We start from the raw sequence: 114,619 nt of genomic DNA, 5'->3' as shown, positions 1-114,619 counted from the left end.
GGAGGTCGTGCGACCCGTCTGCGAACGGCTCGGCATGACCCTCGTCCGGGCCGAATACGAGTCCGGCGCGGGCCCGTTGTCCGACCGCTCGATCCGCCACCTCATCGACGACGACCTCGTCGTCGCCGACCTCACCCGCGTCGGCCCGGAGGTCGTCTACGGGCTCGGTGTCCGGCACTCCACGGGACGGCGCACCGTGCACCTGCGCGAGGCCGGCGCCGCGCCGTTCGCGGCGGCCGTGCTCCCGGCCATCGAGTACCCGGCGCTGCCGCTCGGCTCGGCCGAGGCACGGCAGGCGCTGATGGCCACCCTCTCGGAGGGGCTTCCCGGGGACGGGTTCCCCGGGGGCGGGCCGCTGCTTCCGGCCGCGCGTGGGCCGCTGCCCGGCGCGCCCGGCGGCGAGGACCCGGCCCCGTCCCGCGCCCCGGCCCCGTCCTCGGTGGAGGAGGACGATCCCGGGCTCTGGGACCGGGTGGCCGCCGCCGAGACCGCGATGGAGGCGATCGTGGACGACATGGCCGAGGTGGACGCGGCGCTCCTGGACCTCGCCGCGATGGGCGAGTTGGTCAACGAGGACATGGTCAGGGCCGGTCTGCCGGGCACCCCGATGAGCGCCCGGCTGGCCGTGCTCAACCGCTTCGCCAAGGCCATCGAGGGCCCGGCCGACGACCTGGAGGGGGCCTCGGGGCGCTTCGTCGAACGGATGGGGATCACCGCGGACGCCCTGACCGCGTTCCTTCAGTGGGCGGGGGCCACCCCTCGCGACGAGTGGCCCGACGAGGTGGACGAACTGCTCGACCAGGTCATCGGGATGGCCCTGGACGTACGGAAGTCGGCGGCCGACGTGCAGGAGATCGAGCCCGTGATCGAGATGCTCGGCATGACCAGCCGTCGGCTGCGCAGGCCGAGCCGGAAGATCGGTGCCTCCCTCCGGGCCATGTTCACGAGCCTGGCCATGTTCGACGAGTGGGAGAACACGGCCCGTGAGCTGAAGCGGAGCTGAGCGGCGGGCACGCGCGAGGGGCCGGGGCCGCCCGTGGCCCCGGCCCCTCCCGCACGAGGTCTGGCGGCCGGGGGCGCGGGCGGGCGGCGGCCCCGCCCCCCCCTCTCACATCCCGGGAGGGGGCCCCAGGAGGACCGGCCACCCCTCCTCGGCGTCCGGCGCGCGGTCCGGGCCCCCGGTGAAGACGGCGGTCGCGGGCGCCGCCCGCGCGTACAGCTCCGGGTCCGCCTCCGTCTCCGCGCTCAGGACCAGCACCGCTGCCGGGTCGGCCGCCGAGCGGCCGGGGAACTCCCCGGGGTCCGCGCCGATCTGCCCCAGCGCGGTCGGGAACACGGCGACGCGGACCGTCAGCCGGGCGCCGTCGAAGGTGTGCTCTGCCCAGCCGTCGGTCTGCGACAGGAACAGGACGCCGTCGCCCTCGTAGCAGTAGTCACCGAGCCGGGCGAGGGCGCGCTCCCCCGGCGGGCCGTCCGGGTCGACGCGCAGGGTCACCACGGGTGCTTCGGGGTCGTCGGGGTTGACGCCGGAACGGATCTGGAGCCGGGCCACGGGGCCTCCGGTAGAAGCGGGTTGGACGGGGCGGGTGGGGAACCAGTACAGCACGGCGGTCCCGGCGCGCGGACCGGAGATCAATCGAGCCGATTCGCCACGAGGGCTAGGCCCGCACAGCACTCTTGCTATACGTTCCGTCTAACAGCTTGCTAGACGTGACGTCTAACAAGCGATGGAGGCGCTCGTCAGCCAGGGATCCCGCCGAGCGGGCAGCACGGGGATCGCGGCCGGCCGGCGCCGGGTCGATCTGTCGAATCGAGGAGCCGCACCATGGCAAGCAGCACCGTTCGGCCGCAGGACCGGGACCGGGGCGACGACCACGACGTCGCCCGGCGCCTGCTCGAATCGTCGGCGAAGCTGTCGTACGACCCGGTCACCGAGGTGGACTGGGACACCCCGCTGGACAAGGACTTCCACGGCGCGAGCCCGGAGTGGAGCACGCTCTACGGCACGGCGTACTGGAACGAGCTGACCGACGCACAGCGCAAGGAGCTGACACGTCAGGAGGCCGCCTCGGTGGCCAGCACCGGCATCTGGTTCGAGATGATCCTGCAGCAGATGGTGCTGCGCGACATCTACACGACGGACGCCACCGATCCGCGGTTCCAGTGGGCCCTCACGGAGATAGCCGACGAGTGCCGGCACTCCATCATGTTCGCCCGCGGGGCGGCGAAGCTGGGCGCCCCCGCCTACCGGCCGCGCCGCGCGGTGGTCGAGCTGGGCAGGGCGTTCAAGACCCTGGCCTTCGGCGAGGCGGCGTACGCGGCGATCCTGGTCGCCGAGGAGGTGCTCGACGTCATGCAGCGGGACTGGATGCGGGACGAGCGGGTCGCCCCCTTCGTACGCACCATCAACAACATTCATGTGGTCGAGGAATCGCGGCACATGAAGTTCGCCCGCGACGAGACCCGCAAGCGGCTCCGGGACGCGGGCCCGCTGCGCCGCCGGATCAATGCCTTCGTGATCGCCGTCGCGTCCTACTTCATCGTCACCAGCATGGTGAACCGGCAGGTCTACGCCAACGCGGGGCTCGACCCCCGGCGGGCGCTCGCCGAGGCCGCCGCGAACGAGCACCACAAGTCCCTGATGCGGTCCAGCTGTTCGGGCCTGATGGAGTTCCTGGCCTCGGCCCGCCTCCTCACCCGGCCCGCGCTGGCCCTCTACAAGCGCGCCCACCTGATCTGATCCGCGCCGAGCCGACCCGAGCTGACGAGATGACCTACGCCATCACCCAGACCTGCTGCAACGACGCCACCTGTGTCGCCGTCTGCCCCGTCAACTGCATCCATCCGACACCGCAGGAGCGGGCGTTCGGCAGCACGGAGATGCTGTACGTCGACCCGAGGTCCTGCATCGACTGCGGCGCCTGCGCCGATGCCTGCCCGGTCGACGCCGTCTTCCCGGTGGACGCTCTGCCGGCCGGTCAGCGGGAGTACGCCGCGATCAACGCCGCGTACTTCGCCGGCCAGGAGCCCGAACCGGTCGTCACGGGACCGAACTTCCACCGGTGGAGCGCCCCCTCCTTCGAGCGCGGCCTCCCCTCCGACTTCGCGCCGATCCGCGTCGCGGTGGTCGGTACGGGCCCGGCCGGGATGTACGCCGCCGAGGACCTGCTGCTGCACACCAACGCCGAGGTGACCCTGGTCGACCGGCTGCCGGTGGCGGGCGGCCTCGTCCGGTACGGCGTGGCGCCCGACCACCCGGCGACCAAGAAGGTGGGCGAGGCCTTCGCGCGCTTCCACACCCACCCCCGGGTACGGATGCACCTGGGAGTCGAGATCGGCAAGGACATCACCGCGGCGGAGCTCGCCGCCCACCACGACGCGGTGATCTACGCGGTGGGCGCCTCCACCGACCGCCGCGTCGGCATCCCCGGCGAGGACCTGCCGGGAAGCATCTCGGCGACCTCGTTCGTCGCCTGGTACAACGCCCATCCCGAGGTCGCAGCCGACGCCGTCGACCTGTCCGCGGAGCGGGTGGTGGTGGCCGGAAACGGCAATGTCGCGCTCGACGTCGCCCGCATCCTGGTCGCGGACCCGGCGGCCCTGGCCGGGACGGACATCGCGGATCACGCGCTCGCGGCCCTGCGCGCCTCGAAGGTGCGCGAGGTGGTCCTGCTCGGCCGGCGCGGCCCGGAGCACGCGGCGTACACCGGCTCCGAACTGCTCGCGCTCAAGCATCTGCCTGGCGTGGACCTGCTCGTCGACGACCACGACCCGCGCACCGGCGCGACGGTCGACGGCGCGGCGCCGGACGCGAAGGCCGCCCTGCTCCGGGGCCTGGCACGCGAGAGGGTGGACTGGTCGCGTCCACCGGCGGCGGGGCGGCGCATCGTCTTCCGGTTCCACTCGGCCCCCCTCCGGGTGCTCGGCGACGACGCCGTGCGGGCCGTGCGGGTGACCGGCGACGGCGGCGAGACGGAGATTCCGGCCGGCACACTGCTGCGGGCGGTCGGCTACCGCGGCCTTCCCGTCGCGGGGCTGCCCTTCGACGAGGCGACCGGCACCGTCCCGCACCGGGGCGGGCGGGTGACGGGACTGCCGGGGACGTATGTCGTCGGCTGGATCAAGCGCGGGCCCTCCGGCGGCATCGGGGCCAACCGCGCCTGCGCGGCCGAGACGGTCGGCACGCTCCTGGAGGACGCCGTCGCGGGCGCCCTGCCCACTCCGGAATCCGCGCCCAAGGCGTTCCAGCGCCTGGTCCGGAGCCGTGGCCGCCATGTCGTCGACGCCAGGGGGCTGGCCGCCATCGACCGGGCCGAGCTGGCGCGCGGCCGCGCCGGCGGACGCCCCCGGGTCAAGTTCGGCACGGTGCCGGAGCTGGTCGCGGCGGCGCGGCACGGCCGCTGGAGGCCGTCGGCCTGAGCCACCCGGACGGGGCCGCCCGGCCCCGTCCGGGAAGCGCCGCCCCGGCCTCCCCCGATACGTTCATGATCGATTCACCAGGAAGTCGACCGGGCCGCACCACGGCCTGGCACGCGCCCCCTAGCGTCTCTGGTTCAGACCGGTTATCCAGCCGTTACACAACCAGGGCCGGGAAGTCCGCAGGGACTTCCCGGCCGGAGAACAGGGACCCCCGTGAGACTCACCCCTCTCGTGATCGCCGCGACCTCCGTCGCGCTGGTCGCCCCGGCCGCCGCGCAGGCCGACTCCCCCACCTCCCGCACCCCGTCCGCCCCCGGCGTCAGCGTGCCGGGCGGCCGCTACGAGCACGCGGTCGAGCTGACGTTCCGGGCCGAACGCGGAACCACCGTCCGCTACACGCTGGACGGGACGACCCCGACCCGCGACAGCCGCGCCTACTCCCCCGGCCGTCCGCTGCGGATCAAGAAGGACACCAATGTCACCGCGGCGGCCTTCCGGGGCGACCGGAGCAGCGTCCCGGTCGCCCGCGGCTATCTGATCAGGACGCGGGAGAAGCCGCTCGCCCGGCTCGTCGTCATGTCCGATGTCCATGTCGGCAGCCACGCGACCGCCGACAAGAAGTACGAGAGCTTCTTCGACACCATCGGGTCGGTCTTCCCCCGCCCCGACGCGATCCTGTCCAACGGCGACATGATCAACGACAACGGCGACGGCAAGGGCCCGGACCACCGGATCGTCTCCGAGATCTTCCAGAAGGAACTGGCCCGCAAGGGCATGACCGGCACCCAGTTGCTGATCTCCAACGGCAACCACGACGCGAGCCTCGCGGCGATACGGGCCGGTTACCCCCGGGCCTGGTTCCCCGACTCGGGCGGCGGCTACTACGAGTCCGATGTGAAGGGCCTGCACGTCCTCACGGTCAACACCGAGACCTACGACGCCGACACCGCCCAGCGCACCTGGCTCAAGAAGCGGCTCGCCGCGATCACCTCCGACCGGGCCTACCGGGGCAAGCCGGTCCTGGTCCAGGGCCACCGGCCCACCACGGGCACGACGATGGACGGCCAGCAGGCCTCCAACCCCGGGCTCGCCCAGGACCTGAGCGCCTTCCCGCAGGCCATCCTCTTCTCCGGCCACTCGCACCTGAACATCAACGACGACCGCTCGATCCACCAGCGGGACTTCACCTCGGTCAACGACGGCTCGATGTCGTACGTCGAGGTCGACCACGGCTACCAGATGGTCACCGAGAAGGGCCTCGCCGACCGCTTCGAGACGCCCACCGCGCAGGCGCTCTTCGTCGAGGTCTACAAGGACCGCACGGAGATCGCACGGGTGAACATGGCCGCGGACCCACACGACATCTACACCGGGGGCCAGTGGTCGGCGAACTGGCAGCCGCCCTACGCCAGCGCGGGCACCCTCGCCGGGTCCACCTGGACCGTCCGCCTGAAGGGGTCCACGAGCCGTCGGATCAAGGAGAACTTCCGCTACACGGACACCGCGCGCAACACCGTGGCGCCGAGGTTCACCACCCGGAAGCCGCTGTCCCGGGTGCGTGACGCCGAGGGCGGCACGGCGCTGCGGATCGCGCAGGCCGAGGACGACCAGATGGTCCACCACTACGACGTGGCCATCACCGACGCCGCCACCGGTGCCCCGGTCGTCTCGTCCAGGGTCCTCTCGGACTTCACCTTCGTGCCCCGCCCGAACGTCCTGGACATCCCGGTGCCGGGCGCGGTCCGAGGCGGCCGGTACGTGGCGCGGGTGGTCGCCGTGGACGCGTACGGGAACGCCTCCCCGGCCGCGTCGCTGACCTTCCGGAAGTAACGTCGCCGAACCGGGCGGCGCCCTCCCGGGAGTGCCGCCCGGTCCGTGTCGCGCCGGGCGGTCAGGTCGCGTCGGGGTCGACCGCGACGCGCCCCCTGGCGCGCCTGCCGACCACCGCGGCCGCCGCGACGGCACTGCCCGCGAAGGCCAGGGCGACCGTCCACGGCTGGTCGAAGAGATGCCGGGTGGCATGGTCGACCGAGTAGCGGCCCGGCCCGGTCAGGCCGATCGCCGCGGCGGTGAAGCCGAGGAAGGCCGGGTACTCGTAGCCGCCGCCCTGCGCGAAGAATCCGGCGGGCGCGTGGACCGCCACGGCGCCCGCCATCGCCCCGGCCGCGGCCGCACCGGCCGCCGGGGTGGCGAGGCCGAGGGCCAGCAGCACTCCGCCGCCCGCCTCACCGAGCCCGGCGGCGACCGCGCTGTGCTTCGGGGGGTGGAAGCCCATCGCCTCCATCGCGGCGGTGGTTCCCTCGATTCCCCCGCCGCCGAACCACCCTGCCAGTTTCTGGGCGCCGTGCGCGGCCAGTACCGCGCCGGTGCCGACGCGCAGGACGAGCAGGCCGAGGTCACGCCGGTCGAGGCAGGCCATGGGTGTCTCCGCAGGGGTTCGGGGGCGGGCGGCACGAGCGGGCGGCACCTGTCCCGTGCCGGGCGGATGCCACCGGTTCCACTCTCCGTGGCCCGGGGCGCCGACGGGGCCCGGTGCTACGCCGTCCGGGGGACGGCGCCGTGTCCGGCACTGAGACCCACGCCATTATGCAACTTGTTGCACAAGGGTGTTCCGGTGGTCTACAACTGGCGCAACCGACACTGCGCGAGGAGCCGCCGCATGAGCCCGTACCCGCATCTGCTGAGCCCGCTCGACCTGGGCTTCACCACGCTTCCCAACCGTGTGCTGATGGGCTCGATGCACATCGGCCTCGAAGAGGTGGAGCGCGGCTTCGAGCGGATGGCCGCCTTCTACGCGGAGCGTGCCCGGGGCGGCGTCGGCCTGATGGTGACCGGCGGCATCGCGCCCAACGTCCGCGCCTGCTCCCTGCCCGGCGGCGCCAAGATGACCACCGAGGCGGAGGCCGGGCAGCACGCCCTGGTCACCGAGGCCGTCCACGCGGCGGGCGGCCGGATCGCCATGCAGATCCTGCATTTCGGCCGCTACGCGCACCACCCCGATCTGGTGGCACCGAGCGCGATCCAGGCGCCGATCAGCGCCTTCACCCCGCACGCCCTCACCGACGACGAGGTCGAGGAGACCATCGAGGACTTCGTCCGGGCGGCCGCGCTCGCGCGGCGCGCCGGGTACGACGGGGTCGAGATCATGGGCTCCGAGGGCTATCTGATCAATGAGTTCATCGCCGCCGCCACCAATCACCGCACCGACCGCTGGGGCGGCTCGTACGAGAACCGCATCCGGTTCCCGGTCGAGATCGTGCGCCGGGTCCGTGAGCGGGTCGGCCCGGACTTCATCCTGATCTACCGGCTGTCGATGCTGGACCTGGTGCCGGGCGGCTCCTCGCTGGAGGAGGTGGTGCGGCTCGCCCGCGCGGTCGAGGCGGCCGGCGCGACGATCATCAACACGGGGATCGGCTGGCACGAGGCCCGTATCCCCACCATCGCCACCTCGGTGCCGCGCGGCGCCTACACCTGGGTCACCGGGAAGCTGCGGGGAGCCGTCTCCGTGCCGCTGGTGACGAGCAACCGCATCAACACCCCCGAGGTCGCCGAGGAGATCCTCGCCTCGGGCCGGGCGGACATGGTGTCGATGGCCCGCCCGTTCCTCGCCGACCCCGACTTCGTCGCCAAGGCGGCCGGGGGCCGCGCCGACGCGATCAACACCTGCATCGGCTGCAACCAGGCCTGTCTGGACCACGTCTTCAGCGGCAAGGTCACCTCCTGCCTGGTCAATCCGCGCGCCTGCCACGAGACCGAACTCACCCTGTCGCCGACCCGCACCGTGAAGCGGGTGGCGGTCGTCGGCGCCGGGCCCGCCGGTCTCGCGTGCGCCGTCTCGGCGTCCGGGCGCGGGCACGAGGTGACCCTGTTCGACGCGGCCGAGGAGATAGGCGGCCAGCTGAACGTGGCGCGCAGGGTCCCCGGCAAGGAGGAGTTCGACGAGACGCTGCGCTACTTCCGCACCCGGCTCCGGGAGGAGAAGGTCGGACTGCGGCTCGGCACCCGGGTCACGGCCGGTGCGCTCGACGGTTTCGACGAGGTCGTCCTCGCCACCGGCGTCACCCCGCGCTCCCCCGGGATCCCGGGCCAGGACCACCCCAGCGTGGTCGGCTACCTCGACGTCCTGCGCGACGGGGCGCCGGTCGGCGAACGGGTCGCGATCATCGGCGCGGGCGGGATCGGCTTCGACGTCGCCGAGTTCCTCACCGACACGGGCGACGCGGCGAGCCGCGACCCCGAGGTGTTCTTCCGGCAGTGGGGCGTCGACACCGACTACCGCGACCGCGGCGGGCTCCGTGCCCCAAAGCGCCCGAAGGCCCCCCGGACCGTCCATCTGATCCAGCGCAGGAGCGGCAAGGTCGGCGCGGGCCTGGGGAGGACGACCGGCTGGATCCACCGCACCGAGCTGCGGCACCGGGGCGTCACGACGATCGCGGGCGCCGCGTACGACCGGATCGACGACGACGGCCTGCACCTCACCGTCGACGGCGAACAGCACCTGCTGCCCGTCGACACGATCGTGCTCTGCGCGGGCCAGGAGCCCCGCCGCGAGCTGTACGAGGAGCTGCTCGCCGCCGGGCGGACGGCCCATCTCGTCGGCGGCGCCGACGTGGCGGCCGAGCTGGACGCCAAGCGGGCGATCCGCCAGGGAACGGAGCTCGCGGTCTCGCTCTGACGTACGGGCCCGGCGGCGCGGGGCGGCCCCCTGCGCCACCGGGCCGTAGCCGACCGTCCCTAGGATGCACCCCATGTCACTGCCCCATGCGATTCTCACCGCCCTGCTGGAGAAACCGTCGTCGGGGCTGGAGCTGACCCGCAGGTTCGACCGCTCGATCGGCTACTTCTGGTCCGCCACGCACCAGCAGATCTACCGGGAGCTGGGGAAGCTGGAGCAGGCCGGGCAGATCCGCGCACTGCCGTCGGCGCAACCTGCCCGCGGGCAGAAGAAGGAGTACGAGGTGCTGCCGGCCGGACGCGAGGCGCTCGCCGCCTGGGTGGCCCGCCCGGAGGACCCCAAGCAGATCAGGGATCCGCTGCTGCTGCGGATGCGGGCGGCGGCGGTCGTCGGGGCGCCCGGTCTGGACGAGGAGCTCCGCCGTCATCTGGGGCTGCACCGCCGTCAGCTGGCCGAGTACCTGGAGATCGAGGAGCGGGACTTCCCACCCGGCCGGAACTCCGAGGAGGACCGGCTGCGCCATCTGGTCCTGCGGGGCGGCATCGATCTGGAGAACTTCTGGATCGGCTGGCTGACCCGGGCGCTGGACGGGGAGCGGGAGCCGGGCCCGGCCTCCGGCTGAGGCCCGGCCCGCCGTCCGCCCCCGGGCGCCCGGTGCTTCCCGTTACGGCCCGGCCACCGGCGCCCGGCCGGGTTCGGCCCGCAGCACCGGGCCGCTCCTCGGCCCCGGGCTCCCGGTCACCACCCGCGACGGCGCCGCGCCCGCCGGCTCCGGGACCGCCGCGGCCCCGTCACCGAGGGCCCCGGTCCGTGCCTGGGCGCGGCTGAGCAGAATCACCCCGCGCACCGCGGCCACCGTTCCGAGCAGGGCCAGGAGCAGACTGGCCGTCCCGCCCTGGAGGCGTTCACCGAGCAGCGCGAGGCCGATGGCCGCCGCCGCCACCGGGTTGGCGAGCGTGACGACCGCCAGCGGTGCGCCCAGGCCGCCCCGGTACGCGGTCTGGGAGAGCAGCAGCCCGCCCGTCGCGAACGCGGAGACCAGCAGCGCGACGACCACCAGACGCCAGCTGAGCAGCGGGCCCGTGTGGTCGGTGACCGACACGGTCAGGGTCTGGGTGAGTGCGGAGGCGACGCCGGACGTGATGCCGGACTCGGCGGCGTGCCGCAGTCCGGGGCGCGCTCCGGGCCTGCTCAGCCCGGCGACGACCGCCATGGTCCCGGCCCCGACGGCCAGGGCCTCGGGCAGGCTGAGCGTCTCGCGCGGGGCGCTGCCGCCCGCGGTCAGCAGCAGGGCGCCGAGGCCGAGCAGGGTGAGGATCGTGCCGCGCCATTCGGTCCGGGTGACCCGGCGCCCCGCGGCGCGGGCCCCCAGCGGGACGGCGGCGACCAGGGTGAGGGCGCCGAGCGGCTGGACGAGGGTGAGCGGGCCGTACTTGAGGGCCGCGACGTGGAGCAGCGCGCCTGCGGCGTTCAGCGCGACCGCCGACCACCAGGCGCCGCGGCCGAGCAGCCGCAGCACCCCGGTGCCCGGTTCGGTGCGCCCGGCGAGCCGGGCCTGTGCCACGGCGGCCGACGCGTAGGCGGCGGCGGAGACCAGGGACAGCGCGACGGCCATCGCGGTGGCGTTCATCGCCGCGCTCCGGTCGAGGCGTACGGGGGCGCGGGGCAGGCGGCCGCGACGGCGGGCTCGGGCACGGACGGTGTCGGCAGGGGTCCGCCCGAGGCGGACGGCCACGGGAGCGGGGGGCTCACCGGCTCGGTGCGCGGCAGTCGCAGGGCCGCGAAGGCCACCGCGAGCAGCGCGGAGACCACGATCGAGTCGAGCCAGTAGTGGTTGGCCGTGCCGACTATCACCAGCAGGGTGATGAGCGGATGCAGCAGCCAGAGCCAGCGCAGACGCGTCCGGGTCGCGACGATCAGCCCCACGGCGACCATCACCGACCAGCCGAAGTGCAGCGAGGGCATCGCGGCGAACTGGTTCGCCATCGAGTCGGTCGACGGCGTCGCCCCGTAGACGGTCGGCCCGTACACCTGGCCGGTGTCGACCAGTCCGGCGGCGGAGAGCAGCCGCGGCGGGGCGAGCGGGAAGAGCAGGTGGAGGGCGAGCGCGGCGCCGGTCAGTGCGGCGAGGACGCGGCGCGACCAGACGTAGTGGCGCGGGCGCCGCCAGTAGAGCCAGCCGAGGAACAGCAGCGTGGCCGGGAAGTGCACGGTCGCGTAGTAGGTGTTCGCGAGGTGGATCAGCGTCTCGTCGTGCAGCAGCAGGCTCTGCACCGCGCCCTCGCCGGGCAGGTGCGCGGAGCGCTCGAAGTCCCAGACGCGCCCGGCGTTGCGGTACGCCTCGTCGACATGACCGTTCGCGGCCTGCCGGCCGAGCTTGTAGATCACGAAGAGTCCCACGACCAGAAGCAGCTCGCGGACGAGGGGCGGCCGGGCGGAACCGTCCGGCGCCCGGTCCGACGGCTCGGTACCGGCGTACATCACCCGGTGCCCCTTTGCTGACGAAGCGGTGTTACGGCGGCATGGCCCGTCCATGCCGTATCGATACGCCAGTGTACCGATACGCGAACGTATCGGTACACGCGCGTATCGGTACACTGGCGTATCGAAGGACCTCGTCGCAGATTCGCCGAGAGGGAAGAGACATGCCGCCGCAGGACGTCGCACCGGAAACGGCACACACGCCACGCCGTTCGAAGATCACCCCGGAGCGGGCGCAGGAGTTCTACGAGGCCGTGCTCGACATGCTGAGGGAGTCCGGCTACGAGGCGCTGACCATGGAGGGGGTCGCCTCCCGGACCCGCTGCGGCAAGTCCACGCTCTACCGGCAGTGGGGCTCCAAGCCCGAACTGGTGGTGGCCGCGCTCCACGGCACCCGGCAGGCGCTGCTTCCCCACATCGACACCGGCACGCTCGCGGGGGACCTGCGCGAGGCGGCGCGGGCGATCGGCGAGGGCTCGGGGCGCGACACCCCGCTGATGCACGCGCTCAGCCATGCCGCGCTCCAGAGCCCCGAGCTGCTGTGCGCGCTGCGCGAGGCGCTGATCGTGCCCGGAGTGGCGGCGATCGACGCCATGGTGCGGCGCGGCGCGGAGCGCGGCGAGATCCCGGCGGACAACCCGGCGGCGGAGTTCGTCTCCGCCCAGCTCCTGGGCGTGGTGCGCGTCCGGCCGATGCTGGAGGGGACGTACGCGGACGAGTCGTATCTCACGCGCTTCGTGGAGAACGCGGTCCTTCCCGCACTCGGACTGGACGCGCCCGCGCCCTAGTCCCGACAGACGTGGGCCGCCGTCCGAGCGGATGGCGACGACCCACCGAGCGCCGCACCGTGGGGACGGGGGCGGCGCACCGATCCGGGCGGCCGGTGACTCCCCCGGGAGTCGCCGGCCGCCCGCGGTCGTATCCGGACCCGGCCGCGGGCGGCCACGCACATCCCCCCTTTCTCGTCCTCTTGACGATAAACAGTGTTTCCCTTTATCGTCTCAGCGACGAGAACAAGGGGGTCCGACATGGCCGACATCACGAGGCGCTTCGGCTGGCGCCATCTGCGCTCCGCGCCCACCGCGCACATCCGCCACCACAAGCGCGGCCGGCTCGCCCACGACGGACCGGGGCTGAGCTTCTGGTACCGCTCCCTGAGCGCCGCGCTCTCGGAGGTCCCGGTGAACGACCGGGAGCTGGCGATGGCCTTCCACGCCCGCACGTCCGACTTCCAGGACGTCACCGTGCAGGCGACCGTGACGTACCGGATCAGCGACCCGGCCGAGGCCGCCGCCCGGCTGGACTTCTCCATCGACCCGGACACCGGGGACTGGCGCGGCGCGCCGCTGGAGCAGATCGCCACCCTGCTGACCGAGACCGCCCAGCAGCACACCCTCGACGTACTGGCCAGGACGGCACTGGCCGAGGCGCTCGTCGACGGTGTCGCCTCGGTGCGCGAGCGGGTCGCCGCGGGGCTCGCCGCCGAACCCCGGCTGCCCGCCACCGGGATCGACGTGGTCGCGGTGCGGGTGGTCGCCATCCGCCCCGAGGCCGAGGTGGAACGGGCCCTGCGCACCCCCGCCCGTGAGCAGATCCAGCAGGAGGCCGACCGGGCCACCTACGAACGCCGTGCCGTGGCCGTGGAGCGGGAACGGGCCATCGCCGAGAACGAACTCGCCAGCCAGATCGAACTGGCCCGCAGGGAGGAGCAGTTGGTCGAGCAGCGCGGCACCAACACCCGCCGCGAGGCCGAGGAGCACGCGGCCGCCGACGGGGTGCGCGCCGAGGCCGAGGCGGCACGCACGGTGCGGCTGGCCCGTGCCGAGGCCGAGGCCGCCCGCGAGGTCGGGGCCGCGCGGGCCGAGTCCCAGGCGGCCTGGCTGCGGGTGCACGGCGAGGTGGACGCCTCGACCCTGCACGCGCTGGCGGCGACCCGGCTCGCGGAGAACCTGCCGCGCATCGACAGCCTCACCCTCTCCCCCGACGTGCTCACCGGCCTGCTCAGCAAGCTCGGCGCCCCCGGCCCGGAGCCCCGGGCATGAGCCTCGCCCCGCGCGCGGTACTGGTCCACCGCACCACCGAGTACGAGGAGTTGCTGGCCCGGCACGGCACACACGGGCAGGCCGCGTTCTTCCTGTCCAGCCGGGGCCGCTCCATCGACGAGGTGGCCCGGCGGCACGGGCGGACCCGGCAGGCGCTCGCCGACGTGGCGGCGGCCGTACCGCTCCAGTGGCGCCAGTCCCGGGTGGAGCGCGCGGACCTCGACCGTTTCCTGTTCGGCCCGGAGGACGTGGTGGTCGTCGTCGGGCAGGACGGTCTGGTCGCCAACACCGCCAAGTACCTCTCCGGCCAGCCCGTCGTGGGCATCGACACCGACCCCGGGCGCAATCCGGGCATCCTCGTCCGCCATCGCGCCCGGGACGCGGCCGCCCTGCTCCGGGCGGCCGCGTCCCCCGGCTGCGCGGCGGACGAGCTCACCATGGTCGAGGCGGTGGCCGACGACACCCAGCGCCTCCTCGCGCTCAACGAGATCTACCTCGGCCCGCCCGGCCACCAGACCGCCCGCTACCGGCTCGGTCCGGACGTTCCCGGGGCCGCCGCCGAAGCCCAGGCGTCCTCCGGCGTCCTGGTCGGCACCGGCACCGGCGCCACCGGCTGGATCCGCTCGCTGTGGCAGGAACGCCGCAGCGGGCTCCCGCTCCCGGCACCCACCGATCCCCGCCTCCTCTGGTTCGTCCGGGAGGCCTGGCCGTCCCCCGCGACCGGCACCTCGCTGGTCGCGGGCGAGCTGGCGAGCGGGCAGGGGCTGCGGCTCACCGCCGAATCCGACCGGCTGGTGGTCTTCGGCGACGGAATGGAGAGCGACGCGCTGGAACTGACCTGGGGCCAGACGGTGCGGCTCGCCGTCTCCGCGACCTCGCTGCGGCTGACCGTCTGACCTCCCGGACCGCGCGACCGGCGGGCGACCCGCGCGGAGCACGGCCGCACGGGCCTCTCGTAGGCTGCCGGGTACGACCGGAGTGCCGGGCCCGCGCCCTGGGTACTCCCCCGCCCGCGCACCCCCAGGGAGCACCATGCACACCCCGCCCCCGGACACCTCTTCCCGCAACACCCGTCCGCCACAGGCCCAGGCGGCGCTCGGCGTGGGCGTCGTCGTCCAGGACGCTCAGGGACGGATCCTCCTCGGCCGGCACCGCGGCGGGACGTGGGAACTGCCCGGAGGCAAGGTCGACCCCACCCATGAGTCCATCGCCGAGGCCGCCGTACGCGAGCTGCGCGAGGAGACCGGGCTGGAGGCCGACGCGGGAAGCGTACGGGTCTTCGCCATGGTCCACGACGTGGTCGGAGGCATCAACCGGGTCTCGATGGGCGCCGCGGTGACGGTCACCTCGGCGAGCCCGCGGGTGACCGAGCCCCATCTGATCAGCACCTGGCAGTGGACCGGCCTCGACGCCCTCCCGGGACCGTTGTTCGCGCCCTCCGCCCAGGTGCTGGCGGCCTGGCGGCCGGACCTCCCGATCGAGCACCCGCCCGCGCACCGGCTGATGATCGCCGACGGCGCATAACCTTGCCCCATTAACCATTTGCCTAGGCTTCGTAGGCAGGGTTAGCGTCCCCCGCATGAAGGCCGTGACTGAGCAGGACATCCGCACATCGTTCATCAACTGCTCCAAGGGGGAGGCCAAGCGGCTGCCGCTGCCCCGCGATCTCGACGAGCTGCCCTGGGACGATCTGGACTTCCTGGGGTGGCGGGATCTCTCCGCCCCTGGACGCAGCTACATCGTCACCGAACGCGCCGGTGAACTCGTCGGCGTGACCCTCCGCTTCCCCTCCCAGCAGCGTGGCTTCCTCCACCGGAGCATGTGCTCCCTGTGCCTCACCACGCACCCGGGGAACGGGGTCTCGCTGATGACCGCCCGCAAGACCGGCACGGCCGGGCGCGAGGGCAACTCGGTCGGCCTGTACATCTGCACCGACCTCGCCTGCTCGCTGTATGTCCGGGGCAAGAAGATCCCGGCATCCGGCGGCCGCTTCAAGGAGAGCCTGACGCTGGAGGAGCAGGTGGAACGGACCAGGACCAACCTCGACGCGTTCCTGGGCAAGCTGTTCGCCTGAGCCGGGCCTCCGCGCACCGCACCCACGAGCGGTGCGCCGGACCCCGACAACTCAGCGGACGGGAACAGGGCTTGTGCGCCGACGTCACGACGACGGCGCATTCTCCCCGCCCCCGGAAACGACCAAGAGGCCGTGTCGGAGAATTCCGATACGACCTCTTGCCTGCGACTCTCACGAGTCGGGACGACAGGATTTGAACCTGCGACCCCTTGACCCCCAGTCAAGTGCGCTACCAAGCTGCGCCACGTCCCGATGCGCTTCCCCCCGGTGTCACCGGGCGGCCTCGCAGGACAAACATTACCTCACTCCGAGGCCCGGATCGACGCCCGTGCCTGGTGGGCGTGGTTCGCCAGGGATTCCGCGCCGCAGGCGGTGGCCAGTTTGTGGGCTCGGGCGAGTTCGCGCGGTGAGCGGATCGCGATGCCGTAGTCGACGAGGGCCAGCGCGTGTTCGTACGCGGACGGGGACGCCTCCAGGTGACGGACCGACTCGGCCAGCAGGTGGGTGGCGTCCTCGGGAGCGGCGAAGAGGGAGACACAGCGCAGGGCCTCACCGATCGCGGTGTCCGTACCGAAGCGTTCGGCGTGCGTCCGGGCCGTGGCGGCGAGTTGGGCGGCGCGGGCCGGGTCCTCCTCGGCCAGGGCGCGGGCGAGGTCGCCCGCCCAGGGAGCCCAGACGCCGTTGAACCTGCCGCGCGGTTCGAGTGCCTGACCGGCCGCTTCGAGTTCGGCGATCGCCTCCTTCGTACGGCCTTCGGCCAGCAGCAGCCGGCCACGTACGCACGGGCCGTCGGGCAGCACCATCGCGCTGGGGTAGGGCGCGCCGAAGGCGTAGCGGTCGGCGATCTCGCGGGCCTCGGTGACCCGGCCTCGGGCGACCAGGGTGTCGATGAGCAGGCAGGCCGCGTCCCAGTGGACCGGGAGTCCGCTGCCGACGCGGTCGGCCAGGCGCAGTCCCTCGCGCAGGAAGCCCTCGGCCTCGGCCAGCCTGCCGCGACGGCGGTGCACCAGCCCCAGCAGGGTGTGCGCGAACGCGAGGTGCGCGCCGCTCCAGCCGGAGATCTCGAAGGCGCGGACGGCCTCGCCGAAGAGCTGCTCGGCCCGGTCGAGCTGGTCGGTGAAGGCGTAGGTGATGCCGACGAGGGTCGGCAGTTCGAAGCCCCACTCCGTGTCGGTCCAGCCGAGTCCGCGAGCGGGGTGGCCGTCGACCAGGGCGCGTTCGCAGAGGTCGACGACGAGCTGGGAGTTCTCGCCGCGCAGCATGGCGTCGAAGGCGCGGAGCGTGAGCAGGGCGCGTTCGGCGTTGTCGCGGCCGTGCAGATGGTCGGCGTTGCGGGCGAGCCGGCCCGAGCGGCCCGGACCGTCCTCCTCGCTGGCCTGCATGCCCTCCCAGAGGAAGTGGGCGGCCTGGAGGCGCATCAGGCCGGGGCCGGGTGCGGTGCGCGCCGCCTCCGCGGCGAGGGAGCCGGCCGCTTCCTTGAGCTGGTTGTTGTGCGAATGCGCGGCCGCGAGCCGGTAGGTGGCGTCGACCCGCTGGTCGTCGTCGAGTCCGGGCATGTCGAGGGCGGCACGCAGGTGCTGGACGGTGGTGGCCGGGGAGCTGAGCAGTGTGGCGCAGCCCAGTTCGTAGAGCAGGGTGGCTTTCACGCGCTGGCGCGGTGGTTCCTGGAGGGCGCGTTCGAGGCAGCGGCGGGCGGCTTCCGGGGCGCCGACGGCGAGGTGCTGCTTGGCCGCTTCGCGGAGTTGTTCGACGAGTTCCTGGTCGTCGTCCGGGTGGACTTCGAGCAGGTGCCGGGAGGCCGCGGCGGGGCCGAGCCCGGCCCGGGTGATCGCCCAGGCGGCCCGGCCGTGCATCGCGGTGCGGGTGGCCGGCGGGATGGACCGGTAGACCGCGCTCGCGATGAGCGGGTGGACGAACTCCAGCGGGTCGAAGCCGGTGACGATGCGGGCCTCGCGCAGCCGTGCGGTGCAGTCGGCGGCCTCGGCCGGGCTCATTCCGGCCAGGGTCGCGGCGAGGTCCTGGGAGATGTCCGTGCCTAGGACGGCGGCGGCCCAGGCGAACCGGTTGGCGTTGGTGCCGAGCCGTTCGAGCCGGGCGACGAGCCCGCTGCCGCGTGCCGATGCGCCGAGTTCGCGCAGCAGCCCGGCCGACTCCTCCAGCGGCACCAGTTCGCGGTCCTGGACCTTGGCGACGAGCTCGACAGCCTCGTAGGGGTTGCCACCGGTGACGGCCCACACCTCGCGGCAGAACGGGTCGTCGGCGTGCTCGCCGAGGGCCGCGCGGACCAGCTCCGCCGTGGCGTCCGGGGTGAGCGCGCGCAGGGCGACCCGCACCTGGGACGGGTGGGCGCTGCCCGGTCCGCTCTCCTTCTGGCGTGCGGCCAGTTCCTCCGGGCGGTGGGCCTGGACGACCAGGACGGGGAGTTCACCGAGGCGGGCGGTGAACGAGGCGAGCCAGGCGAGGGATTCGCCGTCCGCCCAGTGCGCGTCGTCGATGATGAGCAGCAGCGGGCGGTGGCTCAGCCGGGACGCCAGCCGGGCCACGACGAAGTCGAGGCCGTCGCGCACCCCTTGCGGGTCCGGCTGCGGTCCGGTCGGTTCGGCCAGTCCGAGGGCCGGCGCGGCGATCTCGTACCAGGATCCGAACAGGGCCCGCACCTCGTCGGGCGGGAACCGGTCGAGTGCCGGTTGCAGCAGTTGGCGTACGACGTGGAACGGCACGGACGTGACCGTTTCGCCGCCCCGTGCGGACCAGACCGTGCAGCGGTCGGCGGCGATCGTCCGGATCTCGCCGAGCAGTGCTGTCTTGCCGATGCCTGCCTCGCCGCTGAAGATCAGCAGCCCTCCGACGGCCTGGGCGCCGCAAAGGGCGTCCACGGCCTGTGCGGCGGTGGCGAGTTCCGGTTCGCGCTCGTACAGCGGCCGGGACGGCTTCATGCCTACCCTCCCCAGGGTGGTGCGGATGACTTTCGACACTAGTCGTGTTCAGTGCTCCACGGACAGTGGTTCGCACAGTTCGGCGCAGGTGCGGGGCACAATCGTGGAGTGGACGAGACGCGCAGGGACCGTGACACCGAGGGCAGGGCACGCAACGCGCGCCCGCGTGACGGGCTGGGGCGGCCCCTTCCGTACGGGGCCCCGGGCGTCGGGCGGCAGCCGGAGGGGGTGGTCCGTACCCCCGAGGAGACCGTGCGGGAGGCGCAGCGGCTGCTGGACGCGGGGATGCCGTTCCATGCGCACGAGGTGTTCGAGGACGCCTGGAAGTCGGGCCCGGCGGCGGAGCGGGAGCTGTGGCGGGGGCTCGCGCAGCTGGCGGTGGGGCTGACCCACGCGGCCCGGGGCAACGCGACGGGCGGTTCCCGGCTGTTGCGGCGCGGCACGGCGGCGCTCGCGGAGTTCGCCCCGGCCCGGCCGTACGGGATCGATGTCGACGGGCTGACCGGCTGGGCCGGGGAACTGGCGGACCGGGTGGCGGCCACGGGTGCCGGACCCGTCGACGCGGCGGCCGAGGCGCCGTGTCTGCGGCCCCCCGTCCGGTAGTCCGGACCGTGCCGCCGAGGCGGCGGCACGCGGCGGACCCGGGTCGTGTCCGCCGTTCGTCGCCCGGAGGGGCGAACGGGGCCGCCCGCAGCCATTACCATCGCGCCTCATGAGCACTTCTGACCAGGACCGGTCCGCCGACACCCCGATACCCGCCCCGGACGACGAACCCGAGGCCGTCGCGGAGACGGACCCCGGGACCACCGACGAGGCCGTCGCGGAGACGGACCTCGGGACCACCGACGAGGCCGGGGACCGGAAGCTGACACCACGCCAGGCGAGACGGCTGCGCATGGCCCTGTCGTCGGTCGGCATGGCCGCGATGGCCGTGGTCCTCGCACTGCGGATCGCCAGCCGGTCGTCGGTGCTGGTGGTCGGGGTGTACGGACTCGCGCTGATCCTCTGCGGGATCGTGATCGAGCTGAGCCGGAACGGACGGACCAGGCTGGGAAGTTGGCTGCTGGCCCTCGGACTGGTGGCGGCGATCGGATCGGACTGGCTGCTGATTCCCTGACCGGTGGTCAGCACACCGAGATCCGTACCGGCCCGCCGTGCGGATCGACCCGGTCGAGCCATCCCGCGCGCAGCGGGAACGGACGGTCCGGCACGGCCGGGCGCAGCAGCCGCTGCCGGTGGAGTTCCCGGCCGTCCTGGCGGGCGACGAGCAGCGGCGAGGAGAGCCCGCGGGTGGTGCGCAGGGTGAAGCGGCCGTCGAGCGGGGGGCCGCCCCCGGGGCCGACGAGGTTCGGTGCGATCCAGAGCAGCGGGGGGTCGACCACGACGGACGGCCGTCCGGTGGGCCAGTCGCCGGTGGCGAGATGACGCAGGACGGGGGCGGCGACGGACCGGCCCTCGGCCAGGGCGACGCCCGCGCTCTCCACCCCGTGCAGCAGATTGCCGACGGCGAAGATCCCGGTCGCGCTCGTGCGGTGGGCGGTGTCGTACGCGGGGCCGCGGGTGCCGGGGTCGAGGACGGCCCCGGCGCGCCGCGCCAGTTCGTGTTCGGGGATCCAGTCGCCGGTGAAGACGACGGTGTCGCAGCGCAGCGTCGCGGTCCGGCCGTCGTGGTGGCGCACCGAGACCCCGGTGAGCCGTTCCCGGCCGGTCAGCGCGGTCACGGTGGTGCGGGTGAGGACCGGGGCGCGGTCGCCGCCGCGGGTCAGGGCGGCGAGCCTGGCGGGTGGCTGGTCGGTGACCAGGGCGACGACCTCGGCGCCGGCGACGCGCAGGGTGTCGGCCGCTGCGTGGGCGACGGGTCCGTCGCCGATGACGACCGCGCGGCTGCCGATCCGCTGCCGGTGCAGATGGACGGCCTGCTGGAGTTCGCCGGTGGTGTAGACGCCGGGGGGCCTGCTGCCGGGGACGAGGCGGGCGCTGCGGGAGCGTTCGCGGGCGCCGGTGGCGAGGACGACCGCGCGGGCGGTGATCCGTTCGAGGCCGGTGGGTGCGGTGGTGTCCACGGTCAGCGGTCCGGCCCAGCCGGTGACGGTGACGCCGGTGCGCAGGGTGGCCCCGGCGCGTACGGCGGCGGCCACGCATCCGCGGGCGAACGCCGGTCCGGTCGCCCCTCCGCCGCCGAGGGTCCGGCCGCCGAATCCGCCGTGGTGGCAGTGGCGGGGAACGCCGCCCGCGGTCTGTTCGCGTTCCAGGATTTCGACCCGTCCGGCGCCGGAGGCGGCGAGTTCGGCCCCGGCGCCGAGGCCGGCCGGGCCGCCCCCGACGACCAGCACGTCGACGGTACGTTCGCGCCGGGTCATGACCGGCCCTCCTCGAACAGGGCGCGGACCGCGGCCCCGCAGTAGAACCCCTGGCACCGGCCGTTCCCGGCCCGCGTCCTGCGCCGCAGGCCGTCCGGGGAGTGCGGTGGCACCGGACCGGCCAGGGCGTCCCTGATCTCGCCCGCCGAGACGCGTTCGCAGTGGCAGACCAGGGTGCCGTACGCCGGGTCCGCGGCGATGAGCCCGGCGTCCTGGTACGGGCGCGGGAAGGCCTCGCCGAGGTTGGGCATGGTGACGGGCGGCAGTTCGGCGGGGGTGCCGAGCGCGAGTCCCGAGTCGCCGAGCAGGCCCACGACATGGGCGGCGATGGCCATGGAGGCGGTGAGTCCGGTGGAGCGGATGCCGCCGACGGTGATGGTGCGCCGGTCCGGCCGGGAGCTGATGCGGTAGTCCTCCTGGCCGGTCGCCGCGCGCAGTCCCGCGTAGACGGCGGTGACTTCCTCGTCGAGCAGTTCCGGCAGGATGCGGCGCCCCTTCTCCCGGAGCAGGGCGATGGCGTCGGCGGTCGATCCGGTGGCGGTCTTGTCGTCGAGGTCCTCGGCGGTGGGTCCGAGCAGTACGTTGCCGAAGACGGTGGGCGCGACCAGGACGCCCTTGCCCGCGGCGGTGGGGACCGGAAGCAGGATGTGGTTCACCAGGTCGCGGGCGAGCTTGTCGAAGACGATGAGCTGGCCCCTGCGCGGGGTGACGGTGAAGTCGTCGTATCCGAGCTGCCGGTCGAGTTCGTCGGCGTGCAGTCCCGCGGCGTTGATCAGATGGCGGGTGCGCAGTGTGCCCCGGGTGGTGGTGAGGGTGTGGAGCTCGTCGTCGCTGTCGATGTGCCGCACCCGGCAGCCGAGGTGCAGATGGACTCCGGCGCGCACGGCCTGGGTGGCGTGGGCGAGCGGGGTCGTCCAGGGACAGATGATGCTCTCGTCGGGGATTTCCAGGGCGCCGAGGGCGCCGGGGCCCAGACGCGGTTCGCGGGCGCGCAGCTGGTCGGCGTCCAGGAGACGGGCCGCGTGGTATTCGTTGCGTTCCGCCTTGGCCAGCAGGGCCGGGAGCGCGGCCAGTTGCTCCTCGTCCCAGGCGACGAGCAGGGCTCCGACGCGTTCGACGGGAATGCCGGTCTCGGCCGCGTAGGCGCGCAGGCGCTGCTGCCCCTCGCGGACGAGCCGGGCCTCCAGGGAGCCGGGCACGGCGTCGAAACCGGTGTGCAGGATGGCGGTGTTGGCCTTCGACGTTCCGTTGCCGATGTCGTCGGAGGCGTCCAGGAGCGCGGTGCGCAGCCGGTAGCGGGCCAGTTCCCGGGCGATGGCGGTGCCGACGACGCCCGCGCCGACGACGGTCACGTCATAGGCGGGGGTGCCGGGCTCTCCGTCCGCCGTCAGTTCTCCGGCGGTGGTGATCGTGGGGCTCATGGCGCGGCTCTCGTGCGTCTCAGGCATGGTCCAGCAGGGTCTGTACGGCGCCGCGGAACCGGGCGAGCCGTTCGGCCGCCTCGTCGGCGCCGATCCGCGGTTCGTACACGGCGGCGGGCTTCCAGTCGGGTACGGCCTGCCGGGCGGTGAGCCGGGGGTCGAGGCCGAGCCGGGCGACCGCTCCGACGCCCAGTGCGGTGACATCCGGCAGGGCGGACACCTCGACGGGCCGTTGCAGCAGGTCGGCCTGGGTCTGCATGAGGAGTGCGGAGCGGGTCAGGCCGCCGTCGACGCGGAGCGAGGTGAGCGGGGAGCCGAGGTCGGTCGCGGCCGCCTCGGTGAGTTCGACGACCTGGGCCGCGATGCCCTCGCACAGGGCGCGCACCAGATGGCCGGTGGTGGTGCCGAGGCCCAGGCCGGTCACGGATCCGCGCAGGTCGCCGCGCCACCAGGGGGCGGCGAGCCCGGCGAGCGCCGGTACGAAGGTGACGCCGCCGGAGTCGGGGACGGTCCCGCCGACGGGGTCGAGGTCGGCCGCGCCGGAGATCACCCCGAGGCCGGTGAGCCAGTCGACGGCGGACGCGGCGGTGTAGACCTGTCCGTCGAGGCAGTAGTCGGTACGGCCGCCGAGCCGCCAGGCGACACAGCTGACCAGTCCGGTGGAGCCGCGGCGCGGGGCGGGGCCGGTCTGGGCGAGCAGGAAGGCGCCCGTCCCGTAGGTGCACTTGGCGTTGCCCGGGTCCAGGGCGTTCTGGGCGAGCAGGGCGGCCTGCTGGTCGACGAGCAGTCCGGTCAGCGGGAGTTCGCCGCCGAAGGCGGTGGTCGTGCCTGCCGTGCTGTCGCAGTCGACGACCTCCGGCAGCCGTTCGTCGCCGAGGCCGAAGACCTCCAGGGCGCGGGGGGACCAGGCGGCCCGGTCGAGGTCGAGCAGCTGGGTGCGTCCCGCCGTGGCCGCGTCCGTGACGAACGCGCCGGTCAGCTGATGGACGAGCCAGGAGTCGGTGGTGGTGACGACGCCTTCGCGGGTCAGTTCCCGGCGGATCCAGGCCATCTTGGGCGCGGCGAAGTACGGATCGAGGGGCAGTCCGGTCAGGTGCGTCAACTCGTCGTCGTACGGGGCGAGTTCCGCGCAGATCGGGGCGGCGCGGCGGTCCTGCCAGACGATCGCCGCGGTGAGCGGCCGTCCGGTCTCCGGGTCCCAGGCGAGCACCGTCTCGCCCTGGTTGGCGAGGCCGACCGCAGCGACGGGTTCGGCGGCTTCCCGCAGCGCCCGGCGACCGGCCTCCAGGACCGAGCCGAGCAGTTCGGCCGGGTCCGCCTCGACCACTCCTCCGGCCTCGTGGCGGTTTCTCACCGGAACGGATGCGGAAGCGATCACGCCGCGTTCGGGACAGATCACCAGGGCCTTCGTTCCCGACGTGCCCTGGTCCACGGCGAGTACCGGGCCTGTCATCGACTCTCCAGCGGTGCGGAAGCTCTGCGGCTTGAACGGAATCGTGATCACTGAACTCGCCGCCCAGAGTGGTGCAGACCACCGCGTACGTCAAGGGCCGCCCAACCGGCGACCGGAACAACCGGTACATCTTTCAACGTCTTGGTGAATCAACCGACTTGAGTAAGATCCGCGAATCGGCCCGGAGTTCGGTGTGACTGGCCTTACACTCACCGCCGAGCAACAACCGGACGCTTTCGAGCAGTTCGTCTGCCGACAGCTGCTTCACCCCCCACGTCCTTGAGGATTGATGAGACCGACACCCTGTCCCGAGCCGCGATTCACCGGATCCCGCGCCTTCCGCAGCTGCACGGGTTCCATGCCACCGCCGGGTTGCGTGACGTGCTGAGAAGATCTGCCGAACACCGCATGCCCGCCTGTCGTACGGGGGCAGGGCGAGTCCATGGCCAACAGTGATTTCCGGCCGGTCTACCACCCGGCCGGCCACGACAACGATCTGCGCGTCGCGTTACAGGATCTGCGCACCGGACGCTGGATGTCCATGCGGAGCCTGCTGGAGAGCACACCGGACTGGACCCTGTGGACCCAGCGCACCCAGGTGCTCGGAGCGGTCGCGGCCGGTTCGGACGCGGTACAGGCCTGGCTGGCCGAGGATCCCCGGAGCGTCGCCGCCACGGTGATGCAGGCACGGGTCGTCGTCGAGCGCGCCGTACGCGCCCACCGCGAGGGCCATCACCGGGCCCGGGAGCTGTGGCAGGAGGCCTGGCAGGCCTGCCGTACCGCGGCGAACGCCTCGCCCGCGGACCCGGTGCCCTGGGTGTGTCTGCTGGCCCTGTCCCAGCTGGACGAGCGGCAGCAGCTGGCGGAACACCGGCTGCATCCGCCGGGGCCGATGCTCTTCCCCGGCCCGTGGGGGCTGCTGGCGGAGGCCGACAAGCGCGATCCGTGCAACCGCGAGGCGTACCACCGGATGCTCCAGTTCGTCTACGCGCGCAAGGCCGGCGGATCGCTCTCCGAGGCGGTCAACTTCGTCCAGTGGGCGGCCTCTTCGGCACCCGACGGCTCCGCGCTGCACGCGCTTCCCCTGTATGTGCGGGTCGAGCGCTACCGCCGCGAGCAGGGCCACGAGAAGGCCCTGGACCTGCACTGGGTCACCGAGGACGCGGAACGGGACGCGGCCCGCGCGCTGGAGCTCTGGTTCCGCCGCACGCCCCCGATCTCCCACTCCCTGCTCGACCTCAACCACCTGGCGCACGCCCTGTGGGGGGCGCTCCAATTCGCCGAGGCCGCCACGGTGTTCGAGGAGCTCGGCCCCTACTTCACCTCGGTTCCCTGGGTGTACCGCACGCGCGGTCGCAAGGGCCCGGGGGATGCCGAGGACGTCTTCCTGCGCGCCCGCAGCCGCTGTCTCGCGGCGCCCCGCACCCCCGGACGGGGGCCGCACCACTGAGCACGGGCCCCGTCGCGGTGCCCGCTCCCCGTTCCGACCGATTCCTTCCGTCCCGTTTTCCGTTTCGCGTTTCCCATCCCGCTCATGGAGGTTTTCCCGATGTCCATATCCACCCCGACCCAGTCGGGTGCGGAGGCAATGCCGCCGAAGGACGAGGAGGAGCGGCTGCGCGAACTCGGCTACCAGCCGGTGCTCGCCCGCCGCATGGGAGGCTTCGGCAACTTCGCCATCAGCTTCTCCGTCATCTCGATCCTCTCCGGCTGCATGACCCTGTACGGCTTCGGCATGTCGACCGGTGGCCCGGCGGTGATGCTCTGGGGCTGGGCCGGGGTGGGACTCTTCGTGCTCTGCGTCGGCATGGCGCTCGCCGAGGTCACCAGCGCCTACCCGACCTCGGGGGCGCTGTACTACATGGCCGACCGGCTCGGCGGCCGCAAGTGGGGCTGGTACACCGGCTGGCTGAATCTGCTGGGTCTGCTGGGCGCGATCGCGGGCATCGACTATGGTGCGGCGCTGTTCACCGGTGCGCTGATGAACCTGCAGTGGGGATTCACGCCCACGCCCGGCAAGACGATGATCATCTTTCTCTGCATCCTGCTGCTGCACGCCGTGCTGAACCTCTTCGGCGTCCGCCTGGTCAGCGTGCTCAACTCCATCAGCGTGTGGTGGCACCTCGCGGGTGTCGCGGTGATCGTCACCGTGCTCGCGATCGTGCCCTCGCACCACCAGTCGCCGTCGTTCGTCTTCACCGAGTTCGTCAATGACACCGGCTGGCACAACCCCCTGTACGTGGCGGCGATCGGCCTGCTGCTCGCCCAGTACACCTTCTGCGGCTACGACGCCTCGGCCCACCTGTCGGAGGAGACGTCGAACGCCTCGGTGACGGCGGCCAAGGGCATCGTCCGCGCGATCTGGGTCTCCTGGATCGCCGGTTTCGTACTGCTCGCCGGGCTGACCTTCGCCATCCAGGACTACGCGGGCGCCCAGGAGAGCTCCACCGGTGTGCCGCCCGCGCAGATCCTGATCGACGCGCTCGGCACCTCCGGGGCCACCGCCATGCTGCTGATCGTGATCGCGGCGCAGCTGTTCTGCGGCAACGCCGAGGTCGCCGCGGCGAGCCGGATGGTCTTCGCGTTCAGCCGTGACAACGCCCTGCCGGGCTCGGCGCTGTGGCACAAGGTGAGCGCGCGCACCCAGACGCCCGTCAACGCGGTGTGGCTCTCGGTCGTCGTCGCCGGGGTGCTCGCGCTGCCGTCGCTGTACTCCGCCACCGCGTACGGCGCGGTGACCGCGATCAACGTCATCGGCATCACGCCCGCCTACGCGATCCCGATCTTCCTGAAGCTGCGCTCCGGCAGCCGCTTCGAGCGCGGTCCGTGGCACCTGGGCCGCTGGAGCAAGCCGATCGGCTGGGTCGCCGTCGTCTGGGTCGCCCTCGTGACCGTGCTGTTCCTGCTCCCGCAGTCCTCGCCGGTGACGGTCGACTCGATGAACTACGCGTCGATCGCGCTGATCGCGGTGCTGCTCCTGGCCACCGTGTGGTGGTTCGTCGCCCGCCGTTCGTACAGCACGCCGTCGGCGTACGGGAACGCCCGCGAGCAGGCGGAGATCGAGGAAGGCATCGTCTGATCCGGTTTCTCCCCTCGACCCTCCCGGAACAGCCCCGTCGCGGGGCGCCCCGGGAGGGCCGCGTGCATGACGGCGGTGGGGCGTACGGGGCGGTCGGCGGCCCCGGACCACCGGGGGTGATCGCTATGCTGCGACCCGGGCGCTCACCGAAAGCGCTCAAACGAACAACGCGCGGCGGTACGGCGAAGGGGCCAGCAGCATGCGGGAGCCGGTGGAACTCAGGCGTCAGCGAATCCTTTCGGTGGTGGAATCGCGCGGTGCCGTCAAGGTCGGCGTGCTCGCGGCCGAGCTGGACGTCTCGGTGGTCACGGTCCGGCGGGACGTCGAGGAGCTGGCCCGGGCCGGCCGGCTGCGCCGCGGGCACGGGGTGGCCCGTCCGGTGCGGGAGCCGGTGCGCGCGGCCCGGGTTCCGGCGGGCCGGAGCGAGGTGCCCGCAGGGGAGGCCGGGGCGGTCGCCCTGGTCGTCCCGGAGCGGCATTCGTATCTGTACGAGACGCTGCACGGCGCCCGGTCGGTCCTGGAGGAGTCGGGGATACGGATCGCCCTGCACATCGCGCCGCCGTCGCCCGGTGCCGAACGCCCGCTGGTGGAGCGGGCGCTGGCGGACGGGGCGCGGGGGCTGCTGATCGCACCGCGCTGGCCCGGGGCCCGTTCGGAGGAGCTGGACCACGGCTGGCTCGCGGACGTGGGGGTGCCGACCGTGCTGATGGAGCGGCGGCCCCGGCCGGGCAGTGCGCTGCACGCCCTGGACTCCGTGTGTTCCGATCACTGGTACGGAACGCATCTCGCCGTCGAGCACCTGGTGTCGCTGGGGCATCGCCGTATCGTGCTGGCCGCCCGTGACGACAGCCCGACGGCGCGCAGCATCCGGGCGGCGTTCGCGGAGATCGCGGCGGCGCGTCCGGAGGTGGAGGACTGGACCGTGGTGCTGAGCTCCCCGCAGGCCGTGCCCGGTCCCGGCCCGGACTCCCCCGGCCCGGGGGCGGCCGCGCCGCCGCCTTCCCCGGCCGACGGCCGCGCCGCGCTCGATCCGGCCGCGCTGCTGCGGGAGCGGGGCGCCACGGGGGCGGTGCTGCACGGGGACGTGGACGCGCTGATGCTGGTGCAGCGGCTGACGGAGAGCGGGATGCAGGTGCCGCGGGACTGTTCGGTGGTGGCGTACGACGACGGGGTCGCGGCGCTCGGCAGCCCGCCGCTGACCGCGGTGGCGCCGCCGAAGGCGGAGATCGGCCGGGCCGCCGCCGAGCTGCTTCTCCACCGGCTGTCCGGGGCGGACGGCCCGGTGCGCCGGACGGAGCTGCTGCCCACGCTGGAGGTCCGTGGATCGGCGCGGGAACTGCCGCGTCCGTGACACCGTCCGGATTGATCGTTTGACCGCTTTCATTTTCTTCTGATCGATCTATTGACCCGTAACGATCAGCCGATCAGGATTTCCCGTGAGCCGTTTTCAGAAGCCGCGGGAGGCACCCATGCCGGGTCCGACACAGCCGCCGGTCCGTGCCCGCCACGGTCGCCGCCGTGCCGCCGAAGGACGCCCCCGGTTCCCCCGGCGGCGGACCCCGGGGGCCGCCCGCCGCCGTTGACACCCGCCCGCCCCGCGCCCGGACGCCGCCGGAGGGCCGGGGCCGTGGCGGGCGCCGCGCAGTGACCCCGCCACCACCCCGCCCCCCCTACCAGGAGAGAGATGCCCACCACCCCTGGCACCCCGGTACCCCGCGACCGGCCCCGCGCCGCCGCCGCCATGAATCCGGCCGCCGCCACCGCGCTCCTCGACGCCCGGTCGCTGGCCGCGCTCGACGAGGTGTGCGCTCTCGCTCCCCTGCCCGTCCTCGACGACTTCGGCACCGACCGGGCCCGCGCCGTACTGGCCGACACCGAACTCCTGCTCACCGGCTGGGGCTGTCCGCCGCTCGACACGGCCGCCCTGGACGCGGCTCCGCGCCTGCGCGCGGTGGTGCACACCGCGGGCAGTGTGCGCGGACACATCACCGAGGCCTGCTGGGAGCGCGGCATCGAGGTGTCCTCGGCGGCCGCCGCCAATGCCCTGCCGGTGGCCGAGTACACGGTCGCGATGATCCTGCTCTCCGGGAAGCGGGTGCTGGAGCGGGCCCGCGACTACCGGGCGGAACGCCGCCGCGACAACTGGCTCGCCGCCCCCGACCGGGTCGGGAACTACGGCCGGACCGTGGGCATCCTCTCCGCCTCGATGATCGGCCGCCGCGTCGTCGAACTGCTGCGGCCCTACGACCTGACCGTCCTGCTGCACGACCCGTACGTCTCCGAGGCGGAGGCCGCCGGGCTCGGCGTCCGGCCGGTCGGCCTCGCCGAACTGTTCGCGGAGAGCGACGTGGTGAGCGTCCACACCCCGCTGCTGCCCGCCACCCGCGGGCTCGTCAGCCGTGAACTGCTCGCCTCGATGCGCCCGGACGGGGTGCTCATCAACACCGCGCGGGGTGCCGTCGTCGACCAGGACGCGCTCACCGACGTACTGCTGCGGAACCGGATCCGGGCCGTTCTCGACGTCACCGACCCCGACACACTGCCCGCCGCGCACCCCCTCTGGGAGTGCGGCAACGCCCTGATCACCCCGCATCTCGCCGGCTCCCAGGGCAACGAGTTGCGGCGGCTGGTCGACCTCGCGGCCGACGAGGCCGGCCGCTGGGCCGCGGGCGACGGTTTCGCCCATCCCGTACGACGCGAAAGGCTGGCCTTCCTCGCATGACCGCTCCCCGTCCGACCTCCCCCATCGAACTCCCCGCCGAGGACCGGGTGTCGAGCCCGCACACCGGCTACACCCGAGCGCACTGGGAGGCCGCCGCCGACGGGCTGCTCCGGTCCGCCTGGCAGTGGGCCACACCGGGCGGCGCCCTGCTGGACCTGCCGGGCAGGCCGTCCGCGTCCGGGGTGCGCTCGGACGGTCTGGAGGGGTACGCGCGCACCTTCCTCGCCGCCGCCTTCCGGGTCGCGGGCGCGGAGGGCGAGGACCCGTACGGCTGGCTCGACCGGTACGCGGACGGGCTCGCGGCCGGCACCCTCACCCCCGGCCGCGACGACGCCGAGTCCTGGCCGCTGATCCGCGACCACACCGTCTTCGGCCAGCCCATGGTGGAGTCCGCCTCGGTCGCCATCGGTCTGCGGCTGACCCGCCCGTGGCTCTGGGACCGGCTCGACGCCGGGGTGCGGGACCGGACCGAGGAGTGGCTGCGCGACGCGCTGCGGCACGTGCCCTCCCCCAACAACTGGTATCTCTTCCCCTACTCCGTGGCCGGGTTCCTGGAGTCCGTGGGCCGCGGCGACGCCGAGACGGCACGGGCGAAGCAGCGGGCCCTCGACCTGCTGGAGGGCTGGTACCGGGGCGACGGCTGGTACGCGGACGGCGACGGCCGCGCCTTCGACCACTACAACGGCTGGGCGCTGCACCTCTATCCGGTGCTGGACGCGTACCTGTCGGGCGACACGGAGCTGTCCGCGCGCTACGGCGCCCGGCTGCGCGAACATCTGGAGGGCTTCTCGCTGCTGTTCGGCGGCGACGGTGCGCCGATCCACTTCGGCCGCTCGCTGACCTACCGTTTCGCGGCCGCCTCCTCCGTCGCGCTCGGTGCCCTCAGCGGACACACCCCCCTCACGCCCGGCGCCTCGCGGCGGGTGATCAGCGGCTCGCTGCGCTACTTCCTGGAGCGGGGCGCGACCGGTACGGACGGGCTGCTGAACCTGGGCTGGCACGGCCCGCACGAGGCCTCGATCCAGAACTACTCGGCGCCCGCGTCACCGTACTGGGCGTCCAAGGCCTTCGTCGCGCTGCTCGCCCCGGACGGCCATCCGCTGTGGTCCGCGACCGAGGAGCCCGCGCCCAGCGAGGGGCCCGACCGGGTGCTCGCGCTGCCGGCACCTGGGCTGCTCGTCCAGTCCACCCGCGCGGACGGGATCGTGCGGCTGCACAACCACGGCAGCGACCATGTGCGCCCGCACGAGGGCGAGTCGCAGGTGCAGGACGACCCGCTGTACAGCCGCCAGTCGTACTCCACGGTGACCGGCCCCACCTCCCGGGCGAACGCGGCGGACAACCATCTGGCGGTGGTCGTCGGCGGGGCGCGCAGCGGGCGCCGTGTCATCCGTGCGCTGGGCGCCGGAGGGGGCGACGGCTGGGGCTGGGCCGCCTCCTGGAACCGGCCGGTGTTCACCTCGGGCTCACCGATGGTGCCGGGGCTGCGGGTGGAGAGCGTCACCGTGGTGCGCGGCCGCTACGAACTGCGCGTGCACCGGGTGCTGGGCGCCCCGGACGGGGCCCGGGTGGAGCAGACGGGCTGGGCGACCGGCCGCGACGACGCCCTGACCTCCGCGCTGCACGGTCTGCACGGCTGGGAGTCCCGGGACGAGGTACGTGCTCCGCAGGGCACCGCGTACACGCCCTGGGCGGTGGTGCCCCGGCTGTCCGCGTCCATCGGGGGCACGGCGGTGCTGGTGGCGCTGGCCTCGCTGACCGCGCGGCCCGACGCGGAGCCGCTCGACGCGGCGGTGAGCGGGGTGACGGTGGACGGGGACACCGTGGAGGTCCGCTGGGCGGACGACGCGGCGACGACCCGCGTCCGCTTCGCGCCGCTGACGGTCACGCACGGCTGAGCGCCGGGGTGCGCGGCCCGCGCGCCGCGCACCCCGTCCGGTGGGACGGTCCTACGCGTCCGTCCTGATCACCACGGCCAGGGTGCGCGGACCGTGCACGCCCTCCACCCGCTCCAGCTCGATGTCGGAGGTGGCCGAGGGGCCGCTGATCAGTGTCGTCGGCCGCTCGGGCGCCAGCCGGGCCACCGCCTCCGGCACCCCGGTCTCGACGGTCGACAGGTCGACGACGCACACATGGAGGTCGGGGACGAGGGAGAGCGCGCGCCGCCCCTGGTCCGGCGAGCCGTCCAGGAAGATCGTGCCGGTCTCGGCGCAGCTGACGGCGGAGGCGGTGAGGACCCCGTCCAGGGCGTCGAGCCGGGGCGCCGGGATGTCGCCGGAGTCCTGCTGGACCTCACCGTCGTACGCGTCGAGCCACCGCGGGTCGAGCCCGGCCGGCACCCCGATCCGGCGTGCGCCGCACTCCCGCAGCACCTCGGCGACGACCTGGGCCGTGCGGTCGGCGGTGCAGGTGTGCACCGTGGCCTTGTAGTCGACGAGCCGGTCGGTGAAGAGGGCCAGGCGTGCGTCGTCGGCAAGGACGCGGCCGGTGCGGTAGGCGCGCGGCACGGTGGTCTCCGGTGCGGGGGCGAGGGCGAGGGCGTCCCTGATCCTCCCCAGCACCGTCTCACGGGCGGTCGTCACTTCTCCTCCTCGTTCTTCTTCCGGTTCTCCGCGTGCTCGTCGGCGGCGGCCCGCATCGTCGCGGCGCCCTCGGCCGACGCCAGCCAGGAGCGGAAGGTCTGCTTCGGCGGCACGGCGGTGTCCCGGCTCGCGCTCCAGCCGTCGAACGGCGGGGGGAGGTGCGAGATCGTGCCGTTCCGCCCGCCGACGACCCGGCCGAGCCCCGCGCCCTTCTGCGCGGCCGTGAAGACCTTCGGGTGCTTCATCACGGTGGCCGCGGCCTTCATGGCCAGCTTCTCCGCCGTCGTACCGGACTGTTCGGTGTTCTGGTGCCGCAGTTCAACCAGCAGCGAGGGAATGTCGATCTTGACCGGGCAGGCGTCGAAGCAGGCGCCGCAGAGGCTGGAGGCGTACGGCAGCGAGCTGTTGGGGTCGTCCTTGGCCGCGTGCATCCCGGCCAGCTGGGGGGTGAGGACGGCGCCGATCGGTCCGGGGTACGTCGATCCGTACGCGTGGCCTCCGGCCCGTTCGTACACCGGGCAGACGTTGAGGCAGGCCGAACAGCGGATGCAGTTGAGGGCCTCGCGCCCGATCCGGTCGGCGAGCGCCGCGGTGCGTCCGTTGTCGAGCAGGACCAGATGGAAGTCCTGCGGCCCGTCGCCGGGCGTCACCCCGGTCCACATCGAGGTGTACGGGTTCATCCGCTCGCCGGTGGAGGAGCGCGGCAGCAGCTGGAGGAAGACTTCGAGGTCCTGGTAGCGCGGCAGGACCTTCTCGATGCCCATGACGGTGATCAGGGTGTCGGGCATCGTCAGGCACATACGGCCGTTGCCCTCGGACTCCACGACGGCGAGGGTCCCGGTCTCGGCGATGCCGAAGTTGGCGCCGGAGACCGCCACCCCGGTCGTCATGAACTTCTCGCGCAGATAGGCGCGGGCGGCGGCGGCCAGATGCGCGGGGACGTTGTCCAGCCGCGGGTCGACCCCCGGGATCTCCTTGAGGAAGATCTGCCGGATCTCGTCGCGGTTGCGGTGGATCGCGGGAACCAGGATGTGCGAGGGCTTGTCGTGCGCGAGCTGGACGATCAGCTCGGCGAGGTCCGTCTCGTACGGGGTGATGCCGACCGATTCGAGGTGCTCGTTGAGGCCGATCTCCTGGGTGGCCATCGACTTGACCTTGATGACGTCGCTGCTGCCCGTGGCCCTGACCAGCCGGGTGACGATCTCGTTGGCCTCGACGCCGTCGCGCGCCCAGTGGACGGTGCCGCCGCGTTCGGTGACGTTCCGCTCCAGCTGCTCCAGGAGTTCGGGGAGCCGGTTCATGGTCTCGGTCTTGATGGCCGAGCCCGCGTCGCGCAGCGCTTCCCAGTCGGGCAGCTCGGCGGTGACGGCGAGGCGTTTGGCGCGGATCGTACGGGTGGCGCGGCCGAGGTTGCGGCGCAGTTGCTCGTTGCGCAGTTCGTCGTGGGCGGCCCTGGGGAACTTCCGGTCGCCGCGCAGATTGCCGGTCCCGTACGGGGAACGGGGCGGGGGCGCGGGCATGCCGAGGAAGGTGCTGCTCATCGGAGGGCCTCCGTGGGGGCGTACGGCGAGGTGCGGGTGGCGGAGAGGACCTGGGCGAGGTGCAGGGTGCGGGTGCCCGATCCGATCCGGGAGAGCCCGCCGCCGATGTGCATCAGGCAGGAGGAGTCCCCGGCGGTGCAGACACCGGCGCCGGTGGCGGCGATGTTGCGCATCTTGTCCTGGAGCATCGCGGTCGACGTCTCGGCGTTCTTGACGGCGAAGGTGCCGCCGAATCCGCAGCAGGAATCGGCTTCGGGGAGCTCGACGAGATCGATGGAGTCGACGGCGCGGAGCAGCTTGAGGGGCTTGTCACCGACGCGGAGCATGCGCAGGGAGTGACAGGTGGGGTGGTACGTCACCCGGTGCGGGAAGTACGCGCCCACGTCCACGACGTCCAGGACGTCCACGAGGAGTTCCGACAGCTCGTACGTCTTGGCCTTGACGGTGGCGACGCCCGCGCGCAGCGCCGCGTCCCCGTACCGTTCGGCGACGATCTCGTGCTGGTGGCGGACCGAGCCCGCGCAGGATCCGGACGGCATGACGACGGCTTCGATCGAGGCGTCGCCGAACTGGTCGGCGAAGTTCCGTACCAGGGGGGCGGGTTCGCGCTGATAGCCGGTGTTGACATGCATCTGACCGCAGCAGGTCTGCTCCGGCGGGAACACCACGTCGTGGCCCAGGCGGGCGAGCAGGACCGCGGTCGATTTCACCGCCTCGGGGAAGAGCGTGTCTCCCAGACAGGTGGCGAAGAGTCCGATGCGCATGGGTCTCTCCGATCGCTTCTCCATTTATATGGTCCGACCATACTAGCCTCGGTCCGGAACATGAAGGCTGCGGCACCACGGGCCGCACGCGACGGAATCCACTGTTAGTCATGCACCTGACAAAACAGGGGGCTCGTGCCCGGACGCGAGCCCCGGCCGGGGCTTGCGTCCGGGCGTCAGGAATCTCCCCGGGCCCGTTCGGAGTTCTCGTCGACCAGCGTGCCGTGCAGATTCCGGATGTGCCGCTCCACGAGGTCCGCGGCCCCGGCACCCTCCCCGGCGCGCACCAGCCGCAGCAGCTCGGCGTGTTCCGCGTTGAGCGTCGCGGCCGTGGCCGGCCAGTCCTCGGCCCGTTCCAGCGCCCGCAGGATCAACGGCCGCACCGACTCGCGGACGGCGGAGGTGAGCGTGGAGGTCAGTTCGTTGCCGGAGCCGCGGGCGATGTGCACATGGAACCGGGTGTCCAGGTCGTTGAACTCCGCCACCCCGACGTCCGGCTCCCCCATCCGCACGACCAGCGACTCCGCCTCGGCCAGGTCCTCCGGGGAGGCGTGCCGCGCGGCCGCCTCGAAGCTGGACCGCTCCAGCACGACGCGCGCCTCCAGGACGTCCTCCAGGCTGTAGCTGCCCAGGGCGAAGTGGAGGCGCAGCAGCCGTCCCAGCGCGTCGTCGGGGTTGCGTACGATCCGCGCCCCGGCGTCCGGCCCCCGGCCCGGCTGCGCGACCAGCACACCGATGGTCTCCAGCACCCTCAGCGCCTCGCGCAGCGCGGACCGGCTGACACCGAGCACCGGCGCGAGCTCACGCTCGGGCGGCAGCCGGTCGCCGGCCCTGAGCTCACCGGCGAACACCCGCTCCTCGATGCTCTGGAGCACGAGCTCATGCGTACGGGACTGCCGTACGGGCTGCCACTCGACGGGCATCCGTCACCCCCTGCCTCGGCCGGAATCGTCCGGTTGCCGTCGCTTCTGCTGCCGGTCCTCAACTATGTCACACACCACATATGGTCGGACCAAAGACCGGCGCCGCTCGGGCGTGCGCCCCGCTCCCGCCTCCCCGCCTCGTGCCGGGTCAGTAGGTGACGACGATGCGGCGGCCCACTCCGTCCACCTCGATCTCGCCGCCGTAGGGGATGACCAGCTGCGGGTCGGTGTGGCCGAGGTCGACATCGAGTACGGCCATGGTGTCGGGGGCGTACTCGCTCAACGCCCGCAGCACCGCCTGCCGTTGCTCCGTACGGAACCGCTCCCCCGCCTCGGGGCCGAGCGGCTGCTCGAACGACCAGTTCTTGGCCCGGCCCATGAGGAGCGCCGGGAACTGAGCGAGCAGGCCCCGCTCCCCCATGTTCCGCAGGATCCGGTAGACCTCGTCCGCCGAGGGCATCTCCTCACATGTTTCGAGGAACAGCACCCGCCCCGCGTAGCTGTCCACGGGACGTATCTCGCGGTCGGCCATCAGCATCCAGGAAAGGATCTCCAGACTTCCGCCCCAGCTCGCGCCCCGCACCGTCCGGCCGTCGGCGTTGTGCCAGATCCAGCCCTCGCAGGGCCGCATCTCGGGTTCGGTCTCGAAGGTGCTCGGCTCCTCCCACCGGCCGTTGGCCCCGCTGGTCTCCTCGGACGGGGTCAGTTCGAAGGCGCCGTGCGTGAAGAGCGCGGCCCGTACGGACGCGGCGGTCAGCGGGTGGAGCGCGCCGGGGCGGCCCATCTCGACCATCACGGTGGCGCCGTGGTAGCCGACGATGCCCAGGTTGTCGAGGAACACCAGCAGATTGGTGTTGTCGCTGTACCCGAAGAAGGGCTTGGGGTGGGCGCGCAGCAGCTCGCGGTCCAGGTGCGGCAGCACGGTGATCTGGTCGTCGCCGCCGATGGTGGAGATCACCGCCTTGATGCCGGGGTCGGCGAAGGCCGCGTGGATGTCGGCGGCCCGCTCCTGGGGCGTGGAGCCCATCTTCCGCGTCGTGGGGTACTCCACGGGTTCGAGCCCGAATTCGTCCCTGAGCCTGCGCAGTCCCAGTTCGTGGGGCAGCGGGAGGAGTCCGGGCAGGCCGGAGGAGGGGGACAGCACGGCGACGCGGTCGCCGGGCCGGGGTTTGGCGGGGTACGGGTTGGTCGGCATCCGCCGAGCGTAGGCGGGCGGCGGGGCGGCGTCGCGGCATTTCCCGTCCGGGCGGCCGGCGGGGCATTTCCCGTCCGGGCGGCCGGCGGGGCAGGGGCGGGGCCCACCGCCGCCCCGGGTCACCGGTCGAAGGATCCGTGGCGGCCCGCACCGCGTCCGAACCGCTCCGCCCCGGCCAGGGTCTCCCCCGCGGTCAGCGGCACCAGCCCGTGCCGGTACTCGGCGGCCAGCGCCTCCGGTTCGTCCAGGCCGTGCTGCTCGCGCACCGACAGCCGGTCGTGGCGCAGGCACAGCTGCGGGAACGCGGCGATCTCCCGGGCCAGCCGCTCCGCCGCACCGCGCGCCGTACCCGGCGGGACGATCCGGTTGGCGAGCCCCATGGCGTACGCCTCGGCGGCGGGTACGGGCCGCCCGGTGAGGATCATGTCCATGGCCCGGCTCTCGCCGATCAGACGGGGCAGCCGTACCGTGCCGCCGTCCACCAGCGGCACGCCCCAGCGGCGGCAGAACACCCCGAACACCGCGTCCTCCTCGGCCACCCGGAGGTCGCACCAGAGCGCCAGCTCCAGGCCCCCGGCCACCGCGTGGCCCGAGACCGCCGCGATGACGGGCTTGCCGAGCCGCATCCGGGTCGGCCCCATCGGCCCGTCGCCGTCGGCCAGGACCTGGTTGCCCCGTTCCGTACCGATGCCCTTCAGGTCGGCGCCCGCGCAGAACGTGCCGCCCTCGCCCCAGAGCACGGCGACGGACGCGTCCGGATCGGCGTCGAACACGCGGAAGGCGTCGGCCAGTCGGCTCGCGGTCGGTCCGTCCACGGCGTTGCGCACCTCGGGCCGGTCCAGGATCACGGTGAACACGGCGCCCTCGCGCTCGATCCGTACGGCTGATCGTTCGCTCATCGTTCGGCCTCCCCGGGAGAGCTGTGCGGGGCGGCGGGGATGCCGCCGTCCCGGCTGGTTCATGCGATTCTCACGCAACCGTTCTACGGTGGGGCGCGTGACCCAGATGACCCCGCCCGGCTGGCACCCAGACCCCGGGTATACAGGAATAGGCCCCCGCCACGAGCGCTGGTGGGACGGCGCCCAGTGGACCGACCAGCTCCGTGTGCCGCCCGCCGCGGTCCGGCGCCGCCGGACCCGTATCGCAGTGGGGGTCACCGCGGGCGTGGTGGTTCTCGCGGCGATCGGGGGCGGCCTCTTCCTGCTGTCGGACAAGTCCGGCGACACGACGGAACACGCGGCCACGACCCCGTCCTCCGCTCCTTCGGACGCCCCGCGCCGCGGACCGGGCGGATCCGGCGGATCCGGCGGGAGCGGCGGGAGCGGCGGCGAAAGGGGGCCCCGGCAGCAGATGCCGCAGGCCGAGGACGGTTACGCCACGGACCTGGCGAGCGGGATCAGCCTTCCGGTTCCCGACGGCTGGCAGGGAAGCTCCGGGATCGCGGGCGCGGGGGTGACCACCGGGGAGTACCCGTGCCCCGGCGACACGTCCGAGGAGTGCGTGCGCGGCGGGGTGTTCTCCATGCCCGCGAAGGGGCTGGAGCTCGACACCACGACGGCGAAGGCCACGGCGCTGAAGGACATCTCCGCCAACGCCACGCAGTCCTACGGCGAGAAGATCTACGGTGGCATCACCTCCCACCAGGAACTCAAGTCCGAGGCGGTCACCGTGGCCGGTGAACAGGGCTATCTGGTGCGCTGGAAGGTGGAGACGAAGAACGGCGACGACGGATACGTCCAGTCGCTGGCCTTTCCGTCGCCCCACGCCAAGGACATGCTGATCGTGGTCCGGTCCGGCTTCGACATCGGCTCCAAGGCCCCCGCGCTCTCCGTCATGGACGACATCACGAAGGGCATCAAGGCGGCCTCGGGAACCGGCTCCGGGTCCGGCACCGACACCTAGCACCTGGTGTCCCGCGCGACGCCATGAGTACGCGGAGCGGTCCGAACTGAGTACGCGGGCCGATCCGCCGGGTGCCGGTCGCTGGTCGAATGGCCACCATGCTTCCTGACGCACCGCTCCGCCCCCGTATGCAGCACGTCGCCTCGGCGGGTACGACCCTGGCGCTGGCCCTGGCACCGCTGGTGATCGGCGTGCTGTTCGCCAGGACCATGGCGACGGACCCCATGACTCCGGTGAACGCGCTGGCCACACGGGGCGGTCCGGCCCTGCCCGTCCCGCCGCCGGCGCAGTGGCGCGGGTGCGGCAAGCAGGCGCTGCGCGGCTGGGCGGACCCGCTGCGCGCCGGCCGGCGTCCCGGTGCGCTGGTACGGCGGTGTCCCGGGGTGCGGCGTCCGCGCCGGCCGGAGCCGCTGCGGGCCGAGCGCTGAGGGGGCGACGGGCCCGGCACCCGGGGCCGGGTGTCAGGCCCGTCGGCAGTGCAGGAACAACTGCGGCTCGGCCACCGCCGCCTCGTACTCCGGAGTGAAGAGGGTGCTCTGCTCCCAGAGCACCGAGAAGCCCGCCTCGGTGACCAGTTCGGTGAACTCCTCCGGGCCGAAGCTCGTGGCACGCACCTGGTGCCCCATGAAGACGACGTCGACATCCTCGACGTCCAGCGGCACCGTCGCCACGACCAGATGGCCTCCGGGGACCAGCAGCCGGGCGCAGGTGCGCAGGAGCCGGGCCTGGTCGGCGCGGTCCATCTGGAGCAGGGAGAAGTACGCGCAGACCGCGTCGAACGCGCCTTCTTCCAGAGCGAGTTCGCGGATGTCCGCGCATACGAAGGAAGCGTCGGGCACCTGTCGGGCCGCCAGCTCCACCATGACGGGCGAGACATCGACCCCCAGCACCTCGTGGCCGGCTCCGGTCAGGGCCAGTGCGGTCGGCCGCCCCGTTCCGCTGCCGATGTCCAGGATCCTGCCGTGCGGCGCGAGATCGCCCAGCAGCCGGTGCAGCGAGGCCCGGTGGGCGGCGGATCGGCCGAACGCCCGCTCGTAGTCGGCACCCAGCGCGTCGAACACCGTGGCGGCGGCGAGGCCGCGTCCCTCGTCCATCGATGCGGTTCCTTCCCTTGCCCCCTGCGGTCTCCCGGATCGTTTCATCATTCACCGTCACCTTCAACGCCCCACCGTGGCACCGCACATGGGATTCGATGGACCGGTGACCGACCCGAAGGAACGGGAGTTCGGCGCGCGCCCCCGTCGGCGGCCGCGGCCCGGAAATCCGGTTCCCCCGCCGGTATCCGGCTCACTACACTCGCCACGAACCGCACGCCGCGCCCGTCGCACGGCGCGCACCGTACCGAATGAGGGGAGACGAGCCGTGTGCCACCGCGCCGCTGTCATCGTTCCCCGGTCACGGTACGAGGTGTTCCTGGTGTCTTCGTGCACCCGGTGCGGGCTGCGCGGCCCGCACCGGACCCCGTGACGGACGACTGACCTCGCACGGCCCGGCGGCCCGGCCGCCGCGCGGCGACGCCGGTGCGAGGCACCACGTCGGAGGTCTTCGCCGGGCCCGTTCGCGGGCCGGTCCGTCCGGGGGATCGCGCGCCTTCCTGTTCCGGATCATTCCGAAAGGCCATGGCCGTGCGTACCGAACTGCACCGTCGCTCCACCAGCCCGCTCACCCACGTGCGCAACCTGGGCATCCTCGCCCATGTCGACGCGGGCAAGACCACCGTCACCGAGCGGATCCTCTATCTCACCGGCGCCGTCCACAAGCGCGGCGAGGTCCACGACGGAACGACCGTCACCGACTTCGACCCGCAGGAACGCGACCGCGGGATCACCATCTCCGCCGCCGCGGTGAGCTGTGCCTGGGACGGGCACCGGATCAATCTGATCGACACTCCGGGCCATGTCGACTTCTCCGACGAGGTGGAGCGTTCGCTCCGGGTGCTCGACGGCGCGATCGCGGTGTTCGACGCCGTCGCGGGTGTCGAACCGCAGAGCGAGTCGGTGTGGCGGCAGGCCGACCGGCACGGGGTGCCGCGGATCGCCTTCGTCAACAAGCTGGACCGTGCCGGGGCCGATCTGGACACGGCCGTCGCGTCGATCAGGGACCGGCTGCACACGGTTCCGCTGGTGGTCCAGCTGCCGATCGGCTCCGAGGACGGATTCACCGGGGTGGTCGATCTGGTGCGCATGCGGGCGCTGGTCTGGGCCGACGGCGGTGACACGTTCCAGGAGGAAGAGGTCCCGGACGGGCTGCGGGAGGAGGCACGGCGGCGCAGGCGGCTGCTCGACGAGGCGGTGGCGGAGCTCCATCCGGCCGCGCTGGAGGAGTTCTGCGTACGGTCGTCGGTCTCCGAGCCGACGCTGACGACCGCGCTGCGCGACCTGACCCGTACCGGTGAGGGGGTCGTGGTGCTGTGCGGCTCCGCCTATCGCAATCGCGGGATCGAGCCGCTGCTGGACGCCGTCGTGTCCTGTCTGCCGTCTCCGCTGGACGTACCGCCGGTGCGCGGCACGCTGGGCGACGCGGTGCAGGAGCGGCCCGCCGACCCGGCGGCGCCGTTCGCCGCGCTGGTGTTCAAGGTCAACTCGACGGCCACGGGGCGGCTGACCTGTCTGAGGGTGTACTCGGGAACCGTCCGGAAGGGGGACACGGTGCTGGACGCGGGCGCGCGGCGCCACGAACGCGTCGGGCGGATCCTGCGGGTGCAGGCCGACCGGCACTCGGACGTGGACACGGCGGTGGCCGGGGACATCGTCGCGGTGATCGGGCTGAAGGCGGCCCGCGCCGGGGCGACGCTCTGCGCACCCGCCTCGCCACTGGTCCTCGAACCGCCCTCCCCGGCCGATCCGGTCGTCTCCGTGGCGGTCGAGGCCCGGCGGAGCACCGACACCGAACGGCTGGTGACGGCGCTGGCGCGGCTCGTCGAGGAGGATCCCTCGCTGACGGTCCGGACCGACCCCGAGACCGGGCAGACGGTCCTTTCCGGAATGGGGGAACTCCATCTGGAGGTGGCGGTCGAGAAGATCCGGCGCGCCCACGAGCTGGAGATCGGTGTCGGCAGGCCGCAGGTGGCCTATCGGGAGACGGTCGCCCGCGGGGTGTCCGGGCTGGTGTATCGGCATGTGAAGCAGGACGGCGGCGCGGGCCAGTTCGCCCATGTCGTCCTCGACACCGAGCCGTTGGAGGAAGGCGGTGACGACGGGGGCAGCGGCGGCGACGGGGGCTTCGTGTTCCGGTCGACCGTCGTCGGCGGACGGGTGCCGCAGGAGTACGTCCGCGCGGTGGAGGCCGGCTGCCGGGACGCGCTGGCCGAGGGTCCGCTCGGCGGGCACCCGGTGACCGGGGTGCGGGTCACCCTGACCGACGGGGCCACCCACTCCAAGGACTCCTCGGAGATGGCCTTCCGCACCGCCGGCCGGTTCGCGCTCCGTGAGGCGCTGCGCGCGGGGGCGATGGTGCTGCTGGAGCCGGTGGCGGAGGTCACCGTCACCGTGCCCGACGACGCCGTGGGCGGGGTTCTCGGTGATCTGGCGGCACGGCGCGGCCGGGTCTCGGGCTCGACCGCGCGGGCGGGCACGGCGGTGATCACGGCGACCGTGCCGCTGGCGGAGCTGTTCGGCTACGCGACCCGGCTGCGCAGCCGGACCCGCGGCCGGGGCACCTTCACCACCCGGCCCACCGGATACGCCCCGGCACCGGACTCCGTCTCCCCGGCCCGGTGACGGCCCGCACCGGCCCCTCCCGTTCGCGGGCGGGGCCGGTGCGGCCGTGCCCGCCACCGGGCGCCCCGCTCCCCGGTCCGGCACGGTCCGCGCGTACGCCTTCGCCGGACGGCCTCAGGGGTGCGCCGGGATCACGCAGTCGTCCTCGCGCGCGGGAGCCCGCCCGGTCGGCCAGGCCACCCCCTCGAACGTCAGCCGTTTCGAGCCGGGTGCGAGATGGACCACGGACAGGGCCTTGTTGTACGGGTTGCCCGCGTTGGTGAGGCATATCCAGCCACCCGCTCCGCGCACCCGCAGGTCGGCGTTGAGCTTTCCGAGGTCCTTGCGGATCCGGTCGGCGGACGGCGCCTCCTCCCCGCTGGTGTGGACCGCCCGCGGCAGTGCCCTGGCCGCGGTCAGGACGACGTCGTAGGTGACGATGGTGCGCCCGTCGTCGAGGTACGCGTCACCGATGGCACCGGCCTGTTCCGTGATGCCCCGCCGCAGGGCGTCCATCGCGTCCTGGGCCTCCCTGAGGTACAGCGGCGGGGACTGCCCCTTGTGCCCGGGGTCCCGCTGCCACCTCCGCAGCTCGGTGCTCCACGCGTCGGGGTGCGCCGGGGCGGCGTACCGGATGGTGACGGACGGTTTGCCGGATCCCGGGTCGCCCCGCAGCAGGGCGCGGTGCCGGTCGTCGAGGAGCTGGTCGAGCGTCGTGGCGTCGGAGCCGGTGATCACCGTGCAGGACTTCTTCTCCCGGCAGTAGGTGGTGGCCAGTTCGCTGACGAAGAGCTCTCGACGACCAGGTCCGCTCCGTCGCGTCCTGCCGGGACGTCGCTCGGATTGTTGACCGGCACGATGCCCCGGTAGCTCCTGAGCAGGGCGCCCAGCCACTGCCTGACGGGGGCGGGCGCACCCTCGACCTGGAGGACGAGCGCACCGGATCTGCGCTCGAAGCGCACCCGCTTGCGGGCGAAGCGCTCCCTGAAGCTCACCTGCGCGAGGACATCGTCCGGCCCCATCCGTACTCCCGAGTCGTCGGAGGGCGAATCGGCGATCACTGTAGTGTCAAGTAGGCGGATCCATACGGGAGTTGTGCATACGTCAGCTGTTGTGGAACCGTACGGCGCCGACCGCGCCCGCCATGGCTCAGTCCTGGCCCCGGGCGTGCCGGAAGCGGGCGAGCCCCTCGGCGAGATCGACCAGGGGGCCGGGGTAGTCGTACGCGGCCCGGTCCGGGCCCTTGAGCTTCCAGGGTTCGTGGATCCTGGCGCCGGGCAGCTCCGCGAGCTCCGGGACCCAGCGGCGGACGTAGGTCCCGTCGGGGTCGTACCGCTTGCCCTGGAGGACGGGGTTGAGGACCCGGTTGGGCCGGGTGTCGGTGCCCGTCCCGGCCGCCCACTGCCAGTTGAGCTGGTTGTTGGCGATGTCGCCGTCCACCAGGAGTTCGAGGAAGTGCCGGGCGCCCTCCCGCCAGTCGACGTAGAGCGTCTTGGTGAGGAAGGAGGCCGCGAGCAGCCTGCCCCGGTTGTGCATCCAGCCCTCGTGGGCGAGCTGACGCATCGCGGCGTCCACCACGGGATAGCCGGTCCGGCCCTCCCGCCATGCGCGCAGGTCCGCGTCGGCCTCCTCGCCGCGCCGCCAGTGGTCGGCCCTGGACCGGTAGTCCCGGGTGGCGGTCTCCGGCCGCGCGGCGAGCACCTGGCGGTGGAAGTCCCGCCAGCACAGCTGCCGTACGAAGGCCTCGGCTCCCGGGCCGCCCCGGGACCGCGCCCGGTGGACGGCCTCGGTCGCCGAGACCGCGCCGAAGTGGAGGTAGGGCGAGAGGCGCGAGGTCGCGTCGCCCCCGAGGTCGTCGTGGCCGCTTCCGTAGGTGTCGGCGTGCCGGGACAGCCAGGCCCCGAGCCTTCGGCGCCCCTCGGTCTCGCCCCCGGTGGCCAGCCCTTCGGAGACGCCGGTCACCGCGGCGCGCCCCCGCGGCTCCTGGGAGCGCAGCCCGTGCGGCACCGGCACCCTGCGGGGGGCCGCGAGGGGCGTGCGGAGCGGCTCGTCGGACCAGCGCCTGAAGTACGGGGTGAAGACGGCATAGTGGTCGGAGCCCTGGGGGACGACGTCCCCGGGCGGCACCACGGTGGTCACGGCGTCATGGACGTGGAGGCCGCGCCCGTCGTTCTCCAGCGCACGCCGCAGCCTCTCCTCCCGGGCGCGGGCGAACGCCGAGTGGTCGGCGGCCAGGTGCACCTCGTCGGCCCCTGCCTGCCGTGCGACGCCGCACACCTCGTCCACGGTGTCGCCGTTGCGGACGATCAGCCTGCCGCCGCGCTCCTTCAGCCCGGCGTCCAGGTCGGTCAGGCAGTCGGCGAGGAAGGCCAGCCGGTTGGGCGAGGCGAACCCGGCCCGGTCGACGGCGGGGTCCCGGACGAACAGCGGCACGACCTCGTCCGCCGCCTCCACGGCCGCGCGCAGCGCCGGATGGTCGTGCAGGCGGAGGTCGGAGGTGAAGAGGGCGACGGAGACGGTCATGGCGTCACTCCGGGGTTCGGTCACCGGACGGGGCGTGGCCCCGCGCCCGGTGCGCTGTGTCCGTGCTGGTGTGCGGTACGGGCCCGCCCTGCCGATGTGCGGCGGAGGGCTCTGCCGGTCCGCGCCACCGGCCGTGCGGTACGGGGTGCCCGGTGCGCGGCACCCCTCGTTCCTTCTGTTCCTTCTGCCTGCCGCCGGTCCTTTGGTACGGAGCCCCGGCACGCCCGGTCCGGTCTATGCGTCCTTCCTCGCCCCGGCTCTCCTTTCCGCGGTCCGCGCGATGTTCCTCGCCATGCCGCCGAAGACGACGGCGTGGAAGGGCGCCACGCTCCACCAGTACAGCTGCCCCGCGAGACCACGTGGATGGAAGAGGGCGCGCTGACGGTAGCGGGTCCGCCCGGCGTCGTCCCGTTCGGCGCGCATCTCCAGCCAGGCGAGGCCGGGCAGCCGCATCTCGGCACGGAGCCGGAGCAGGCTCCCCCGCTCGATCTCCTCGACCCGCCAGAAGTCGAGGGCGTCGCCGACCCGGAGCCGCTGCGCGTCGCGTCGGCCCCGGCGCAGCCCCACCCCGCCGACGAGCCGGTCGAGCCAGCCGCGTACCGCCCAGGCCAGCGGGAAGGAGTACCAGCCGTTCTCGCCGCCGATGCCCTCGATGACCTGCCACAGGGCGTGCGGGTCGGCCTCGACGGTCCGTTCGCGTTCATCGGTGTAGAGGCTGCCGCCCGCCCAGTCGGGGTCGGTGGGCAGCGGATCGCTGGGGGCCCCGGGCAGGGAGGCGGAGGACCAGCGGGTGGTGACCCGGGCCTCCTGGACCCGCTGGAGGGCGAGGGCGAGCGCCCTGTCGAAGGACACCGGGGTGCCGGGCGGGTCGGGCACGTACGCGGCGATGTCGTGCTCGGCGCAGACCACCTCGTACCGCAGGGACTCGGCGAGCGGGCGGGCGAGGGCGGCGGGCACGGGGGTGACCAGGCCGATCCAGTGGCTGGACAGGCGCGGGGTGAGCATGGGGACGGGCAGGATGAGCCGCCGGGGCAGTCCGGCGACCGCCGCGTAACGGACCATCATGTCCCGGTACGTGAGGCGGTCCGGGCCGCCGATGTCGAAACTCCGGTCGACGTCCGGCGGCATGGTCGCGCTGCCGACGAGATAGCGCAGCACGTCGCGGACGGCGATGGGCTGGACGCGGGTCCCGACCCAGCTCGGCGTCACCATCACGGGCAGCCGTTCGGTGAGGTAGCGGAGCATCTCGAAGGAGGCGGAGCCGGAGCCGATCACTACGGCGGCCCGCAGGACGGTGGTGGGGACGGCGGAGTCGAGCAGGATCCGGCCGACCTCGGCCCGTGAGCGCAGATGCGGGGAGAGCTCCCGCTCGGGGACGTCCGCCGGGGTGAGACCGCCGAGGTAGACGATGCGGCGCACCCCGGCGGCGTGGGCCTGCTCGGCGAAGGTCCGGGCGGCACGCCGGTCGGTCTCCTCGAAACCGTGCCCGGAGCCCAGGGAGTGCACCAGGTAGTAGGCCACGTCCACGTCGTGGAACGCGTGCCGCAGGCTCGCCGCGTCGGTGACGTCCCCCTTGACCACCTCGACCCGGTCCGCCCAGGGATGCCCCTGGAGGTTCGCCGGGGTGCGGGCGAGGCAGCGCACCCGGTGGCCGGCGTCGAGCAGCTCGGGGACCAGCCGGCCGCCGATGTAGCCACTGGCACCGGTCACCAGGCAGAGCGCCCGGTCGGGCACCGGTGCGGGTGAGGTCCGGGGGTGCGTCGCCATGGGGTGTGCTCCGTTCCGTCCCGAGGGCATGCCACGCATCCGATACGGGACATCACGGCAATTCTGGTCCAGTACCGGCGGCCACGGGCGGCGCCGCGCACAGGACGCGCCGCTTATCGACCGGTCTTTCCCGCGCACGCCCCGGTCACCGGGCCCCGAACGCACGAAAGGCCGCCTCTCACGGATGAGAGAACGGCCTCCGACCTGCGTTTCCGCACAGTCGGGACGACAGGATTTGAACCTGCGCCCCCTTGACCCCCAGGAGTGAGGGTCAAGGGTATTTTCTGGATATAGCGGATCTAATCCGGGCGCGAGTTGTGTGTAGGCATGCATCGTGCACCACCGCGCGTAGCGTGTGGTCCCCAGGTGGCCACATTCCGATTGTGCGGTCAAAGTGGCCCCAGGACCGGGTCGTAGAGTTGAGGACCTCCGCTGCCGTTCCCACGCCACGGCCAAAAGCGTGCTCGCTCGGTCACACGGCGGCCCACGCCAAGCTGCGAACTCGGCTCTTGATTCGGCCCTCGAAGCCGGCATCCCAGAGCACCCGTTCCCCCTTCTGCTCCTCGAACCATGTCCGAGTCAAGAAGCGCGCCACGGTGCGGATCCCCGGATCCCTGGCCGCCGCCAGCCCCTCTGCCACTCCGCCCAAGCATCTGACGGGCAGCCAGGAACGTTGGTGAAAGGTCAGCGTTTGAGAGCGCCAGGCCCCCACGATCCCCAGCGGCGCCGTTGAGTCCGGCGCGGTGAACGGCACACTGCGCATCAGACGCCCGAGGAGGAATGTCGCGGAAATGCTGCCGCACGGACACTGTGCCGTACATCCTCGCGAAGGATTTCCAGGATCGCGGCCGCCGACGCGGCCCGCTCCGGCGCTACGGCAGCGGCGGCCTCCGCCAATGTCGCCCGTCACATCGCCTCCGATCGCACTGAGCGTGACGGCGGCTGCCTGCACGAGGGAACCGTCCTCACTGTGCAGGAAATCCAGCGCTCGGTCACGGACCCACTCCCTCTCCTCGAGAACGGTGGCTGAAGCCGCAGCCAGGTACATGCCGTGCCCACGCAGGGACGCCGATGCCGAACCGATCTGGAACGAGCGCAGTGCATGAGCTCTGCCCGTCACCTCGGCGTCGAGGTGGCTCCCGTCGCGTTCTCCGTGCACAAAGGCCTTGCTGAACTGGAAGGTCGCGGCTTTGTCCTCTGCTGGCAGCCGGATCACGAGATTGCGGGCTCCGGTGAGCGCGTCCTGTCGGTTGAAGGCTGCTTCGCGCGGGTCACCCGCGACTTCCAAGAGCTTGGCGAGGCACCTCTGTCGGTCTTCCTCGTCAAGGAAGCCAGCCAGGAAGGAATCGGAAACCACGAGCGTGCCAAACTCGACGCGGTGAGGGTCCGGGTCAGGACGCCCGAGGATTCGGTCGCGCGCGTGAGCCGTTTGTACACAGACACCCGGATGGTCGGGGTCGAGTTCGGCGAGGATGACGTCGGCGAGATAGCGCTTCTTCAGGCCCGACACCTTCCCCTCCTCGGTCCGGAGATCACAAACGTTGAGAGAGGGGCTGATTGTTTCCGCGCGGGACTTCTGGCTCGTGAAGATGGTGTGAGAGGCCACGTCCGAAGCCTCGGGAATGCGAGAGCATCCCACGGCCTCCAAGGTTCTGCGGATCAGGCCGAGCATCAGATGCTCAGCGACTCGCGCCTACTGTAAAGGGTGTTGCAGAAGGTCTGGCTTGGGCAGATCGAAGGTGGAACTGATCCGCCCCAAGGCCCCGCGCATGGCCGCCCGACTGATCGACGAGATCTTCGACGCGCTCGATGAGCAGACCGTCGTCGTCCCGGGCTCCGGCAACCTGGACATCGTCGTCTCCCCTCCGGCCGCTTCCCTGACCGCCGTGCGCACCCGGCGCAGGGTGATGGAAGCCCAGATCAACGTCCTGCTGGAGGCCTAACCTCTTTCCCGGGTCCTGACATCGATGCCCGGCGACGGCACCAGCTTCCCCACCGGCGCCCACCTGGCCTCCTACGCCGACCTCGCACCAAGGACAAAGTCGTCGAGCACCTCGATCCACGGCGAACATCCACCCCGAGGCGGCAACCGGCAGCTCAAACGTGCGATGTTCCTCTCCGACTTCGCCTGCATGAACGCCGATCCGGCCTCCCGCGCCTACTACGACAAGCAACGCGCCCGCGGTAGAACCCACACCCAAGCGCAGGGCTTCGCCGATCCCTACACATCGCGCCAGCTCACGAACTCATGTCCTCCGCTCGCCGAGAGCCGTTCACTGAACGGGTGCACTTCGCCGGTCAGAGCCGCCACACACAACGCCGCCGCTCCGCCGTCGAGCACGGTCCAGCGGTTCGTCCCGTGTGGTGTCTGCCTCCGGAAGACAGCCACCCTCCAGTCGTCGGGAGCGCCCTCGCGCAGCCAGAACGCGACATCGCTGCTCGCCGAGTCCGCGAAGGGCAGCAGAGGCGGCAGCGCGCCTCCCAGTAGAAGTACGCCCAACTCATCGCGGTCCCGGCCCGAGAGGGCGGGTTCACCCCTGTCCAGGAGATCCCCGTACGGCGAGCCGGGGACCGGCGGCGTACTCACGGACAGGTACTCGTCGATCTCGCCGCCGCCGTACAACTCCACGAGCTCGCGGTAGTCGGCCGGGAACGCCAGGCCCGTCGTCCGCTCGATCTGCTCCCAGTCCACCGCGTCGCCGCCGGAGCCGGGTGGCGGGAGCAGCTCGCGCAGGCGGGCGACAGCGGGGTGGGGCATAGGGGGTTCCCTTCGCTTGCAGGGTGGACGGTCGGGCTCACGGCTGCCCCGGTAGCGGAACGTCGGCGCCGGTGCGACTGTCGATGGCCGTGCCCAGGTTCTTCCAACCCCGGCCGGCAGTGTAGATGAGGTTCGAGACCGTGGTGGCGTCGGTACCCGCAAAGCGGCCCCTGCTGTTCCAGGCCGTGTAGGACATCCGGAACTCGTGGGGGACGGTCCGGCTGCCGGTGTAGACCGGTGTCACCTCGTACCGGACGACATGGCGGGAATCGACGAGGGACCGGACGGTGTCCTCGAAGTTCAGCATGCTGTCCATCGGGGGAATCGGGCTCTGGGGCTTGCCGACGTAGGAGTTGGCGTCGGTTCCGCAGGTTGCCAGGTTCGCCAGATCGGTGCCCGATCCGCTCAGCTGGGCGCCAAGGAGGTGGCAGGCGTTGACGTCGCGGGGCCGGCCGCCCAGATGGCCGACGTAGGCGCGAGCCCAGTCGTAACCTGGCGGCTTGATGCCCTCCCGGGTCGCGGTCGGGGTGCCGGGGTGGGCGGTCACGTAGGCGAGGTCCAGGCAGGCTTCCACACCGGTGGCCCGGTTGCCGTGCGCAGCGTCCCGCGGTCCAGGGTCCACCCATCCGGTGCCCTGCCTGCGGCAGTCCTCCGAATTATCCTGATCGTCGCCCGAATCGGGGGCGGTTCCTGCGGCCGGATGCGTGACCGGCGCCCGGTCCGGCTCGAACTGGTCGTTGCCGACCAGATCCAGCATGTTCACCGCACTGACGACCATCTTCCAGCCGTCACCTGGCTTCCATCCACCGTTTTTGGGGTTCCAGTCGGGCTTGGGAACCGGCCTGTCGGGGGCAGGACGCGGGTTCGGACCGTTGTTGACGTTCTGGTCGATCACGGGCCGAGGCGGGCGCACCACGAGGCGGGCCGCCGAGCCTACGTACGACCCCGAGTAGCCACCGGCGTACGATCCGCCGTAGCTGCCTGAGGAACCCGAACTGCCGGAGTACCCGTAACTGCCCGAGTACCCGTAGCTTCCCGAGTAGCTGTAACTGCCCGAGTAGCCGTAACTGCCGGAATATCCGTAACTGCCGGAGTAGGACCAGCTTCCTCCCAAGGCCGGCAGCTGCCAGTTGTAGCCGTAGCCGATCACCGAGTTGACCGCCTTGTTCAAACCGTTGAACAAGGTTTCGCAGTAGAGCTTGCACGCGTACCCGATGGCTGCCGCCCCTGCGGCCGCCAGCGCCTCGGTGCCACCGAGCGCTACGGCTCCGCACGCGGGGCAGTGCCCGGTGGGGTCGGTCGCGTCGAGGGGTGCACCGCCTGTGTAGCCGTACCGGTTGGCCCGCGCTGACGGGGTCGGGTCCAGTTGCCAGGTGTCGCGTGAGGTGAAGCCGCCGGTGCCGGGTTGGTACCAGCGTGCCGCCATGTTGACGTCGCCCGAGTTCGGGTCGGTCCAGCCGGACTGGTATCCCAGGGCGGGGGTGGTGCCGTTGGTGGCGGTCTCCTGGCCGAAGGGGTCGTAGGCGGTGGAGCTGGTGACCTGGGTGCCGTCGGCCGAAAGTCCGGCGATCACGTCGGTGTGCTGGTCGGTGAGGGACCACTGAGGGGCCGCGGTGCCCTCCTGACTGGACAGCAGGGCACCGTCCGGGGTGCGGCTGTAGACGCTGGTGCCGTCGCCGAGGAGGTTGTTGGATCCGCCGTCGTAGCTGAACGTGGTGCTGCCCTGCTGGGCGACGCGGTCGAACGAGTCGTAGGTGAACGTCGCCGATCCGTCGTTGACCTTGCGCTCGAAGGCGTCGAACGTCAGAGCACGGGATGCGCCGGTGCCCTTGGCAACCGTGGCGAGGGTTCCGCGTGCGGTGTAGCCGTACGTGCTGGTGCCGTCGTCGGTCAGGCGGTTGCGGGCATCGTACGAAGCGGTGGCCGTTCCGGCCTTGACGCGGTTGCCCGCGTCGTCCCATCCGTAGGCGGTGGTGGTCGTGCCGCTGACCCAGGACGTTATCCGGCCAGCGTTGTCGTAGCCGTAGGTGTTCGTCCCCGCCCCCGCGGTTCCGCTCGTCGTCTTCTCGGTGAGGCGGTCGTCGAGGTCGTAGCCGTAGACGATGCCAGTCTTCTGCGACGTCTTGTCCGGGTTGGCGACCTTGTCGCTCACGAGCCGGCCGAGGCTGTCGTAGGTGTAGTCGCGGCGGGCGGTGGCCACGTACTTCGTGGAGCCCGTGGGCTTGACCGCGTACTCCGCGAGCAGGGGCCGTCCCGCGGTGTCGAAGTCGTACCAGATGTTGCTGTCGCTGAGGGAGTCCCACGCCCAGTCGATGCGTCCGCCGTCGTCGTACCCGTAGTACGACTCGGAGTCCGCACCCACTCGTTCGGTCATGTTGCCGTCGGCCTCGTAGCCGTAGGCGACCTTGCCTCCAGGGCCGTCGGCGGTCAGCAACTGGCCCCGGTCGTTGTAGGTGTAGGTGTTCCGGTTGAGTACGTTGTCCGTGCCCGCCGCGGTGATCCGGCCGACGAGGTCGTAGGTGAACGTGCGGTCGGCAGTGGCGGTCTCCGCGCCCGTGCCGGTCTCGCGGACGAGGCGGCCGAGGCCGTCGAAAGCGCGTCGGCGCTCCACGCCACCGGGCAGCAGCTCGGCGACGTCCTGGCCCGCCTTGTCGTAGACCGTCGTCCAGGTGCGGTCTGTGAGGGCCGGGTGGGCGGCGGTGGAGGGTTCGACGGTGGACTCGGGCAAGTTCCACGGCGTGAAGGTGTACGTCGTGGTGTTGCCCCGGCCGTCCGTCAGCCGGGTGCGGTTGCCGGACGCGTCGTAGCCGAAGGTCGTCGTGATGGACTTGGCGCCCGTCACGGGTTCGACCTGCTTGGTCATGTGCCCGAGGGCGTCGTAGGTGTACGTGGTGCGCGCCTGGGTGGCGGAGACGGTGGCCGTCCGGTTGCCGTCGGCGTCGAACTCCGCCTTCGTGGTGCGCAGCACGCTCTGTCCCGTGCCGAAATCCGCTACCGCGGTGACGTTGCCGAGCGCGTCGTAGGTGGTGGTGCTCCTGCGATCGGTCGGATCGGTCATCTGGGTCTGGCGGCCGAGCCTGTCATAACTCAGCCGGGTGACGCCGAAGACCGGGTTGGTCACCGTCGTCGGTTCGCCCGCCGGATTGTACGTGGCGATGGTCGTGCGTCCTGCGGGGGTGGTGGACTCGGTCTGGTTGCCCGCGTCGTCCCAGACGTACCGGGTCGTGAGGTTCTGCAGGGTCGGATACCGTTCGACGGTGGTGGCGGTCAGCTGCCGGCCGAGTTCGTCGTAGGTGGCTTCGGTCCTGGCCCCCGTCGGGTCGGTCGCGGACAGCTGCAGGCCGGTTGGGGTCCAGGTGAACTCCGAGACGCCCGCTCCGTCGAGATCGGTGGAGGCGCTCTCCAGCAGACCGGACTTCTCCGGCCCCAGAACGGTGGGAACGGTCCCCGCGACGGGGTCGGTCTGCCGGACCAGGCTCCCGAACTGGTCGTAGGTGTACCGGCTGGTACGACCCAGTGGGTCCGTCGTCGTGGTGGCTCTGCCGAGCGCGTCGTACGTGATGCTGCTGACGGCGCTGATCTTCGTGCCGCCCGGCGGCGTGTAGTCGGGGAGGGTGACGGCGGTGGGCCGTCCGAGGCCGTCCACGGTGGTGCGGGTGACGGCGCCTCGCGCGTCACGGGTCTCCGTTGCTTCGCCGAAGGTGTTGTAGCCGGTCAGGGTGGTGGCCCGCTCTGTGGCGGCCGTCCCGCCCTTGTCCTCGACCGACGTGGCCGGTGCCTTCGTCTCCACGAGACGCCCGAGCGCGTCGTACCGGTAAGTGGTCCGGTACGTGTCGGGGTCGGCACCTTCCGCGTTGCCCCTGGGGGCGACGGTGGAGGTGGGCAGCCCGCGCTGGTTGTAGGTGCTGGTGGTGATGTGGGTGGATGTGCCGTCGGTGATCTGCCGTCGGGTGACGTTGCCCGCGGCGTCGAACTCCGTGGTGGTGGTGAGCCGCTTCCCGGAGCCGTCGATCGGCAGGCTCTCCTCGGTCACCCGGTCGTCCTTGTCGTAGGCGAGGTCGGTAATCCTGTTGAGGCCGTCGGGGTCGAGGACGCTGCGGACGGTGCGTCCAGTCGCGTCCACGGTCTGCGTCGTGGTCACGCTGCCGCCGTCGGTGACCTGGCGGGTGAGGTTTCCGGCACCGTCGTAGGTGTTCGACTCCTGCTGGACATCGCGCCGGGTGCCGTCCGCCTGCTTCACCTGCCGGGCCGTCCTCGTCGCGGTGAGGCCGTCATCGAAGTAGGTGAACGCGGTGGTGGCACCCATCGCGTCGGTCGAGGAGGCCAGGCGGCCTGCGGGGTCGTAGGCGTTGGAGAGGACGACCAGGTCACGGATGTCACCGGTGGGCGATCCGGTCCAGTCGTTCAGAACGGTCTCGGCGTGCTGCCCGCGCGGTGTGTACGCGTAGGTGAGGCGGGTGCCGGTCGGGTCGGTCGTCGTGGTGACCCGTCCCATGGCGTCATGAGCGAAGGAAGTGACATGGTCCTCCGCGTCGGTGACCGTGTCATTCAGTCCGTGGCTGTCGTAGTGGTAGCCGGTGGTGCGTTTGACGTCTGCGCCCGAGGTGTCCTCGGCCGACTCTGTGAGCAGGTTGCCGTCAGCATCGTACGACCGGGTGATCTTCGCGGTGTGTGTGAGACCGGTGATCTCATTCTTCACACCGACACCGGACTCGGAGACGACGCGCGACATGGAGTCGTAGTCATAGGTGGTTGCCACACCCTCCGGGGTGGTGTCGGAAATCTGATTCTCGGCGGTCTTGCGGCCCAGGCCGTCATAGGTGAACTCGGTGACCAGCCCGGAGGGCGAGGTGATCACGGCGGTGCTTCCCGTGGAGAAGTATCGATAGGTGGTCACCGCGCCGCCGGGAGTCGCCTCCTTGGCGACCAGCCCCGCGGGGGTGGTCCCGCCCCCGACGGCCGCCTCGCTGCCAGTGGTGTAGTCGGTGGTGGCGGTACGGGCGTCCGCGAGCCGGGTGGTGCTTGGCAGGCCGAGCGGTGTGTAGGTCAGGGATGTCTTGTAGCGGTCGTCGTCCGGGCCGCTGGAGCGTGCGTCCCGGACGGCAAGGGGCTTGTCGTTGCGCGGGTCGAGCTCGTCGTCCGGATCGAGGTAGTACTCCGTGAAAGTGGTCCAGCACGAGTCGGCGTCACGACACGTCGTGGTGGTGACCGCGTTCCCCCGGGCGTCATGGCCGGTGATCGTGGCGTGCCCGTTGGGGTCGGTCACCGTGTGCACGAAACCACCGGTGTCGTAGCTGTAGGTGGTCACACCGCCTTCGGCGTCGATGACCTGTGTGGGCCGCATGCCCTTGAGCGCGTCGTACGACGTACGGACGGTGTGTCTGAACGGGTCGGTCACGCCGACGGTAGCCGCCAGCGAGGAGAGCCCGGACCGCTCGCGGGCCTGGTAGTGGTCGGCGACCTGGTCGGCCGACAACGCCTTTCGGTAGATGGCGGCTTCGTCGATCTGTCCGGTGAAACGGTAGGTACCGCTGGGCACTCCCATCCAGCCGGAACTCGCGTACCCGGCGCCGAGATAGGCGTACGTCAGTCCCTGCTCGGAGATCGTGCCTGCCAGCGTGCCGACGAGCACACCGTCCAGATAGAGCGACTGAGTGGTGCGCGCACCGGTGAGCACGGCGTGGTGCCACTTGCCATCAGTCACCGTCTGGGTGGATGTGATCGGCTTTGCTCCTGGATTGCCCGTCAGATACCACTCACCACGGAGCTTGCCCGACTCGTCGATGTTGAGCGCGGGGCGCCAGGAGGTCGGCGTGCCGCCGAGTTCGGTGTTCTGCAGTCCGAGCAGGACACCGGACTTCGTTGTGTTGAACCAAAGTTCGGCCGTGAGGTCCGTGGTGCCGGCCACCAGCTTGCCGGGGATCGAGATGGCGCCGGTCCCGGAGAGCTGGACCGCTTGCCCGTCGCCCGTGCCGAAGATCCCCGTGGTTCCGGCGGTCGCGTTGAGATAGGTGCCGTTGCCCTGGGCTGCGGTGACCTTGCTGACGGCAGTGGCCGCACCCTTGTTCTCGTCCAGTGGCCAGTATGCGGCCGGAGCGTCCCCGACGATCTCTCCACGGTAGTGCGCGCTGTCACCGGCGATCAGTGCGGACCGGGCCGCGAAGTGCTTCTTGACCGTTGCCGCGGTCATGGTGCGCTCGTACAGCGCGACCTCGTCCAGCTGACCGGTGAAGTGGTACGTACCCGCTGCCACGCCCATCCATCCGGAACTCGCGTAGCCCGCACCGAGGTAGGCGTACGGCCTTCCCTGGTCGGATATGGTGCCGGCCAGGGAGCCGACCAGCTCACCGTCCAAGTAAAGCGACTGCGTATTCACCGCTGCGGTCAGTACGACGTGGTGCCACTTGTTGTCCGTCACCGCCCGGTTCGACGTGATCGGATCCGCGCCCGGGTCGCCGGCGAGATACCACTCGCCGCGCAGCTTCCCGGCGTTGTCGATGTTCAGCACCGGTCGCCATGAGGTGGGGGTATCGCCCAGTTCCACGTCCTGCAGGCCCATCAGCACGCCGGGCTTGGCGGTCTTGAACCACAGTTCGAGAGTGGGGGTTGTCGGGCTGGTGGGCAGGTCGTTGGGCAGCTGGATGTAGGAGTCGGCACTGCCGTCAAAGGTGACAGCAGTGTCGTCACCGTCCGCGAAGACGCCCGCCGCGCCCAGGGCGGTCCCGTCGCCGTAGGAACCCTCCGATCCGTCGCCGACTGCGCTGACCGCCTTGGATCCGGAGCGCTCCCCCAGCCGCCAGTAGCCCTCCGGCGCGAAGGCCCGCACCTCGTCGGCGTACGTGACCGAACCGGCCGAGAAGTCAGGAGCGGAGACCTTCCACGTCCCGCCGTTGTCGTCGGTGTGCTCTGTAAGCCGGCCGGTGGCCTGGTCGTAGACGGCCGAGGCATGGGTCCTGCCCGAGGGAAGCGTCACCTTAGTGATGCGTCCAGCGGCCTCCCGCGCGGCGTAGTGCTCCCTGACGGTCGCCGCGTCAAGGGGGTGGCCGTAGACCGCGGCCTCGTCCATCGTTCCACTGAAGTGGTGGGTGTTTGCCGCTACGCCCATCCAGCCCTCGTTGGCCCAGCCCGCGCCGAGGTATGCCTTCTGGTCGTCGCGCATGCTGACGGTCCCGGTCAGGCTTCCTACCTTGGCCCCGTCCAGATAGAGGGTCTGCGAAGTGCCCTGGCTGGTCAGGACGGCGTGGTGCCAGGCGTTATCGATGACAGCCGTCGGGGAGACGATCGGCTTCGTCCCGGCGTACTCCACCGTGTAGAACTGGCCGCGCAGCTTGCCGTCGGCGTCCACATTGAGGAAAGGGCTGTACCGGGTCGGCTTCGATCCGATCTCGGCGTCCTGGAGGGTAGCGAGTACCCCGGGCTTGGCGGTCTTGAACCAGAGCTCGACCGTCAGGATGTCGGAGGTCTCCAGAGCTGCGTCGGGAAGTTCGACGACTGAGTCCTGGCCGTCGAACACGGCCGCGGTGTCGCTCGTTCCCATGAGCGCAGGAGCGGAGCCGAGGGTCACATCACGGTAGAGGGCGTCGTTGAGGCCGTCGCGGGAGGGCGCGCTGCTGCGGGCGGTCGAGCCTTCCTCCTCTCCGAGTGACCAGTACGACTGTGGGCCCGCGTCCAGGACCATGCTGTGGTACAGCGAACCGTTCTCGTAGACGTACCCGGTGCACTCGGTCGAGGACGAAGGCGTGCACACCTTCGTCAGCCGGTCGCCGGAGTAGCTGTACGTCCACGTGAGTCCGGCGACGCCAGCACCCACGGGGCTGGTGGTCACCGAGCTGATGCGGTCGCCGGTCCAGGTGAAATGGAGCGACCGTCCAGAGAGCTTGTCGGTGACCGTGCTCAACGTGCGGTTATCCGTTCCGCCGTAGGTCAGTGTCTGGACACGGCCGGCGTTGTCGGTGACGGATTTCAACAGTCCCGAGGTGTCGAACCGAACTGTCGTTCCTCCGCGTTGGCGCATCGCCCAGCCCGTCGAGTCCGCGACGAGGTCCGTGGTGCTACCGGAGGGGCCCGCGAGCGTGCCGTCCGGATTGCGGCCGAAACGCACCTGCGACCCGTCCGCCCGGGTGACCATCACGGTGTTGCCTACGGTCTCCTGGACCAGTCGCATGTCCCAACGCGTCGACCAGCCGACACCGAAGGCGTTGGTCCGGCGCGGGTCCAAGGAGTTGTAGGTACGAGTGACGGAGAGTTCCGGTCCGACAGTGGATATCGCCGCGTCGGTCGCCGCCGTCACATAGTTGCCGGAGCGGACGCCGATCTCACCCGTGCCGTCCGCGCCACCGAGGTGACTGGTCACCGCGGGCTGCGGGACGGACGTGGTGAAGACGGACGCGGGCGGCTGCGGCGAGGTCGCACTGCCGTCGTAGACGTATACGTACCAGGCGTAGGTCCTGCCCCAGGACAGCCATCCCGCCGGGACCGTCCACTGCTGTTTGGTGCTCCGCGTTCCCTTGCGGCAGTTCTTACGACTGTCGCTGCCCTCGATCTCGCAGACTTCGAAGGTGTAGCTGAGAGTCGATGCCGGATAGCGGTCGGTGTCCTTGCCGTTCGCCCAGAGGGCCGGAGTGAGGGAGTCTACGGGGGTGCCGCTCGCGGGAGCCTCGGCGGTGAGCACCGGCGGTATGTTGACCGCGGATACCTTGACGGCCGCGCCCGGCACCCCTGCCGACGTGAAGCGGGAGACGCCGAGATCCGTCATCGTCCACTCGATGGTGTAGGTAGCAGGCGGCAAGGGTGCGATCTTGGCGTCCAGCGTCACACTCTCGCCGGGCGAGATGTCGCTCGGCATGAGCGTGTACGCGATCTTCGAACTTTCGGTGATTTCGGTGCCGGAGGCGTTGTACAGGTTGTATCGCAGCTGGTAGTCGCCTCCCTTGCGCCACGTCGCCTGCCCCCGGTTGGTGACGGTGACCTTCATCGAGCCCTGGGTGGTGGCGGTGACCGGAGCGGTGAAGGAACCGAGGCTGTATGTCGCCCCGTACGGGGTCCACGTGACGTCCAGGCTCGGCTTCCCGTTGGGGTAGTCGTCAGAACCGAACTGTTTCCACCCCTTGGAGTCGGACGTCGAAGCCTTGACAGCCAGGCCGTAGTTCTTCTTACGACCGTGTGTCCAGTCGTCCACCAATGCGCGACCTGCGGAACCCAGCTTGATGGACTCCCACTTGGCGCCACCGCACGGATAGGCGGTCTGCCCCTCCGGGCGCCAGCCGTGCGCAAAGCTCTTGGAGGCGAGGGCGGAACCCGTGGACGGACCCGGGTACTTGGTCGTGGTCGACTCCGCCCAGTTCGAGGTGATCGGGTGGACCGTCACGGGCCGGGCCGTGCACGAGTAGGAGTACGTGTTGTACAGAGCCAGACTGGCGTTGACAACCCAAGCGTTTTTGAGGGTGGTCTCCAGCCCCGAGAACCGCAGAAAGGCTGCCGCCTTGTGGCCTCCCGCGTCGTAAGTGCCGGCCTTGAGCACGGTGTCACTGGAGAAGTTCTGGTTGTACGGAGACTGCACGTACGTCCCCGAGGTCGCGTCCACCGACTTCAGCGACGGGTCGACCCGCACCGGGAAGACACGCTCGGGGGCCTGCAGCCAGTCCTGATCCAGCGTCACCACGAGGACCTGATGCCCCGCCTCCTCCGTCAGGCCGAAGGACACGCCCGAAGAGATGTCGCCCTGGGCGGAGTTCTCAGCGCGATGGGAGTCCTCCATCCAACCGGCCGGCATCCACGCCCGCTCGACGCCGTCGGAGTCGGTGAAGGAAACCCCGCCGTGGCCGGCGATACGCGCGGTCAGGCCTTGTATGTGGAGGGGGAAACGCCATGTCGACGGCGCGTTCTTGCTCCGCAGGACCATGGTCTCCTTGAGCGTACCGCTGCCCGCCACGAACTCCAGGTCAGCCGTCTCACGCACTTCGGGGTACGTGATGACACTGCCGTCGACCCGCCCCTCGGAGGACTGCGCATCCTCCAGGCCGTAGCCCACCGACAGGCCGTCGCCCAGCCCCATTCTCACCACGGTCCCGGACGCGGCGTCGGAGGCGAACTCCAGCGGCATCTCGGTGGCACCGGTCCGCCAGCCCGGGTCGGCGTCGCTTCGGCTCATGGTGTGCGAGCCGGGCTCGGTCGCGGGCACCAGGGAGGAGTCCGCCTTCTGCCAATCGCCCCGGTCGTCCTGGAAATTGACCGGCTCGTTGTAGAAGCGGGTGGTGTAGGTCCCGTCCGGGTTAAGAAACGTGGACTCCCGTTCCTTGCGCTCCTCCTTGACCTCTCGGCTGCGCTCAGGATCGAACCCTGTCGGGGCCACGGCCTCCGGAGCGTCCACTTCAACAGTCGGCCCCGGGGCAGGGAGTGTCACCTCTCGATCCAGTGGCCGCCCCGCCGTGGCGCCAGCGGCCGGGAGCACTCCGGGCGCACCAGCCGCATTGCCACCGCCTCCACCCGCAACCGCTTCAGTGGCGTCGGTGGAGACCCTGTGGCTGCGCCCGGCAGCCGACCCCCACTCCTGGTCCGGCACCTCACTTATAGGCGCACGCACAACATCTGTTTTGTCGTAGGCGAGTGCCGCCTGTTCCGTTCCAGCCAGTACGGCCATCGCGAAAGCAACGACAACAACCACGGGACGCACTGCGCGCACAGAGGACTCCCACCCAGACGACCAAGACATGAGAGTTGTATGAGAATCGATTCCATTTGGGCAAGACCTGGATAACTTCTGTGATGATCATGTGATCATTCGACAGTCGAACCACTGTGCCGCCCAGGGGACTGCCGCCAGGTTGGGTGACACCTTGACCTGGCCCGTGGAGAGGCGGCCCGGAGGACTCGCGGTGCCTAAGCCGCATCCGAAGGAGTTTCGTGAGGACCTCGTGCGGGTCGCACGCAACTGCGGGCCGGGTACCACGCTGGAGCAGATCGCCTCGAACTTCGGCATCCCCCGTTCACGCTGGCGAAGCGGCAATGCCGTGCCAACACCGACGAGGCCACCAAGCTCGCACCGGCGTCAGACGCGTCGGCCGAGGTACGCGCAGCCTGCACACGCATCCAGCTCTTTGGAGCGCGGAAAGCGGTGCGGCGGAGGGCTCCGGCGTATCCCCAGCAAACCTGCCGACACAAGTACGGGAGCTGGTAATGGCGTTGGACCTGCGAGGAATTCGGCGTCACCGAGCCCGAGGCACGGCCCTGAGCGGGCGGAAAGTCCGCCGCGCATAGATGGCCAACACCGTTCCCGGCCCACTCGGCAACCTGGGCCGGGGGTATGCCCTTGTTGAGCCACGCGGTCAGGCAGGTGTGGCGGCAGTCGTACACGCGCATACCCGCCGGCGACGCGTACTCGTGGGGCTGGAGAACCTCAGCTCGGGCCTTGTCCCAGACCCGCCGGAAGACATAGCCCGCCAGTCTGCCGCCGAACTCTCCGGGGAAGAGGAGGTCGGTCGGCTTGAGGTTGTGCTTGACGATGATCTCGCGGAGGAAGGCGACGAGATCTGGGTGGATGGGCACAGATCGCGTGTCGCCCTCCGCTCGCCCCTTCAGGTCACGGTCATCGTGGGGCTCTCCGCTGTCGGTCCATCGGCTGCCGACCTCCGGCCGGGCACGGTGGACGATGAACTCACCCCAGTCCGCTTCCGGCAAGGTGGCGTCGCTCACGTGAAGCGCGACTGCTCCCTCCGGGCGGAGTCCGGCATAACAGAGGGTCACGAAGAAGGCCCGGTAGAGGGGCCCTCGCCGCAGGGGGCGCGTGCCGATCCATTCCAAAAGGGAGCTGACCTGCTCAGTGGGCGGTTCGTGAGTTGATGTCCGTTCCGGACTTGGTTACTGCTTCTTGCTGAAGGTGCCGGGCTCGGCCCCGGTGAGGATTCCCAGTGTGACCAGGCATTTCATCTTGGCGCGGGTGCATTCGACGTGTTTCGGCAGCAGCTCGAAGTCGAGGGCCTGACAGATGTCTCGGGCCCTCAGTGGACCGGTGGTGTCGTTGAAGACGGAAAGCATGCGGGGGTGGTCCTGGTGCTCGGGCAGCTCCAGACTTCCTGTTGGGGCGACCGTCTGGGCTGGGATTCGGTCGGCAAGGCCGATGATGGTCGTGCGGGTGATGGCGAGGTGTTCCAGACGTAGTTCGGCCTCACGGAGTTGGGTCTGCAGGGCGTCGATCTGCGTGCGGAGATCGACGGCCAGGGCCTGGGCAGCGTCTTCCTGAAGGCCGAGTGCCTGGAGGAGAGGGTTCAGGTTCACGCGCTGACCATCCGCGGATCGCGCCAGGTGATCGTGTTCGTGTCGGTGAGTCGACGGGCCATGACCCACGTCATGGCCCAGTAGACGCGTGAGGCGGAAGAGGCCGGGCGGTGTTCGTAGTCGCGGACCAGCCGCCGGTGCAGTATCAAGATCCCGAACGTCTGCTTCACCCGCCGCATTTCGGCTGCGGAACGAATCCCTGCTCCTCAGGGTTCCGCTGGACAATCTCGATGTCGATACCCAGGGCGACCCCGTGCGTGACAACCTGGTTCTTGAAGCCCTGGTCGACCAGGGCTTTGCTGACCGAGCCGCCGGCCGTGACGGCGACCTAGTGACCTGAGTCGGAGATTCGTCGGCAGTAGGCGGCGAGCGAGTTTGTCGAGGATCTCGTCGGCTGCCTTGGTCCAGACGAAGGGTTTGGGGTGTTCGTTCCAGTCGGCGAGCCAGGCCCGGATGTCGCGTTCGAGGGCCTGGACGGAGCGGTGGACGCCGCGCTTGAGTTTCTTCTGTGTGAGCTCGGCGAACCACCGCTAGACCAGGTTCAGCCAGGACGCGCTGGTCGGCGTGAAGTGCAGGTGGAACCGCGGGTGGGCCAGCAGCCACTTCTTGATGCCGGGTGTCTTGTGGGTCGCGTAGTCGTCCAGGATCAGGTGGACGTCGAGAGTCCCAGGGACTTCCTTGTCGAGCTTGGCAAGGAACTTCTTGAACTCCGCGGCCCGGTGGCGGCGGTGGAGGGAGCCGATGACCTTGCCGGTGGCGACTTCCAGGGCGGCGAAGAGGGTGGTGGTGCCGGCCCGGACATAGTCGTGACTGCGGCGTTCGGGAACGGGCATCATCGGCAGGACCGGCTGGGACCGGTCCAGGGCCTGGATCTGTGACTTCTCGTCCACGCAGAGGACCAGAGCCTTCTCCGGCGGGTCGAGGTAGAGGCCGACGACATCGCGGACCTTGTCGATGAACAACGGGTCGGTGGACAGCTTGAAGGTCTGGGCCCGGTGCGGCGCCAGGGCGAATGCCCGCCAGATCCGCGAGATCGTCGACTGCGACATCCCCGTGGCGGCCACCATCGATCTGGTCGACCAGTGGGTGGCGTTCCTGGGGGTTTCCTCGAGCGTCCTGACGATGACCCGCTCGACATCCGCGTCGGTGATCTTGCGCGGGACGCCGGGACGCGGGTCGTCGCACAGGCCGTCCAGGCCCCGTTCGAGGAAGCGTCGCCGCCAGGTGCGGACCGTGTCCGGGGTGATCCGCAGCCGACGGGACACTTCCATGATCGAGTGGCTCTCGGCGCACTCCAGCACGATCCGCGACCTCTGGGCCAGAGCCTGGGCCGTCGTCCTGCGACGCACCTAGCCCTCCAGCGCAGCCCGTTGGGCATCAGTCACTGACAACGGCGGAATCTTCGGACCCGGATGACTTATACCTAACCAACGACGAATCTCCGACTCAGGTCACTAGCACGCCACCCGGACCGAGCCGCTCGGCCACGTAAGCCGTTCACCAAGTAGCGTCGAACCGCAACCGTTCAAAGGCATCCTTGAGCTTGGCCTCAGTTGCCGACGGGATCGGATCATCGTCGAAATGGTACAGGTCGTGTTGAGACACAATCTCTTCTGCCTCAGCTCTTGAGAGGCGCGGCTCAAGCCTGAAGACATAGCCGTCAAGGCGCGGTTGGGTCGCATTCTCCATGCGCTGACGCGCCGCCTCTGTCGGGATGAGGTTCGCGAACAGCACACCTCGGTCGGCGCCAACGTCTTCCAGCTTGCCGATCAGTCCGTCGATGACACCGACGTCGACCCGTCGGCGACGCCACTTGCACTCGATAACGATCATGATCTCGTGCGGCCCGACGTTCGCTGTCACCAAAACGTCTATCTGCCGCGGCTTCCTGCTGATCCGCCCCATGACGTGGGCGTTGTGCTCCACCCGCGCGTCCGGGTACATGCGGCGCGCCTCTTCCGCGATCTGCTTTTCGAACCGCAGCCATTCGGCTTCTGCTTCTTGTCCCGTTACATCTCGCACGGGCTGAAGGTACCCCGCCCCTCTGACAGGAACTGTTCAAATGAACACTCCCGCTCTGCCCGTCCACACCCGCGCGGGCGAGAGCGCCCTCGGTTTCCGCCGCGACGGCGGCCCGATCTGGCCGATCAAGGGCGGCTCGGGCAAGGGCGGTGACCCGAGCGCACCGCCAGCCCCGTCCGGCGAGCAGGGCTCGCACCTGCCGAACACGGACCGGGGCACCCCGCCCGCACCGCCCGCCGCGGACCCGGCCAACGCGCAGCAGCAGGCGCCCGAGGCAGCCGAGCAGCGCGACCAATTGCAGGCAGCGCTCGAACCCGTGAACAAGGCGCTCAACCCCGACGGGGCCGAGGCCGGGCAGGACCCGGCCAAGCTCGCCGCTTACCGGGCCGCGGGCGAGCAGGGGCCCCGCGCCGACCGGCTGCTGAACAGCCGCTCTTCCGTTCCGGCAATCTCCGAACTTCATCTGGCCGAGGAGACGGCACGCTCGGCGCTGCGAACAATCCTGCGGTTGAGGGCGCCCCCACCTGTACCACGCGGCCCCGACCGGACCGCCGCGCGGCGGCGCCGAGTGCAACGACGCCCCGACGGGCGAGCGCCGCCTCGCTTCCCTGCGCAACGCCATCGCCGCCCGGTTCGACGCCTGACCCCCTAAAGATCATTTCGTTGGGAGTTCTGCGCGCGCAGCCCTCGGCGATAGCCCGCTCCATCAGCTCCTGTGCCTTCGCTCGCCGGGCTCGCGCGACAGGCCGCTCGTCCCCAGGCCTGCACTCGCAGGCAGTCACTCAACGTGCCCTTGGCAGCGCCTCCGGTGGCATGACGTCCCGTGCCACCAGGCCCGCCGCAACGGCCCTTCCTGAGGAGAATCGGGGGAGTATCGGCGGTCCTGGGAAGCGCGTGGGGAGAATCGACCGCGTAAGGCACCACGATCCCGAAAGACACTGAAAAACTTATCCGCGCAGGTCAGGGGTAGGTACAGTGGCATCGATGCAGGTCGGCGCCACCAGGTAGACAACTTCGTGACGTACGTGCCGAGATCGCGGGTAGGCGAGGTCTCCTGGGTCTGTGGCGCGCATGGTGACTAACTGATCGTTTCAGAATGAAGTCCGGAGTCGTCTCAAGCAGATGACGCTGCAGGCGAGTTGGAGCAGTGCGAGGTGGAGGTCGGCGCGTATCTCGTAGCGGGTGCGGAGTCGTTTGAACTGGTGGAGCCAGGCGAAGGTGCGCTCGACGACCCATCGGGTCTTGCCCAGGCCGGAGCCGTGCGGGGTGCCGCGGCGGGCGATCTTGGGTGTGAGCCCGCGAGCCCGGATCAGGCGCCGGTACTTGTCGAAGTCGTAGCCGCGGTCGGCGAACAGTCTCCGGGGCCGGTGCCGTGGCTGGCCGCGCAGCCCGCGGATGCGGGGTATCGCGTCCAGCAGCGGCATGAGCTGGGTGACGTCGTGACGGTTTCCGCTGGTCAGAAAGACGGCGAGCGGGGTTCCGTGCCGGTCGACGATCAGGTGGTGCTTGCTGCCGGGCCGGGCCCGGTCGACCGGCGAAGGTCCGGTGTGAGCCCCCCTTGAGGGCCCGGACATGCGAGCCGTCGATCGCGGCGTCGTCCATCTCCAGCAGGCCTTCTTTGCGTAGTTCCGCCAGCAGGACCTCGTGCAGGCGAGGCCGGACCCCGGCCTCGGTCCAGTCCCGCAGGCGCCGCCAGGCCGTCACCCCGCTGCAGCCAACCCGTTCCGTGGGGACGTCCCGCCAGCTCACGCTCTTGCACAGCACGTAAACGATGCCTCGCAGAGCAGCACGGTCATCCACCGGCAACCGCCCGGGATTCCGATGCCGCCGAGGCGGACGAGGAGGGAGCAGCGGGGCTATGCGTTCCCACAGGTCATCAGGCACAAGGTCAGCAGATACCCAACAGATCCTGCCGACCCAACACCCAACTGCCAATCCACTAAGCCGATTTCATTCTGGAACGATCAGTAACCAGCACAGGTGGGACCGGCGGGCAGCAATCTCCGCTACTCGGCATGCCAGACGTCATCGGCACCGCCGACATGACTCACAGTTGGGACCCTCTACGGATTAGCCACTCACGGGCTGATGCTGACCCTGCAAGTGCAGCGGCACGGTTCAGACGCTCGGCGTCCTGGATATCGCCGTTGAAGAATCTCAGTTGGACGAGCCCGTGCAGGGCGTGGCTATTTCCGGCCGCCGCTGCTGCGTGTGCCAGGTTCTCGGCGTGTTGATGGTGACCTCGTCCTTCCCTGTGCCATGACATCCACTCGAGAGCCTTCGGGTGCTTCGCAGCGGCGGCCGCACTGTAGAAGCAGGTGGCAGTGGCGTGGTCACGGTGGTCTGATCTTTCGCGGGCGAAGGCCACCAGGGCATCAGTGTGGCCGTGACCGGCGATGCGCCGACACAATCGTTGCGCATCGTCGGATGCTCCGGCGGTAACACGCAACTGAGCAAGCGCTAGGGCTGCGGACGGGCTTCCGTACTCCGTGAGGGCTGTGTGCGCTAGACGCTCTACCGCGATCCGATCGCCGCGGGCTTCGTGGTACGCAGTGAGCCACCGCGCGGCGACTGGGTCTCCGGTGTCGGCGGCCCATGAGTAAATGCGTGCGGCCGAGTGGCGCATGCCCAGCGTCAGCAAGTGGTGAGCCAGGCTACGCTGATCGTTCCGGTTACCGCTCACCTCGTATGCCCGGCGAGCCAGGCGCTCAGCCTCCTTGTAGTGGCCGGCAAGTCCGAGAGCCGCAGAGAGCTCGCCAAGGAGGAACCCGTCGAGACAGTGCCCCTCAATGATCTGTTCCGCCCGCTCGAAGCGTCTGAGGTCAATGAGGCGACGGGTAAACCAGCGAAGCACGCTTACGTCGCCGCACTCCGCCGCCTTCAGATAGAGCTGTTCACAGCTCACCACTCCCAGACGGCGCGCGGCCTGGGCGAGTTCCCGCGTGTCCGTGTCTGTACGCGAGTGTGCCGCTGCTGCTGCCCACAGAGAGAGGGGGATGTTCCTTTTCTCTAGTTGCCCGGCTCTTTTCATGGAGGAAGTCGGCAAGTTGATACAACGGGCTGTCGGTAGGTGGCTCGTAGGGTCGAGGCCGATGACGCATCAGCGGCCCAGGAAGCTGACAATGCGGTCGAAGGAGCTTGGTCAGGCGGGAGGCGAACCAGTCCTCGTCCAAGCTGTGCCATGTGGAGTCATCCACGTAGCCCTCACAGGCAACCCGCAAAAAGCTTTCAGACAGCAGGGGACCACGTCCACATCGGCGTGCGTCCATGGCAGCGTGAAGAATGGCACGGGCCGCCCCTTCGGACTGCTCGTAGCGTCGCCATGGATGTGGGGCTCCAGCAAGGAACTGAGCGATGCGTCCACTGGCAGCACGGGTTCGGGCCAGCGTCAGGCGCGGGTCGGAGTTGACTACAGCCTCAGCACGGGCCAAATCCGGTTCGCTGAACGCGGCAGGCATCCGGACAGTGACCGCCAGGTCGGCAAGCTGACCCACCGCGCCCATCCCAGTGGCGAGGTGGTCATCGTCCTCGACGGAGCACTCCGTCAGCTTTTCCCAGAAGCTCGGCCACATGGTGCCCAGGACCAGAACGGGCCCGCGCTGTTGGTTCGTCAACAGGTCCTGCAAGCTTGCTGAGACCTGTGCGGCGCAGTCCTTAACCAGCAAGTAAAGGTTTGCTTCGTTCAGCCACAGAACGGTTCGTGGCTGCAGCACATCCTCCTGCAACGCACGCAGGAGTGCCGCCGGCCGATCCGGAGCCAGCGGATGCACAATCTTCCAGTCTGGGAGTTCAGCCCGCACTGCTTCCCAGCAGGATCGTGTCTTGCCTGGTGAGGAGCCACCAACCACTATCACCAGTCGGCTCCCGTCGACCGCCTCAGCTACCTCGCGCCGCAGCGCGTCATCAACGCTGGCCGGACGGGCGATGTAGGGAGGGGGTACCGCTAGCGCACCAGGGGCTCCACCCATCTCGAAGGCGGGATGCACCTCGAAGCGCAAGGCGTCAGTGGGCTAGGGATAGCGCGGGGTGACTTGCTCGGTAGGCTCAATCTACACGACGAGACGTCGAGCGATTCAGAAAGCGCTTAGCTCCACCAACTCCTGTTCGGGAGCAGCCTCACTTTCTGCAGGTACGTCACGGACGGTGTCCGCCAAGTGTTTCCATACCCGACGGTGCTCCTGACCCAAGCCCGGCAGGATTCTCAGAAGGTCGTCCACGCCTTTCTGCGCAGCAGCGTACGCAGCCAAGCTCTGCAGCACCTCCAAGCCATGCGAGGGGCCAGATGCGGTCACACCTAGCCTGTGCCGGTCGGCATCCATTTCCCCGCCAAACGACTCCAGACTCTGCACGCACTGCCGGATCGTCTTGCGCCAGGGATCGCTGCTGCGAGCGATCTCCAACGTCCGTTTGACCTGCCGTTCCACGGCCAACTCGTAAGGGCCCTTACGGTTGAGAACCACCACGTCGTCCAGAGGGAGCTCCCCGCCCTGCTGCAGGCAGACCGAGTCCGGCACCACGTCCAGCCCCGGAACGCTCACGCCGCACAGCAGAGCGGCCAGGTCCAGGGCCGCGACTCGATACTCATAGATCGTGCCAGCCCCACCCGTGCCAATCGAGGAAGCCCCCCTGCTCAATCTCTCACTCCCGGTTAGATTCGCCGACCCGACTCCAAGGACGTTTATACCTACTGCCGACCCGGAGGCGCTGGCCACCGGTCGGTTGCTCCGCCAAGAGCAAGCCAAGGCAGTCGAAGTCAACACCGCAGCAGCGGCAACGCCGGGACGATCATGTCGGGCTGAGCAGAACGGCGGCGCGCCAGCTCTTCGCCGACGGACCGGCTGCGTTCGATCGCAGTGAAACCGGCTGCGTTCGATCGCAGTGAAACGGAGCAGCCTTCCAGTAGCGCGGATGGGTCGCACGGTCCAGTGCGGCGGTGTCGGCGTCCAGGTCGTCAGGGCATCGAGGAGACCCTGAGATACGAGCTGTCCCGCGTCACGCTCGAGAACGTGCTCCAGGACGTACTCGCGGCACCTCGCTAGCCTCCCCGTTACGCCCTGACATCACCAAGATCCCCATTCGGCACATGCCCTGATACCCCAGTCGCGTACGCGACGGCTGACGCATACGACGAATCTCATCGCCAACGGCAGCCACCCCCGAATATCTCGTCGCAAGCGAGGGGAACATAGCCGCACATCGCCGGTTAGCCAAACCGGCGTTTGCGCGGACGGTTGTTTTCCACCGTTTGCTCCGAGTGCCACGGCGGATCGATCCACCTGCGAGCAGCGCCATCTGCCGCCGACGGCTTTCCCCGGAATCACTTTTGTGCTCCATACCACCAGGAGATTCACCACACTTGCCCACCGAACCGATAGCAGCCTACACAGACCGTCAGCCGCGCACTAATAGTGCGGACGGTGCCCGTTTCGCCCAAGATGACAGCCGGTCGTTTCTCCTGGATAACGCTTGGTATTCGACGAGCGACCTCGCCGCCTGCCTGCGTGTAGATTCCTCTACCCTGCACCGTTGGCACACTGCTCGGCCTCCCCAGGGCCCGCCGTTCGCCTCCGTGTCGGAACGCGTCATCATGTACAGCGCGCTCGACGTTGAGGAATGGCTGCACAGCGTCCGGACCGTCCCGCCTCGAGATGCCTGATGGCCGAGAAAGCCGTTGTACCGGTCGGTGTCCGACTCACCACCGACATCGAGTACCGGCCTGATCGCCCCAACCCGTACCTCGCGCGAGTCCGCTGGTTCGATCCGGCTACGAAGCGGCGTCTGTCCCTGTCGGAGGGGAAGGCGGACGAGGATGAAGCGCAGGAGTGGTTCCAGTCCATCATCGAAGCGGCTGAGGCAGGGCTGTCCCCGTCGCTCGCCACCGTGAAGCTCGCCGAATACGGCAACGCGAACATGGATCTCGCCCTGCGCGGCCTGGAGCTGAAAACACTCGACCCCTACCTGGCAGGCTGGCGGGATGCGTGTCGTGCCCGCCCTGGGCCACGTCGCGGTCCGGATGATCACCAACGGCGCTGTCGACCGCACCGTGCAGAACTGGATCGCCGACGAGCTCAGCCGATCAACGGTGAAGAACACCATCGCCGTCCTGGTCCGTGTCATGGAGCAGGCAGTCCGTGACGGCATCATCAAGGTGAACCCCGCCCGGGTGACCGGATGGCAGAAGCTCTACAAGCAGGCCGAGGACGAACTCCTCGACCCGCGCGCACTCGCCCTGCCCGACTGGGAAACACTCGTCGCACTGGCCGACGCACTCGTGGCCGCCTCCCACGACGAGTACCGCGGCTGGGGAAACGTGGTCATCTTCGCCGCGTGCACCGCCGCACGGATCGGAGAGATCTCAGGCTGCCGCGTCGGAGACATCGACACCACCCAGTGGATCTGGACCGTGCGGCGTCAGACCACGCCCGCGCCCGGCGGGCTGACCGACAAGGGCACCCAAGGGCAAGCGGGCCCGCAAGGTTCCCATCGTCGAGGAGATCCGCCCCCTCGTCGCCCGGCGCATCCTGTCCGCCGGCCCCAATCCGGACGCCCGCCTGTTCACGGGCCCGCGAGGCGGACGTATCTCCACCGCCATCCTGCGCGATGCCACACACTGGGACGACGTGGTCACCAAGCTCGGCTACGAGCATCTGCGCCGCCACGATCTCCGGCACACCGGACTGACCTGGTTCGCCGACGCCGGGGTCCAGGTACACGTGCTCCGCAGAATCGCCGGCCACGGTTCACTGACCACCACCCAGCGCTACCTTCACCCGGACGTCCACAAGATCACGGCCGCCGGGGCGGCCCTCTCGGCCCACTTCAACGTGCTGCGCGCACCGCGCTTGCTGCCGAGCCCCACCGTCATGACCCGCTGACCCGGTCAAAGGACGCCGGACCTCCAGCTGGTCCCCAACTGGTCCCCAAAAATGATCAAGGGCCGGTTTCGGATAACTCCGAAACCGGCCCTGACCTGCGACTGTCTCCAGTCGGGACGACAGGATTTGAACCTGCGACCCCTTGACCCCCAGTCAAGTGCGCTACCAAGCTGCGCCACGTCCCGGTGCCCGTCTGACCTGGGGTTTCCCCTGGCCGAACGCGCATGAGAACAATACCGCACTCCGGTGGGTGGTCACGAACGCCTTTCCCCTCTTGACCTCGACCAAGCTTGATGTTCAACGCTGGTCCCATGACGAACTCCACCGCCGCGGCAGCACGCGGCCACCACGAGCTGAACCGCCTGATGAGCCTGATGACCGGGGACGAGAAGCACGGTCCCGCCGCGACCTCCACCCTGGACGTCCTCCGGGTGCTGTACGACCGGGTGCTGCGGGTGACGCCCGCCACGGCCGACGCGCCCGGCCGCGACCGGTTCCTGCTGTCCAAGGGGCACGGGCCGATGGCGTACTACGCGGTCCTCGCCGCGCACGGCTTCTTCGGCGAGGAGCTGCTGGCCGGGTTCGGCTCGTACGACTCACCGCTCGGGCACCATCCGGACCGGATGCTGGTGCCGGGCGTCGAGATCGGCAGCGGGTCGCTGGGCCACGGGCTGCCGCTCGCCGTGGGCAGCGTGCTCGGCCTGCGGGCGCAGGGGCTCACCGATCCACGGGTCTGGGTGCTGATCGGCGACGCCGAGCTGGACGAGGGCAGCAACCACGAGGCACTCGCCTACGCGGGCCCGGCCGGGCTGGAGCAGCTGCACACCGTGGTGATCGACAACGCCTCCGCCTCGCACGCCCGGCCCGGCGGGATCGCGGCCCGGTTCGAGGCGGCGGGCTGGTCGGTCGCCTCCGTCGACGGACGGGACCACGAGGCGCTGTACGCCGCCTTCACCGCACCGCACCCGGGACGGCCGAGGGCCGTGGTCGCGCGCGTCGCGCCGAAGAGCTGACCCGGAGGAGCGGCACCCACCGCCCCACGGGCCCCACCGCCCCGCAGACCGCACAGAGACACGAGAGGGACACTTCACATGGACACGATGCGTGACCGCTTCATCGCCACCACCTCGCAGCTGCTGGACGAGGACCCCCGCCTCGCCCTGGTCCTGGCCGAGATCAGCCGGGACGGCTTCGACCCGGCCGCGCGGGCCCATCCGGACCGGGTCGTCAACGTGGGGATCAGGGAACAGCTGCTGGTCGGAGCGGGCGCCGGGATGGCGCTCACCGGGATGCGGCCGATCGTGCACACCTTCGCCAGTTTTCTGGTGGAGCGGCCGTTCGAGCAGGTCAAGCTGGACTTCGGCCACCAGGGGGTGGGCGGGGTGCTGGTGAGCGCCGGGGCTTCCTACGACTGGCCGGCCGGTGGGTTCACCCACATGGCGCCGGGCGATGTCGCGCTCCTGGACACGCTGGACGGCTGGACGGTTCATGTGCCGGGCCACCCGGACGAGGCCGAGGCCCTGCTGCGGGAGGCCGCGGCCGGGGAGGGCCGGGTGTACGTGCGCCTGTCGTTGCAGTCCAACGAGCGGGCCCGGCCGGTCGGCGCGGGAACCGGGTTCACGGTGGTGCGGGAGGGAACCGGCGGGGTGGTGATCGCGGTCGGGCCGATGCTCGACAACGTCCTCGCCGCGACCGCGGGGCTCGATGTGACGGTGCTGTACGCGACGACGGTGCGCCCCTTCGACGGCGCCGGTCTGCGGCGGGCGCTCGGCGCCCTCGGGGCCGCCGACGTGGTGATCGTCGAGCCGTATCTGGCGGGCACCTCCACCACCGCCGCCAATGACGCGCTCGCCGAGCTGCCGCACCGTGTGCTGGGCCTCGGGGTGGGGCGGGCCGAGCTGCGCAAGTACGGGGAGATGGAGGAGCACCTGGCCGCGCACGGCCTGGACGCGCGGGGGCTGCGGGAGCGGATCGGCGCCTTCCTCCGCCGCTGACCCCGCCCGCCGACCCCGGCCGATGGATCGCGGCGGGCCGGATCGCGGCGGGCCGGATCGCGGCGGGCCGGATCGCGGCGGCGCCGCCGGCCGGAGGGCCGACGGCGCCGTGTACCGAGGTCGGTCTCCGTCGCCGGACGGGATCGACGGAGCGGACCGTCAGGGGTGGACGAGCACCTGGGACAGGGCCACCCGTCCGGTGCCGGAGGTCACGATCTTCACCGTGCGGGTGCGGCTGTCCAGGTCCAGGACCGTCGGGCGCAGCGCCTTGCCGCTGACATGGATCGTCGTGTCGTCCGTGATCACGTCGAAGTCGGCGGTCGTGGCGGAGGCGTTGTTCCAGATCTCGATCTGGCGGACGCGGTGCGTGCCGCCCAGGTCGACCTGCCACCGGGCGCCCGCCTCCGGGAGCGTGCGGGTGTCCGTGTTGGTGTCTCCGTCCAGGGCGAGTTCCGCGCCCGCCGCGCCCTCGGTGGAGGACTGGCCGGCCGTGCCGGAGCGGGCCAGGTCGGTGCGGAGTTGCTCGACGGGGCCGCCGTGGGCCCCGGCCCGGCGTGCGACGGCGAGCGCCTCGGCCGGCAGCCGGTCCAGACCCGTGAGGTTCTCCGTCATGACCGAGCCGGTGCCGCCGAGGGCGGGCGCGGCGGTGTCGGTCCAGTTGCCCCGGGCGGTGTTCTCGATGCCGTAGTCCGCCCAGTTGGAGACCCACTTGTAGCCGATGCGGGTGATGACGTTGCGCTCGACGCGGATGTGCGAGGACTGTTCGTCGAGGTAGATGCCGTTGCCGTCGCGCTCGGTGTTGCCGAAGGCGGAGCGGTTGATGTAGTTGCCGGAGACGACCGTGCCCGGCTGTGCGCCCTGGGTGTAGATCGCGCCGCCGTCGTGCTGCTCCTGGGCGACCTCCATGACGTGGGTGATCCGGTTGCCGGTCACCTTGTTGTCGCGCAGGACGGACTTCTGGGACTCGGGCTGGTTCCAGCCCCAGCCGACCGAGATCCCGGAGTACGGGAGGTGGTCCAGGCTGTTGTGGTCGACGGTCAGTCCGGCCTCGTACCCGGCCCAGATGCCCACCGAGTCGGTGTACTCGACGCCGGAGCGGGTGATGGTGTTGTACGCGACGGTGTTCCGCTCCCCCGCGAGCGCCGCCGACGGCATCGGCTCGGTGTCGCCGACATAGACGGCGCCCGACGACAGGTCGGTGAAGTCCGAGCGGGTCACCGAGCTGTCCTTGGTGCCCGCTTCGAGGATCGCGCCCGCCCCGCCGAGCCGGCTGAACCGGGCGTTCTCGATGCTGATGTCCCGGCCGCCGCGGACGGTCACCGCGGCGGAGGGCTTGGTGTAGAAGCGGCCCGCGTGGTCGACGGGGCCGGTGGCTCCGGTCAGGGTGAGACCGGCCTGCATGCCCGCGTAGCCCTCGTCGGTGTCCGGCTGACGGTAGGCCGCGTAGGAGAAGCCGATGCCGCTGACGGTGACGTCATGGGCACCGTCGACGACGAGGAGCTGTTCGGTGTGCGGGGTGACGGCCCGCGCACGGCGCATGTTCTCGCCCTCGCGCGGCAGGTACGTGACGGTGCGGGCCTCGGAGTTCCAGACGAACTCGCCTGGCTGGTCGAGGAGTTCGGGGGCGTTCTCGAAGAAGGCGACGCCGCTGTAGCGGGTGGAGTCGACCGTGGTGGAGTCCCAGGCGGGTCCGGTCCGGTCGGTGCCGCTCGCCGAGTTGGTCCAGCAGGGCTGGGCGAAGGTCATCACGTCGCCGTTCACGCCCGTGATCCGGCAGTGGTAGTTGCGCCAGCGGACCCGGATGACGGCTTCGGCGTCGGTGGGCCGCTGCCACCGGGCGATGCCGGTCGCGACCGCGCCGGTCATGCCGGTCTTCGTGGCGTCGCAGGTGCTCGCCGCACAGGACCCGCCGCGGGCGCGGGTGGCGCGCCTGCCGTCGACGAAGAGCTGGCGGGGGGTGACGCCGGCCGGGACGGCGGCGGTCCAGGTGCCGTCGGCGTTCTTCCGCCAGCCGGAGATGTCCCGTCCGCCGGAGAGGACGGGGCGGGCGCCGGGGGCCGCGGTCCAGGTGACGGTGTGGCCGTCCTTCCCGGAGTCGGCGGCGCCGAGCCTGAGCGGTTCGTCGAGTCCGTACGTGCCGTTCTTCAGCAGGATCCGGACATCGCGCCCGGTCTCGGTGCGGGCCCGGTCGCGGGCCCCCTCGGGGGTGCAGGGGCGGGCGGCCGTGCAGGAGCTGCCGTGTCCGTCCGGGGCCGCGTACAGGGTGCGGGCGCCCGGGGCGGCCTGGGCGGTGGGGGCGGCGAGAAGTGCGGCCAGGAGTGCGGCGGTGGCGGCAGCGGCGGTTCCTCGTACGACGTTCAGGGAGTGGCGGTTCACGCGGTGGCCTTCCAGTCGGGGTGGCCGGGCATGGGCGGGTTCACGGCTCCGAAGAGCCAGTCGCGCAGGAACGGGTCGAGGGAGCGGTCGCGGGTGACGTCGACGGTGTGCCGGATGAACGCCTCGCTGGTGTACGTGGAGTCCTTGAAGCGCTTCACCCACTCGCGCATGACCTTGTCGAACGTCCGCCGACCGGTCCGGAGGCTGAGGGCGTACAGGACGAGCGCGCCGCCGTCGTAGATGTTGGTGCCGCCGAGCGCCTTGGGCAGTCCGGGCGGGCCGTCGGTGGCGCGGACCGCGTCGAGCTTCTCGTACGTCGCCTTCATCTTGTCCTCGAGGACCGACCAGCCGCGCTCCTCTGCGTAGAGACCGGCGTAGTACACGGCGGGGCCCTCGTTGAGCCAGGCCTGCTGCCAGTCGTCCGGGGTGACGGAGTCGCCGAACCACTGGTGGACGAGCTCGTGGACCATGGTGGTCTCGTAGCCGGGCCGGCCGTTGGCGTCGGGCTTGAACCAGTTGGTGGAGAACAGCGAGAGGGTCTGGTTCTCCAGGGCGTCGGTGTAGCCGTCGTAGATGTGGACGCCGTAGACGGAGAACGGGTAGCGGCCGAACTTCGCCTCCAGCCAGGCCAGATGGTCCGGGGTACGGGCGACGATCGGGCCGTAGGTGTCCTCCTGGCCCTGCGGGACGATGTGGCGCAGGGGAAGGCCGCGGTGGCTGGTGCCGTAGAGATAGGTGCCCTTGACCACGGCGATGCCGATGAGTTCGGTCGCCATGCGCTCGCGCAGGGCGAAGTGCCAGACGGTGGAGCCGTCGCCGCGCGGGGTCCGGTGGAGCAGTTCGCCGTTGGCGGCGGCGACATAGCCCTTCGGGGCGCTGATGTGGAAGGTCCAGGTCGCCTTGTCGGACGGGGTGTCGTTGCAGGGCAGGAAGGTGTCGGCGCGGGAGGACTGGGCGGCGGAGGCGAAGCCGCCGTCGGTGCCGAACTTCCACCCGGTCAGGCCGAGCCGGGGGGCCTTGCCGTTGCCCCGGTAGCGGATCTCGGTGGTGAAGGCCTGCCCGTCGTGGAGCGGCCGGGCGGGGGTGACCGTCAGTTCCTGGCCGCTCTGGCCGGGCGTGAGCTCCCAGGTGGCGGGGCGTCCGGCGACGGTCACCGAGTCGATGGTGTGGCCGTCGGTGTCCAGGTTGAACGCGGAGAGGTCCTGGGTGGCCCTGGCCTCGATCCGGACCGCGGCGGTGAAGTCGTAGGTGACCGGGGTGAAGTCGAAGGTCAGGTCGTAGTGGACGACCTGGTATCCGCCGTTGCCGAGGGTCGGGAAGAGCGGGTCCCCGACACCGTCCGAGCCCGGCTTCGGGTCGAAGCCGGGCGACCGGGCGGAGGCGGGCGAGCCGAGGGAGGGTACGGCGACGGCCGCGGCCACCGCCGCGCCGCCGAGCTTCAGGGCCGCGCGTCGGGTCGTCACTTCTTCCCCTTCTGGAAGGCTTCCTCGAACTCGCCGCGGGCCTGCTCGCCGCCCTTGGCCAGGTAGTCCTTGACGAGCTGGTCGTAGGCGGACATGGGCTTGCGGCCCGAGATGATGTCCTTGAGCGCGTCGCCCTTGAGCGTGTTGAGGCTGCCGGAGCCCTTGGAGTCCCAGGTGGGCGAGGAGTACTGGAGGGTGGGGTCGGGCACCATCATCGGGATCATCCTGGTGAAGGTGGAGTGGACGTGGCGGACGCCCTGCTCCGAGTCGGCGCTGAAGACGGCGGGGACGCCGGAGGCCATGAACTTCCAGGGCACGGTGACGTCCTGGGTGCCCTGCTTGGTGAGGGCCGGGTTGCCCTTGGCGTCGCGGGTGAAGTCCTTGCCCTCCACGCCGTAGTTGATGAGGGTGTACTCCTGGCTGCCGAACGGGGAGGCGGCGAAGTCGGCGAGGGCGAGGATCTCCTTGACCCGGGCCCCGGGCGCCTTCTTGATGTGGGTGTTCTGCAGCGCGACGTTGTCCATCCAGGCGACGGCGTCCTTGCCGACCGGCACGAACGGGCGCGGGTCGTACTTCTTGTCGATCGCCCGCATCGCGGCGATGTAGCCGACGCCGGGTGCCAGGTAGGTGGGCATGCCGTCGTAGACGTAGGCGCCCTTGCCGTTCTTGAACATGTCCGTGTACTGGGCCTTCTGCGCCCCGGACATCTGGAGGGTGCCGGGGTAGTAGCAGCCCGCCTTGTACAGCAGCCGCGCGGTCTCCACCGCCTTGCGGTACTCCGGGGTCTCCAGGTCGGCGGTGAATTTTCCGGTCTTCTCGTCCAGCCGCCAGAAGCTGGGAGCGCCCGCGGACATGGCGAGCATGCTGGTGGCGCCCGCGATGATGGCGTACTGGTCCTTCTTGGGCCGGGTCAGCTCCTTGCAGACCTCGACGAAGCGGTCGAGGTCGGTGATCTGGTCCAGGCTCGTGACGCCGACCTCCTCGAACAGGTCGTGGCGGTAGAAGCCCGCGCCGCCGGTGCCGGTCCTGGCGATCGGGAGACCGTAGAGCTTTCCGCCGAAGATGGCGGACTGCCAGGCGCCCTTCGGGATCGCGGCCAGGTTCGGGTAGTCCTTGATCCTGCCCCCGGCGAGGAACGGGGTCAGATCGGCGCACTTGGCCTGGAGGAAGGCGGCCTTGTTGTCGACGCCGCCGCTCTCCGGGTACATGAAGAGGTCGGGCAGGCTGTCGCTGGCGACCATCGTGGAGAACTTGGTGCCGTAGTCGTCGGCCGGGACGGCGGTGATGTCCACCTGGCCGCCGAGGAGCTTCTCGATCTCCTGCCAGGCGGCGTTGCCGCCGCGGCCGGGCGGCGGCGGGGAGAAGGTCTCCATCGTCGCGCTGATCGGCTTCGCCCCCTTGAGCGGGGTGTTCTTCGTGGCGCGCAGCGGCTTGGCCGGGTAGCTGAAGAAGCCCTGCGGGACGCCGGCCGCGGTGCCCGCCAGATCGGGTTCGAGGCCGATGTTGCGGACCGCGGTGTCCGGCAGCAGCGAGGCGCTCTTGGCCTCCGCCTTCGCGGTGGTGCCGCCGTCGCCGCAGGCGGCGAGCAGCGGGGCGGCGGCCAGTCCCAGACCGACGCCCGCGCCCATGCGGAACAGTGCTCTGCGATTGATGGGGGTGGAGCTCGACACCTGAATCTCCTCGGGAGAAGGGAAGGAAGGAGTGGGGGGCGGTGTGGCGGTGGCTGTGCTCAGCCCTTGACGGCGCCGGTGAGCACGCCCTTGGTGAAGTAGCGCTGGAGGAACGGGTAGACACAGAGGATCGGTACGACGGCGATCACCAGGACCGCCATCTGCACGGCCTGCTGCGGGGCGAGCACCTCGCCGGCCGAGGCGGCGTTCAGGCTCTGGCCCTGGAGCACATAGGTGCGCAGCACCATCGGCAGCGGCCACTTGTCGGAGTCGTTGAGGTACAGGAGCGAGTTGAAGAAGGCGTTCCAGTACGTCACCGCGTAGAAGAGGCTGATCACGGCGAGGACGGCCTTGGAGAGCGGCAGCACGATCCGGACCAGGACCCGGAAGTCTCCGGCCCCGTCGACCTTCGCGGCGTCGTACAGCTCCTCCGGCAGGCTCATGAAGAAGGACCGCAGGACGACCAGGTTGAAGGCGCTGACCAGGGTGGGCATGACGAGCGCCGCGTAGGTGTCGTACAGGCCCAGGCCCTTGACCAGCAGGAAGTTCGGGATGATGCCCGCGTTGAAGAGCATCGTGAACAGGGCCGTCATCAGGATGAAGCGGGAGCCGGTGACATCGCGCCGGGAGAGGCCGTACGCCATGCCCACCGTGACCAGGAGGCTGGCGAGGGTGCCGAGGACGGTGATGCCCACGGAGACGACGAGCGCCCGGGTGACGACTCCGCCGGTGAAGATGGTGCGGTAGGCGTCCAGGGTGGGGTGGTCCGGCCACAGGACGAGGCCGGAGCTCTTGATGATGTCGGTCTGCGAGGCGAAGCTCGTGCCGATCACGCCGACCAGCGGGTAGGCGACGGCGAGGACGACCACCACGATGGCGACCGCCTTGGCGGTCTGCCCGATGCGGGTGGGCCGCTCCATCCACGGCGGGCGGCCGTCGGACTTCCGGGCGGGGGCGGGGCGGGGCGCCGGTGCGGTGGATTCCGTCGTGGCGCGCGTCTGCTCAGCGGTCAGCACCGCGGTACACCCCTTCGTGGCCGAGTCGGTGGGCGAACTTGTTCGCGCCCAGGACGAGAGCGGTTCCGATGACCGCCTTGACGAGTCCGACGGCGGCGGCGACGCCCCAGTCGTTGTCCTTGATGCCGTGGTAGTAGACGTAGGTGTCGAGGACCTCGCCGGCGTCCGGGCCGACCGCGTCGCGCTGGAGGAGGATCTGCTCGAAGCCGACGGAGAGGATCTGCCCGAGGTTGAGGATCAGCAGCAGGATGAGCACCGGGGCGATGCCCGGCAGGGTCACGTGCCACAGCCGGCGCCGGGGTCCCGCGCCGTCGATGGCGGCGGCCTCGTACTGCTGCTTGTCGATGTTCAGCAGCGCGGCGAGGATGATGATCGTGCCCCAGCCGGCGTCCTTCCAGGCGACCTGGAGGGTCAGCAGCCAGGGGAACGCGTCGGGGTCGCTCATCATGTCGTAGCGCGGCAGCCCGAGACCGCCGAGGACATCGGGCAGGAGCCCGGCGCCGCCCAGGATCTGCTGGAAGATCGAGACGATGATGACCCAGCCGATGAAGTGCGGCAGATAGACCACGCTCTGCACGAAGCGCCGGATCCGGTCGCTGGCGATGCTGTTGAGCAGCAGGGCCAAGGCGATCGGGATCGGGAAGAAGAACACCAGCTGGACCAGGGCGATCTCCAGGGTGTTGAAGGTCGCGGACCAGAAGGCCGGCTCACCGAACGCTGCGGAGAAGTTGGCGAACCCCACCCAGACGCTGTGCATGTAGCCGAGGTACGGCTGGTAGTCCTGGAACGCCACGACGTAGCCGAGCAGCGGCACGTAGTGGAAGACGACGAAGTACAGCAGACCGGGCAGGGTGAGCAGCAGCATCACCCGGTCCCGCTTGATCCGCTGCCAGAGGCTCAGCCGGCGCTGTGCGACAACGGCCCCGGCGGCTGGCGGGGAGGGTGTTTCAGCCTTCTGCCGCCGCTTTTCCCGCGGCAACGGGGGTGCTGTTTCAGCCATGGTGCGTCCTGTTCGGCTGGGTGGCGCGTGGTGGGCCTTCTGGGGCCGCAAGTTAGTAAGCGGTTAACCCAAGCGTCAAGAGATCCGGGCGAATGTCGTTGAGTCGCGATGCTCCGGCGGCTGAATCCAGCACCCCGTACCAGCAAATATGCCGCAGAAATGGACAGTTGTGAGAGTCGGGAGCTTGACGGTCGGCCGTCACTCTCCCTAGCGTGCCAGTCATCCCATAGAACGCGATTACTGTCCGGAGGCAGGGTGCGAACCACCGAAGAGGCACCGGCTCGGTCCGGTAGCGAGGCTGCGGCACCGTCCCCGCGACGGCCGCGCACGCTCCTGGTCATGAGCCCCGGACTGCTCGACGATGTCTTCCCGCCACCCGTACGGGCCCTTCTGGAGGAGACCGCGGACCTTCTCGACCCGTCCGTGATCAGCGAGTTCGACTCCCCGGAGGCATCCGCGGCGCTGCGTGGGGCCGAGGTCCTGCTCACCGGCTGGGGCTGCCCGCCCGTCGACGCCGCACTGCTGGACCGGGCGCCCTCGGTGCGTGCCGTGATCCATGCGGCCGGCACGGTGAAAACGTTTCTGTCCCCGGTTGCGTTCGATCGCGGGATCGTCGTCTCCTCGGCCGCCGCCGCCAACGCCGTACCGGTCGCCGAGTTCACCCTGGCGGCGATCATCATGGGCGCCAAGCGGGTGTTCCCGCTGGCCGGTCTCTTCCGCACCCGGCGCACCCACCGCACCGGCGCCGACCTCGACCGCCAGCACTGGCTGGGCACGCACGGGCTGACCATCGGGGTGATCGGGGCCTCCCGGATCGGCCGCCGGGTCATCGAACTCCTCCGGGTCCTCGACGCGGAGGTGCTGCTGCACGACCCGTACGTCGGCGCGGCCGAGGCGGAACGGCTCGGTGTCACCCCGACCGACCTCGACACCCTGATGGCCACCAGCGACGTGGTGACCGTGCACGCCCCCGACACGCCGGAGACCCGTGGGCTCGTCGACGCCCGCCGGATCGGACTGATGCGCCCCGGCACCCTGCTCGTCAACACCGCGCGCGGCCCCCTGGTGGACACCGAGGCGCTGACCGAACACCTGGTCAGCGGGCGGCTGGACGCGGTCCTCGACGTGACCTCGCCCGAACCGCTGCCGCACGGCCACCCGCTGTGGGACCTGCCGAACGTCTTCCTCACCCCGCATCTGGCGGGCGCCCAGGGCAACGAGGTCGGCCGGCTCGGCGCACTGGCCGTCGACGAGCTGGCGCGGTACGCGCGCGGTACGCCGTTCGACCACCCGGTGCACCGGGCCGACCTGGGGAGGATCGCGTGACTCCCCGGCTTCCGCAGGCTCTAGGCTCGGCGTCACACAACAGCCAACTGGGGGTGAGCCGGATGCGCCGGCAGAGCACAGCCGCGGATGGACAACGGCGCGCGACGGTCACCGACGTCGCACGGCGCGCGGGCGTATCGACGGCCACCGTCTCCCGCGTGCTGAACCGCAACTACCCGGTCGCCGAGGCCACCCGGGAGCGGGTCGAGTCCGCGATGCGTGAACTCGGCTATGTCGTCAACGCCCACGCCCGCGCCCTGGCCGGTGTCTCCAACCGCACCGTCGGCATCATCGTCAACGAGGTCATCGACCCGTTCTACGCGTACATCGCGCGCGGGGTGGAGCGGGAGGCGGCGCTAGGCGGGCGGCTCTGTCTGGTCTGCTGCACCCAGGGCGACCCGCAGCGGGAGCTGGCCTTCATCGATCTGATGCACGAGCGCAGGGCGGACGCGGTGGTCGTGGTCGGCGGCTCCATCGCGGACCGCGGCTACACCACCGAACTGGCCCGCCGGGCACGCGAGCTGGACGCGGGCGGCTCGAAGCTGGTGCTGTGCGGCAGGCCGCCGCTGGGCGAGCAGGCCCCCACCGTCGCGGTCGAGTACGACAACGAGGGCGGCGCCTTCGCCATCACCGACCACCTGCTGATGCAGGGGCACGAGCGGATCCTCTACCTCGGCGGCCCGCCCAAGCTCTCCACCACCCGCGACCGGCTGGCCGGGCACCAGCGGGCGCTGCGGCTGCGCGGCATCGCACCGGACCCCGGGCTGGTCCGGCCCGGCGCGTTCAGCCGCAGCTTCGGCTACCGGATGCTGGCCGAAGTACTGCGGGAGGGAACGGACTTCACCGCCATCTTCGCCGCCAACGACATGGTGGCCGCGGGCGCGGCACAGGCCCTGGAGGAGGCCGGGATCCGGGTGCCGAAGGACGTGTCCCTGGTGGGGTACGACGACATTCCGGTGGCCCAGGAGCTGCGGCCCCGGCTGACCACCGTCCATGTCCCGCTGGAGGAGATGGGGCGCCAGGCGGTACGGCTGGCCGTCAGCGGCGGGGACGAGGACGACTGGCGCGAGCCGACCACGGGTGCGCTGCGGCTCGGCACCCACATCGTGGTGCGCGATTCGGTGGCGCCGAGGCCCGGCCGCTCCGCCGCTGTGTGACCGGTTACTTCCCGCCTGTCCACAGTTGGCCATAGAAAATCACAGTAACTTCGTACCTCCCCTTGCCCCTGAATAGCAACCGCTTACATGCTGGCGCCGAGCAGCACCGTTCCGCACGCTTCCGCCCCTCACTCGTTTCCGCAGGGAGAGTTCCGCATGCGCATGCCCACAGACTCCGCCGGCTCCTCCACCGCCTCCGCCCCCGCCCGCTCCACGGTCGGCCGCCGTTCCCTCCTCGCCGCGGCCGCCGGTGCCGGAGCGGCCGTCGCCCTCGGCGCCACGACCGGAACGGCCCGCGCCGCCGGTGCCTTCGGCGCGGGACCGGACCACCGGGGCGGCCGCCCGGTCGAGCTGACCGTGACCGCCCGGCCCGCCGCCGAGGCCGAGCGGCTGCGGCTCGGACAGGCCCTGCGCGGCTCGGAGTTCCAGCCCACCGGTCTGTACGTCCCCGCGGGCGCCCCGCTCACCCTCACCGTCCGGCCCCACGACGGTCTGCTGCCCACCCTCTGGATCGGCGCCTGGGACTACTACGGCGAGGTCACCGAACCCCGCGCCTACCCGCTGACCAGGGGAACGAACACCATCACGGACCCGCACGGCGGCCCGGTCTACCTCACCCTGACGGGCCGCGGCGAGCGGGCCGGTGTGCTGATCCGCTCCGGTGCCGTGCCCATGCCGGTCTTCACCCTGGGCCGCACCTCGGAGGCCGGCTACCAGCGGCAGCTGGACACGCTCACCGCGTCCCCGTACGTCGAACTGCACGCCCCGCACACGATCATGACGCTCACCCGCGAAGGCGCGCTGCTGTACCGGAACGAGGACCACGCCGCGCTGCTCGGGCTGGTCGAGACCATCATCGACTCCCACGCCCGGATCAGCGGCCTGGACGGTTCGAGGCCGGTGCACCGGCGCAAGGCCGGTCCGTACCACTTCACCGAGGTCAGCAAGGTGCCCAGCGGGGTCGGCGCCTACGCCACCCACGGCTACAACGGCTTCCCGCGCGCCTATCTCGACCGGGCCACGACCGTGGAGGGGCTGCGGACCCGGGGCTGGGGGCTCTACCACGAACTCGGCCATCTCCACCAGCAGTTCGCCTACAAGCCCGGCGGTCTGACCGAGGTCACCGTGAACATCTACTCGCTGGCGGCGCAGCGCACCCTGAAGCAGCCCTCCAACCTCCTCACGGTCGACCCGGCGACGGGGCTCACCTACTTCCAGTCGGCACGGCAGAAGTTCGGCACGGCCGGACTGGCGTACGAGAAGTCCTTCGGCGCCTACGAGAAGCTCGTGCCGCTGCGCCAGCTGGAGCTGGCGTTCGGCGACGACTTCTGGCCCCGGATGCACAAGCTGGTCCGCGAGGAGAATCCGCAGTCCGACTACACGGAGGACGCCAAGCGCTACCGGGCGCTGGCCACGTACTCCAGCCGGGTCGCGGGCTACGACCTCACGGACTTCTACGTGAACACCTGGGCGTTCCCGATCGACGCCACGGGCCGGGCCGAGCTGGCCGCGCTGAACCTGCCGAAGCCGCCCGTCGACCCGGCCACGCTGGCCGACTGAGCCCGGCGCCCAGGGAGTTCACCGTGAATCTCAGCAGACGCACCCTGCTCGCGGCGGGCAGCGCCACCGCCGCGACCGCGCTCATGACGTCGACCGGCACCGCGCACGCCTCCCCCGCGACGGTCACCACGGCCGGGGCCCCGGCCACCGCCGACTTCGACACCCTGCTCCAGCGGGCCGAATCGCTGCTCACCGGCGGCGGGTTCGACCCGGCCGACCCCGATTTCACCGGCGCGGTCGAGGCCCTGGACACCACGGCGAAGGAGCTGTGGGACACCCTCGACCGCGACGCCGCCCGCACCGCGCTCTGGCCGGACCTCGCCCCGCTCACCGACGCGGGCAACTTCGGCCAGAGCTACACCCGACTGCGCACGCTCGCGACCGCCTGGGCCACCGAGGGCACCTCCCTCGCGGGTTCCCCGCAGGTGGCGGACGCCCTCGTCGCCGCACTGCGCTTCACCCACGACACCGCGTACAACCCGGCCAAGCGCGAGACCGGCAACTGGTGGTTCTGGGAGATCGGCGCCCCGCGTGCGCTGATGGACTGCTCCGTCGTCCTGCGCGACCGGCTCCCCGCCGCCGACCTGGCGGACTATCTGGCGGTCGTGGACCGGTTCTGCCCCGACGCGGACCGCCGCACCAACTCCCCCACGCTCTCCGAGACCGGTGCGAACCGCACCGACAAGGCCGTCATCGTGGCGCTGCGGGGGCTGCTGGGACGGGACGCGGCCAAGCTCGTCTCGGCCCGCGACGCGCTGTCCGACGTACGCGACTCGGGACGCAACAGCCTGTTCCGGTACACGAGTTCGGGGGACGGCTTCTACGAGGACGGCTCGTTCGTCCAGCACGACGTGGTGGCCTACACCGGGTCGTACGGCATCGTGCTGCTCGGCGGGACGGCGTATCTGCTCGCCCTGCTCGCGGGCTCCGAGTGGGCGGTGACCGACCCGGACGTCTCGGTGATGTACGACGCCGTGGAACGGACCTTCGCCCCGGTGGTCTTCGACGGGCTGATGATGGACTCGGTGCGCGGCCGGGCGGTCTCCCGGGAGCGCGCCGGTGACCACCGCGACGGTGCCACGGCCCTGGCGGCGATCCTGCTGCTGGCCTCCGGCGCGCCCGCCGCGTACGCGGAGCGCTGGCGCGCCCTGGTCAAGGGCTGGCTGACCCGCAACCGCACCACCCCCTTCGAGACGCTCGCGACGTTGCCGCAACTCGCCCTGGCCAAGGCGGTCCTGAACGACCCGGGGGTGCCTGCCGGGCCGCGCGACACCGGCAGCCATGTCTTCGCCGACATGGACCGCGTGGTGCACCGCCGCCCCGGCTGGGCCTGCGCGCTGTCCCTGTCGTCGAAGCGGATCTCGGCGTACGAGGCGGGCAACGGCGAGAACCTGCACGGCTGGTACACCGGCGACGGCATGACGTATCTGTACGAGGGCGACGACCTCGCGCAGTTCAACGACGGCTTCTGGCCGACCGTCGATCCGTACCGCCTCCCCGGCACCACGGTCGACACCCGCCCGCGGACCGATCTCGGCACCGGCGCGGGCACGTCCACCTACCGCCCGGCCAACGCCGTGGCGGGCGGCGCCGTGCTGGACGGCCGCTACGGCGCCGCCGCGATGGAGCTGATCGGCGCCGAGGGCACCACCCTGCGGGCCAGGAAGTCGTGGTTCCTGCTGGACAACGCGGTGATCGCGCTCGGCGCGGGCATCACGGCGAGCGACGGCCGGCCGGTCGAGACGATCGTCGAGAACCGCAACCTGGGCACGGACGGACGCCACCGGCTGACCGTCGACGGCATCCGCCGGCCGGCCGAGCAGGGCTGGAGCGGCGCGTTCGACCGGGTCCGGTGGGCCCATGTCGACCGGGTGGGCGGCTATGTCTTCCCGGGCGGGACCGCCCTGCGGGCCCTGCGCGAGCAGCGCACCGGCACCTGGCGGGCCATCGACACCGGGGCGGACACGGGCGGCGGCACCGACCCCGTCACCCGCCGCTATCTGACGCTCTGGACGGACCACGGCCCCTCCCCCGCCGACGCCCGGTACGCCTATGTGCTGCTGCCCGGCGCATCGGCCGCGGCGACGGCGGTCTGGTCGCGGTCCCGGCCGGTCCGGATCGTCGCCAACGACTCCACCGCCCAGGCCGTGGAGGCACGCCGGGAAGGGCTGACGGCGGTGAACTTCTGGCGCGCCGGAACGGCCGCCGGGATCACCTCGTCGGGCCCGGCGTCGGTCCTCGTGCAGCGCCGCGGCGGGCACGTCCGCGTCGCGGTCGCCGATCCGGGACGGACGCTCACCACCCTCTCGGTCGAGCTGCCGTTCCCCGTACGGTCGGTGGTGACGGCCGACGACTCGGTGCGGCTCGTCCCGGGCCGCAGGCCCGTGCTCACCGTCGCCGTCGGCGGCTCGCGCGGCCACACCCACCGAGCCGTACTCAACCGCTGACCCACCCCGCACCACCCGAGGAGCACCACCATGTCCGTCGCACCGCACCTGCAACTGCCGCCGCCCGACCGGCTCCTGTCCTCACGCACCGGCTGGACCCGGGCCCACTGGGAGGCGACGGCCGACCGGATGCTGGACGCGCTGGTGCCGTACGCGACCCCCGGCTTCGCCCAGTACCGGCTGCCCGGCCGGGGCAGCTGGTCGGGGGTCGTCTCGGACGGTCTCGAAGGGTTCGCCCGGTCGTTCCTGCTCGCCGCCTTCCGGATCGCGGGCGCGGGCGGGGCGGTGGACCCCGCGCTGACCGGGCGGTACGCGGCGGGGCTGGCTGCGGGCACGGACCCCGGCAGCGGGGAGGCGTGGCCGAGGCTGACCGACTGTTCGCAGCAGATGGTGGAGGCGGCGTCGGTCGCGGTGGCGCTGCACGAGACCCGGCCGTGGATCTGGGACCGGCTCGACGCCCGGGTGCAGGAACGGGTCGTCGACTGGTTCTCCGGGTTCGTCGGCGGGCGCACCTGGGACAACAACTGGCGGCTGTTCCAGGTGGTCTCCGAGCAGTTCCTCGCCTCGGTCGGGGCTCCGTACAGCCGCTCGGACATCGAGTCGAACCTGGACAGGATCGAGGACTGGTACGTCGGCGACGGCTGGTACACCGACGGGGACGGCCGGAACTTCGACTACTACATCGGCTGGGCCATGCATCTGTACCCGCTGCTGTGGTCACGGATCGCGGCCGGCGACGACGGCGGCAGGACCGAGGTCTACCGGCAGCGGCTCAGCCGCTTCCTGGAGGACTATCCGCACTTCTTCGGCTCCGACGGCGCACCGGTCCACCAGGGCCGTTCCCTGACGTACCGGTTCGCCGCCCTGGCTCCGGTGTGGATGGGGGCGCTGGCGGACTGCACCCCGCTGGCACCGGGGCTCACCCGACGGCTCGCCTCGGGCACGATGCGGCACTTCGCGGAGCGCGGGGTACCGGACGAGCGGGGGCTGCTGACGCTCGGCTGGTACGACACGTTCCTGCCGAGCACCCAGCCGTACTCCGGGCCCGCCTCGCCGTACTGGGCGAGCAAGGGCTTCCTCGGGCTGCTGCTGCCGGCCGACCACGCGGTGTGGACGGCGCGCGAACTCCCGCTGCCCATCGAGGAGTCCGACCGCTACACGGCACTGCCCGCGCCCGGCTGGCTGCTGCACGGCACCCGTGACGACGGCATCGTCCGGCTGATCAACCACGGCAGCGACCACAATCCGCCGTTCGACGCGTCGGCCGACCCGGCCGAGGGCACCGAGGATCCGCACTACGCCAGGTTCGCCTACTCCACGGCGACGGCGCCCGAGGCCGCCCCGCACGCGACGGCACGCTCCATCGACGGCCATCTGGCGCTCGTGGCGCCGGACGGCACGGTGTCGCCGCGCCGCCGGATCCATCCGCTGCGCTGCGAGGACCGCGTCGCGGCCTCCTGGTACGCGGCCCGGCTGCCCGGTGACGACCATCCGTACCGGATCGGGACGACCAGCGTGCTGCACGGTCCGTGGGAGATCCGGGTGCACCGGGTCGAGGCGCCCGAGGGCGTGGTGGTGCGGGAGGGCGGGCACGCCGTCTCGCACACGCGGAGCCCCTTCGCGCTGTCGGGTCCCGACTGGGCGCTGGCCCGCACGGCCGACGGCCTGAGCAGCGCCCTGGTCGCGCTGTACGGATGGGGCGGCGCCGCAGAACCGGCCGCGGTGGCACGTGATGTCCAGTCCAACGCGTACGGGCCGCATTCGGCGATCCCGTATCTGCGCAGCGGGCCGCACCCGGGCGGGCGGAGCGTGCACGTGTCGCTGGTCGCCCTCTCCCGGGACGCCCTGCATCCGGAAGCGCTGCGCGACGCGGTGCGGGTGCATGTGGGCGCGGAGTCGGTGGTGCTGACCTTCCTGGACGGTACGACGGTGGAGGTCTGAGCGCGTTCCGGCTCTCGGCCGGGGCACGCCCTGGGCCGGAGGTCCGGCCCCGCTCCGGGGCAGGTCGTGGCCCGGTCCGCCGGGCGGCCGGTCAGATCCCGAGGCCGTTCCCCTCCCGCTGATCGATGTGCCCGACGAGCTCCAGGGCCAGGGACTTGATCGTGTCGAGCCCCGCCCTGCCCCAGGGGCGGGGCACGGTGTCGACCGCGCAGACGGCGCCCAGGGCGATGCCCGTGCGGTCGATGAGGGGTGCGCCGAGATAGGAGCGGATGCCTATTTCGTCGACCACGGGATTGCCCGCGAACCTCGGGTAGTCGCAGACGTCCTCCAGGACGAGCGCCTTGCGCCGGACGACGACGTGCGGGCAGTAGCCGCGGTCGAGTGCGACGTACCGGCCGCTGCGGCTGCTGCCCGCGGCGGCGGCGCCCAGGTCGGATCCGTTGTGCGTACCGGCCGGGGTGTGCAGCCCGGCGAAGAACTGCCGGTTCCCGTCGATGAAGTTGACCATCGAGAAGGGCACTTCGGTCAGCTCCGCCACCCGGTCGGCGAAGGCGTCGAAGTTGTCGAACGAGGCGTCGGCGCGTTCCCCGAGCCCGAGCGTTCTCAGCCGCCGGGTGCGCACGACGGCATCGTGGTCGACGGGCGTGAGCAGCTGGCGGCCCGCGGCGTCCCGGGTCATGGACGGGCTCCGAAGCCGGTCAGCGGGGCCGGGGCCGAGGTGGCGTTGATCAGGTGCTGGACCAGGGTCACCAGTGCCCCGGTGCCCGAACTGGCGATCCGGGCGTCGCAGAGCACCACCGGCACGTCGGGGCCCAGGTCGAGTGCGGCCCGGATCTCCTCGGGTGCGTAGCGGTAGGCGCCGTCGAACTCGTTCACCGCGACGATGAATCCGATGCCGCGCCGCTCGAAGAAGTCGACGGCGGCGAAGCACTCGGCGAGCCGGCGGGTGTCCGCGATGACGACCGCTCCCAGCGCTCCCTGGGAGAGCTCGTCCCACATGAACCAGAAACGTTCCTGGCCGGGCGTTCCGAAGAGATAGAGGACGTGCTGCTCGTCGAGGGTGATGCGGCCGAAGTCCATCGCGACGGTGGTGGAGCTCTTGGACTCGATTCCGTCGAGGCTGTCGGTCGCGGCGCTGACCTGGGTCAGCAGCTCCTCCGTGCTCAGTGGCGCGATCTCGCTGACCGCGCCGACGAAGGTCGTCTTGCCGACACCGAACCCGCCTGCCACCAGGACCTTGAGCGCGACGGGAAAGCCCTCGGTGCCTGTGGGGGCGCCTCCTCCGGTGACGTTCTGGGCGCCGTCGGGTCCGCCGTGGCCGGACCCGGCCGCGTAGCCCTGCGCCTCCGCGTGGGCCTGCGGGTCGCCGCGGCTCTCCCCGTGGACCCGGGTGTGTCCGTGGGCCCGCGCGTCCCGGTGGTCCTGCGCGTCGCCATGGCCTTCCCCGTAGCTCCGCGCGTCGCCGTAGCCCGGCGCGTCACTGTAGCCGGGCGCGTCACCGTAGCCCCGCCCGTTCCCGTGGTTTCCCGGGTGTCCGTAGCTCTCCGGGCTCGCGTGGCCCTCCGGACGGCCATGGGCCCCGTGGGCTGCGAAACCCTCGGAGCTCGCGTTGTTCTCGTACGCGGCGGAGCTGCCGAAGCCGTCAGAGCTGTCGTCGTAAGCCATCGAGCACTGCCTCCAGCAGAGATCGGTCGGTGGGCATGTCGTGGAAGGCGGGCGGGTGCGCGGTGACTGCCCCGCAGTCGACCAGGTCGGAGACGAGCACCTTGGTGACGACTGCGGGCAGCCGCAGATGGGCGGCGATCTCGGCCACCGAGGTGGGACCGCCGCACAGCCCCAGTGCGACGGAGTGCTCCGGACCGAGATGGGTCTGCGGCTCGGTCCCCGTGGCCATGACCAGCGAGAGCAGATCGAGCACGGTCGTGGGACGGGTACGGCCGTTGCTCACGGTGTACGGGCGGATGAGCCGGCCTGCCGCGTCGTCGAGCAGCGGCCCGTCCTGCGGGACCGACACCCTCACAGCCCCGTGGCGCCGGGGGCCCCGGCCGCTTGTCTCACGGGCGTCATCAGATAGGGACGGACGCTCTTGACCAGCATGGTCATCTCGTAGCCGAGCACCGCCGCGTCCGCCTCGCGTCCGGCGAGGACGGCGAGACAGGTGCCGGAGCCCGCGGTGGAGACGAACAGCAGGGTCGAATCGAGCTCGACCACCACCTGCCGGACCTCGCCGCTGTCACCGAACCGCGCGCCCGCGCTGCGGCCGAGCGAGTACAGACCGGCGGCCAGCGCCGCCATGTGGTCGGCGCTGTCGGCATCCATGCCGTGAAGGGACTTCACCAGCCCGTCGGCGGAGAGGAGGACCGCGCTGCGTGTGTACGGAACACGCTGGACCAGTCCGCTCAGCAGCCAGTCGAGGTCCGAGACCTGACCGGACGGCATATCGGTCGTCATGGTGCATCTACTCCTTGGGGGTGTTCGTGTCGAGGGTGTCGTCGGGCGGTCCGGGGACCGTGTCCGCGGGGTACGGGGTGACGGTCGTGGTGAGACCGCGTACCGGCAGCGGTTCGAGCGGGGCGGCGGACTGCCAGGACCGCTCGGCACCCGCCGCCCCGGAGCCGGTGTCCGGTTCGGGGGCGGTGCCGTCCTCGGACTCGCTGCGGGCCTCGGCGAGTTCGATGCCCCGCCGGAAGGCCGCCATGAGCCCCGGGTCGTGCAGGGCCCCTTCGTCCTCGGTGCGCGGGGCCGGGGCCTCCCTGAGCTGGGGGACGAGGTGCTCCTGGTGGGCGCGCCGGGGCAGTTGGGGCCGGCCCATGGTGCCGCGCACGGCTCCGGGCCCGGCGTGCGGCCCGTCGGGGACGTCGCCCGGGGGCCGGACGTCGGGACGGGAGGCCGCCGGGTCGGAGCGGTCCGTCTGCCCGGTCGGGTCCGTTCGAACGGCCGGGTCCGGTCGCTCGGCAGGGTTCGTTCGCCCGGCCGGGTCTGGTCGCTCGGCGCGGTCCGTTCGCCCGGCCCGGAGCGGGAGCGGTGGGGCCTCACCCTGTCCCTGGGCCCGCTGGGGCTGTTGGTGCAGACGCAGCGGCTGGCTGGGAACATACGGCTGACGGCCGGTGTTCGCCTGCGGGCCCGGTGCGGTGCCCGGCCCCGGAGTCGGACCGGGGCCGGGGTGACCGAGGTGGCCCAGGTGGCCGGAGTGGCCGATCCTGCCGTCCTCGGCCGGTGGGCGGTGTGCGGGGCCGGGCGGCGGGGCCGGAGCCGCGCCCCCCTCGGCCGGAGCGTCCTCGTCCAAACCCAGCAGGGACTGCGGGAGGACGAGTACGGCCTGGGTGCCGCCGTAGATGTTGCTCTGCAACCGGACCGCGATGCCGTGCCGACGGGCCAGTGACGCGACGACGAACAGCCCGATCCGGCCGTCCTGGAGCAGATGGGCCACATTGACCTGGTCGGGGTCGGCGAGCAGGGCGTTCATCCGCTTCTGCTCGTTGCGCGGCATGCCTAGTCCCCGGTCCTCCACTTCCAGGGCCAGTCCGGCGGTGACCTGCTGGGCACGGAGCAGCACCTGGGTGTGCGGTGCGGAGAACACGGTGGCGTTCTCCACCAGTTCGGCCAGCAGATGGATCACGTCCGCCACGGCGTGACCGCGCAGCGTGCCGTCGATCGGCGGCACCAGCTTGACCCGTGGATACTGCTCGACCTCGGCGATCGCCGAACGCAGCACCTCCGTCATGGTGACCGGGTTGCTCCACTGCCGCCGGGACACGGCGCCGCCGAGGACGGCGAGGTTCTCGGCGTGCCTCCGGATGCGGGTGGCGAGATGGTCGACGTGGAAAAGGCCCTTGAGCAGATCGGGGTCCTCGACCTCGTGCTCCAGCTCGTCGAGCAGCTGGATCTCGCGGTGCACGAGCGACTGGAGCCGGCGGGCGAGATTGACGAAGACCTCGACCTTCTGGTCCTCGCCGGAGTGGTCGGCGAGCTGGGACGCCTGGACGACCGCGGCCACCGCGACGTCCTGCTGACGGCCGAGTTCCTGGGCGAGCAGTTCGAAGGCGTCGCTGCCCGGCGCCACGGGTTCGGCGGGCCTGCGGGCGGGCACGGGTTCGCCGTTGCGGAGCTGTTCCAGGACCCGTTGCAGCTCGGCCTGGCCCTGGGCGCTGTCGCGGCGCAGCGCCAGGCAGCGGCCGAAGACGGTGGTGGCGACGCGGCCGGCCGCGAGGTACGCGGCCAGCACCGCGGCGAGCGAGAGCGCGGCGGCCGTCCCCAGCGCGATCCAGAGCTCGGTGGAGGGCCGGGCTCCGGTGGAACGGACGGTGAAGATGACCGCCGCCGCTCCGCTCAGTACCGCCACGACGGTCGGCAGTACCGCGGTGCGCAGCAGTTGGGGTCGTATACGCGCCTCGCGGGACGGCTGGGCGGCGCGCGGTCTGCCCGTGGCCGAGTGGGAGCGGGCACCCGGTCGGCCGTGCCGTCCGCCCTCTCGGCGTTCCGGTCGCGCTTCGGGTGCGCGAAGTTGAGACATCAGTGTCCTCGGTACGTGGCGCACCTGGAATCGGCGTTCATGCGGTGGCACCTACGGTGGTCGGTCAGGCTCGGTTCATCGGTCGGGCGGGCTCGCACCTGATGAGCCCACTGTTGATCACCGGCCACACACGGTAGTCGTCAATCACAAGGGCGCGACGGCGAGTTGTCGAACTTGCCCGCCATCCGTCCCGCTCTGGTATGAGCTCTCGTACGGTCGACCGATTACGTCGCATTGACACCCGCCCGGCGGACACCCGAACGGCCTACGGCTGCGGACCCCGGACACGGAGAGGGGCTCGGCCCGTCCGGTCGTGCCGGACGGGCCGAGCCCCTTGCGCGTGTGATCCGTACGCCTCCCTAGGCGGTCGGCGCCACCTCGGCGTGGTCCGCCTCCGCGGCCGCGTCCTCGGGGACCGGGCCCGGTCCGGCCGACAGGTCCGTGATCCTGGCCGCCCCGGCGGGCCGGTGCTCCAGTGGCTGCGGCGCCACCGCACGCCACCAGGGCTCGGAGGGAATGATCCGCGCCGTGGGCTCGAAGGGCTCGCCGGGCCGCGGCAGCGCGACCCGGGCGCCCGCGTCCTGTGCGGCGGCGAGGGTCCCCTCGCCCGGCTCGGCCCACGGGTGCGGGGCGAGGTTGAAGGTGCCCCAGTGGATCGGCAGCATCGCCCCGAGCGGCTCACCGCCCTGGAGGTCCAGGTGGGCCCGCATCCCCTCGGCCGGTGTCATGTGGATGTCGGGCCAGTACTCGGAATAGGCACCGATCTGGATCATCGTGGCGTCGAACGGGCCGTGCTCGGCGCCGATGTCCGCGAAGCCGGGGAAATAGCCGGTGTCACCGCTGTGGTAGATCCGGTGCTCGGGTCCTGCGACGGCCCACGACGCCCACAGGGTGTGCTGCTGGTTGCGCAGGCCGCGGCCGCAGAAATGCCGCGCCGGGGTGGCGGTCAGACCGATCCCGGCGATCCTCGTGGTCTCGTTCCAGTCCAGCTCGCGCAGCCGGTCGGCGGACACGCCCCACCGCTCCAGATGGGCGCCGACACCGAGCGGGACGGCGAACACCGTGTCCGTACCGGCGAGCGCCTTGATCGTCGGCAGATCGAGGTGGTCGTAGTGGTCGTGCGAGATCACCACCGCGTCCACCGGTCCGAGCGCGGCCAGCGGCAGCGGCACGGGGTGCAGCCGCTTGGGCCCGGCGAAGGCGAACGGCGAACAGCGCTCGCCCCAGACCGGGTCGAAGAGCACCCGTCGGCCGTCGATCTCGGCGAGCACGCTGGAATGGCCCATCCAGGTGAGCCGCAGCCCGGTGGCCGGCGGTTCGGCCAGGTCGGCGTAGGTGGTGGCGTGGACGGGCACGGTGCCGACCGGCGTCCTGCGTGCCCGCTCCTCCTTGCGGAAGTAGACCTTCGCGAACTCCAGGGTGGATCCGGACGGCCTGGTGCGCGCCCCCACCGGATTCTGGAAGACGCCGTCGGCGAAGTTGGGCGACCGGCGGATGCGCTCCATGCGCGCGCCGTCCGGATCCGCGCCGAATGCGGCGGGGCGCAGCGAGCGCAGCCGGGTGCGGAGCGGAGGCAAGGGGTCGGCGCCGGTCACAAGGTCTCCTGGGGGAGTCGGTGTCGTCTCATTATGGACAGGGGGCGGTGCGGTGCGAGTGCGGAGGGTCCGCGGGGCCGGGAGCCGGGCCCGGCCGGGTCAGCCACGCGGCTGCCCGTACACGTGCGCGACGGGCAGCCGCAGCACGATACGCCGGTCCCGGACCATCGCCCTGCGGTAGTCGTCCCAGTCGGGGTGTTCGCCCTGGACGTCGCGGTAGAGCGCGACGAGCTCCTCGACCGTCGCGTCGTGCGGGTCGGCGGCGACCGGGGACAGCTCGGCGGTGGCGTCGACGACCGTCCACGCCCAGCGGTCCGCGCTGGTGACGTGGTAGCTCGCCCGGGGGTCGCGGCGCAGGTTCTTCGCCTTCGCCCGGTCGTCGGTGATCGAGACCCGGATGATGTGCTCCCGGGGGTAGTAGAAGTGATTGACGTTGGACAGCTGGGGTCTGCCGTCGCGCCGGAGTGTCACGAGCACTCCGCCGTTCTCCTCGGAGAGCAGCCCGAGCAGCGCTTCCTGCCGTGTGTCGAATCCCGTCATGCCGGATCCAACGTCCGTGCCCGCCCGAGGATTCCGCGTCCCGTCCGCTCCCCGTGTCACATCCGCGGGAGGCTCATCCGTCACACCCGTGGAAGCAGCCCCGGACGGCGTCCCACGACGCCGCCGGACGGCACCCGAGCCCGTACCGAAGGAGACCGGCCATGACCGCCCGAATCCCGCTCGACCCGCCCCGTACCCTCCTCTTCCGCGCCGTGTCGTGGTACTCGAAGCGTGCGTTCGGCAAGGTCATCGATCCGCTGCGGGCCAATGCCCACCACACCGGGGTGCTGTGGGCGGGAGCCCGCTTCGAGCTCTCGGTGGGCCGGTGGAAGAAGCTGGACGCGCAGCTCAAGGGGCTGGCCGTGATGGCGTCCGCGGCCACCGTCGGCTGCGGCTGGTGCATGGACTTCGGCTACTGGGAGAACCACCGGCACGGTATCGACCCGCGCAAGCTGCGTGATGTCCCGATGTGGCGGGAGAGCGAGGTGTACACCCCGCTGGAGCGTGACGTCATGGAGTACGCGGAGGCGATGAGCGTCACCCCGCCGGAGGTCGGGGACGAGCTGGCCAAGCGGCTGCGGGCCGCACTCGGCGAGGCGGGGTTCGTCGAGCTCACGACGGTGGTCGCGGTGGAGAACATGCGCTCCCGGACGAATTCCGCTCTCGGTCTGACCAGCCAGGGCTTCAAGGACCGGTGCGAGGTGGAACGCCCCGCCGGCCGCTGATCCGCACGGGCGGCCGTCGCCCCGCCGCGGTCGCCGCGCCGGGGCGACGGGCACGGGGGCGCCGGTCCGGAGCGCCGGCCGTGCCGTGCCGGGGCCGCACCCGGCTCCGCCCCGCGTCTTCCCGTGCGTGGCATATTCGTTAGGGTGACGCCGTGGCGAGAGTGCGGTTGAGCGTGGCGGAACGACGTGAAGAGCTCCTGCGCGCTGCCGTCGAACAGATCGAGGTGCGGGGAGTCGCGGCGGTCCGGATCGCCGATGTGGCCTCGGTGCTCGGAGTGAGCAACGCGCTCGTGCTGTATCACTTCTCGACCAAGGAGAAACTGGTCGCGGCGGCCTTCGCCCATGCCGCCGAGGCCGATCTCGCCCAGCTGCGCAAGGTCCTCGGCCGCCGCACCAGTGCGGTACGGCGGCTGCGCGCCGCCATCCGCTGGTACGCGCCGACGGGGCAGGCCAAGGGCTGGCGGCTGTGGATCGAGGGCTGGGCCGCCTCGTTGCGCGATCCGGCGCTGCGCAATGTGGCCGGCGATCTCGACCAGCAGTGGAAGGCCGAGCTGGCCGAGGTCATCGAAGAGGGTGCCGCGGCCGGTGAGTTCCACTGCGACGACCCGATGTCCGCGGCCTGGCGGCTGACCGCCCTGCTGGACGGCCTGGCCGTGCAGACGACGTCGTACGCCGGTCCGCTCTCCCGGGCCACGATGCTGGCCTGGACCGACGAGGCGCTCGCCCGTGAACTCGGCATCGACCGCGAGGCGCTGACGGCCTGACCCCGCCCGCCCCGTCGGCGGTCCGGGCGGTGGTCCGGCGGCGTGACCCGGGCGGCGGACGGCGGTCAGGTCTGGCGCACGGGTGCGTACGCGTCGCCCTGGAGTCCGAAGGTCCACGCCACACCGTCCTTCGCGGTCCTGGTGCCCGGCGGCACCCGCAGCCAGTAGACACGGTGCGTGCCGTCCGGCTCGGGGGTGGAGTTGACCACCTCGACCATCACGACGTCCTCGTCGCCGTCCAGCGCGATCCGCCAGAGGACACCCGTCTCGTCGCGGTGGACCGGCTCCGCGCCGGATTCGGTGAGGTAGCGGTCGTAGCCGTAGAACTCCAGCATCACGCGGCGCAGTTCCGCGTTCGCCTCCTCGCGTATCCGCGCGGGGGTGAGGGTCTTCAGCTCCTCCAGGAACTCCTCGGGCACGGGCATGCCGCGCCAGGCGTGGAGGGCGAAGCCGTCGCGGTAGGCCAGCGCCGGGCCGTCCCCCCGGTCGAGCCGCCCCGCCTCGTCCCGGTGCAGCGCCTCCGGGCGCTCGCTGATCACCACGACGCGCTCGTAGGGCCACCACCAGCCCGCGTGCCGGGCCACCTCCGCCAGGCCGTCGAGCCGGTCCCCCCGCCCGTCGAAGGCGGCGAGCCAGGCAGCGTCGTGCTGGCCGAGGACCGCGTCGAGCAGCACCAGCCGGACGTCGGACGCTTCCTCGGGGCTCCGGGCGAGGTCCGCGACCACGCCGGACCTGATCCGCTCGGCGAGTGCCGCGGTGGTCTCCCAGAGCTGGGCGCCGGTGGCGGACCACAGCGCGGACCAGCCCGCCGGGCCCAGTTCGTCGTACATCCGGCGCCGTTCCTGCGCCCACGGCCGGGTCCGTATCTCGTCGCGCACCGAGCGCCCGGCGTCGACGAGCTTCTCGACGGCCTCCACCGCGGCCCTCGGCGAGTCGACCCAGACGATCCGCTCCGGCTCGGCGAGTCCCGCGCTGCGGTAGGCGAGCCGCAGCCCGTCCTCGGCCGCGGACCGGTCGGCCGCTCCCGTCGCCGCCGCCACGGCCCGCCATGCGTCCACGTACTGCATCGGTCTTCCCCGTCCCCTGTGTTCTTCGAGTTCTGTTCTGTGTGCTGTGCGGTGTCGTCGGTGGCGCGCCGTGCGCGGGCCGTCAGTCGGCGACGACGCGGACCGCGCCGGGGGTGTACTCCCGCTGGCGCACCACGCGGTACCAGCCCCGGGACAGCGGTATCGCCGCGTGCTCCTCGTGCACCACCCGGCCACCCTCGGGGAGATGGAGCAGCATCGGCCCGAACACCCCCGCCTCGCGCATCAGCCGGCCCGGTCCCTGGACCGCGTGGGCGTGGCCGGTGACCTCGCCGAGCGCGAGGACCATGCGGCCCCGGCCGTCCCTCGGCTCACCCGGCGCGTCCACGAGATGCGCGGGCACCGCCGACTCCTCCAACGACACGATCAGTACATCGCCCTGCCGGTACACAGACGTCTCCCCTCGAAGGCCGCACCCGCTGTGCCGGCCATCGGGAAAACGCTAAGGGGAGGGTCTGACAGTCGGCCCGCGGACAGGACCGCCGGGGCCGCGTCGTCGCTCCCGCGGTCCCGGCCGCGCCGTTGTCAGTGCGGCTTGATAGACCTTGTGGACATCAGCCGTCCCCCAGTACCAGGAGCCCAGGGTCATGTCCGGTGTGGACCATCTGCACGAGTTTCTCGGCCTTCCCGTCGTCGACTTCCAGCATGCGACGGGTGAGGCGCCCGTGCAGGCCGCCGACGCGGCGGCCTGGCGCATCTCGGTCGATCCGTACGACGACGACTCCGAGAAGACCTGGGAGGAGGCCTTCCGCACGTTCCTGGACACGGTCGACCCGGCCGGGGTGCGCGCGCTGATCGTCGGTCAGTGGGGCGAGTCCTACGAGGTGACGTCGTCCTACCCGATCGACCTGATCATCGCCGCCGCGGACCGGCTGACCTCGCTGGAGGCCGTCTTCGTCGGCGACATGACCATGGAGGAGAACGAGATCTCCTGGATCGAGCAGTCGGACGTCACGGCGCTGCTGAACGCCTTCCCCGGTCTGCTCGAACTGGGCGTGCGCGGTGGCACGGACCTGGTCTTCTCCCCCGTGGAGCACGACCGGCTGCGGGCGCTGACCATCGAGACCGGCGGTCTGCCCCGTGCGGTGATCCTGGGCGTCCTGGACAGCGCGCTGCCCGCGCTGGAGCGGCTCGATCTCTGGCTCGGCGTCTCCGCCTACGGGGGCGACGCCGATGTGGCCGACCTGGCCCCGCTGCTCGCCGGCAGCCGCTTCCCCCGGCTCACCCACCTCGGGCTGCGCAACAGCGAGTTGCAGAACGAGATCGCGACGGCCGTCGCGAGCGCCCCGGTCGTCGCGCAGCTGCGCGTCCTCGACCTGTCGAACGGCACCTTGGGCGACGAGGGCGCGGCGGCGCTGCTGGACGGGCAGCCGCTGACCCATCTCGAACAGCTCGATCTGCACCACCACTTCATGACCGAGCCGATGGAGCGCCGGGTCGTGGCGGCGCTGAAGCCGCACGGGGTGCGGGTCGATGTCTCGGAGCGCGAGAAGCCCTGGGGCGACCGCGGCATCGAGGGCCGTTACACCTCGGTGTCGGAGTGAGGTGCGATGACTGACATCGGACATCCCGATTCCTTTCACGGCCTGCCCGTCCACACCCTGCCGGGCCCCGGTGCGGCCTCCGCCGCCCCGCTCCCGGACGCCGGTGCGGTCGCGTGGCGGCTGGAGAGCGCCTGGCAGGGCGATCTGACGTTCGACGCGCTGTGGCAGCTCTTCCTCGACACCGTCGACACGACGCGTGTGCGGGCGCTGCTGATCGGGCCCTGGTGGCAGGAGCACTACACACCCTTCGGCCCGGTCCTCGATCTGCTGGTCGGACACGCCGACCGCTTCCCGTCGCTGCGCGGGCTCTTCCTCGCCGATGTGGTCGGCGAGGAGTGCGAGCTGTCGTGGCTCGACATGTGCGACGTCACGCCGGTGATCGAGGCGTTCGGACAGCTGGAGGAGTTGACGGTGCGCGGCTGCGGCCGGGAGCCCGAGGACCGGCCGTCGCTCCACCTCCGGCCGGTGCGACACGCCTCGCTCAGATCGCTGCGGTTCGAGTCCGGCGGGCTCCCGTCCGCTGTCGTGCGGGCGGTCGGCGCCTCCGAGCTGCCCGCGCTGGAGCACCTCGAACTCTGGCTCGGCGTCCCGTGGTACGGCGGGGACGCCACGGTCGAGGACCTCGCGCCGCTGCTCTCCGGTGCGGCGCTTCCCGCCCTGCGCCACCTCGGTCTGCAGAACAGCGAGATCCAGGACGAGATAGCGGCGGCCGTGGCCTGCGCCCCGGTGGTCGCCCGGCTGGAGTCGCTCTCCCTCGCGATGGGCACCCTCGGCGACGAGGGCGCCGAGGCGCTGCTCTCGGGCCAGCCGCTCTCCCATCTGACCTCGCTGGATCTGCACCATCACTACATCAGCGACCCGCTGATGGACCGCCTGAAGGACCTGCTCGGTCCGGACCGGGTGAACGGCGAGATCCACGATGTCGAGTACTGGGATCCGGAGGAGGACGACGACCGCTATGTCGCCGTCGGCGAGTAGGACGACGGGCCCGGCGCCGCGCTTCGCCGTCGTGGGTGTGCCCGGCAACCGCCGGGTCACGCTCTTCCAGGACGCCGTGCGCTCCGCCGGGCTGCCTGCGGCGCGCGTCGTGCCCTGGTCGGACGTGCTGCGCGGCCGGGCCGGGTTCCTGCCCGGCGAGACCGTGCGGATGGACTCCCCCGGTGAGGACCCCGAGGTGGAACGGCTGCTGCGGAAGGTCGGGGATCCGACCCGGGTCGAGGGGAGCGCCGTCTGGTACGCCGGGTTCACCGCGGCCGTGCGGACGGTGGCACGGGCGGCGTCCGCCGCCGGTGCCGTGCTGCTCGACGACCCCGGGGACATCGCGGTGCTGTTCGACAAGCGGCTCTGCCACGCCGTGCTGGACGGCGCCGGGGTGCCGGTCCCGGCGTCGCCGACCTCGGGGGCCGCGGCGCCCGCGGTCGGGGGCTGGGCGGACGTGCGGGAGCGGATGGCGGACCACGGCATGCCCAGGGTCTTCGTCAAGCCCGCGCACGGCTCGTCCGCCTCGGGGGTCATGGCCGTGGAGACCGCCGGGCCCGGCCGGATCAGGGCCACCACCTCCGTGGAGCGCGACGCGTCGGGCCGGCTCTTCAACTCCCTGCGGGTGCGCCGGATCACGACGGAGCGGGAGATCGCGGAGATCGTCGACGCGCTGGCGCCGGACGGGCTGCACATCGAACGCTGGCTGCCCAAGGCCACCCACCGCGGCCGGGCTGCGGATCTGCGGGTCGTGGTGGTGGCGGGCCGGGCCACCCACGCCGTCGTGCGCACCAGCCACTCCCCCATGACCAACCTGCACCTCGGCGGCGAGCGCGGCGATCTCGACGACGTCCGCGCGGCCGTCGGGGCGGCGGGCAGCAGCTGGGCCGAGGCCCTGGCCGTGTGCGAGCGGGCCGCGGCGTGCTTCCCGCGCACCCTGTGCGTGGGCGTCGATCTGCTGCCCTCGACCGGCTGGCGGCGCTTCGCCGTCGGCGAGATCAACGCCTTCGGCGACCTCCTGCCGCGGCTGACCGGCCTCCCGGGCAGCGGCGCCGAGGGCCTGGACACCTACGCGGCGCAGGTCGCCGCCACCATGAACAGAGCAAGGAACCACCGTGCAACCGCCACCGCCTGACACCGCGCGTACCCCCGAGGACGCCCGCGACCCGGACATGAGCGAGGTCGTGGGCAGCCATGACCTGCTGTTCGTCACCCTGGACACCCTGCGCCACGACGTGGCGGCGGAGCTCGCCGCCGAGGGACGCATCCCGCATCTGGCCCGCCATCTGCCGGGCGGCGTCTGGGAGGAACGGCACGCGCCGGGAAGCTTCACCTACGCCTCCCACCAGGCGATGTTCGCCGGGTTCCTGCCGACACCGACCGGTCAGGGGCCGCACCCCCGCCTGTTCGCTGCCCGGTTCGCGGGCAGTGAGTCCACCGCCCCGGGCACCTTCGTCTTCGACACACCGGATCTGCTCTCCGGCCTGGAACGGGTGGGCTACCACACCGTGTGCATCGGCGGTGTCGGGTTCTTCGACAAGCGCGGGCCGCTCGGTTCCGTGCTGCCCGGCATGTTCCGGGAGAGCCACTGGGAGCCGGAGTTCGGTGTGGCGTCGCCCACCTCCTTCGAGGCGCAGGTGGCCCGTGCCGAGCAGGTCGTGGCCGGACTCCCCGCGGAGCAGCGGCTCTGCCTGTTCGTCAATGTGTCCGCCCTGCACCAGCCCAACTGGTTCCACACACCGGGGGCCACCCGCGAGGCGGGCGACTCCCGGGCCACCCACGCCGCGGCCCTGGAGTACGTCGACGCCCACATCGGCAGGCTCTTCGCGGCCGCGAGCAGCCGCCGCCGCTGTTTCGCCATCGTCTGCTCGGACCACGGCACGGCATACGGGGACGACGGCTACACGGGTCACCGGATCGGTCACGAGTCCGTCTGGACCGTTCCGTACGCGCACTTCTTCCTGGAGCCGGGGGCCACCGCACCATGAGCCGCACCACGACCGCCGCGCCGGCCACCCGGCCGTACCAGAGCTATGTCTACGCCTATCCGCACAAGACCGCCTACCGGCCGCTCGCCGAGCGGCCGGGGCTGCGCGAGCTGTGGGCGGGCGAGCGCAAGGACGCCCTCTCGCTCTACCTCCACATACCGTTCTGCGAGGTCCGCTGCGGCTTCTGCAATCTCTTCACCCGCATCGGCGCTCCGGACGAGCTGACGACCCGGTACCTCGACGCGCTGGACCGGCAGGCCACCGCGGTCCGGGAGGCGCTGGGGGACGACGGGCCGGTGCGTTTCGCCGCGGCCGCGTTCGGCGGGGGCACGCCCACCTTCCTGACCGCGGGCGAGCTGGAACGGCTCTGCGACATCGCGGAGAAGCGGATGGGCGCCGATCTGCGGTCCGTGCCGCTGTCGGTCGAGACCTCGCCGTCGACCGCGACGGCCGACCGGCTGGCCGTCCTCGCCGAGCGCGGTACGACCCGGATCAGCATCGGGGTGCAGAGCTTCGTGGAGGCGGAGGCGCGGGCCGCCGTGCGCCCTCAGCGGCGTGCGGACGTGGAGGCGGCGCTGGACCGGATACGCGAGGCCCGCATCCCGGTCCTCAACATCGACCTGATCTACGGCATCGACGGACAGACCGAGGAGAGCTGGCGCACCTCGCTGGACGCGGCGCTGGGCTGGCGTCCGGAGGAGCTGTACCTCTACCCCCTGTACGTGCGCCCGCTGACCGGTCTGGGCCGGTCCGGCACGGACACCGGTGCGGCGGCGGACGCAGCCTGGGACGAACAGCGGCTGCGGCTGTACCGCGCGGGCCGGGACCACCTCCTGGCCCATGGCTACGAGCAGGTCTCGATGCGGATGTTCCGCCGCGCCGACGCCCCGAGGACGGACGGCCCCGACGACTACGCCTGCCAGACCGACGGCATGATCGGGCTGGGGTGCGGCGCGCGCTCGTACACCACCCGGCTGCACTACTCCTTCGACTACGCGGTGGAGATGCGGGAGGTGCGGGCGATCATCGACGGCTACGCCGCCACCGAGGACTTCTCCCGCGCGCAGGTCGGACGGTACGTCGACGGCGACGAGGCGCGCCGACGCCACCTCCTGCAGTCGGTCCTCCAGGCCGAGGGGCTGCGTCTGGCCGAGTACCGGGAGCGGTTCGGCACCTCGCCGGCCGAGGACTTCCCCGGTGAGCTGGCCCGGTTCGAGGCGCGCGGCTGGCTCGACGCGCCGGCCGGGGCCCTTGGGCTGCTGCGGCTCTCCCCGGAGGGCCTGGCCCACTCCGACGCCCTGGGCCCGGAGCTCTTCTCCCCCGGTGTACGCGCCGCGATGGCCGCGTACGAGCTGAAGTGAGCGCGCCCATGGAGCTGACGATCCTCTACCGGGGCCCGCTCGCCTCGTGCGACTACGACTGTCCGTACTGCCCGTTCGCCAAGCGGCGCGACAGCCGGGAGCAGCTGCGTGCCGACCGGGCCGCGCTGGAGCGGTTCACGGCCTGGGCCGCGGCGCAGACCGGGGACCGGATCTCGGTCCTCTTCACGCCCTGGGGCGAAGGTCTGGTGCGCTCCTGGTACCGCCGTGCGCTGGTCGAGCTGGCGCGGCTGCCGCACATCCGCCGGGTGGCGATCCAGACCAACATCAGCTGCCGTACGGGCTGGCTGGCCGAGGCCGGTGCGGCGGGCCGCGAGAAGATCGCGCTGTGGTGCACCTACCACCCCGGGCAGACGCCGTACGAGCGGTTCCTCGGCAAGTGCCGGGAGCTGGCCGCGCTCGGCATCCGGCACAGTGTGGGTGTCGTCGGGCTCGACGACCACCTCGACGAGGCACGGCGGCTGCGTGCCGCGCTGCCCGAGGAGGTCTATCTCTGGGTGAACGCGGCGGAGGGCCACACCTACACGGACGAGGAGGCGGACCGCTGGACGGCCGTCGACCCGCTCTTCCCGTACAGCCGGCATCCGCACCGCTCGGCCGGGCTGCCCTGCCGGACCGGGGAGTCGGTCGTCTCGGTGGACGGTGACGGGACCGTGCGGCGCTGTCATTTCGTACCGGCGGAGCTCGGCAACCTCTACGACGGGAGCTACCGGAAGGCCCTCGGTCCACGCGCCTGTCCGCTGGCGGTCTGCGACTGCCACATCGGCTATGTGCATCTGGAGACGCTGCCGCTGTACGACGTCTTCGCGGGCGGTGTGCTGGAGCGGATACCGGCGTCGCCGCCGTCCCCCGCCCGACGCGTCTGAGGGGCGGACACCCCCGGCAGGGGCCCGGCGAGGACACGCGCCCCGGGGCCTCTCGTCCGGATCGGACCGGGCCCGCGTGCCCCGGCGCGATCCGGACGAGAGGCTCCAGGACCTGGGGGTGTGTCGAAAGTCCCGTCTGTCCGGCGGTGTCCGGCGCACACGCTCGCCGCGTCGTCGGGACCGCCCCGGTACACCAGGTACCGGGGGCGGCCCTCCGCCGTGCGATCGCACGCACCGGACACCGCCGGGGCCGCCCTTCGGGCGGACGACGCCACTTTCGGCGCCGGCCCTAGAGCGGCAGCAGGTCCGGCCGCTTCGCCTCGACGTGGTCGCCGGAGGACTCGCCACGCAGCCGTCGGCCGATCCACGGCACCAGGTACTCCCTCGCCCAGTGGATGTCGTCGCGGCGCACTTCGAGGGTGCCGCGCTGGGCCTGCGGGGGCCATTCCTGGTCGGGGTCGGCCGGCACGTCGAGGCCGAGGACCTGGGCGGCGCGGAGCGCGACCCTGGTGTGTCCCTCGGGCGACAGATGGAGCCGGTCGTCGTCCCAGGCGCGCCGGTCCTGGACGGACCGCAGCGACCACAGGTCGAGGACCGGGCAGTCGTAGCGGTCGGCGATGGCCCGCACATGGGCGGTGTACGTGGCGATCTTGCCGCGCAGATGGCGCAGCACGGGAATGCCACGGGTGTCGAAGCCGGTGGTGACCATGACCGTGCCGACCGCTTCGGTCAGCTCCGCGACCGCGCGCTCGAAGCGCTCGGCCACGTCGTCGGGGTCGGTGCCCGGCCGGATGATGTCGTTGCCGCCCGCGCAGAAGCTCACCAGGTCGGGTGCGAGCTCCTTGGCGCGCGGCACCTGTTCCTCGACGATCTGGTCGAGGAGGCGTCCGCGTACGGCGAGATTGGCGTACCTGAAATTCCCGTGCGCGGAAGCTTCGGCACCCGCTTCGGCGCCGGGGTCCGGGAGCTGGTCGGCGAGGAGTACTGCGAAACGGTCGGCCCAGCCGACGAAGGTACCGTCCGGGCCGGGGTCGCCGACCCCCTCGGTGAAGCTGTCGCCAATCGCCGCGTACGACCCGATGACGCCCTGTCGGTTGATGACGCCACGTTGGTTTTTTCTCGAATCGTCTGCCACAAACGCTTATCCTGCACTGCCGAATGTGACCTACGCGACCGTAATAAGGGGTTGACGGGTGGTGACATAGACCACCCGGTCAGGTTTTGGTAAAGGGGGAATAAGCAGAAGGGGCGGTGCGCCGCCGCGCACCGCCCCTTTCCGGGTTGCTCAGGTCATGCCGTGTCGCTCAGCTGCCCGGCCGTCCGGCTCAGACGTAGATGCCGTGCGAGGCCAGGAAGGCGATCGGGTCGATGTCCGAGCCGTAGTCCGGGCCGGTGCGGACCTCGAAGTGCAGGTGCGGTCCGGTGGCGTTGCCGGTGGCGCCGGAGAGGCCGATCTGCTGGCCGGCGCCCACGGTCTGACCCGTCGAGACCGAGACGGAGGACAGGTGGCCGTACTGCGAGTAGTGGCCGTCGGCGTGCTTGACGACGACCTGGTTGCCGTACGCGCCGCCCCAGCCGGCCGCGACGACGGTGCCGGAGGTGATGGACTTCACGCTGGTGCCGGTGGAGACGGGGAAGTCGATCCCGGTGTGGCTGCCGCTGGACCAGTTGGAGCCGGAGGCGCGGTAGTTGGTGGTGTGGTTGCCGGGGACCGGGTGGACGTAGCCGGAGCCGTTGCTCTGGGCGGCGGGGGCCTCGGCCGGGGCCTTGGGCTGAGCGGCGGGCGCAGACTGGGTCGCGGCGGACTTCTCGACGGCCGCCGAGGGCGCCTTCGACGGGAGGGCGGAGCCGGTGCCGGCGCCGGTGGGCGCGGCAGCGGCGGCGGTCGCTCCGGCGCCGAGGGTCAGCTTCATGCCCGGGAAGATCAGGCTGGGGTTCTCGCCGACGACCTTGCGGTTGTCCTGGTACAGCTGCTGCCAGCCGCCCTTGATCTTGTGCTCGGCGGCGATCTTGGACAGGTAGTCGCCGGAGACGACGGAGTACGTCGTGGGGGCGGCCTGCTTCTGGGCGACCGGCTCGGCGTGCGTGACGGCGGCCGACCGGGGAGCGGCGGCCGGGGCGGCCTGCTCCGCGGCGTGGGCACCCGTGGCGCCGAGCAGCGGCAGCGCGAGGACGGCGCCACCGGCGCCTGCCGCGGCGACGCCGCGGGCGATGGGGCCGAAGTTCGGACGGCGGTGCTTACCCGATATGGGCATGGCGTTTTTCCTCTCCGGCGCCTGCGAGGTGAGCTGTCGGGTTCGGGCTGGAGATGCCCGGCCGCGTCGAGCGCGACTTCACCCCTAGCCGTCCGGAATTCTCCGGCCGGCGGCTTACCTGGTTCCCCCGCTCCTGCCACGCGATGAGTGGATGTGAATTCCGGACGGCGGCAGGATTAGGCGGTCCGTCCGGATTGACGGTGACCGTAAGCGAGCCGGGACGACGAGAACAAGCCACAGGTTCCACGCCGGGATTCCGCGCCGGGAAATCGGCACGGAATCCCGGTCACACTCCGTGGATTAAGGATCTTGGCATTCCGCACCGCGCACGGAATGCCCGACTCGCCCGTCACCACACACGGTCACGGATATGATCCCGCTCACGAGGCGGTGATGATCTCCCGCACAATCAGGCCATGTTCGGGCAAAAGCCTGTATTACGGACAGACCCCGTCGCTCACGTCCGCCGGAACCTCAGCACCCCCGCGTCGAGATCGCCCCGGAGTCCGGTGTGCAGCCCCTGGTGCAGCAGCACCGAGCCGTGGTGCACCGCCCCCGTGTCCAGGCAGGTGTACGTCGCTTCGGGGTCGAGCCCCCGCAGCCGCAGGGCCGGGGGCCGCTCCCCGTACCGCTGCGCCTCCAGCCACATCAGGACCACGGTCTCCTCCCCGTGGACGTACTGGACCGCGCTGAGGCCGCCGCGCGGCTCGCGCAGCCGGTACAGCGCGCCGTACTGCACGACCGGCCGGATCTCCTTGTAGAGCTCCACCCAGGTCCGGGCCTCGGCCAGTTCCTCCTCGCTCCATTCGGCGAGGTCGCCGCCGACCCCGAGCACCCCGGCCATGGCGCTCACGAAACGGAACCGCAGCGAGCTGACCCTCCCGTTGAGCTGGTGGTTGGGGCTGTCGGTGACCCAGGCGGCCATCACCCGCGCCGGATGGATGTGCCCGAAGCCCTCCTGGATGGCGAGACGGTCGAGCGGGTCGGTGTTGTCGGAGGTCCACACCTGGTCCGTACGGGACAGGATTCCCAGGTCGACCCGGCCGCCGCCGCCCGAGCAGGACTCGAACGCGACCGCGGGGTGCGCGGCCCTGAGCCGGTCGATCAGCGCGTAGAGGGCGTTCACGTGCTCGATCCAGATCTTCTGCGGGTACTCCTCGCCCGGCCAGCCCGCGTCGGTGAAGCAGCGGTTGAAATCCCATTTCACATAGTCGACGGGCGTACCGGAGAGCAGGGCGTCCAGCTGCTGCCAGAGGTATTCCTGCACATCGGGGCGGGCCAGATTGAGCACCAGCTGGTTGCGGTACTCGGTGCGCGTCCGCCCGGGGAAGTGCTGCACCCAGTCGGGGTGCGCCCGGTAGAGATCGCTGTCGGCATTGACCATTTCCGGTTCGACCCAGATTCCGAACCGCATGCCGAGCCCGTGCACCTCGTCGGCGAGCGGCTTCAGCCCGCCGGGGAAGCGGTCCGGATTGGCCGTCCAGTCGCCCAGCCCGGCGTGGTCACTGGTCCGCTGTCCGAACCACGCGTCGTCCACGACGAACAGCTCGACGCCCATCGCCGCGGCGCGCCGGGCCAGGGCGCGCTGCTGGTCGAGCGAGATGTCGAAGCCCGTCGCCTCCCAGGAGTTGTAGAGCACCGGGCGGGGCACCTCGGCGTCCGGGATCACATGGGCCAGCTGCCAGGCGTGCCAGGCGCGGCTCGCCCCGCCGAACCCCTGCCCGCTCCACAGCCCGGCGAACACCGGCGTGGTGTAGGACTCCCCCGGCGCGAGCCGCAGCAGCCCGGAGTCGTCGTATCCGGCGCCGCCGGTGATCTGTACGAGCCCGTCGGGCAGCCGTTGCACGGAGATCCGCCACGACCCGGACCAGCCGAGCGCACAGCCGTACACCTCGCCGCTCTCCTCGGTCGCCGTGCCGTCGGCGTCCAGCGCGACCCACGGCAGGTACTGGTGGCCGGTGTGGCCGCGGCGGCTGGAGACGACGCTCTCGCCGTGCATCAGCTCAGCCCGCTCCAGCCGCGACTCCGCCGCCCAGCGCCCGTGCAGCCGGCTGAGCCGCCAGCCGTCGCGGGCGGGCAGCGTCCAGGCGGCCGCGTCGGCGCGCAGCAGTTCCAGCGGCGGGCCGTCCGGTCCGGCGTGGGCGACGGTGGCCCGGCGCTCCACGACGTCGGAGCCGTCCCGCATCCGGTAGTGCAGGGTGAGGGCGAGCCGGTGCACGGAGTCGGTGAAGCCGAGCCGCAGTTCGTCCCCGTCCACCTCGGCGGCCTCGAAGGCCCATTCGGTGCCGCGGACCTGCGGGGTGCGCACCGAGAGCGCCGGGCGGACGAACCGGGGGCCGCCCTCCACCGGATACTCCTCCCGGCCGTCGAGCGGGGACTCGAAGGCCCGGAAGGGCAGCTCCGGCGCCGCGGCCAGGGCTTCGGCGGCCGCGAGGGAGATCCTCGGCCCCCAGTGCAGATGGACCAGTTCGTCCTGGTCGGTGAGTCGCAGTGCGTAGCTGCTGCTCGCGCCGGTGAGCAGCCAGATACGGCCGGTGGTGCCCGTCTCGATCATCGCATCCCCACATTTCAACAGTTCCGCACATCATCGACCATGCCTGGGGTGCGGGCAACGGGCCCGGACGGAATTCACCGGGCGGATCCGCCTCGGGAGAACCGGAGTTAGCCCGGGTATCGACAGGGCGGAACCGAGATGATTGCCTGAGGAATCGATGTCGTATCGTCGCCGAAGTGGCCTCGCGGACGACCCGCGTCGGCACCAGATCCTCCAGGAGTCACCGTGACGCAGCACGTGCCGCAGGTCCCGTCGGCGGAACCCGAACTGGCGGGTGTCCTCAACTTCCGCGACGTGGGCGGGCTGCCCACCGGGGACGGCCGGCGGGTGCGGTACGGACGGCTCTTCCGCAGCGGCCACCTCGCGCGCGCCACGGCCGAGGACGCCTCGTTCCTCCACGGTCTCGGCCTGCACACGGTCTTCGACTTCCGCAGCGCCGCCGACCGCCGGCTGGACGGCCTGGACGTGGAGCTGCCCGGCGTGCGGAACATCAACATCCCGCTCTCCGACCCGGCCGACGGTGCGGAGTTCTGGCACATGGTCCGCCACGGCGACGTCGAGCAGCTGCACGCGGTCCTGGGCGACGGCAAGGGGGCGAACCGGATGATCGCCTCGTACCGCTCGATCATCCGGGACCGCACCGCCGAGCACAGCCGGGTCCTGCACGCCCTGGCCGAGGACAGCGTGCCCGCCCTGCTGCACTGCGCGGCGGGCAAGGACCGGGCCGGTGTGTCGATCGCGGTGGCGCTGCTCGCCGTGGGCGTCGAGCGCGACGCCATCGAGGCCGACTACCTCAAGTCCAACGACGCGCACCGCCGCTACAAGGTGCGGCGCGGCGACGCCTCGGAACTGGTCATGCCGGCCGAGGTGGCGGCGCTGCTGAACCCGCTCTTCGGCGCCCACGCCGACTATCTGACCGCGGCGTTCGCCACCATCGACGAGGTCTGGGGCGGCACGGAGCGCTACTTCTCCGAGGGTCTGGGGCTCGCCCCCGAGACCCGCGAGCGGCTGCGCGACCGGCTCCTCGACGAGGTGTAGCCGGAGCCGCCCGCCGCGGTCAGCCCTTGCCGGCCACCGCGAAGAGCAGGTAGAGGAAGGCCGCGAAGATGTGCCCGGCGATGAGATAGGCGAACAGCCTGATCACCACGCCACGCGGGAACTTCCGCTCCTGGGCCTCGTAGTTCTTCCTGGATCCGAGCGGGTCGAAGTTCTCTGAATCGGACATGACGGTCCTCTCTGGCGACCGGGGCAACCGGTCTCAGCGACGGTGGATCCCGCTGCCGAGACACAGCTCGGCGGCGGGGCTCTGCAGGAGGGTGTGGACGAAGAGCAGCTCGGCGCCGTCGCGGTCGACGGCCGTGATCCGGTGCGGGGTGAGCGAGTCGAAGTGCGCGCTGTCGCCGGGGGCGAGGTCGTGCACGGTCTCCCCGAGCCACACCCGGAGGTGCCCGGCGAGCACGTAGAGCCATTCCTCGCCCGGATGGACGCGGACGAGGTCGCTCTGCGCACCGTGCGGAACCCGTACGCGGAGCGCCTGCATGGCCCGGCCGGAGCCACCGGCCTGCCGGTACATCCAGCCGTCGGCCTCGGCCCCTTCGAACGTCCCGCCGCGGATGATCGCATCGCGTTCCGGGGGCGTCTCGCCGAGCAGCTCGGAGACCGTCGTACCGTAGATCCTGGCCAGACCGAGAAGCATCGGCAGCGAGGGCTGCCGGCGTCCCGTTTCGAGCCGGGAGAGATGGGCGGGCGAGAGACCCGCCCGCTGAGCGGCGGTCTCCAGGGTGAGACCACGGCTCCGGCGCAGATCGCGCAGGCGGGGCGCGACTCCGGGCAGCTCGTCGGCCACCCCTCCGTCTGGAGGATTCATGTACCCATTGGGCCAGGATCCTGCCTGAGAGGCAAATAACTTGCCTCTCAGGCAAAAGTCTCAGTGATTGGCCACGGCCTGCTTCACCAGTGTCCTGCCGAAGTCCCACATCAGCCCACCGCCGCTGTGTGCGTCGTCCATCACAGCGGTGAACGCCGTGACGAACCGGTCGACGTCCGACTCGTCGATCACCAGGGGCGGAATCAGCTTGATCACTTCGAGGTGGTCGCCCGAGACCTGGGTGAGGATGCGGTGTTTCTGGAGCAGTGGCACCACCACCATCTGCGCGAAGAGCCCCTTGCGGGCCGCCTGGAGCACGGTCCAGCGGCTGCGCAGCTTCAGCGAGGAGGGCCGGCCGAACTCGATGCCGATCATCAGCCCCCGCCCGCGCACCTCGTGCAGCAGCTCGTAGCGGTCGACCAGCGCGGTCAGCCGCTCCCGCAGCAGCTCGCCGGTCCGCCGCGCATGGGCGACGGTCTCCTCGTCCTCCATCACCGCGAGGACCGCGAGCCCGGCCGCCATCGCCTGGGCGTTGGAGCCGAAACTCGCGGAGTGGACCAGGACCCGGTCCATCGAGGAGTAGACGCGCCGGAAGATCCAGTCCTTGCCCAGGGTCGCCCCGACCGGCACATAGCCGCCGGAGAGCGCCTTGGCGACACAGACCAGATCGGGCTCGACCCCCTCCTCGTGCTGGTACGCGTAGAAGTCGCCGGTCCGGCCGAGGCCGGTCTGCACCTCGTCGGCGATGAGCAGGGCCTTGTGCCGGTGCAGCAGCTCCTGGGCCTCGCGCAGGAAGCCGGGGGGAGCGGCGTGGACGCCCTTGCCCTGGACCGGCTCCACGACCAGGGCCGCCACGTCGCCGCGCTTCAGCTCGCGCCGCAGGGCGTCCAGGTCGCCGAGCGCGATGGCGGTGTCCGGCAGCAGGGGGGCGAAGCCGTCCCGGAAGCCGTCCTCCCCATTGACCGAGAGCGAGCCGGTCGTCAGCCCGTGGAAGGCGTGGGCGCAGTAGAGGATCCTGGGCCTGCCGGTGGCGTAGCGTGCGAACTTCAGGGCGGTCTCGACCGCCTCCGTGCCGCTGTTGCCGAAGAAGACCCGGTCCAGGTGCGGGCTGTGCGCGAGCAGCCTCTCCGCCAGCAGTCCGGGCAGCGGCTGGCAGTCGAAGCGGGTGAGATCGGCGAGCGAGGCGTCCAGGACGTCGTGCAGGGCCTTGCGTACGACGGGGTGGTGCCGGCCGAGGCCCATCACCCCGAATCCGGCGAGCATGTCGAGGTAGTCGTTGCCGTCCGCGTCCCAGAAGTGCGCGCCCTCGGCCCGTTCGTAGACCTTGTCGAAGCCGATCGTGCGGAGCATCCGGGGCAGTTGGTGGTTGAGGTGCTTGGTGTGCAGCTCGTAGCGTTCGGCGCCGCGCTCCGCGAGGAGCCGCGTCAGGTCGAAGCCCTGGGGCCGGTCGTCGTTCATTCCCCGCTCTCCTCGGTCCTCGTCGCCGCCTTCCCGGCGGCCAGTGCGGCGCTGATCCGGCCGGCGATCTCGACCGGGGTGAGCCCGATGTCGGCCAGCACCTCGGCGCGCTTGCCGTGCGCGAGGAACTGCTCGGGGATGCCGAACGTCCGCAGCGGTACGTCGACCGAGGCGTCCCGCAGCGCCTGCCCGACCGCCGAACCGACGCCCCCCGCCCGGCTGTTGTCCTCGACGACGGCGACCAGCCGGTGCCGGGCGGCGAGCGGGGGCAGCGCCTCGTCCACGGGCTTGACCCAGCGCGGGTCGACGACCGTGCAGCGGATCCCGGCCCCGGCCAGCAGATCGGCGGCGTTCAGACAGACCGGGGCGAGCACCCCGACGGCCACCAGCAGCACATCGGGTTCGTCCGCCCGGTGCAGCACGTCCATGCCGCCGATCCTGCCGACCGCCGGGACCGGCTCCCCCACCGACTCCTTGGGGAACCGGATCACGGTGGGCGCGTCGTCGACGGCGACGGCCTCCCGGAGCTGGGCCCGGAGCTGGTCGGCGTCGCGCGGGGCGGCCAGCCGCAGCCCGGGGACGACCTGGAGCACGGACATGTCCCACATGCCGTTGTGCGAGGCCCCGTCGGGGCCGGTGACACCGGCCCGGTCGAGGACGAAGGTCACCCCGCACCGGTGCAGCGCGACATCCATCAGCAACTGGTCGAAGGCCCGATTGAGGAAGGTGGCGTAGACGGCGACGACCGGGTGCAGGCCGCCGGTGGCCAGGCCGGCCGCGGAGACGGCGGCGTGCTGCTCGGCGATGCCGACGTCCCAGACCCGGTCCGGGAATGCCTCGGCGAACTTCGTCAGCCCGACGGGGTGCAGCATCGCCGCCGTGATGGCCACGACGTCCGGCCGCTCCTCGCCGATCGCGGCGATCTCGTCCCCGAACACCGAGGTCCAGGAGGGCCCGCCGGACGGGACGAGCGGGGCGCAGGTCAGCGGGTCCATCGCGCCGACGGTGTGGAAGCGGTCGGCCTCGTCCAGCAGGGCAGGCGGGTAGCCGCGGCCCTTCTCGGTGAGGCAGTGCACCAGCACCGGGCCGTGGAAGCGCTTCGCCCGGTGCAGGGCGGATTCGACGGCCGCGATGTCGTGGCCGTCGATCGGCCCCAGGTACTTGAGTCCGAGGTCCTCGAAGAGCCCCTGCGGGGCGAAGGCGTCCTTGAATCCCTTCTTCGCGCCGTGCAGCGACCCGTACAGCGGCTGTCCGATGACCGGTGTCTGCCGGAGCACGTCCTTGCCCCAGGAGAGGAAGCGTTCGTACCCGTCGGTGGTACGGAGGGTGGCGAGGTGGTCGGCGAGGCCGCCGATGGTGGGGCCGTAGGAGCGCTCGTTGTCGTTCACCACGATGATCAGCGGCCGGTCGCGGGCGGCCGCGATGTTGTTCAGCGCCTCCCAGGCCATCCCGCCGGTCAGGGCCCCGTCGCCGATGACGGCCACGACGTGGTCGCTCCGCCCGCGCACCTGGTGCGCCTTGGCGAGGCCGTCGGCCCAGCCGAGGACGGTCGAGGCGTGCGAGTTCTCGATGACGTCGTGCGCGGACTCCTCCCGGGAGGGATAGCCCGACAGGCCCCCTTTGCCGCGCAGCTTGGAGAAGTCCTGCCGTCCGGTGAGCAGCTTGTGGACATAGCTCTGGTGCCCGGTGTCCCAGAGGATGCGGTCGACCGGCGAGTCGAAGGTCCGGTGCAGGGCGATGGAGAGCTCCACCACCCCGAGGTTGGGCCCCAGGTGGCCGCCGGTCCTGGCCACCGCACGGATGAGGAACTGCCTGATGTCCTCGGCGAGTTCGCCGAGCTGTGCTTCGTTCAGCGCCTTGAGATCGTGCGGCCCCCGGATGCTCTCCAGAATCGTCACGCTCGGGCCCCCTCTCTGGTTCCGTTTCAGCTCACGGTGACGGCGGGTTCCCCCGACGGCGTGCCCGCCTCCGCCATGCCCTCGGCGATCTTCAGGGCTTCCTCGATCAGCGTCTCCACGATCTTCGACTCGGGCACCGTCTTGATGACCTCGCCCTTCACGAAGATCTGCCCCT

The 114,619-nt window shown here is 71.4% G+C and carries 89 protein-coding genes, 2 tRNA genes, 4 pseudogenes and 1 riboswitch (1 of these 96 cut by a window edge); of the genes and pseudogenes, 42 read left to right on the top strand and 53 right to left on the bottom strand.

Annotated features, from left to right (window positions below; translation table 11 throughout):
* Window positions 1-1,003 carry the 3' portion of a hypothetical protein gene (locus ACFVFH_RS32440; RefSeq protein ID WP_383775422.1) on the top strand. It extends 95 nt beyond the left edge of the window, so only the last 1,003 of its 1,098 coding nucleotides appear in the window; the start codon falls outside the window, past its left edge; it ends in the stop codon at window positions 1,001-1,003.
* Between the two features lie 105 nt (window positions 1,004-1,108).
* On the opposite strand, the gene ACFVFH_RS32435 is transcribed toward ACFVFH_RS32440, so the two are convergent.
* On the bottom strand, window positions 1,109-1,552 hold the full coding sequence (locus tag ACFVFH_RS32435) for a hypothetical protein (RefSeq protein ID WP_383775419.1): 444 nt from the start codon (window positions 1,550-1,552) through the stop codon (window positions 1,109-1,111).
* 273 nt (window positions 1,553-1,825) lie between these two features.
* On the opposite strand from ACFVFH_RS32435, the gene ACFVFH_RS32430 reads away from it, so the two are divergent.
* The 3 genes from ACFVFH_RS32430 to ACFVFH_RS32420 all read left to right on the top strand — a co-directional run bounded on the left by ACFVFH_RS32430 (window position 1,826) and on the right by ACFVFH_RS32420 (window position 6,249).
* Window positions 1,826-2,740, top strand: a complete 915-nt coding sequence (locus ACFVFH_RS32430) for a diiron oxygenase (RefSeq protein WP_383775416.1) — start codon at window positions 1,826-1,828, stop codon at window positions 2,738-2,740.
* 29 nt (window positions 2,741-2,769) lie between these two features.
* Entirely contained in the window at window positions 2,770-4,419 is a 1,650-nt protein-coding gene (locus ACFVFH_RS32425; protein WP_383775413.1) for an FAD-dependent oxidoreductase, read from the top strand.
* A 213-nt stretch (window positions 4,420-4,632) separates the two neighbouring features.
* Window positions 4,633-6,249: a chitobiase/beta-hexosaminidase C-terminal domain-containing protein gene (locus ACFVFH_RS32420; RefSeq protein WP_383775410.1), complete on the top strand. Its 1,617-nt coding sequence runs from the start codon at window positions 4,633-4,635 to the stop codon at window positions 6,247-6,249.
* A gap of 61 nt (window positions 6,250-6,310) precedes the next feature.
* On the opposite strand, the gene ACFVFH_RS32415 is transcribed toward ACFVFH_RS32420, so the two are convergent.
* The gene (locus ACFVFH_RS32415; RefSeq protein WP_383775408.1) at window positions 6,311-6,838 is read right to left on the bottom strand and encodes a DoxX family protein; all 528 of its coding nucleotides are present in this window, start codon (window positions 6,836-6,838) and stop codon (window positions 6,311-6,313) included.
* A gap of 240 nt (window positions 6,839-7,078) precedes the next feature.
* Here ACFVFH_RS32415 and ACFVFH_RS32410 point away from each other — a divergent pair, with 240 nt between their 5' ends.
* Together ACFVFH_RS32410 and ACFVFH_RS32405 are read left to right on the top strand one after the other, a co-directional pair.
* Window positions 7,079-9,094 carry an FAD-dependent oxidoreductase gene (locus tag ACFVFH_RS32410; RefSeq protein WP_383775406.1) on the top strand — a complete coding sequence of 672 codons (2,016 nt, stop codon included), beginning with the start codon at window positions 7,079-7,081 and terminating at the stop codon, window positions 9,092-9,094.
* A gap of 73 nt (window positions 9,095-9,167) precedes the next feature.
* Entirely contained in the window at window positions 9,168-9,716 is a 549-nt protein-coding gene (locus ACFVFH_RS32405; RefSeq protein ID WP_383775403.1) for a PadR family transcriptional regulator, read from the top strand.
* Window positions 9,717-9,758: 42 nt separating this feature from the next.
* Here ACFVFH_RS32405 and ACFVFH_RS32400 read toward each other — a convergent pair whose 3' ends face one another.
* The gene (locus tag ACFVFH_RS32400; RefSeq protein ID WP_383775400.1) at window positions 9,759-10,724 is read right to left on the bottom strand and encodes a hypothetical protein; all 966 of its coding nucleotides are present in this window, start codon (window positions 10,722-10,724) and stop codon (window positions 9,759-9,761) included.
* Window positions 10,721-11,575: a phosphatase PAP2 family protein gene (locus ACFVFH_RS32395; RefSeq protein WP_383775398.1), complete on the bottom strand. Its 855-nt coding sequence runs from the start codon at window positions 11,573-11,575 to the stop codon at window positions 10,721-10,723. The genes ACFVFH_RS32400 and ACFVFH_RS32395 overlap by 4 nt, the downstream gene beginning before the upstream one ends.
* Window positions 11,576-11,739: 164 nt before the next feature.
* Between ACFVFH_RS32395 and ACFVFH_RS32390 the strand changes: the two genes are divergently transcribed.
* The 5 genes from ACFVFH_RS32390 (at window position 11,740) to ACFVFH_RS32370 (ending at window position 15,691) form a co-directional block, all read left to right on the top strand.
* Complete coding sequence (locus ACFVFH_RS32390) at window positions 11,740-12,363, top strand: TetR/AcrR family transcriptional regulator (RefSeq protein ID WP_383775396.1); 624 nt, start codon at window positions 11,740-11,742, stop codon at window positions 12,361-12,363.
* Between the two features lie 240 nt (window positions 12,364-12,603).
* Window positions 12,604-13,617 carry an SPFH domain-containing protein gene (locus ACFVFH_RS32385; protein WP_383775393.1) on the top strand — a complete coding sequence of 338 codons (1,014 nt, stop codon included), beginning with the start codon at window positions 12,604-12,606 and terminating at the stop codon, window positions 13,615-13,617.
* Window positions 13,614-14,513 carry a hypothetical protein gene (locus tag ACFVFH_RS32380; protein ID WP_383775391.1) on the top strand — a complete coding sequence of 300 codons (900 nt, stop codon included), beginning with the start codon at window positions 13,614-13,616 and terminating at the stop codon, window positions 14,511-14,513. Before ACFVFH_RS32385 ends, ACFVFH_RS32380 begins: the two co-directional genes overlap by 4 nt.
* Before the next feature lie 136 nt (window positions 14,514-14,649).
* Window positions 14,650-15,141: an NUDIX hydrolase gene (locus ACFVFH_RS32375; protein ID WP_383775389.1), complete on the top strand. Its 492-nt coding sequence runs from the start codon at window positions 14,650-14,652 to the stop codon at window positions 15,139-15,141.
* Window positions 15,142-15,196: 55 nt separating this feature from the next.
* Complete coding sequence (locus tag ACFVFH_RS32370) at window positions 15,197-15,691, top strand: FBP domain-containing protein (protein WP_383775386.1); 495 nt, start codon at window positions 15,197-15,199, stop codon at window positions 15,689-15,691.
* Between the two features lie 178 nt (window positions 15,692-15,869).
* On the opposite strand, the gene ACFVFH_RS32365 is transcribed toward ACFVFH_RS32370, so the two are convergent.
* Together ACFVFH_RS32365 and ACFVFH_RS32360 are read right to left on the bottom strand one after the other, a co-directional pair.
* Window positions 15,870-15,943: transfer RNA gene (locus ACFVFH_RS32365), tRNA-Pro, on the bottom strand.
* A gap of 50 nt (window positions 15,944-15,993) precedes the next feature.
* Window positions 15,994-18,627, bottom strand: a complete 2,634-nt coding sequence (locus ACFVFH_RS32360) for an ATP-binding protein (protein ID WP_383775384.1) — start codon at window positions 18,625-18,627, stop codon at window positions 15,994-15,996.
* Between the two features lie 108 nt (window positions 18,628-18,735).
* Here ACFVFH_RS32360 and ACFVFH_RS32355 point away from each other — a divergent pair, with 108 nt between their 5' ends.
* Both ACFVFH_RS32355 and ACFVFH_RS32350 read left to right on the top strand, forming a co-directional pair.
* The gene (locus ACFVFH_RS32355; RefSeq protein ID WP_383775382.1) at window positions 18,736-19,230 is read left to right on the top strand and encodes a DUF309 domain-containing protein; all 495 of its coding nucleotides are present in this window, start codon (window positions 18,736-18,738) and stop codon (window positions 19,228-19,230) included.
* Between the two features lie 109 nt (window positions 19,231-19,339).
* A complete protein-coding gene (locus ACFVFH_RS32350) occupies window positions 19,340-19,744 on the top strand; it encodes a hypothetical protein (RefSeq protein ID WP_383775379.1) in 405 nt (134 codons plus the stop codon).
* A gap of 7 nt (window positions 19,745-19,751) precedes the next feature.
* On the opposite strand, the gene ACFVFH_RS32345 is transcribed toward ACFVFH_RS32350, so the two are convergent.
* Genes ACFVFH_RS32345 through ACFVFH_RS32335 form a run of 3 tightly spaced genes read right to left on the bottom strand, consistent with a single transcriptional unit; the run spans window position 19,752 to window position 23,861 of the window.
* Complete coding sequence (locus ACFVFH_RS32345) at window positions 19,752-20,987, bottom strand: FAD-dependent oxidoreductase (RefSeq protein ID WP_383775376.1); 1,236 nt, start codon at window positions 20,985-20,987, stop codon at window positions 19,752-19,754.
* Window positions 20,984-22,408, bottom strand: a complete 1,425-nt coding sequence (locus tag ACFVFH_RS32340; RefSeq protein WP_383775482.1) for an NAD(P)/FAD-dependent oxidoreductase — start codon at window positions 22,406-22,408, stop codon at window positions 20,984-20,986. The genes ACFVFH_RS32345 and ACFVFH_RS32340 overlap by 4 nt, the downstream gene beginning before the upstream one ends.
* Before the next feature lie 19 nt (window positions 22,409-22,427).
* Complete coding sequence (locus ACFVFH_RS32335) at window positions 22,428-23,861, bottom strand: FGGY family carbohydrate kinase (protein ID WP_383775374.1); 1,434 nt, start codon at window positions 23,859-23,861, stop codon at window positions 22,428-22,430.
* 442 nt (window positions 23,862-24,303) lie between these two features.
* Here ACFVFH_RS32335 and ACFVFH_RS32330 point away from each other — a divergent pair, with 442 nt between their 5' ends.
* The 5 genes from ACFVFH_RS32330 (at window position 24,304) to ACFVFH_RS32310 (ending at window position 31,560) form a co-directional block, all read left to right on the top strand.
* Window positions 24,304-25,311 carry a hypothetical protein gene (locus ACFVFH_RS32330; protein WP_383775371.1) on the top strand — a complete coding sequence of 336 codons (1,008 nt, stop codon included), beginning with the start codon at window positions 24,304-24,306 and terminating at the stop codon, window positions 25,309-25,311.
* Window positions 25,312-25,410: 99 nt separating this feature from the next.
* Window positions 25,411-26,940: an amino acid permease gene (locus ACFVFH_RS32325; protein ID WP_383775368.1), complete on the top strand. Its 1,530-nt coding sequence runs from the start codon at window positions 25,411-25,413 to the stop codon at window positions 26,938-26,940.
* Window positions 26,941-27,139: 199 nt separating this feature from the next.
* Window positions 27,140-28,291 carry a substrate-binding domain-containing protein gene (locus ACFVFH_RS32320; protein WP_383775365.1) on the top strand — a complete coding sequence of 384 codons (1,152 nt, stop codon included), beginning with the start codon at window positions 27,140-27,142 and terminating at the stop codon, window positions 28,289-28,291.
* A gap of 333 nt (window positions 28,292-28,624) precedes the next feature.
* Window positions 28,625-29,662 carry a hydroxyacid dehydrogenase gene (locus tag ACFVFH_RS32315; protein ID WP_383775362.1) on the top strand — a complete coding sequence of 346 codons (1,038 nt, stop codon included), beginning with the start codon at window positions 28,625-28,627 and terminating at the stop codon, window positions 29,660-29,662.
* Entirely contained in the window at window positions 29,659-31,560 is a 1,902-nt protein-coding gene (locus ACFVFH_RS32310; protein ID WP_383775359.1) for a DUF2264 domain-containing protein, read from the top strand. Before ACFVFH_RS32315 ends, ACFVFH_RS32310 begins: the two co-directional genes overlap by 4 nt.
* Window positions 31,561-31,611: 51 nt before the next feature.
* Here the strand turns inward: ACFVFH_RS32310 and ACFVFH_RS32305 are convergent, their stop codons facing one another.
* The 6 genes from ACFVFH_RS32305 to ACFVFH_RS32280 form a co-directional block, all read right to left on the bottom strand.
* On the bottom strand, window positions 31,612-32,244 hold the full coding sequence (locus ACFVFH_RS32305) for a lactate utilization protein C (RefSeq protein WP_383775356.1): 633 nt from the start codon (window positions 32,242-32,244) through the stop codon (window positions 31,612-31,614).
* Entirely contained in the window at window positions 32,241-33,785 is a 1,545-nt protein-coding gene (locus tag ACFVFH_RS32300; protein WP_383775353.1) for a lactate utilization protein B, read from the bottom strand. The genes ACFVFH_RS32305 and ACFVFH_RS32300 overlap by 4 nt, the downstream gene beginning before the upstream one ends.
* On the bottom strand, window positions 33,782-34,549 hold the full coding sequence (locus tag ACFVFH_RS32295) for a (Fe-S)-binding protein (protein WP_383775350.1): 768 nt from the start codon (window positions 34,547-34,549) through the stop codon (window positions 33,782-33,784). Before ACFVFH_RS32295 ends, ACFVFH_RS32300 begins: the two co-directional genes overlap by 4 nt.
* 176 nt (window positions 34,550-34,725) lie before the next feature.
* A complete protein-coding gene (locus ACFVFH_RS32290) occupies window positions 34,726-35,472 on the bottom strand; it encodes a FadR/GntR family transcriptional regulator (RefSeq protein WP_383775347.1) in 747 nt (248 codons plus the stop codon).
* Window positions 35,473-35,620: 148 nt separating this feature from the next.
* Window positions 35,621-36,667: a S66 peptidase family protein gene (locus tag ACFVFH_RS32285; RefSeq protein ID WP_383775344.1), complete on the bottom strand. Its 1,047-nt coding sequence runs from the start codon at window positions 36,665-36,667 to the stop codon at window positions 35,621-35,623.
* Window positions 36,668-36,786: 119 nt separating this feature from the next.
* Window positions 36,787-37,566, bottom strand: coding sequence for a crotonase/enoyl-CoA hydratase family protein (locus tag ACFVFH_RS32280; RefSeq protein WP_383775341.1), 780 nt, complete (start codon window positions 37,564-37,566; stop codon window positions 36,787-36,789).
* 106 nt (window positions 37,567-37,672) lie between these two features.
* Here ACFVFH_RS32280 and ACFVFH_RS32275 point away from each other — a divergent pair, with 106 nt between their 5' ends.
* Both ACFVFH_RS32275 and ACFVFH_RS32270 read left to right on the top strand, forming a co-directional pair.
* Window positions 37,673-38,569 (top strand): DUF2510 domain-containing protein, encoded by an 897-nt coding sequence (locus ACFVFH_RS32275; protein WP_383775480.1) that lies wholly within the window; start codon window positions 37,673-37,675, stop codon window positions 38,567-38,569.
* Window positions 38,570-38,667: 98 nt separating this feature from the next.
* Window positions 38,668-38,997: a hypothetical protein gene (locus tag ACFVFH_RS32270; protein ID WP_383775338.1), complete on the top strand. Its 330-nt coding sequence runs from the start codon at window positions 38,668-38,670 to the stop codon at window positions 38,995-38,997.
* Window positions 38,998-39,030: 33 nt separating this feature from the next.
* Here the strand turns inward: ACFVFH_RS32270 and ACFVFH_RS32265 are convergent, their stop codons facing one another.
* Window positions 39,031-39,663 (bottom strand): class I SAM-dependent methyltransferase, encoded by a 633-nt coding sequence (locus ACFVFH_RS32265; RefSeq protein ID WP_383775335.1) that lies wholly within the window; start codon window positions 39,661-39,663, stop codon window positions 39,031-39,033.
* Window positions 39,664-40,188: 525 nt separating this feature from the next.
* On the opposite strand from ACFVFH_RS32265, the gene fusA reads away from it, so the two are divergent.
* Entirely contained in the window at window positions 40,189-42,288 is a 2,100-nt protein-coding gene (fusA, locus tag ACFVFH_RS32260) for an elongation factor G (protein ID WP_383775332.1), read from the top strand.
* Between the two features lie 114 nt (window positions 42,289-42,402).
* On the opposite strand, the gene ACFVFH_RS32255 is transcribed toward fusA, so the two are convergent.
* From ACFVFH_RS32255 to ACFVFH_RS32235, 5 genes are all read right to left on the bottom strand, one after another.
* Window positions 42,403-43,005 (bottom strand): hypothetical protein, encoded by a 603-nt coding sequence (locus ACFVFH_RS32255; RefSeq protein ID WP_383775329.1) that lies wholly within the window; start codon window positions 43,003-43,005, stop codon window positions 42,403-42,405.
* Window positions 43,002-43,289, bottom strand: a complete 288-nt coding sequence (locus ACFVFH_RS32250; RefSeq protein ID WP_383775327.1) for a hypothetical protein — start codon at window positions 43,287-43,289, stop codon at window positions 43,002-43,004. Before ACFVFH_RS32250 ends, ACFVFH_RS32255 begins: the two co-directional genes overlap by 4 nt.
* 127 nt (window positions 43,290-43,416) lie before the next feature.
* Window positions 43,417-44,790, bottom strand: a complete 1,374-nt coding sequence (locus tag ACFVFH_RS32245) for a cryptochrome/photolyase family protein (RefSeq protein ID WP_383775324.1) — start codon at window positions 44,788-44,790, stop codon at window positions 43,417-43,419.
* Window positions 44,791-45,024: 234 nt separating this feature from the next.
* Window positions 45,025-46,557: an SDR family oxidoreductase gene (locus ACFVFH_RS32240; protein WP_383775321.1), complete on the bottom strand. Its 1,533-nt coding sequence runs from the start codon at window positions 46,555-46,557 to the stop codon at window positions 45,025-45,027.
* Between the two features lie 472 nt (window positions 46,558-47,029).
* On the bottom strand, window positions 47,030-48,229 hold the full coding sequence (locus ACFVFH_RS32235) for a hypothetical protein (RefSeq protein WP_383775319.1): 1,200 nt from the start codon (window positions 48,227-48,229) through the stop codon (window positions 47,030-47,032).
* Between ACFVFH_RS32235 and ACFVFH_RS32230 the strand changes: the two are divergent.
* A pseudogene (locus ACFVFH_RS32230) lies at window positions 48,189-48,761 on the top strand (transposase); the annotation flags it as partial. The gene ACFVFH_RS32235 and the pseudogene ACFVFH_RS32230 sit on opposite strands and share 41 nt — an antisense overlap.
* Window positions 48,762-48,778: 17 nt before the next feature.
* Here ACFVFH_RS32230 and ACFVFH_RS32225 read toward each other — a convergent pair.
* From ACFVFH_RS32225 to ACFVFH_RS32200, 6 genes and pseudogenes are all read right to left on the bottom strand, one after another.
* A complete protein-coding gene (locus tag ACFVFH_RS32225) occupies window positions 48,779-49,315 on the bottom strand; it encodes an SMI1/KNR4 family protein (protein ID WP_383775316.1) in 537 nt (178 codons plus the stop codon).
* 37 nt (window positions 49,316-49,352) lie between these two features.
* Entirely contained in the window at window positions 49,353-59,954 is a 10,602-nt protein-coding gene (locus ACFVFH_RS32220) for a LamG-like jellyroll fold domain-containing protein (protein ID WP_383775477.1), read from the bottom strand.
* A gap of 1,217 nt (window positions 59,955-61,171) precedes the next feature.
* Entirely contained in the window at window positions 61,172-61,588 is a 417-nt protein-coding gene (locus tag ACFVFH_RS32215) for a hypothetical protein (RefSeq protein ID WP_383775313.1), read from the bottom strand.
* Window positions 61,585-61,916: pseudogene (locus ACFVFH_RS32210) on the bottom strand (IS5/IS1182 family transposase); the annotation flags it as partial. The pseudogene ACFVFH_RS32210 and the gene ACFVFH_RS32215, both read right to left, overlap by 4 nt.
* Window positions 61,917-62,937 (bottom strand): annotated as a pseudogene (locus ACFVFH_RS32205) (IS630 family transposase).
* 148 nt (window positions 62,938-63,085) lie between these two features.
* Window positions 63,086-63,610, bottom strand: a complete 525-nt coding sequence (locus ACFVFH_RS32200) for a restriction endonuclease (protein ID WP_383775311.1) — start codon at window positions 63,608-63,610, stop codon at window positions 63,086-63,088.
* A 40-nt stretch (window positions 63,611-63,650) separates the two neighbouring features.
* On the opposite strand from ACFVFH_RS32200, the gene ACFVFH_RS32195 reads away from it, so the two are divergent.
* A complete protein-coding gene (locus ACFVFH_RS32195; protein WP_383775308.1) occupies window positions 63,651-64,262 on the top strand; it encodes a hypothetical protein in 612 nt (203 codons plus the stop codon).
* 439 nt (window positions 64,263-64,701) lie between these two features.
* Here the strand turns inward: ACFVFH_RS32195 and ACFVFH_RS32190 are convergent.
* Both ACFVFH_RS32190 and ACFVFH_RS32185 read right to left on the bottom strand, forming a co-directional pair.
* Window positions 64,702-65,518, bottom strand: a protein-coding gene (locus tag ACFVFH_RS32190; protein WP_383775475.1) for an IS5 family transposase whose coding sequence is annotated in 2 segments (ribosomal slippage) — window positions 64,702-65,158 and window positions 65,157-65,518 — 819 coding nt in all. Because the reading frame shifts where the segments join, the coding sequence is not laid out codon by codon here.
* A 139-nt stretch (window positions 65,519-65,657) separates the two neighbouring features.
* Window positions 65,658-66,641: a hypothetical protein gene (locus ACFVFH_RS32185; protein WP_383775305.1), complete on the bottom strand. Its 984-nt coding sequence runs from the start codon at window positions 66,639-66,641 to the stop codon at window positions 65,658-65,660.
* A gap of 244 nt (window positions 66,642-66,885) precedes the next feature.
* Between ACFVFH_RS32185 and ACFVFH_RS32180 the strand changes: the two genes are divergently transcribed.
* Window positions 66,886-67,245 carry a hypothetical protein gene (locus ACFVFH_RS32180; RefSeq protein WP_383775303.1) on the top strand — a complete coding sequence of 120 codons (360 nt, stop codon included), beginning with the start codon at window positions 66,886-66,888 and terminating at the stop codon, window positions 67,243-67,245.
* 438 nt (window positions 67,246-67,683) lie between these two features.
* Here ACFVFH_RS32180 and ACFVFH_RS32175 read toward each other — a convergent pair whose 3' ends face one another.
* A complete protein-coding gene (locus ACFVFH_RS32175; protein WP_383775300.1) occupies window positions 67,684-68,148 on the bottom strand; it encodes a hypothetical protein in 465 nt (154 codons plus the stop codon).
* Between the two features lie 1,117 nt (window positions 68,149-69,265).
* On the opposite strand from ACFVFH_RS32175, the gene ACFVFH_RS32170 reads away from it, so the two are divergent.
* Together ACFVFH_RS32170 and ACFVFH_RS32165 are read left to right on the top strand one after the other, a co-directional pair.
* A complete protein-coding gene (locus ACFVFH_RS32170; RefSeq protein ID WP_383775298.1) occupies window positions 69,266-69,745 on the top strand; it encodes a hypothetical protein in 480 nt (159 codons plus the stop codon).
* 347 nt (window positions 69,746-70,092) lie between these two features.
* Window positions 70,093-70,485: a tyrosine-type recombinase/integrase gene (locus tag ACFVFH_RS32165; protein WP_383775472.1), complete on the top strand. Its 393-nt coding sequence runs from the start codon at window positions 70,093-70,095 to the stop codon at window positions 70,483-70,485.
* A gap of 111 nt (window positions 70,486-70,596) precedes the next feature.
* Here the strand turns inward: ACFVFH_RS32165 and ACFVFH_RS32160 are convergent.
* Window positions 70,597-70,670 (bottom strand) — tRNA-Pro (locus ACFVFH_RS32160).
* 126 nt (window positions 70,671-70,796) lie between these two features.
* On the opposite strand from ACFVFH_RS32160, the gene ACFVFH_RS32155 reads away from it, so the two are divergent.
* Complete coding sequence (locus tag ACFVFH_RS32155) at window positions 70,797-71,498, top strand: transketolase (RefSeq protein ID WP_383775296.1); 702 nt, start codon at window positions 70,797-70,799, stop codon at window positions 71,496-71,498.
* Window positions 71,499-71,576: 78 nt separating this feature from the next.
* On the top strand, window positions 71,577-72,479 hold the full coding sequence (locus ACFVFH_RS32150) for a transketolase family protein (protein ID WP_383775293.1): 903 nt from the start codon (window positions 71,577-71,579) through the stop codon (window positions 72,477-72,479).
* Window positions 72,480-72,638: 159 nt separating this feature from the next.
* Here the strand turns inward: ACFVFH_RS32150 and ACFVFH_RS32145 are convergent, their stop codons facing one another.
* From ACFVFH_RS32145 to ACFVFH_RS32125, 5 genes are all read right to left on the bottom strand, one after another.
* On the bottom strand, window positions 72,639-74,855 hold the full coding sequence (locus ACFVFH_RS32145; protein ID WP_383775291.1) for a right-handed parallel beta-helix repeat-containing protein: 2,217 nt from the start codon (window positions 74,853-74,855) through the stop codon (window positions 72,639-72,641).
* Window positions 74,852-76,318: a M1 family metallopeptidase gene (locus ACFVFH_RS32140; RefSeq protein ID WP_383775289.1), complete on the bottom strand. Its 1,467-nt coding sequence runs from the start codon at window positions 76,316-76,318 to the stop codon at window positions 74,852-74,854. The genes ACFVFH_RS32145 and ACFVFH_RS32140 overlap by 4 nt, the downstream gene beginning before the upstream one ends.
* Complete coding sequence (locus tag ACFVFH_RS32135; RefSeq protein ID WP_383775286.1) at window positions 76,315-77,988, bottom strand: extracellular solute-binding protein; 1,674 nt, start codon at window positions 77,986-77,988, stop codon at window positions 76,315-76,317. Before ACFVFH_RS32135 ends, ACFVFH_RS32140 begins: the two co-directional genes overlap by 4 nt.
* Before the next feature lie 59 nt (window positions 77,989-78,047).
* The gene (locus ACFVFH_RS32130; RefSeq protein ID WP_383775470.1) at window positions 78,048-78,908 is read right to left on the bottom strand and encodes a carbohydrate ABC transporter permease; all 861 of its coding nucleotides are present in this window, start codon (window positions 78,906-78,908) and stop codon (window positions 78,048-78,050) included.
* A gap of 82 nt (window positions 78,909-78,990) precedes the next feature.
* A complete protein-coding gene (locus ACFVFH_RS32125) occupies window positions 78,991-80,004 on the bottom strand; it encodes an ABC transporter permease subunit (RefSeq protein WP_329917232.1) in 1,014 nt (337 codons plus the stop codon).
* Window positions 80,005-80,343: 339 nt separating this feature from the next.
* On the opposite strand from ACFVFH_RS32125, the gene ACFVFH_RS32120 reads away from it, so the two are divergent.
* The 5 genes from ACFVFH_RS32120 (at window position 80,344) to ACFVFH_RS32100 (ending at window position 88,435) form a co-directional block, all read left to right on the top strand.
* Entirely contained in the window at window positions 80,344-81,330 is a 987-nt protein-coding gene (locus ACFVFH_RS32120; protein ID WP_383775283.1) for a hydroxyacid dehydrogenase, read from the top strand.
* A gap of 62 nt (window positions 81,331-81,392) precedes the next feature.
* Window positions 81,393-82,487, top strand: a complete 1,095-nt coding sequence (locus tag ACFVFH_RS32115) for a LacI family DNA-binding transcriptional regulator (protein ID WP_383775281.1) — start codon at window positions 81,393-81,395, stop codon at window positions 82,485-82,487.
* 156 nt (window positions 82,488-82,643) lie between these two features.
* Window positions 82,644-84,047 carry a M60 family metallopeptidase gene (locus tag ACFVFH_RS32110; protein WP_383775279.1) on the top strand — a complete coding sequence of 468 codons (1,404 nt, stop codon included), beginning with the start codon at window positions 82,644-82,646 and terminating at the stop codon, window positions 84,045-84,047.
* Between the two features lie 83 nt (window positions 84,048-84,130).
* Window positions 84,131-86,494 carry a polysaccharide lyase 8 family protein gene (locus ACFVFH_RS32105; RefSeq protein ID WP_383775467.1) on the top strand — a complete coding sequence of 788 codons (2,364 nt, stop codon included), beginning with the start codon at window positions 84,131-84,133 and terminating at the stop codon, window positions 86,492-86,494.
* 30 nt (window positions 86,495-86,524) lie between these two features.
* Window positions 86,525-88,435, top strand: a complete 1,911-nt coding sequence (locus ACFVFH_RS32100; RefSeq protein ID WP_383775277.1) for a DUF2264 domain-containing protein — start codon at window positions 86,525-86,527, stop codon at window positions 88,433-88,435.
* 91 nt (window positions 88,436-88,526) lie between these two features.
* Here ACFVFH_RS32100 and ACFVFH_RS32095 read toward each other — a convergent pair whose 3' ends face one another.
* From ACFVFH_RS32095 to ACFVFH_RS32065, 7 genes are all read right to left on the bottom strand, one after another.
* A complete protein-coding gene (locus tag ACFVFH_RS32095; RefSeq protein WP_383775275.1) occupies window positions 88,527-89,114 on the bottom strand; it encodes a GAF domain-containing protein in 588 nt (195 codons plus the stop codon).
* On the bottom strand, window positions 89,111-89,668 hold the full coding sequence (locus ACFVFH_RS32090; protein WP_383775464.1) for an ATP/GTP-binding protein: 558 nt from the start codon (window positions 89,666-89,668) through the stop codon (window positions 89,111-89,113). Before ACFVFH_RS32090 ends, ACFVFH_RS32095 begins: the two co-directional genes overlap by 4 nt.
* Window positions 89,669-90,077: 409 nt before the next feature.
* A complete protein-coding gene (locus ACFVFH_RS32085; protein ID WP_329192307.1) occupies window positions 90,078-90,449 on the bottom strand; it encodes a DUF742 domain-containing protein in 372 nt (123 codons plus the stop codon).
* A gap of 2 nt (window positions 90,450-90,451) precedes the next feature.
* Window positions 90,452-90,886 carry a roadblock/LC7 domain-containing protein gene (locus ACFVFH_RS32080; RefSeq protein ID WP_329192309.1) on the bottom strand — a complete coding sequence of 145 codons (435 nt, stop codon included), beginning with the start codon at window positions 90,884-90,886 and terminating at the stop codon, window positions 90,452-90,454.
* Between the two features lie 7 nt (window positions 90,887-90,893).
* Entirely contained in the window at window positions 90,894-92,948 is a 2,055-nt protein-coding gene (locus ACFVFH_RS32075; RefSeq protein WP_383775271.1) for an ATP-binding protein, read from the bottom strand.
* 359 nt (window positions 92,949-93,307) lie between these two features.
* Window positions 93,308-94,543, bottom strand: a complete 1,236-nt coding sequence (locus tag ACFVFH_RS32070) for an MBL fold metallo-hydrolase (RefSeq protein WP_383775269.1) — start codon at window positions 94,541-94,543, stop codon at window positions 93,308-93,310.
* 99 nt (window positions 94,544-94,642) lie between these two features.
* Complete coding sequence (locus ACFVFH_RS32065; protein WP_383775267.1) at window positions 94,643-95,083, bottom strand: PPOX class F420-dependent oxidoreductase; 441 nt, start codon at window positions 95,081-95,083, stop codon at window positions 94,643-94,645.
* A 161-nt stretch (window positions 95,084-95,244) separates the two neighbouring features.
* Between ACFVFH_RS32065 and ACFVFH_RS32060 the strand changes: the two genes are divergently transcribed.
* Together ACFVFH_RS32060 and ACFVFH_RS32055 are read left to right on the top strand one after the other, a co-directional pair.
* Window positions 95,245-95,808, top strand: a complete 564-nt coding sequence (locus ACFVFH_RS32060) for a carboxymuconolactone decarboxylase family protein (protein WP_383775264.1) — start codon at window positions 95,245-95,247, stop codon at window positions 95,806-95,808.
* Between the two features lie 173 nt (window positions 95,809-95,981).
* Window positions 95,982-96,572, top strand: a complete 591-nt coding sequence (locus ACFVFH_RS32055) for a TetR/AcrR family transcriptional regulator (RefSeq protein ID WP_383775262.1) — start codon at window positions 95,982-95,984, stop codon at window positions 96,570-96,572.
* Window positions 96,573-96,637: 65 nt separating this feature from the next.
* On the opposite strand, the gene ACFVFH_RS32050 is transcribed toward ACFVFH_RS32055, so the two are convergent.
* Together ACFVFH_RS32050 and ACFVFH_RS32045 are read right to left on the bottom strand one after the other, a co-directional pair.
* Window positions 96,638-97,639, bottom strand: coding sequence for a DUF6745 domain-containing protein (locus ACFVFH_RS32050; RefSeq protein WP_383775259.1), 1,002 nt, complete (start codon window positions 97,637-97,639; stop codon window positions 96,638-96,640).
* 82 nt (window positions 97,640-97,721) lie between these two features.
* Window positions 97,722-98,048 (bottom strand): hypothetical protein, encoded by a 327-nt coding sequence (locus ACFVFH_RS32045; protein ID WP_383775256.1) that lies wholly within the window; start codon window positions 98,046-98,048, stop codon window positions 97,722-97,724.
* A 196-nt stretch (window positions 98,049-98,244) separates the two neighbouring features.
* On the opposite strand from ACFVFH_RS32045, the gene ACFVFH_RS32040 reads away from it, so the two are divergent.
* The 6 genes from ACFVFH_RS32040 to ACFVFH_RS32015 are packed head-to-tail and all read left to right on the top strand — an operon-like array spanning window position 98,245 to window position 104,412.
* Window positions 98,245-99,201, top strand: coding sequence for an STM4015 family protein (locus ACFVFH_RS32040; protein WP_383775254.1), 957 nt, complete (start codon window positions 98,245-98,247; stop codon window positions 99,199-99,201).
* 6 nt (window positions 99,202-99,207) lie between these two features.
* Window positions 99,208-100,179, top strand: coding sequence for an STM4015 family protein (locus ACFVFH_RS32035; RefSeq protein WP_383775251.1), 972 nt, complete (start codon window positions 99,208-99,210; stop codon window positions 100,177-100,179).
* A complete protein-coding gene (locus tag ACFVFH_RS32030) occupies window positions 100,160-101,314 on the top strand; it encodes an STM4014 family protein (protein WP_383775249.1) in 1,155 nt (384 codons plus the stop codon). Before ACFVFH_RS32035 ends, ACFVFH_RS32030 begins: the two co-directional genes overlap by 20 nt.
* A gap of 37 nt (window positions 101,315-101,351) precedes the next feature.
* On the top strand, window positions 101,352-102,167 hold the full coding sequence (locus ACFVFH_RS32025; protein ID WP_383775461.1) for an STM4013/SEN3800 family hydrolase: 816 nt from the start codon (window positions 101,352-101,354) through the stop codon (window positions 102,165-102,167).
* Window positions 102,164-103,528, top strand: coding sequence for an STM4012 family radical SAM protein (locus ACFVFH_RS32020; RefSeq protein WP_383775246.1), 1,365 nt, complete (start codon window positions 102,164-102,166; stop codon window positions 103,526-103,528). Before ACFVFH_RS32025 ends, ACFVFH_RS32020 begins: the two co-directional genes overlap by 4 nt.
* 8 nt (window positions 103,529-103,536) lie before the next feature.
* Window positions 103,537-104,412: an STM4011 family radical SAM protein gene (locus tag ACFVFH_RS32015; RefSeq protein WP_383775243.1), complete on the top strand. Its 876-nt coding sequence runs from the start codon at window positions 103,537-103,539 to the stop codon at window positions 104,410-104,412.
* Window positions 104,413-104,701: 289 nt separating this feature from the next.
* On the opposite strand, the gene ACFVFH_RS32010 is transcribed toward ACFVFH_RS32015, so the two are convergent.
* From ACFVFH_RS32010 to ACFVFH_RS32000, 3 genes are all read right to left on the bottom strand, one after another.
* Window positions 104,702-105,547: an SGNH/GDSL hydrolase family protein gene (locus tag ACFVFH_RS32010; RefSeq protein WP_383775240.1), complete on the bottom strand. Its 846-nt coding sequence runs from the start codon at window positions 105,545-105,547 to the stop codon at window positions 104,702-104,704.
* Between the two features lie 190 nt (window positions 105,548-105,737).
* A complete protein-coding gene (locus ACFVFH_RS32005) occupies window positions 105,738-106,667 on the bottom strand; it encodes a peptidoglycan DD-metalloendopeptidase family protein (RefSeq protein WP_383775237.1) in 930 nt (309 codons plus the stop codon).
* A gap of 3 nt (window positions 106,668-106,670) precedes the next feature.
* Window positions 106,671-106,827: riboswitch (cyclic di-AMP (ydaO/yuaA leader) on the bottom strand.
* A gap of 297 nt (window positions 106,828-107,124) precedes the next feature.
* Window positions 107,125-109,221, bottom strand: coding sequence for an alpha-galactosidase (locus ACFVFH_RS32000; RefSeq protein ID WP_383775234.1), 2,097 nt, complete (start codon window positions 109,219-109,221; stop codon window positions 107,125-107,127).
* Between the two features lie 225 nt (window positions 109,222-109,446).
* Between ACFVFH_RS32000 and ACFVFH_RS31995 the strand changes: the two genes are divergently transcribed.
* On the top strand, window positions 109,447-110,259 hold the full coding sequence (locus ACFVFH_RS31995; protein ID WP_383775231.1) for a tyrosine-protein phosphatase: 813 nt from the start codon (window positions 109,447-109,449) through the stop codon (window positions 110,257-110,259).
* A 19-nt stretch (window positions 110,260-110,278) separates the two neighbouring features.
* On the opposite strand, the gene ACFVFH_RS31990 is transcribed toward ACFVFH_RS31995, so the two are convergent.
* The 5 genes and pseudogenes from ACFVFH_RS31990 to ACFVFH_RS31970 form a co-directional block, all read right to left on the bottom strand.
* Window positions 110,279-110,446, bottom strand: a complete 168-nt coding sequence (locus ACFVFH_RS31990; protein WP_176729046.1) for a DUF6126 family protein — start codon at window positions 110,444-110,446, stop codon at window positions 110,279-110,281.
* Between the two features lie 33 nt (window positions 110,447-110,479).
* Window positions 110,480-111,088, bottom strand: coding sequence for a helix-turn-helix domain-containing protein (locus ACFVFH_RS31985; protein ID WP_383775229.1), 609 nt, complete (start codon window positions 111,086-111,088; stop codon window positions 110,480-110,482).
* A 60-nt stretch (window positions 111,089-111,148) separates the two neighbouring features.
* A complete protein-coding gene (locus ACFVFH_RS31980) occupies window positions 111,149-112,546 on the bottom strand; it encodes an aspartate aminotransferase family protein (RefSeq protein ID WP_383775226.1) in 1,398 nt (465 codons plus the stop codon).
* Window positions 112,543-114,444, bottom strand: coding sequence for a 1-deoxy-D-xylulose-5-phosphate synthase (gene dxs, locus ACFVFH_RS31975; RefSeq protein ID WP_383775223.1), 1,902 nt, complete (start codon window positions 114,442-114,444; stop codon window positions 112,543-112,545). The genes ACFVFH_RS31980 and dxs overlap by 4 nt, the downstream gene beginning before the upstream one ends.
* 26 nt (window positions 114,445-114,470) lie before the next feature.
* Window positions 114,471-114,619: pseudogene (locus ACFVFH_RS31970) on the bottom strand (4-hydroxy-3-methylbut-2-en-1-yl diphosphate synthase); the annotation flags it as partial.

The organism is Streptomyces sp. NPDC057697, from assembly GCF_042799335.1.
In the GTDB taxonomy this organism is placed as follows: domain Bacteria; phylum Actinomycetota; class Actinomycetes; order Streptomycetales; family Streptomycetaceae; genus Streptomyces.
The sequence above is the reverse complement of the archived record's forward strand: the minus strand, read 5'-3'. Positions and strand labels throughout refer to the sequence as shown.

What these genes read in the sequence shown, in the direction of transcription:
- ACFVFH_RS32025 (WP_383775461.1), top strand. Translation starts at nt 101,352, where the DNA reads ATGAGCGAGGTCGTGGGCAGCCATGACCTGCTGTTCGTCACCCTGGAC.
- ACFVFH_RS32110 (WP_383775279.1), top strand. Translation starts at nt 82,644, where the DNA reads ATGCGCATGCCCACAGACTCCGCCGGCTCCTCCACCGCCTCCGCCCCC.
- ACFVFH_RS32235 (WP_383775319.1), bottom strand. Translation starts at nt 48,229, where the DNA reads ATGCTCGGCCTGATCCGCAGAACCTTGGAGGCCGTGGGATGCTCTCGC.
- ACFVFH_RS32195 (WP_383775308.1), top strand. Translation starts at nt 63,651, where the DNA reads ATGAACACTCCCGCTCTGCCCGTCCACACCCGCGCGGGCGAGAGCGCC.
- ACFVFH_RS32050 (WP_383775259.1), bottom strand. Translation starts at nt 97,639, where the DNA reads ATGCAGTACGTGGACGCATGGCGGGCCGTGGCGGCGGCGACGGGAGCG.
- ACFVFH_RS32075 (WP_383775271.1), bottom strand. Translation starts at nt 92,948, where the DNA reads ATGTCTCAACTTCGCGCACCCGAAGCGCGACCGGAACGCCGAGAGGGC.
- ACFVFH_RS32300 (WP_383775353.1), bottom strand. Translation starts at nt 33,785, where the DNA reads ATGAGCAGCACCTTCCTCGGCATGCCCGCGCCCCCGCCCCGTTCCCCG.
- ACFVFH_RS32385 (WP_383775393.1), top strand. Translation starts at nt 12,604, where the DNA reads ATGGCCGACATCACGAGGCGCTTCGGCTGGCGCCATCTGCGCTCCGCG.
- ACFVFH_RS32335 (WP_383775374.1), bottom strand. Translation starts at nt 23,861, where the DNA reads ATGACAGGCCCGGTACTCGCCGTGGACCAGGGCACGTCGGGAACGAAG.
- ACFVFH_RS32430 (WP_383775416.1), top strand. Translation starts at nt 1,826, where the DNA reads ATGGCAAGCAGCACCGTTCGGCCGCAGGACCGGGACCGGGGCGACGAC.
- ACFVFH_RS32030 (WP_383775249.1), top strand. Translation starts at nt 100,160, where the DNA reads ATGTCGCCGTCGGCGAGTAGGACGACGGGCCCGGCGCCGCGCTTCGCC.
- ACFVFH_RS32020 (WP_383775246.1), top strand. Translation starts at nt 102,164, where the DNA reads ATGAGCCGCACCACGACCGCCGCGCCGGCCACCCGGCCGTACCAGAGC.
- ACFVFH_RS32375 (WP_383775389.1), top strand. Translation starts at nt 14,650, where the DNA reads ATGCACACCCCGCCCCCGGACACCTCTTCCCGCAACACCCGTCCGCCA.
- ACFVFH_RS32345 (WP_383775376.1), bottom strand. Translation starts at nt 20,987, where the DNA reads ATGACCCGGCGCGAACGTACCGTCGACGTGCTGGTCGTCGGGGGCGGC.
- ACFVFH_RS32000 (WP_383775234.1), bottom strand. Translation starts at nt 109,221, where the DNA reads ATGATCGAGACGGGCACCACCGGCCGTATCTGGCTGCTCACCGGCGCG.
- fusA (WP_383775332.1), top strand. Translation starts at nt 40,189, where the DNA reads ATGGCCGTGCGTACCGAACTGCACCGTCGCTCCACCAGCCCGCTCACC.
- ACFVFH_RS32395 (WP_383775398.1), bottom strand. Translation starts at nt 11,575, where the DNA reads ATGTACGCCGGTACCGAGCCGTCGGACCGGGCGCCGGACGGTTCCGCC.
- ACFVFH_RS32040 (WP_383775254.1), top strand. Translation starts at nt 98,245, where the DNA reads ATGTCCGGTGTGGACCATCTGCACGAGTTTCTCGGCCTTCCCGTCGTC.
- ACFVFH_RS32120 (WP_383775283.1), top strand. Translation starts at nt 80,344, where the DNA reads ATGAGCCCCGGACTGCTCGACGATGTCTTCCCGCCACCCGTACGGGCC.
- ACFVFH_RS32315 (WP_383775362.1), top strand. Translation starts at nt 28,625, where the DNA reads ATGCCCACCACCCCTGGCACCCCGGTACCCCGCGACCGGCCCCGCGCC.
- ACFVFH_RS31990 (WP_176729046.1), bottom strand. Translation starts at nt 110,446, where the DNA reads ATGTCCGATTCAGAGAACTTCGACCCGCTCGGATCCAGGAAGAACTAC.
- ACFVFH_RS32095 (WP_383775275.1), bottom strand. Translation starts at nt 89,114, where the DNA reads ATGACCCGGGACGCCGCGGGCCGCCAGCTGCTCACGCCCGTCGACCAC.
- ACFVFH_RS32185 (WP_383775305.1), bottom strand. Translation starts at nt 66,641, where the DNA reads ATGAAAAGAGCCGGGCAACTAGAGAAAAGGAACATCCCCCTCTCTCTG.
- ACFVFH_RS32130 (WP_383775470.1), bottom strand. Translation starts at nt 78,908, where the DNA reads ATGGAGCGGCCCACCCGCATCGGGCAGACCGCCAAGGCGGTCGCCATC.
- ACFVFH_RS32310 (WP_383775359.1), top strand. Translation starts at nt 29,659, where the DNA reads ATGACCGCTCCCCGTCCGACCTCCCCCATCGAACTCCCCGCCGAGGAC.
- ACFVFH_RS32170 (WP_383775298.1), top strand. Translation starts at nt 69,266, where the DNA reads ATGGCCGAGAAAGCCGTTGTACCGGTCGGTGTCCGACTCACCACCGAC.
- ACFVFH_RS32325 (WP_383775368.1), top strand. Translation starts at nt 25,411, where the DNA reads ATGTCCATATCCACCCCGACCCAGTCGGGTGCGGAGGCAATGCCGCCG.
- ACFVFH_RS32275 (WP_383775480.1), top strand. Translation starts at nt 37,673, where the DNA reads ATGACCCCGCCCGGCTGGCACCCAGACCCCGGGTATACAGGAATAGGC.
- ACFVFH_RS31985 (WP_383775229.1), bottom strand. Translation starts at nt 111,088, where the DNA reads ATGAATCCTCCAGACGGAGGGGTGGCCGACGAGCTGCCCGGAGTCGCG.
- ACFVFH_RS32080 (WP_329192309.1), bottom strand. Translation starts at nt 90,886, where the DNA reads ATGACGACCGATATGCCGTCCGGTCAGGTCTCGGACCTCGACTGGCTG.
- ACFVFH_RS32320 (WP_383775365.1), top strand. Translation starts at nt 27,140, where the DNA reads ATGCGGGAGCCGGTGGAACTCAGGCGTCAGCGAATCCTTTCGGTGGTG.
- ACFVFH_RS32100 (WP_383775277.1), top strand. Translation starts at nt 86,525, where the DNA reads ATGTCCGTCGCACCGCACCTGCAACTGCCGCCGCCCGACCGGCTCCTG.
- ACFVFH_RS32285 (WP_383775344.1), bottom strand. Translation starts at nt 36,667, where the DNA reads ATGCCGACCAACCCGTACCCCGCCAAACCCCGGCCCGGCGACCGCGTC.
- ACFVFH_RS32280 (WP_383775341.1), bottom strand. Translation starts at nt 37,566, where the DNA reads ATGAGCGAACGATCAGCCGTACGGATCGAGCGCGAGGGCGCCGTGTTC.
- ACFVFH_RS32390 (WP_383775396.1), top strand. Translation starts at nt 11,740, where the DNA reads ATGCCGCCGCAGGACGTCGCACCGGAAACGGCACACACGCCACGCCGT.
- ACFVFH_RS32015 (WP_383775243.1), top strand. Translation starts at nt 103,537, where the DNA reads ATGGAGCTGACGATCCTCTACCGGGGCCCGCTCGCCTCGTGCGACTAC.
- ACFVFH_RS32035 (WP_383775251.1), top strand. Translation starts at nt 99,208, where the DNA reads ATGACTGACATCGGACATCCCGATTCCTTTCACGGCCTGCCCGTCCAC.
- ACFVFH_RS32220 (WP_383775477.1), bottom strand. Translation starts at nt 59,954, where the DNA reads ATGGCCGTACTGGCTGGAACGGAACAGGCGGCACTCGCCTACGACAAA.
- ACFVFH_RS32150 (WP_383775293.1), top strand. Translation starts at nt 71,577, where the DNA reads ATGGACACGATGCGTGACCGCTTCATCGCCACCACCTCGCAGCTGCTG.
- ACFVFH_RS32405 (WP_383775403.1), top strand. Translation starts at nt 9,168, where the DNA reads ATGTCACTGCCCCATGCGATTCTCACCGCCCTGCTGGAGAAACCGTCG.
- ACFVFH_RS32240 (WP_383775321.1), bottom strand. Translation starts at nt 46,557, where the DNA reads ATGGCGACGCACCCCCGGACCTCACCCGCACCGGTGCCCGACCGGGCG.
- ACFVFH_RS32265 (WP_383775335.1), bottom strand. Translation starts at nt 39,663, where the DNA reads ATGGACGAGGGACGCGGCCTCGCCGCCGCCACGGTGTTCGACGCGCTG.
- ACFVFH_RS32115 (WP_383775281.1), top strand. Translation starts at nt 81,393, where the DNA reads ATGCGCCGGCAGAGCACAGCCGCGGATGGACAACGGCGCGCGACGGTC.
- ACFVFH_RS32330 (WP_383775371.1), top strand. Translation starts at nt 24,304, where the DNA reads ATGGCCAACAGTGATTTCCGGCCGGTCTACCACCCGGCCGGCCACGAC.
- ACFVFH_RS32370 (WP_383775386.1), top strand. Translation starts at nt 15,197, where the DNA reads ATGAAGGCCGTGACTGAGCAGGACATCCGCACATCGTTCATCAACTGC.
- ACFVFH_RS32005 (WP_383775237.1), bottom strand. Translation starts at nt 106,667, where the DNA reads ATGCCCATATCGGGTAAGCACCGCCGTCCGAACTTCGGCCCCATCGCC.
- ACFVFH_RS32425 (WP_383775413.1), top strand. Translation starts at nt 2,770, where the DNA reads ATGACCTACGCCATCACCCAGACCTGCTGCAACGACGCCACCTGTGTC.
- ACFVFH_RS32410 (WP_383775406.1), top strand. Translation starts at nt 7,079, where the DNA reads ATGAGCCCGTACCCGCATCTGCTGAGCCCGCTCGACCTGGGCTTCACC.
- ACFVFH_RS32125 (WP_329917232.1), bottom strand. Translation starts at nt 80,004, where the DNA reads ATGGCTGAAACAGCACCCCCGTTGCCGCGGGAAAAGCGGCGGCAGAAG.
- ACFVFH_RS32060 (WP_383775264.1), top strand. Translation starts at nt 95,245, where the DNA reads ATGACCGCCCGAATCCCGCTCGACCCGCCCCGTACCCTCCTCTTCCGC.
- ACFVFH_RS32225 (WP_383775316.1), bottom strand. Translation starts at nt 49,315, where the DNA reads ATGCCCCACCCCGCTGTCGCCCGCCTGCGCGAGCTGCTCCCGCCACCC.
- ACFVFH_RS32400 (WP_383775400.1), bottom strand. Translation starts at nt 10,724, where the DNA reads ATGAACGCCACCGCGATGGCCGTCGCGCTGTCCCTGGTCTCCGCCGCC.
- ACFVFH_RS31980 (WP_383775226.1), bottom strand. Translation starts at nt 112,546, where the DNA reads ATGAACGACGACCGGCCCCAGGGCTTCGACCTGACGCGGCTCCTCGCG.
- ACFVFH_RS32065 (WP_383775267.1), bottom strand. Translation starts at nt 95,083, where the DNA reads ATGACGGGATTCGACACACGGCAGGAAGCGCTGCTCGGGCTGCTCTCC.
- ACFVFH_RS32105 (WP_383775467.1), top strand. Translation starts at nt 84,131, where the DNA reads ATGACGTCGACCGGCACCGCGCACGCCTCCCCCGCGACGGTCACCACG.
- ACFVFH_RS32270 (WP_383775338.1), top strand. Translation starts at nt 38,668, where the DNA reads ATGCTTCCTGACGCACCGCTCCGCCCCCGTATGCAGCACGTCGCCTCG.
- ACFVFH_RS32245 (WP_383775324.1), bottom strand. Translation starts at nt 44,790, where the DNA reads ATGACCGTCTCCGTCGCCCTCTTCACCTCCGACCTCCGCCTGCACGAC.
- ACFVFH_RS32250 (WP_383775327.1), bottom strand. Translation starts at nt 43,289, where the DNA reads ATGGGGCCGGACGATGTCCTCGCGCAGGTGAGCTTCAGGGAGCGCTTC.
- ACFVFH_RS32290 (WP_383775347.1), bottom strand. Translation starts at nt 35,472, where the DNA reads ATGCCCGTCGAGTGGCAGCCCGTACGGCAGTCCCGTACGCATGAGCTC.
- ACFVFH_RS32360 (WP_383775384.1), bottom strand. Translation starts at nt 18,627, where the DNA reads ATGAAGCCGTCCCGGCCGCTGTACGAGCGCGAACCGGAACTCGCCACC.
- ACFVFH_RS32155 (WP_383775296.1), top strand. Translation starts at nt 70,797, where the DNA reads ATGACGAACTCCACCGCCGCGGCAGCACGCGGCCACCACGAGCTGAAC.
- ACFVFH_RS32340 (WP_383775482.1), bottom strand. Translation starts at nt 22,408, where the DNA reads ATGAGCCCCACGATCACCACCGCCGGAGAACTGACGGCGGACGGAGAG.
- ACFVFH_RS32415 (WP_383775408.1), bottom strand. Translation starts at nt 6,838, where the DNA reads ATGGCCTGCCTCGACCGGCGTGACCTCGGCCTGCTCGTCCTGCGCGTC.
- ACFVFH_RS32295 (WP_383775350.1), bottom strand. Translation starts at nt 34,549, where the DNA reads ATGCGCATCGGACTCTTCGCCACCTGTCTGGGAGACACGCTCTTCCCC.
- ACFVFH_RS32380 (WP_383775391.1), top strand. Translation starts at nt 13,614, where the DNA reads ATGAGCCTCGCCCCGCGCGCGGTACTGGTCCACCGCACCACCGAGTAC.
- ACFVFH_RS32350 (WP_383775379.1), top strand. Translation starts at nt 19,340, where the DNA reads ATGAGCACTTCTGACCAGGACCGGTCCGCCGACACCCCGATACCCGCC.